Origin of the sequence: Peribacillus muralis (assembly GCF_001645685.2) — a bacterium.
GTDB lineage: Bacteria > Bacillota > Bacilli > Bacillales > DSM-1321 > Peribacillus > Peribacillus muralis_A.
Genome location: NZ_CP017080.1, coordinates 2,260,830 through 2,376,172 on the forward strand (window position 1 = coordinate 2,260,830; position 115,343 = coordinate 2,376,172).

Below are 115,343 nucleotides of genomic sequence, written 5' to 3' on the forward strand. Positions count from 1 at the left end.
ATGGCCCAAACCTACTGGCAAGATAAGACACATGAAAGAAAGGCCGTTTTCGAGATATTTTTCAGAAAGCTTCCATTTAACAGTGGCTATGCGATTTTTGCGGGACTTGAAAAAATCGTCCATTACCTTCAAAATTTTTGCTTCTCTGAAAGTGATATCGACTATTTGAAAACCGAGCTGCATTACGATGAAGAGTATTTGGATTATTTGCAAAACATCCGTTTTACGGGGACGATTCGCTGTATGAAGGAGGGGGAGCTCGTCTTTGGCAATGAACCGATTTTACGAGTGGAGGCACCGCTCGGTGAAGCCCAGCTCATAGAAACCGCTTTACTGAACATTGTGAACTATCACACACTCGTAGCAACAAAAGCTTCACGCATTAAACAAGTCATCGGTGATGAGTCCGCTCTTGAATTCGGTTCAAGGAGGGCACAAGAAATGGATGCTGCCATATGGGGAGCGAGAGCCGCCTATCTTGCTGGTTTTGATTCCACAAGTAATGTCCGTGCGGGGAAACTTTTCGGCATTCCGGTTTCAGGAACGCATGCCCATTCCATGATTCAGGCCTATAAAGATGAATATACGGCATTCCATAAGTATGCCGTCTCCCACAAGGATTGTGTTTTCCTCGTTGATACGTATGACACATTGCGCTCTGGCATTCCAAATGCAATCCGTGTCGCCAAGGAGCTGGGGGATAAAATCAACTTCATTGGTGTCCGTCTAGACAGCGGTGACTTAGCTTACTTATCGAAGGAAGCAAGGCGAATGCTTGATGCTGCAGGTTTTCATGATGCAAAAATTGTCGCATCCAATGACTTGGATGAATATACGATCATTAACCTGAAGCAACAAGGCGCAAGAATTGACATCTGGGGCATAGGAACCAAACTAATCACGGCTTATGACCAGCCAGCCCTGGGTGCCGTCTATAAAATGGTTTCAATAGAGGGTGAAGACGGGAATATGAGAGATACCATCAAAATTTCTTCAAATCCTGAAAAAGTTACGACACCAGGATTGAAGCGGGTGTACCGAATCATCAATAAAGTGAACCACCATGCTGAAGGCGACTATTTGGCGATGGAATATGAAAAGCCACAGGAACAGGAAAAACTAAAAATGTTCCATCCTGTCCATACCTTCCTGAGTAAATTCGTCACTGATTTCGACGCGGTAGATCTTCACGAGGATATTTTCAAAGATGGCGGATTGATTTATGAATTGCCTTCCATCGACGAAATTAAGGCCTTCACGAAAAGAAATCTACAAGTACTTTGGCCTGAATACCTCCGTGCACTTAATCCAGAAGAATACCCGGTAGATCTAAGTCAGGATTGTTGGGATAATAAGATGAGGAATATTGATGAAGTTAAAGCGAATGTCGAGCGAATGCTTACGAAATGATGAATCAATCTAACTGGAAAGAGGGTCAAATCGAATGCGTCCATTACAAAAAGAAATCGTAACGAAATTGCTGGTTCAACCAAAAATCGATCCAGAAGCTGAATATAGGAAAAGCGTGGATCTTCTAAAAGGATATATGAAGAAAAATACATTTCTGAAAAGCTTTGTACTCGGAATATCGGGAGGCCAGGATTCGACTCTGGCAGGTTACATTGCCCAAACCGCTGTCAATGAATTGAATGAAGAAACAAGCAGCACTGACTATAAGTTTGTAGCTGTGAGCCTACCATACGGAGTTCAGGCTGATGAAGATGATAGGCAATTGGCGTTGGAATTCATTAAGCCGAGCCAAACGGTCACCGTCAACATCAAAGCTGCCGTCGATGCATCCGTGCAGGCGGTGGAAGAAGCTGTCTCCGAAAAACTATCGCATTTCTTAAGGGGCAATGTAAAGGCGCGCGAACGGATGAAGGTGCAATATGATTTAGCCGGCCTATATAAAGGTGTGGTGCTGGGGACAGACCATGCAGCTGAAGCCATCACAGGCTTCTTCACGAAACACGGCGATGGTGCGGCAGATCTTATTCCGTTATACCGATTGAACAAAAGGCAAGGAAAAGAAATCCTGAAATTCGTAGGTGCCCCTGAGCGCCTCTATACGAAAATTCCAACTGCCGATCTGGAAGATGACAAACCGCTGATTCCCGATGAAGTGGCATTAGGGGTTAGCTACGATGAAATCGATGATTATCTTGAAGGGAAAGAAATTAGGACGGAAGCTGCCGAAATCATTGAAGGATGGTACACTAAAACTGAACATAAACGCAATGAAGCCATAAACGTTTATGACACTTGGTGGAAATGAAGGAAGGCTGAAGCAGAGGCAATGTACGGCTCCTCCAACTGAACATAGTTACTCTTCAATTAGCGTTGAAGCCCGTTTCGACTTTTTCGGAAAGTGAAACGATGGATGAAGGCATAATCATGGCAGTTTCCTTTCCGAGACATGCTTGTGATGATGCCTTTTTCTTTTGCCCAGTTCTAAAAATCATAAGCAAGATGTATTGTACGTCCAAGATAGTTGCTGGAAATAAAATAAATCGTGGTTCCAACATTTTTATATGGTATTTTATAGTAAAGGGATAATGTTTTGGGGGGGGGATGAACATGCTTCCGACTTTATTTTTGATAACTGTAGTTGGAATTATCGTGCTTGTCGGGTACAAAATGGTGATAAAAAAGAAAACACCTTCTAATAGGTATACACCTTACGATGAAATGGTCATGGGGAGAAAAGATGAAGGCAAAAGAGAACAACTGGTACAAAATCCAAAACAGGAAGAATGAACGGATTGTACAGTGTTTTTATAGCTTCGTCTTTTTTCAAGAAGTATTGATTTTTGGTTGTAAAGGTCCGATCAAAGAATTTGTATAGTTAAATAACTTGAAGTAGAGTATATTTAATATACATTAATCTAACGGGTATTTTAGGGTGGAGGTTCTTTTTACGTTATGAAGGCAAGATATGAACTGGCAAACATGAATTTAACATTAAGTAATGTCACTTTACGCAATGCAGCGGATAGTTATGTTCTCTTGAAAGCGGCAGATGAGCAAAAGAATGAAATTACGATTAAGCTATCTCACGCTCAAGCTGAATTTTTAGAAGCGGAATTACGGGAAGTGAATCGCCGCCGCCGCGAAAGTGGTCCAGACATTTCAGGATATGATCGGGAGCATGAAGATGGCGACGATTCGTTTAATTTATTCAGTATGGATTTATTTAATGAAAGTGAACCGAAGGACTAAACATGATTATTCGCCTGAAGCCTGCTTCTGGGCGTTTCATATTTCCAGATAGTGCTCTAAGGAATAAGCTGAGCAAGGTGACACTTCGTTACCTTTTTTTTGATTGCGTAATGAATTTCTTGATCACAAGGAATATCGATGACAAGACAGCGAAAAATAGGAAAAATACAATAAAGCCCCAAAGGCCTACCGCAGCATCTTGAAATTCCATATTTCCCCTGCTGGTAAGTGCTTGCTGTATCTCAATCGCGAATACCAACACGACCATGACAGTAAAAGTATAAAGGAAAGAAAGTATTGTAATCCCAAAGCGCATCCGGGAAATGATAGTAGACAAAATGAATACGAACAAAAAGATGATGATACCGATGATTCCCATAATCCAAAAATGTAAATCTTTGTCCGTTGCATTTGAATGCAATGTGTCACTCACAAAAAATAAGATGAAATCGTGAATATTATTAACGATTTCTGCTAATATCTCGATGATATCTTTCATTTTTACACCTCCAATCCTTAGATTATAGCAGGTTATAAAACTATATAGAAGTGGAAGGTCATGTCATGAAAAAGGCAAGCTATTTGAATGGGCTCGGCAAACCATACATGAATAGGTGAAAAAAAGAGAAAGTAGGTGTTTCCTATTAACAATATAATCATGCCTATTGCGATCTTGGCATTGATCGTTTTGGTTGGCTTCTTTATTTATAAGATTATGAAAAGATGATACGTGGACAAATTCCATCGCTGGAGGATAAGGAATGTTTGATATACATAATCATGAATTAAAGGTAATTGATTTTGCGAAAACGGGACATCATACTTGTTTTGTGAAAGTATCAGGTTTTGATGCTGAATGGGGTAAGGATTTTGAAGGCGAAGTGAAGTTTGTCAGTGATTTGCCTTATGGAGATCTTATACATCCCCATAGGTCACCGTTATCCGGCAGCTGCAGGGAATTTGTACGGAGCGATTTAATCTATAGGCATAATCAAGGGCAGTTTGAATAACTAAAACCTTTATGTTGAACCATATTTTGGGATCTTTGATTAAGCCAAATTCCTTTAGTAACCGACAAAATAGCGTATTTCCCCTATTTATCTCTCAGAAATTAATCTCTGTAATGAATAATAAAGGAAGAAATGTAAATTAATGCAAAAGTATACTATTTTTGAGGTGGTGAGTTTCATGGTTTATGCAGATATTCTGAGTAATATGCATGCTGCAATCTCTAATAAAAAGGCTAGTTTAAATGAAAAAATTGAACGTCTAGTAAAGGCTAAAAACGAAATGATGGCAGAACAAAGTATGTGCCTTAACGAAATCAGGAAAATAACAAATCCTGATCTAGGTGTTAGCTGGACAGGGGAGCGCTCGGAAAAATTTCAGGAAGCGCGTCATGACGCTTATCAGGTGATGTTCGGTGTTATACATGACGATTATGACGATTATCAATGGAAAATCGAAGCGATGATCACTAAACTGAATGCCGAGAATACGCTTCTGAGTATAGCAGGGAATATAGCCCATGAAGCAGACCATCTTCTAAGCAAAGGCGAAGAGGCCTTCGAGCAAGTGGAAAGTAAAATCGAGGATTTAAAACGGCGGTTGTTTTAATGAGTACAATCAACCTGAATCATTTTCGGAAATAAACCAGCTATTTTCGTATAAGTTCTCGATTTCGGAGATAAAGCCGCAGTTTAGTAAAAAAAGTATTTATACATATATAGCTACTTGTCCACACCTTCCCTCAGTCCAAGCATATACAGTAGTAAGGAGGGTGTTAGGATGAAAACAAATTGTTGTTATGTAGAAAAATGTTATGAGAAAAATGACCCTTGTTCTGTATGGGTTCCTAAAAAATGCTGCAAATGCAATAAATGCAAAAGCAACCACCGGTATTAATAATAAATGGGTGAAGCAGCTGTAACCAAGGGACGGTCCTAGCGACTGTCCTTTTTTTAATCCGTTGACAAAAATGGGACGAAAAAAACACCCAACCGTGTTGACTGAGTGTTTTTGGCTAATCTTTTTTTAAAATTTCCCTGCTTTGCTGGATAATTTCTTTATTTTTATTAATGGCTTCCACATTGTTTAATTTGATATGGTCAGTGATCAGTTCGTTATCTTCCATATATTCAAGTAACAATTCAACCGATTTATCCAATACCTATAATAGCTCCATTATATGACGGCTTGTGCTGGAAGGCAAAGTAAAGTGATTGAACGAAGGTTAATCATGCTTTATTAATGAATAAGGGAATCGTAAGTGGAACTTGAAATAAATTCCTTTCTCAACTGTGTTTAATGTATAATGAAAGTATATTTTTTATTAGGAGGACATTTGTGTGGATCATGCAGGCAGTTTATTTGGGCTTTTTGCAATCATACCCATATTAATTTATCTAGGACTCCTTGTCCTAAGTGTTTATTTTGTGATAAAGGTGATAAAGTTCATCAATGCTAAAACCAGATTGGACCAACAAAGGAACGATAAGCTGGATGAACTGATCAAGGTCTTAGGTAACGAAAAGGAAGACCGGAATAAACCTTTATAGGTAACCATAAGTACAATCCGTTTAAGGATTGTGCTTTTTTATTATTGACTAAGTTAACTGATGTTTGCTTTTTTTTGAAGAACCAACGGGGAGCTCTATGAAGCATTGAACTATTACACCTTAAAAACAGATTATATTTTGAAAAGCACGACATTGCCAATATGTTCAATACTTTTGCTAATGCCACTTTTGTCTTTTTTCCTAATTTTATTTGGTTTTTCATCGACGAAAATGTCTGGTGGAAATCCTTATTTAGGGGCAGTAACCGGGATAATAATGGTACACCCGGATTTGTTGGGTATGGAGAGGTGATTGTTAAAAATACTGTACCGGTCTGGAGTATATTTGGATTAACGATTGAAAAGGTAGGCTATCAGGGAACAGTATTTCCGGTTCTCGCCGCGTCCTTCATTCTTAAGGGGTTTGGTTTTTTAGCTATATTCTAAATGATCGTTTACCTACAGACAAGATCTTGGTTGCCTAGCAGGCACCTTATTTCCATATAAAGAAGAAGGGATAATAAATCTATATATATGGAAAGATGTGAACATTAATGAATGGTATTCTATTGTAGGATATGAAATGAAAATAGATTTACATGGAAATACAAGTATAAAACGCACCATTTATCGGGCATCCTTTTTGCGGCTTATCACTAAAGCTATGGTTGACTATCTGGATAGTAATGAAATAGAATAGATTGGAGTTTTTTAATAATTTTGAAAAATGAGTGTGAAAGGGTGAGATATTTGATTGAATTAAAGTTGCAAAGTATTTTGAGGCATGTAAAGAGTGAAAATCCTGAAAAAAGATACGAGGCTCTAGACCAGCTTTTTGAATATAAGCAACAGGATGGGATTGAGGTTCAAATAGATGTCATTAAGGAAATAATAAAGACTGCGGCATCCCATTTTCCTGAGCGTGTTGATAAATGGGACAATCCTTCCTATTATCTTATTGATTTTGTCTGCGATTTTCCAATGCCTGAGGTTATTGATGGTCTCATTACGCATTTTGATGGACTTGACCTGCATGCAAAAGAACGGGCCATTGAGTTTTTGCTTTCGACGGAAGATGAAGGGGTTTTATATTTTCTTGAAGAGAAGATTATCAGCTTGATAGAAACAGTCGATTTCGTTATACCGATTGAAGAATTATCTTTTTACCCAGTCCTAATTAAAGCAATACTGGATAGTTCATTAGAAAAGCTGCATTCTACCCATTATAAATACATGATTTATGACTTAATACTGTCACTTAATGTATCGGGCTATGAACAAGGATATAAAAAAGAAACGATCCTTGCTTCCCTGCTTAAAGACTATCAAACTGAGAAGCAGGAATACTTGAAGTTCGATCATGAATATTCAACAAAATTTGTTTATACTGCATGGAAAGACAGCTACTTTATTGTCCGCAACAGGATGAAGCTGTTCATTAGCTTAATGCAATATTATTATTCACCGGAAATTGGCCTGGAGCTAAAACAAATATTGGATTTTAGCGATCCGGTGATTAAGACGCAAGCCTTGCTGGTTTGTACGGGGAAAAATCTTCCTTATGAAGAAAACACTATAGTGGCATGTGCAAACCATATCGAGAGTGCAGAAATGACCTATTGGGGATTGAAAGAAAAGAATTTAGATCATTTGTACCCCATCACTGAAGGTAAACAGCCTCATTTAGCGAAATCAAAACTATTCTTTGCGATTACCAATCTCACTGAGGAAGGTGAAGATGCGGTAACCCACTTTCCTGAGGACATTCAGATTATCGATAAAGTGGAGACGACAAATGCGTACGGGCAGCCTGTCCGCCATTATTTAATGAGTTTTAGCGAACATGGTACCGTCTATGCCGGCTGGGCTGGCGGCTATGCACTTGAAGAGGGAGATGATACAGCAGATTCATGGGACGGTACATATACGGATTTTGTTGAATTTCATTCAGCAAGCATGGAGAAGCATAAGGAGGAATTTTTCATAAAAAGAGCGGAAGAAAAACACGAATATGAAAACAGTGTTTATTTCGAAAGCTCGCCAAAACTCAGCATGGGTGCGTGGTTCTTTTTGGCCCTTTTGATCACCCATTGGATAAGGGAGGCTTTAAATGGTTTTGAAGGTTCCATTCTGCCTTCCATTTTCTTCACCGCCGTTGGGGGGACTTTATGCCTCTATGAAATTATCAGGAATAAGAAGCGGAAAATCTCTATTTTCGGCCTGCAGCTTGTGAAAAAGGATGGAGCTAAACAATACAGCATTGGATTAGATAAAATCAAAAAAATAGAATACAACAAGAAGCATGTCCTTGTGTTTAACAAAAAAAATGATCTTGCTTTAAAATTTCCGCTCAAATGGGTACGCTATGAACTTTTTCACCTCCATATGATGGAACATACGGCTCATTTGAAAGACAGACCTTTTATTCAAACATAAAAAAGATAATGGGAGTGTTGTTGGTCGTTAAGCCCACGGTATTTCCATACCAAGAGCCAGCTACAAAATCTTTTTTTCTATGAATTTCGCTTAAATGCTTCTGGCATCCTCAAACCAGCTCCTTAGTTGCCACAATTTCAAGCCATTTGTCCAATATACGGTTGAAGGTCAAAAACAAGACGCTATAATACAACAAGCAACAAATAAAGCATGAGCCCGATTGATTACCGGGTTCATGCCCTAAAGTGCCTAATTAGTGTTTGTCCGTTCCAAAAAGGCGGCCGCTGGTTCTGGCTATGACCATCACATAGAAGAAGTGGAACTCATCCCTTACCCTATTGGCTTGCTGCAATTGTGAAACCGAATCTGCTTATAAAAAATTAAAAAGGTTTCGGGAACTTTCCGAAACCTTTTTGTCTACAAATTGGGGCTCTATAATATAGAGCCTATATGTTATTACCTTTCACAAGCATAGTTGTCTTTATCACGGTCCATACTTGGTACATAAGCAGGATGACCAGCTGGAACACCGTTTGGATATGTACCTCGTAAATCAGTACAGTTTGCGAAATCTTCCCTTTCTCCTGACGATATAGAAGCAGTTGATTGATCTGAATTTTCTTTTGCAGTAGGGGTAGAAGTATCTTTACTAGCAAGTTGAGTATTTAAGCTATCAACTTTGTTTTGCAGACTTGTATTTTTAGCTGTTAAATCACTAACCTTTTCATTTAATGAATCTTTTTCTGATGAGAATGCCTTTTTTTCTTCTTCCAATGTTTTTAAATTATTTTCATATTCGGTAATATTAGATGCTGTTTCTTTAATTTCTGACGTAAGATCCGAAATTTGTTTTTCAAGCTTCGAATTTTCTAATTTTAAAGTATTATTCTCAGCTGTTAACTTTGTATTTTGTTCTATTTCATCATCAAGTTTAGCTTGAACTCCTGTATCCAAAAACGATATTCCAACAATAAAAAATATTATTCCACCAATGAGCGAGGGGTAAAAAATCTTTTTGGATAATGTTCTTTCTTTGTTTTTAATCTTTTTGATAAAGTGGTAGAGTAGGTAAAAAAAAGAATATAAAATAGCGAGAAAACCTAATAATGCGATGGCTGGCATAACTAACACTCCCTTAAAAATAATCATTGCTAACCACTAAAATTTAAATTTTTAGACTAAAAACAAGCACTTATTTGCAAAGCTTCCTTTCTATGTAATTCTACAAAAAAATTCATTATCCTTTTTAAATGTTTAGTGATAGCATCGGATTTTCTTTTTATATGTTGACATTTGAAAAGAAAACCCTTACAAGGACTTCGACAGATACTGTAACGTGGTATTAGAACGAATATGGTCGGGAAATCAAATTATGCGGATTCAAAGGAGGTTTGCAACATTCACCAGTAAGGAATAAGATTACTCAATCAAGCCCGAAATATTGGTCAACAATGGTGAGAGCCGTTTGCAGTGTAGTTTTTCATTTTTTTATAAAACATTTAATTCGATATATCTGGAAGTACAACACAAATGTAATAGGACAAATAACCCGACACATATGTATTAGTAAGGTTAAAATATGTGGAGGTGGAGGCATGAATTTAAACGGTATCAAAATAAATAAAATAGATATTAGCTTAATCGTGCCTATATATATAGAATCAGTTACTGAATCTGCTGTTCAGAAAAGAATCAAATTATTAATTGAAGGTGAAGATTTACCTAGCTATCCAGTAGTCGAAAAGGATAAATATGAGGAAAAGTATTGGCTCGTATCGGGGTATTTAGAATATTTAGCCTATAAGCATTTAACTAATACAAGAAAACAGAAAATGTATGTAACTGTTATAGAGCAGGTATTTTCAAATATAACAACGCAACGTATAAAACTCCTAAGAAAGATGTTCCAAGATCATTCTAATTGGTTTGATAAACATTACTTACTTAGTTGCCTATTGAATGAAGATTTAAGTATAGAAGAAATTTCAAAGAAAATTGGTGTAACAAGTACGGATATAAATAATTATTTTGATTCATCGTGAGATACCAGAGAATATTATAGAAAAAGCTCATAAGAATAAGGGAAGTTTTAGAAACTTAGAAAAAATAAGAAGATTAAATTCACACCGTTTTGTAAAATATCTCCTTTACGAAAGAGCTGTGTTACCTAAATGGGATAAAGATAGACTAACAACGGATAAATTGCAAAAAATTCAATGGTTATTAAACATTAAAGAATTTAAAATGTTAAACTGGCAAGGGCAATGCGATATAATTCAAAAAGCTTTTATTTATAAAGAAATACTTCTGACAAAGTGGGAAGAAGATTGTCTAAACAAGTTATCCGAAAAAGAACATACTATGATTAGAAACTTTGGTGTATCATTGGATCAAAATTTAATAAACTAAATGTGAATTCTCTTTTAAAAGATCGCACTTTCTATTAGTCAGTTATAAAAAACTGAAGAATGGTTTTTCATAACATAGACTTTTGGTCGCCATTTATTTAACCATTTCCAAATGGCAGAAGTATAGATTGTACCTTATGTTTTCATTTCTACACACGTAAAAAAAAGAGAAGACTAGAAAATCTTCTCCTTTTTCATTTAATCCCTTTCACGAAAATTGATTCTTCTCTCTCCCAGCTGTTTCGCAGCCTTTTTAGCTTTCTCCTGTTCAGGGTTAGTATAGAGGGCAGCTGTTGTGGTCGACGTATGTCCCAGCTGAGTCATCAGCAAATGAATATCTCCTGACTGCTCCATTAAATTCGTCCCATAAGTATGCCTGAGTTTGTGTGGGGACATGGATTTATTGGACTTAAAGGCCTTCGTGTATTTCTTTACTAAAGCCTCGATGGCGCGGTTGGAAAGAGGAGTGGCTCCATCATTCACCCTAGTCAAGAATACATAGGCCGTATCATCGTTTGATCCCCTATAACGTTCCTTTTCATAGTCATGTTTCACGAATTCAAGAAAACGGGCATCCTAATCATTGTGGAAAATCTTTGTCGAAATTCTGGAAGCACGCGCTCCCAAAGTTTCTTTCACTTTATTCACTTCAATTTTCAACATGACATTTCGATAGAAGTAAGGTTCGCCATCATCATTTTCTGTCTGTGTCGTTAAATACTTGAAAAGGGAACGTAATGCTGAAATTTTCCGATTGACGGATACTTTTTCCGCCTTTTTTGTTTCCTTCTTATTGATGGGGATATTTCTCCGTTCCAAAAATTTTATAAAGGATTGAGCCTCGATCAATTTCAACTTATCCAGCACAGATAGGGGAATATCTTTAATATGCTTCTGCTCAGCAATGCCTTCAGCTATCAGCCATTCCAAAAATAATTTATAATCAAGAACATAATTCAATAGGGTGGAAGGTGACCTGATATCCAATTTATTGTCAACATATTCAACGACATAGAAAGGCATGGACTTAACCAGCTGTTCCAATTTCTGCTCATGGACTTGATGGTGTCTGGTATTGGCCATTGATTGACTCCTTTTTAAGTTTGTTTATGCGTAAAATTCAATTTTTACGCATAGTTGTTTAGAAGAGTGTCTTGTGAGCTGAACTTATAATTGTATCTGTAGTATAATATATGGGTTTTAAATACAGTGGCTGCTGTACGGATATTGACTAAACCCATCTCAACTTTTAAAATATCTCCTAGTTCCTGTGCTAGCTGAAAAACTTCATATGTAGTAAGCGATTGATTCTAACTGTAAAAGTCAATAGTGATGAAAACAGTTTCTATTTTTTTATGAGAGTTTCTAAGTGATTTCTTATATTTCTTCAAAAACCATCAAACTTATTTGAGGCTGTTTTGTGGCTAAAGAGTTGTTTTTTCTAATTTGTACAAGCATTTCCTAATAAGGACCATACCATATTAGGAGGTGATTGAATTGACAGTTAAATTGGAGACATTATTGGATCGATCCGAAAAGAATATGGGAAAAGGCATTCACCCAGTCGTCAAGGAATCGGCATTGGAAATGGTTAAACGCGCTTATCAGGAAACAATATTCGTGATAATCAGTGCTGGCTATCGTTCAATGGAAGAGCAAGCGAAGTTGTATGGTCAAGGTCGCCTAGGATATAGCTACGGGGGCTTGAATTATAGTGATTTATCAAAACCGATAGTGACTAACGCGATGCCAGGAGAATCCTACCACAATTATGGACTGGCGATTGATTTCTTCATCGTAAGTGATGATGGGAAAAGTGCGATTTGGACAGTTGATGAAAAATGGAGGCGAGCGGCTGCAATCGGAAAATCCTTGGGGTTTGCTTGGGGCGGTGATTGGTCAACTTTTAAAGATTACCCTCACCTGGATTTGACAGGAGGGCTATCGTATACTCAGCTTAAGGCTGGCATAAAGCCTAATTTGATTTCCAAAGTGACACCGACACCAGGATCAACGGTCAAACCTGATGTCATTGTAAAAGATCCTCCAACAAAGGATAGCGGAGATCAGACCATCAAATCGATCCAAACTACATTGAATAGGCACTATCAAGCGAAAATCGATGTAGATGGTTATTATGGACCGAATACGAAGAAAGCGTTAATCAAGGGGTATCAAATGGAATTGAATAAACAATATGGGGCAAGGCTTACTGTCGATGGATTATGGGGACCACGAACAAGGGCAGCATCTCCTAATGTTAAGGAAGGGGCAAAAGGGTGTATAACTTATATCCTTCAAGCAGCAATTTATATGGAAGGATTCAATCCGTTTGGGATAGACGGGATCTTTGGGATTGGAACCGAATCAGCGGTGAAGGCCTTTCAAAGATCTTCAGGAATATATGCAGATGGCATCGCAGGCGAAAATACCTTTTCTAAACTATTTGGGTGAGTTGAACTGGAAGGGAATCTATCATGTTTATAGTTTATCAAAAAAGCCCATTTAGAGGGGCTTTTTTGCTGAAGGAAAGGCACCTTTCCATCCCCTTGAAGATACATACATATAAAAAGGCGGATTTTTCAAGAGAAAGTGGAGTTTGTAACAATTTCACCTATACAAAGGAAGCGCTTTCATTTAAAATGATTTTAAGAAAGGTGAAGCCGAGAGGTGTGTGCAATATGGTGAATAAGGACGAAGGGAATTTCTTGAAAGGTCTTTTGTTTGGTACATCTATAAGCATACCGTTATGGATCTCTTTTTTCGGATGGATTAAAATAATCATTACCAAAATCTTTTAGAGCCTGTGGGCTCTTTTTATTTTGCGGTCTTATTTTTCGGGGTGATCCTTGCTTATGAAATCGCGAGCCTTTTTCAAAGACTGGAGAAGCAATATTTTGTATGAGCATCTTTTGAAATAGTGAAATGTTGTCATTGTTATAGCGCCAAAGTTGAAAGAAGTGGCCCCTCTATTTCCCTTTATACGATGCTATACTGATTTAAATGATGAAAGCGCAATCATGTATTCAGTTGAAACGGAAAAGGGGATGTTTATGGGTACTATTAACGGAATGAACATGACAATTTTTGATAAAATCGGCATGAAGAAATCACTTGCTTGGGGATATCTGGGCATCTTGATTTTCATGATGGGTGACGGATTGGAAATAGCTTGGATGAGTGCCTATTTGCAAGGACGGGGAATGAGCGTCGAACAAACCGCTTCCCTTTATACCGCGTATGGAGTTACCGTTACCATTGCTTCCTTCTTATCAGGTGTGCTTGCTGAAGCTTTCGGTCCTAGGAAAATCATGTTCTCGGGATTAATCCTTTACATAATCGGGACTAGTTCTTTTATAGCTTTTGGCCTAAACGAGTTGAATTATGGCACGATGCTCCTCACTTATGCGCTTCGGGGGTTCGGGTATCCTCTTTTTGCCTATAGCTTCATGGTATGGATCAATTATCGGAGTCCCAAGCATAAGCTGGGCGCGGCAGTGGGGTGGTTTTGGTTTGTTTTTACAGGAGGTTTAAATGTGCTGGGAGCCTATTATTCAATATGGGCGATAGAACAATTCGGTCACATTGGCACGCTATGGACCTCTATTTTCTGGGTAAGTGTCGGAGCATTGTTTGCCATTGTCATGAACCGCGACAAGCTGGAGCTTAAAAGCAGCGGCATGAGTACCCGGGCAAAATTAAAGGAATTGACAAAGGGCTTCACGATCTTGAAAAGAGAACCAAAAGTTGCGATTGGAGGGGTTGTTCGAACCATAAATACGACTTCTCAGTTTGCATTTCCGATCTTTCTGCCGATTCACATGGCCAATTACGGAATTTCCATCAATACATGGCTGACCATGTGGGGAGTGATATTCACAAGCAATATCGTATTCAATGTAATATTTGGAATGGTCGGAGATAAACTAGGATGGCGTAATACGGTAATTTGGTTTGGCGGGGTTTTTGCAGGCATTTCCACATTGCTGTTATTTTATATGCCGATATGGACCAACGGTAATCTTGTATTCGTTTTTATAGCGGGAATGTTTTGGGGCGCTTCCCTCGCAGGGTATGTACCATTATCTGCCTTGGTACCTTCACTTGTGAAGGAAGACAAAGGAGCGGCTGTTTCCGTCTTGAATTTAGGGGCAGGACTCCCTGTATTTATCGGACCAGCGCTTGTGGGCGTGTTATATGAGCCAATGGGAGCCAGCGGTTTGATCTGGATCCTGGCCATTTTATATTTCATCAGTGCGCTATTGACCGTCTTTATCCATTTGCCGGCTGAGGAAGAAGATGAAGTACGGAAGGTAAACGTAGAATCAATAGAGAAAACGGTCTGAGTTGATTCAAACAGCTCAGTTTGCAGACAAAAGGGATTCGATAGTCCGAATCCCCTCTTATGCTAGAAGACTTTCTTAGCTTACGAAATACATAGTCGTGTATACAATAGAATCATCGGAGGGGTACTGCGTAAAAATGTATGGTTTCTGCTTGTTATCGTCAGTACTATAGTAGCTGTATCATATGCAGTGCTGTTTTTTTTCGAAGAAGTGAAACGCCTGCAGGAATCGAAAACCAACCTTCAACTTGGACATGTAGATAAACTGAATTTCATCGAGTCTACCTACATGCTGATGTTATTCAAACAGATCCTTTCGAAGTATTGGTTGGTTCCTGTTTTTAATGAAATAAACGATATCATCGTATTCGTGCATGTTAGATAATGAATTCAGCCCTATTATCGGAATGGATTGATGCGTCTGGTTCATCCTCTTTTTTAGATGGTTCTGAATAATGATCAAATCAGTACCTATGGGGATATCATCGATGGAGCGGTGCTCGATTCCGATATTCGGCAGCCCAGCTTCCTTCATTTTCCGTCTTAGGATAGCGGCTCCCATTGCACTGGATGCCATTCCTCCGTCACAGGAGATCGTAACATGTTGAATGGTGGATAGCGGAGAAGGCTGTTCATCCAGTACCACGATTCTTGGTCGTTCATTTTTTTCAGCAAGCGGCAAGGTGAGGGACTCCATTGGCGCTACGGAACGTTTGACATAGGATCGCACAAGAATAAAGTGGGCAATAATGCATGATACCACAGCCGATATCCCAATTCCAGCCAAAATGAGCAATATATCTTTTTGTGGAGCCAGAAACAAGATCAATAGAATGCTCCCGGGAGAAGCTGCGGATACGAGTCCAACATCAAAAAGCTGAAAAAAGGAAATGCCTGCGAATCCGCCGGCAATTACGGCAATAAACAAGGCCGGCTTCATTAAGATATACGGAAAGTATACTTCGTGAATCCCCCCAAAAAGCTGAATCCCAGCGGTTCCTCGGAGGGAGGGCTTCTCTTCCTTGCTTGAAGTCATCATATAGGCTAACAGGATACCGAAGCCAGGCCCAGGGTTCGCTTCCACAAGAAAGATGACACTTTTTCCAAGTTCGCGGGCTTGCTGGATGCCAAATGGCGCGACGATTCCATGGTTTATGAGATTATTTAAAAACATGACCTTTCCTGGCTCGATGATCAAGGATAAGAAGGGGAGCCAAGCCGACCCGACGAGCATAACCAACCCGTTATTTATGTGCTTGAGAACATCGTTCATTAACGGTCCGACCATGTAATAACCGGCTAACATTAAACCAATGCCCAGCATCGCATCAATAAGATTGGCAACAAGAAGTTCACTGCCAATCGGAATATAGTCCTGTGTTCGCCGTTCCATCCAGGCCGTCAGCATGCCAATCAGCGGACTGAACATTATCGCCCCAATGATCATTGGCATATTCGAAGCCATGATCAACCCAATCATCGCAAGATTTGCGACAATGCCTCCGCTATGGCCGCCAAACATTTTTCCACCTGTATAGGCAAGCATGAGTGGTAATACATATCGATATATCGGATCAATGAATTGACTGATTACAGCGTCAGGCTTCCAACCATTTTCCCCAAACAAAATATTCAAAATGCCGGCAGCGATGATGATGGAGATATTTTGAAAAACGATCGAGCTATATATGCGTCCGATGCGGTTCATGTATGTTTTCCTTTTGCATAAGAAAGAATCCTTTCGTGGTAAGCTTGTTCAAAATGATTACGAACGGCATTAAGAGCCAATTCCTTGTTGCCGGAAGAAATGGCTCCTGCTAGCTCATCATCAAGGAGTCCGCTTATCAACTCCCCTAGAAGCGGAAAATGCTCACGCGGTGCATCAGGCGGTGCCGCCAAAAGTAATAAAGTATCGACGGATTGCTTCTGACCATTTTCTGCATGCCATGGCACCGCTTCCTTCAAAGAAATGATGTGGACGAAAAGAGCCCGGACATCAGACGTACGGCTATGCAAAATCCCGATGGGACCTATTGCAAAGCTTCCTTTCCGTTCTCTTTCCTTAAATGCCTCAATCAGCCCTTCTGGGGAGATGACGACGTGCGATTGTGAGATAATGGCCTGAAGCCAAACAAACTTTCCATTCGTTGGACTGGCTTCCACCCAAGACAGTCCGCTCATCAATTGCGCGAAGGCCTCTCCGTATCGAGCGATTCCCATAAGTGAGGAATCTTCTGAAAGCGGATCGTCCGCACGCTGCATCTGCTTGCTGCTTTGTCGTTTTTTCAATTTCTCTTTTATTTTTTGTACATCATGCTCACTTAAAATGGGGGATACGACGACAAGACGTTCTTCCATAAAGGCAGGGATTTGAATCGTTGAAACGATGGCATCCACTTGCCAGTTGTTTTCCAGCCATCGTGGCAGTTCACTAAGAGACAATACCTCTGTAACCTGAATACCTGGAATTTCTTGCTTAAGTCGGGATGCAATCAAGCGGGAGGTGCCAAATCCACTTGCACAAACGACAATGACCCGTCCTTTTAGATTTTGCTGATTTATTAGTGCTGCACCCACGTGTACGGCCATATAAGCGATTTCAGCGGGAGGTATGGTAACGCCAAGGTATTCCGAAAGTGATTCAGCGCTTTTCCGGCTAGCTTCATAGACTTCTGGATAATCTCTTTGGATTTGGGATAGAAGCGGGTTATGGATCGGCAGCCCGTTGCGTATCCTGTTTAGTGCAGGGTAGAAGTGCTTAAGCAGCCCTTCACTTAACATTGGGTCTGTCAAAGGCTGATTTAGCTCATCTTTCACACCTTCGATGAATTTCCTGATTAAATGGGTGGTTTCCTCTTCTTGAAGCTGTTCAATTGGCAGGTTAGGCTGGACCCCATATATATGAAGAATCAAATAGTTCATTTCCTCTTCCGGAAGCCGGATATCCAGTAACTCATACAATCTTTCTGCTATAAAATAAGAGGAAGGGTACAATTCGATCAGCTTACGGTCAGCCTCCACATGATCATTGTTTTTATCCTTGTGGCGTTCGACTGCAAGGGCTAAATGAAGGGAAACACCAATCCTGTCCCGTTCATTTAAAAACAAGGGAGGATTTCGTTCAGCAGCCTCGGTAAGCACTTTTCCGACAGCATGAAGAATATCCAAATCCAGCAGGTCCAAATACATGGATGGGATATATTTTTCAATCTGCCAATCTTCTTTTTTTCCTAATTTCAATAAATCAAACACGACCAGCCAATCCTCTGGAAGTGTTTGATTATTTACCACCGCAGTAATGGCCGCCCTTAAATGCTTGTCTTCCCCTGAAACGAAAACGCCAAGACCCGGTTTTCGGACCAATATCAAATCAAATTGGTTCAACCATTCTTCAAGCTCCTGCAGATCATGGCCGATCGTCGCTTCCGTTACATGGTATTTTTGGCTGAAAACGAACATTTTGGTTGGTGTTTGATCCCTTAACAGGTCACAAATCATTCCGAGCTGCCTATCTTTAGGAGAAAAGGAGGTGGATTGATGGGCCTTCTTTAGTTCCTCTGCCAGAACCTCTTTGAATGCCTGATCACCAACCAAGCATATGCCGCTTCGGAACTGTTTCATGATTTTCAGGCCAAATGACCGTACAATAGGTTTTATCTGGGCTATTTCACGCTGGCAGGTGCGTAAACTGATATCGAGATCCTCAGCCATTTCTTTTGGCAAAACCGGAAAGTCGTTTTCAAGCAGACGGTCGATTATCATCTTTTGGCGGCTGCTAATGAATATTGGCGCATTCTTTGCCAACCGTTACACCTCATTTCTCATCAAGCTTTTCAACTTGTTATGTATTAAAACAAAGGATTCATCGCTTGGGCAATGGATTGATAGCGAGCAAATTGGGCGTCATAAACAGGTTGGTTTTCTCGATTGAACTCAATTCTATTAGCTTTCTGATCAAGCATGGGCAAATCGGCAACCGCCTTCCATACTCCGTTACCAAGTCCAGCCAGTATGGAGGCACCATAAGCAGGACCTTCACGTTCCTCATGAACATGAAGATGCTGCTGAAATACGTCAGCAAGAACTTTTGTCCAGATGGGGTTTTTAATGGCGCCGCCAGTGACGGTCCAATCAGCCACCTCGATTTCAGCTTTCTCCATCATATCCAATACGTCTCTTAAACTATAACAAACGCCTTCTATCACGGCACGCGCCATGCTTTTGCGATGATGTTCGTATGATAAACCGAAAAAAACGCCTTTTGCTGCTGGATTATTCAAAGGTGATCGTTCGCCATTCAAATAGGGGAGGAATAATAAACCTCCTGCACCAGCTTCGACTTGATCGACCCCTTCGAGTAAGTCATCATAGTTTTGCTTTTCAAAGGCATCTCGCAGCCATCTTAATGACATCCCTGCAGATAATGTGGTACCCATCGCATGCCACATTCCAGGCAGGCAATGACAAAACAGGTGTAAGGTGCTCGCTTGATCCCTAGCTAAATCGGGCAGTTCCTTCAGAGGAATGAAAACGGTCCCTGAGGTTCCAATGCTGATGCTTCCTGTTCCTTCCATAATGATTCCATTTCCAAGGGCAGCGGCTGCGTTGTCACCAGCCCCGGCTATCACCGGTATTCCGATGGGCAGTCCCGTAATCTGTGCAGCTGTTTCGGAAAGCGATCCAACCACTTCCTGACTCTCCGACACAGGAGGAAACCAATCCCTGGAAAATCCAAGCTCATCGATAACATCCCAAGCCCATTCCCTATCGGGGACATTCAGCAAACATGTCCCGCTTGCATCAGTCACATCCGCTGAAAATTCTCCGGTCAATTCGTAAACGATATAATCTTTTGGCATCAAAACCTTCTTGATTCGAGAATAATGCTCGGGCTCATTTTTTTTAAGCCATAAAAGCTTTGGCGCAGTAAAACCAGGTAAAATCGGGTTTCTCGTCGTGTTGAATAAATAATCAGATCCGACGATTTCTTCCATTTCGCTGCACTCTTTCAAGGTTCTTCCATCATTCCACAAAATGGCTGGCCGGATGGGCTGCTTCCGTTCATCTAAAATGACCAGGCTGTGCATTTGCCCGGTGGTTCCAATCGCTCGGATGGCTGTGGGATCAACGCCGTTTTTCCATAAGCTATGTAAGCAGGATATGACGGACTCCCACCAAAGGGAGGGGGATTGCTCACACCAGCCAGGCTGGGGGCTTTCAAATGAATAAGACACATTGGCGGAAGAGACGACGTGTCCCATATCATCGATCACCACAGCCTTTGCTCCTTGCGTACCAATATCTATTCCTAATAAAAATGTCTGGTTCATCACTTTTTTCCTTTCCGTTTTTTAGTAAAAAACCGATCGGCATCGTTTGGGCAGATAAAGAGCGGCCCAAACGATGGAAAGACCGGCATGTTTTTATTTTTCGATATCTACTTGGACTTTGAATTGACTGCTGTTGCGGTTTCCTTGTAAATAATCAATCGTTTCCTCAAGCGACAGCTGATCGGAAATGAGAGGCTTTAATTGAATTCGACCTTCTTTCACCCAATGGAAAGCAGGAATGAAGGTATAGTTAATCGCCATGGAACCTAATACAGTCCAATCATTATTATATAATTTAAATGGATCCAGCGTAATCTTGACGTCTTGTGCAGTCACGCCAAACTGAAGATATTTCCCGGTTTTTCCGATATAGTCAAATGCACGTTCGATGACGGAAGGAATTCCAGTAGCATCAACAACGACATCAAACCCATGCGGGTAGTTTTCTTTAGAAAGCTCTGCTTCAATATCTTGGCTGAGTACACCTTTCGTTGCTCCCCAAGCGAGTCCCATCTCCAATTTTGCCTGATCAAGGTCGACAACGACAAGCTCTGATGCACCGGCCATTTTTAAAGATTGAATCAACTGTTGACCCATGGCACCTGCACCGAATAATAAAACGCGTTCACCTACCTGAAGATCCAGCCGATTCATGGCATGAACGACACAAGCCATCGGCTCGATGAATGCAGCTTCTTCAAATGAAAGGGAGTCGGGTAATTTGACGACGTTTCGTGCCGGGACCTTTACATATTCAGCCATGCTGCCATCAGTCGTATTTCCGAGGGCGCCCCAATTTTCACACTGATTACCGCGATGTGTTAAGCAATATTCACATTCGCCGCAAAATAAAGAAGGGTCAGCGGTTACGCGTTCACCTACATGAAAGCCGTTTACATTTTCTCCGACCTCATGAATGACACCAGAAAATTCATGTCCAGGAATGATCGGATAGGGAGACAAAAATTCCCCTTTATAAATATGGATATCTGTGCCGCATATCCCGGTATGCTTCACTTTGATCGTTATTTCGCCTGACTGCGGTGCAGGGTAAGGAACCTCCTTCACGACTGCTTTATAAGGCTCTTCAATCACTAATGCTCTCATTTTCTTTCCTCCTAATATTTTTGAATTGGTTACACATAGGTAATGGAGTGTAACATGAATCCGTTTTCATATAATCATTCTAGCAAGCTTGCCCATCGCATAGCACAAGAAGATTCCATAAGTTTGTCACTTGTAAACGGACAAATATTATATAATGCCGTGAAAAGGAGTCAAGAAATGTTAAAGCTGCTTCATGAAATCAGCCTGGAAATGGATAATTGTGTTAATCTTGAAATGGCGAGTGAAACATGATCCGTAAATTATAGGTGAAAGGGGAGAGTGGTTTGGGAGCATGGGAAATGATAGAAGCCTACAAAAGTGATGTGCAAAACTATTCCATCGAGCAACTGCAATATATTTCCGCAAAGGGAGTATGGTCCATCTGTCAAATGTATGACCATTTAATAGCCGTTGCCCATGAGTATCTTGATAACGTTGAACTTTGTGCGAAAGCGGAAGAGGAGCAATCGCTCGGGAAAACGGAATTTGGTAAGCAATTATATCAAAATGGCGGCTTTCCTCCGATTAAGATCAAGTTACCGGATGAAATGAATGCCCCGCCCAATAATCAAGATAGTATGGAAAAGCTTACAACAAGGCTGGATCATGTAATGAACAGATTGCAGGAATGGAAAATGAAGGTGGGGGCGATAAACCCAAACCTCAAAGTGAAGCATGGGGGCTTCGGCTGGCTGAATGCGCAGGAATGGTATGAGTTGGTCGGCATGCATTTCCGTCATCATTTGCGCCAGAAAGCCGAACTGGAACTCAATATTGAAAATGGAAAGAAAGAAACTATACAAGACATTCATATAGGGGATGGGTAGCAATGAATTTACAAACGAATCAACTATCGATTAAATTGAAGATTAAAAACAGGCGGAATTTTAACCTTCAATCTCATTTACATGAAATGTGCGATTATAGCAAGGAATATGAGCATGATATCGTGGAGGTTCAAGAGGTTCAAGAGGTTAAAAGGATAAACGGAGGAAATTACGAAATTATCATAAGCGTCACTAGAGATCTGGATTGTTTAGGTGAACCGCTGGATCGTTATTAAGCCGACATAGACATAATAGGCGGGCGAATTCTCGTATGTTTGATACAGAGAATGGAACAAAGGAAAAAGCCAAGGCGCTCATCGTACCGTGGCCTAAAATTTTGTTTAGGAATGAATGGTATAAGTATATCCAATCCAAGGTTGAAGATTATTCATAAGTGAATGGAAGCTTTTGCACTGGACGATTTTGGGGGAAAAGGTGAGGAAAAGGTACGTCCACGAATTTTTTTCACCTCTTTTATCCATGCTGTGCACATATTGGTTATCGACTTTATGGAAAATAACTACATGGAAACATTCTTACGGTCACTAAGATCTTTAATGATCCTATTGTATTTTTCATCCGATAGTTTATAGAATATTGCGATAACTGCAATGGTAGCAATGGCCAGAGTGCTTGGATAGATAAACATCAATCCTCTAATACTTTGCTGTACATTTGCAGATTGAACCGCATTTGGCACATAACCAACCAGCCCTAATACAAGCCCCGGAACAAAACCTGCAATGGCTTGAGAAAGCTTCCGACAGAAGGTGAAGAACGAATAAACAACGCCCTCGGATCGGTTACCGGTTTTCCATTCTCCATATTCGACAGCATCAGAAACTAAAGCCCAGTTTAAGCTGTTAACAAATGAACTTCCAAAGAAAGCAAAGCAGGCCAGGATAATGAAAATCACGGCGTTATCTGCAAAAATATAAGCTGAAATGTCTCCTACAGCCCATATGGCACAACCTAATATATATGTAAGCTTCTTACCAACTTTTTTGACCATGAAAGGGACGAGTGCGACGCCTATGAACACGCAGCCAATACTAAAAAAACCCATATAAGGTACAATGGAAACGTTCTTCAATACATACTGACAAAAATATACCTGAACAGCAAGTTTGACATTAAAAGCTGAAAAGGTAAATAAATTTACTAAGCACAGAACAAGTAAAGGAGTATTTTTAAATAATCCTTTGTAACTGTCAATCAATTTCACCTTTGTTTCCTTTGGTTTTTCGTGCACATATCTTTCTTTTACATGGACATAACCGTAGATTTGTAATAAGACACCTAAGAAGGCAAAAACGGATACAGCCACTACATAACCAGTAGATTCGTTATTGAACATTAATACAATGGGCATAAACCCTACAGTCGTAATTAGAAGTCCTAAATTTGAACCTGCTTGCCTAAATGACGCCAATTCCGCCCTTTCCACGGGATCTTTCGTCATGGCAGGCACCATTGATCCATAAGGAATATTCGAGATGCTGTAAATGGTTCCGAACGCCATGTAGGTTACAAATGCCCAGATAGTTTTTCCTGTCAGCGAGAAATCCGGGTTAGTAAAACTGACAATCGTTATTAAAGCAAGTGGAATCGCAGCATACAAGATGAATGGCCGAAACTTACCCTTAGGCCCAATATTCTTTCTGTTATCAATCCAAGTGCCTACTGTAATATCCGCGAATGCATCCCAAATCTTCGTTATCAAAAAAACTAGACCAGCTGTTGCAGAAGACAAACCCAATGAGTCCGTATAAAACTTGAGCAAGTATATCTGACCTAGATCAAACAAGAAATTATTACCTACATCTCCTAATCCGTAAGCGATTTTCTCCTTAAGTTTTAGCTGTTTAGATGTATTGACCGATTGTATCCCCGAATCATTAACTACTGGTTGTGCCATAACTTCTCTCCTTAGACTGTTTGGATTTTCTTTTTCCTTCTATTTTTGCAACAGAATAAAGAACCCTTTGGTTGTCCAATCGGAAGTTCATTTTATAATAATTGCATTAATCCTATTGAAATGCAAGGGTTTATTAAATTATTAATTCTAAAAAATTTGATAATTTACTATATTCACACTCTTTATTCCTTGAATGGCTATCAGATTAGTGTATAATGTGATTGGATTATACAATTGCAATTCTAATGTTTCCAAAGGAACGCAAGAGGAAACGACCGGTGGATTATTTCAGTACAGGAGGAAGATAAAATGAATGTGTTTTGGTTTATTCCAACAGGCGGGGACAGCCGCTATTTAGGGACATCAAAAGGCGGGCGTGATGTGGATTTCAATTACATGAAACAGCTTGCGCAAGCCATTGACTCTCTAGGATATCAGGGAGCTTTACTACCAACTGGACGATCTTGTGAAGATGCATGGGTAACGGCATCTTCGTTATTATCCGTCACTTCACGCATGAAATTTCTCGTAGCTCTTCGTCCAGGACTAATGCTGCCGTCCGTCGCAGCCCGTATGACGTCAACATTCGATAGATTATCAGGTGGACGTCTCTTAATCAATGTCGTTTCAGGAAGTAATCCCGCAGAGCAAGTTGGCGATGGTATTACGGTTGACCATGATGAACGGTATGAACTGACAAATGAATTTTTAGACGTATGGCGCTCCCTATTGGCAGAGGAAGAAGTTGAATATGAAGGAAAACACTTACATATTGATGGCGGCCGTCTAATTTTCCCACCGGTTCAAGCGCCTCACCCTCCTATCTATTTTGGCGGCTCCTCAGAGAAAGCTCTTTCTGTAGCCGCAAAACACTGTGATGTGTATTTAACATGGGGGGAACCCGTTGATGCAGTAAAAGAAAAAATCAATAGAGTAAGAGCTCTGGCTGAAAAAGAAGGACGTACCCTCACCTTCGGCATTCGTTTACATGTCATTGTTCGTGAAACGGAAGAAGAAGCTTGGCAAGCAGCCAATGAATTAATTAAATATGTGGATGACGAGACAATTGAATCTGCACAAAAGGAATTGAGTAAACATGTTTCAGAGGGGCAACGTCGTATGCTGGCTCTTTCCAGTGGAAGTAAAGACAATCTGGAAATCAGCCCTAACTTGTGGGCGGGTGTCGGTCTAGTACGTGCGGGTGCTGGGACGGCGTTAGTCGGTGACCCGATAACGGTGGCCGAACGCCTCAAAGAATACCAAGCCATTGGCATCGATACCTTCATTTTATCTGGGTATCCGCATCTGGAAGAAGCCTATCGAGTAGCCGAATTATTATTCCCTCATTTACCTTTGAACTCGATTCAGGAGAGTGAGCAAAAGCAAGCTGCTACATTTAATCACGGAGTGGTCATTGCAGATAGCATACATCCAACTAAATAACCTATCAAAAACGCGCTTGGAATCAGGGTCTCAACAATGATGTTGAGGTCTTTTTTCTAATAGGTCCATATTACATATCGGCTTGTCCACTACATCCAAGTACCCTCGGCAATATCCTCAATAAGTACGCGGATAAGAAAGGGGAAGGTAAGAAGTGTTCATGTGCTTCTCATCAATAAGCAACCGAAATGCGTTAAAGTAATGAGTGAGGGCACCATTTTCATCATAAGGAATAGGGAGGCGATTTTTATGGAAATTAAAATAGATGATTTGACTGGATCTGAAGTGATTGCACTGGTGAGCGAGCATCTTCATGGTATGACCCTGCATTCCCCTCCAGAAAGTATACATGCACTAAATCTTGAGGCATTGAGAAAACCAGAGATTACATTCTGGAGCGTTTGGGAGGGAGATCAATTAGTTGGATGCGGGGCACTTAAAGAAATTGATCGTCAACATGGGGAGATAAAATCAATGCGAACATCTTCATCACATTTAAGAAAGGGTGTTGCAAAACAGCTACTGGAATACATAATTGAAGTAGCCAAGCAACGCGGCTACCGGCGCTTAAGTTTGGAAACGGGATCGATGGATGCTTTCGAACCAGCAAAAAGGCTTTACGCAAGTATCGGATTCCAATATTGTAAGCCATTTTCAAATTACATCGAGGACCCAAATAGCGTATTTATGACAAAGGAATTATAAATGTTCTTCTAACTAGTGAGTGCTTTTTACTAGCCGGCTCCCAATAGTTGTATTAAGAAACCCTGCTGCCTGTGAAGGTAGCCGGGTTTTAAGTCGAGGTGTGAAATAACACGTAAAAATACGGATGAACTAATATATTTTAGGAAATTGTCAAAATATCCAGATAGAAACTTATGGTAATTAAGGTGCTTTTGTATTAGTATAAGTGAAATGCATGGTTCTTTATAACGAATACAGGAGGAGTGTTTGTGCGTAATAAAGGTGTTTTGTCGTTGGTTGCGGTAGGTCTATTTGCTTCGTCATTGTCTGTAGGTGTTGTTAAGGCAGAAGGAAACGAAAACGAGTTGGCAAGAAATGCTCTAGAAAGTCAAAATGAAAAACCACTTAAAAAAAGATTCATTGATTCAAAGACGTTTAATCAAATTAAAAAAGAAGTAACAGGTTCACAAGCGAACTCCGTTAAAGGCTTTAGGAAAATGAGCAGATCTTCCAGTGATGAAGACTATATTTATGAAATCGAGTACAATGACGATTTTGACTCAGCAAATAATTCTTCTTTTAAAAAAGTGACAATCGGTCAATTACTTCCTCTATATGATGTAGACTTTTCCAAAGTGGTCGTTCCTAGCGATGGAGTTTTGTTAGTAGCAGGATCAGCTTCCTCATATGCCATTGACCTAGGGTTCGCAGCCGTACAAAAAAATTATGTAGATAATAGTAACTTGGAGTATTTAGGAAGTGAATACGAAGATGACGTTGAATTGAGAGCGTATGATGTCAAAAAGGGCACATACTACATAGGCGTTTACGACCAGGATTATGAATACGACATTGACGACAATACAGAAGATGACATGTATGCTATAGCAACTGGATTTGTGGACGATGTTGAACCGTCTAAGCCAACTGTTAATAAAGTTGACAACAACGACAAAGTAGTGACTGGAAAATCAGAGGCCAGTTCTACTGTCATTGTAAAAAATGGGAGTAAAGTGTTAGGCTCTGCAAAAGCAACATCCAAAGGGACATTCTCTGTAAATATCGCCGTTCAAAAAGCTGGGACGAAATTGTCCATTACTGCCAAAGATAGCGCAGGGAATGTAAGTTCAAGTGCATCGGTAACTGTTGCTGATGTCATCGCACCAAGCAAGCCGACAATAAAGAAAGTAGATGACAATGATAAGGTTGTTACCGGGAAAGCAGAAGCCAGTTCAACTGTAACTGTGAAGGCAGGAAGCAAAACCCTCGGTTCAGCTAAAGCAAATTCTAAAGGTACCTACTCGGTCAAGATCAAAGCACAGAAAAAAGGGACCACACTTTCTGTAACTGCAAGAGATAAGGCAGGGAATATCAGTTCCAAGGCAACGACTAAAGTGGTAAAACATTAAGTTCCTCGACTCAGAATGTAGACAAACTCGATGAAAATCGAATTTGTCTATTTTTATTAGTTGTACTATTTTGACGTTGATTAATCCGAGAGGGACTCGATTATCCAGAGGTGGTAGGGAGCTTCTCGGTTTTCAGCCTGTGTGGTCTTCCGTGACTCGCATTTGCCGCAGGATTCTCGAACACCCGCACCAATCAACTTTGTTTTACCTTTTAGATAGAACACTTTTGCCTAGAGTCATTTTAGTTTCAAAATAGAAGTATAAAAAACCTTGAGGTGTTGAGGATGCTTTCTAAACGAAATGATTGCGTTAGATCAATGGGTGTCATCGAATCATTTGATTCGTAAAATGGAGGCTGTCATTCACATCTCGTTCATTTATGACTTAGTGAAAGAGATGTATGTAGAGGCAGGACGCCCAAGTATTGATTTTATGAGTTAAAGAGCTTAACTCAAATACGTCTAAAATAGGTTATATAGAAGATTTTCGCAAGAGACAAGCTCTAGGTGCGTAAATTTTTTTACGAATAAAAATGAGGGGAAGGCATTCACTTTTATCAACACGGAAAATTCATGCCAGTGCTGATGAAAGTAAAATCTCTGTAGCTAGAATAGTAAATGAAGTAGAAGAGCTAAGTGATTTTACTGGTACTGCTTTGCTACAGCAGGCCAGGGTTCATATGGCTTAAAAAAAGCCTCGATTTCAATTCTGAAATCGAGGCTCTTAATTTATATTTTCAATATCATAGAGGACAGATGAATATTAAACGTCTATTCTGATATACGTACACATTTCTCTATTAATTATTTAGAAAATATTTCTTTCGCATTGTCCATAGCCATTTTATTTCCCAGTGCTGAATAGTCAAGCCAAGGTTGATCCTGAATGAGGTAAAGATAAAGGAGTAAGAACGGGCTTGTCAGGATGAAAAAAATTGCTTTGACTGATGCATATGATTGCTGGAAAGCAGAAGAAATGATAGCACTTGTGCAAACATAGGAGTGCGGGTTTCAACGGAACAAGGGTCATTTAATAAAACTCAACAAATTGAATTATGGAAATGTATTTTTTTAACTACAAGAACAATAAAAAAAATTGGTAGTATAGTATATATATTTTTAATTAATGGTATTTTAGAATTATGGCTTTTTTTTTTCGCTAAATCCAATCTTAGTTAATTAGTTCGAAGGATATGTTATACACCCATAAAGTATCATAGAGAAAAAATGAGCATAGAGGTGAAATAAAGGTGAAGCAAGTATTGGTAATTAAGAATGAGCGGTCCTTAGTTAAAAAAATTGTCAGCGGTCTTAAACAAGCTGACTGTTTCTCGGTAACACTTCATAACGAGCCAAAAGGCTTAAGTGTGGTGTTTGAACGAAATTGGGATCTAATTATATTGGACTGGGATTCACTTAGTATTTCTGGTCCGGAAATTTGCAGGAAAATACGAGCTTTTAAAACTACACCCATAATAATAGTGACTGATCAAGTATCCATTGATGATTGCATAGAAGGATTGAAGAATGGAGCGGATGATTATATCAGAAAACCTTTCGCGAAAGAAGAGTTAGTTGCAAGGGTGAATGTAATTTTGAGAAGGACAGGGACAATTCGATCTCGTAACGCTTTTTGTTTTAGTTTTAAAGATATTTTGGTAGATGAATCTCGTAATTTAGTGGAGAAAGGAGGAAATGTTCTTCAACTAACCAATCGGGAGTATGATTTATTGGTGACACTAATCAAAAACAAAAATAAAATCGTTAGTCGGGAAATGCTACTGAACCAAGTTTGGGGCTATGACGTGGCAGTGAATCCCAATGTGTTGGATTTATATATCGGCTATTTAAGAAAAAAGCTTCAATGCAAAAAGAATGCTAGATACATTCAAACAGTACATGGCCGAGGCTATACAATGCTTGAATCGTAAACATCAATAAGTAAGAAAATTAACCTTTGTTTTTAGATCATTGTGACCTTAATACATAAATTCCTGTAAAATAAAGCTTCCGATATTCGTGTGGAAAACAATACTTTTCTCCTGCTTTGTAAAACAGAAGGTTGCCGAATAAAGGTAGAGGGGTGACATGAAAGAAAAATATCTTGTAATTGACTTGGTAACTAGTTCTCTTTTATCTCTTGTTGTTGGAGTAAGTAGTATTCTACATGCTGTTCTGGTAGGAAGTGACACTAGTATTCCTTTAGCCGGTTACAAGACTCATAGCCACCATACTTGCACGCGCAGGTCAAATTATGTGAGTTTAAGCCGTAAAAATTAGTATCTCTAAATACAACTGATACGCTTGATGCACCTAGCCTTGGAATTTCACTATTGAAGTTATTATTTACAAGTGCAACGTATATAAGAAAAGTAGCATTTGTCCCAATTAAATTTAAGGATATCTTTTTTGTTCAACTTTTCGGTCTTATGGAAATATTTTCTTACAAACTGCCTAGTTACAATGGGATTTCTCCTTAATTATAGATGCTATACAATGCTTTAGTGATAGAAAAGATCTATTATCATCGTAAATTAAATATGGAAATAACACGAGTAACAACCGGGATATCCATCCTGTTTTTTTCGTGTTTTTTTATGCTTGAAAAGGCATTAGGTAAAATGGGGTTTATTTTCTAATAAGTAAATTAAAGGAAGTATAATGCCCGGATTTTACAGATTGCTTCATTCACAATATTTTCACAGAACATAAAACTATACTTATTCATATAACGTTCAAACGAAAATGATTATCAATATTAATTGGAGGCTATGAAGAACTATTTTCAATTTACTTAATCATCTTAATCATTTTATTTTGAATGAAGTACATTATTTTAGGAGGAAAGCATACTGGGGTAAGAAAAATAATCATTTATCGCACCACTTTTATACGTAATCACTACGACTTCGTTGATTGCTTGCGGAGGACAAACGGAACAAAATTTAGCATTACAACTCCAAAGCCAACAGAGTTATATCAAAAGAAAAAGAAGAAGAGGATTAAACGGGTTGCGAAGTGAATATCTATGCAGCGCGACACTATATTGTATATGGATAATTTTACAAAAGTGTAGATTTTAATAAAGCGGCCTAGTTTAATCAATTTTATACCGTTTTTCCCTTTGATTCTAAAGGAGATTTTTTGTTGTCAAATCATATTTTGACGTGAACTTCCAAAATAATATTTTAAAAAGTTGGAATTGATAATTACTATAGCTGTGCACTAAATGAGATAAATAGTATTTAAATCGTATACAAATATACAGCATAGATAATAATTTCATCAATTCAACAATCTGTTTGTTTGTAAAGCTTATATGAGGAGAGAGTGTGGAAATGAGAAAATTTAAATGGACTGTTATTTTAGCCATGTTTCTTTTGATGTTGGCAGCTTGCTCAAATTCAAGTAATGAAAATGGTAAAACTGAAACTAAAGGGAAAGAAAAAGATTCTACTGAACCTTCGACGGTTGAAATCACTGATGCTCATGGAACTGTTACTGTTCCTGTAAATCCAAAGAATGTAGTTGCTTTGGATAATAGAACCTTTGAAACTTTAGCTAATTGGGGCATTGAATTAGCGGCTGTTCCAAAGGATGTCATGCCAGCGGATTCATCATATGTAAAGGATGAGTCAGTAAAAAATGTTGGAAATCACCGTGAACCAAATCTTGAAATCATAGCAGCGGCAGATCCTGAACTTGTAATTGTCGGTCAAAGATTTGCTAGCTATTATGAAGAGATAAAAAAATTAGTGCCAAATGCTGCCGTAATTGATCTTAATGTTGATGTATCTGAGGAAGCTAAAACGCCTGGAGAAAATTTAGTGAATGGACTTAAAGAGGCTACAACTTCTTTGGGCCAAATTTTTGATAAAAATGAGGAAGCTAAACAATTGGTAGCTGAATTTGATCAATCTATCAAAGATGCTAAATCTGCCTATAACGGAAAAGATACAGTAATGAGTGTAGAAGTTGCTGCTGGGAATATTGGCTTTTCAGCTCCTCATTTTGGACGTGTTTGGGGACCGATGTATGATATTTTTGGATGGAAACCAGCATTAGAAATTGAAAATGCTACTTCAGATCATAAAGGTGATGAAATTTCGGTTGAAGCTATTGTAAAAAGTAATCCAGATTGGATTTTCGTACTAGATCGTGATGCTGCAGTATCTTCTACAACGGATGCTGTTCCTGCTCAGGATGTTATTGATAATTCACCTGCCCTTAAAAACGTAACGGCTGTTTCTAAAGGACAGATCGTTTATGCACCAGATGATACTTACACAAATGAATCAATCCAAACTTTTATAGAATTATTTAAAAACCTTGCCAATACTTTAGCTAAGTAGTCTAAAGGAGTATAGTATAGTGCCGAAAAAGACAATGCAACAAAATGCAAGGGTTGGGGGAGGTTCCCAACCCTTGCTTTATAACCACAACAAGATATGGACAAAACCTTTTATATTAGCGATTCTAATTGTTATTATTTTAGGCTTTGTATCACTATTCACTGGAGTTTATGATATACGCGGACAAGAGGATGGAATGGATATGTTTTTCATAACTCGTGTTCCAAGAACAGCTGCACTGATGCTTACGGGTGCTGCGATGTCAATGGCCGGACTCGTAATGCAACTTATTACACAGAATCGTCTGGTTGAACCTACCACAACAGGGACGATTGAATGGTCAGGTTTGGGACTTCTTCTTGTTTATTTATTATTTCCTGCACCCACTTTAGTTTTAAGAATGACGGGTGCAATCATTTTTTCTTTTATAGGAACGATGATTTTCTTTTTATTTTTAAGAAGAGTAAAACTTCGTTCGTCTTTGATCGTCCCAATCATTGGATTAATGCTTGGAGCAGTCATTTCTGCCATTTCCACTTTTATTGGACTCGTTTTTCAAGTGACGCAAAATATTGAAACGTGGTTTGTAGGTTCTTTTGCACCAGTTCAAATTGGAAGATATGAATATTTATGGCTAATAGTTGTCGTTACTTTTCTTATTTTCATTTATGCTAATAGATTGACTTTGGCTGGGCTAGGGGAAGATGTCGCAACAAGTCTTGGAGTGAATTACAATAGGATCGTTCTTTTTGGTACTGGTCTTATTTCTTTGGCAGTTGGAATTGTTGCAGCTGTTATTGGAAACTTACCTTTTTTAGGTTTAATTGTACCCAATATTGTTTCCATGTTTAGAGGTGATGATCTCAGGGGGAATTTGCCGTGGGTATGTGTGATCGGAATGGGTACTATAACTGTTTGTGACATTATTTCTCGAACAATTATCATGCCTTTTGAAGTACCTGTTTCCTTAATACTTGGAACCGTGGGGGCAGTCATATTTATTATTATTTTATTGAAAAAAAGAAAACAAGGGGGGCTTAGATGAAGATGAATGCAATAGAATATAATAAAGCAAATGTCGAAATCGCTTCAAGCCCTCCTAATAAAAATAGATCGGCCAGAGCTTTTCGTTCTAAGAAAGAAGAAAGACGTTATTGGATTTTGCTGATAACATTGATTGCTTTGGGCGCCCTTTCTTCATATGGACTCCTGGTTTATAACAATCCAGTTCCAATGGACTCACCTTCATTTATCCCAGTTGTTAGAAGAAGGATAGAAGCTCTTGTTGCCATGATCATCGTTGCGGTTTGTCAGAGTTTGTCGACCGTTGCTTTCCAATCAATTACGAATAATAGGATTATAACGCCTTCACTTTTAGGTTTTGAATCCCTTTACTCAACCATTCATACGAGTACAATATTTTTCTTTGGTGCTAGTGCATTTATAAGTTTTAGTGGTCCTGAAGCATTTGGAATTCAAGTGATTGCGATGGTCGTGATGTGTTTGATACTTTATGGCTGGTTGCTTTCAGGAAAGTATGGAAATTTACAACTTATGCTATTAGTTGGAATCATTATTGGAACCGGGCTGGGCTCTGTGTCATCTTTTATGAGAAGACTTCTTGCGCCGTCAGAGTTTGATATTTTACAGGCAAGAATGTTTGGTTCTGTCAATAATGCCGATTCTGCATATTTTCCTATTGTTATTCCGATTGTAATCATTGTAGCTTTACTTCTTCTTGCTAATGCTAAGAAATTAAACGTATTGTCACTTGGAAAGGATGTCGCTACTTCTTTTGGAATTAAACATCAAGTTAGCGTAATTTATACTCTTATATTAGTATCCGTTTTGATGGCAATTTCAACGGCTTTGGTTGGCCCACTTACTTTCTTTGGGTTTTTAGTTGCAATATTGAGTTATCAAGCGGCGCAAACTTATGACCACAGATATATTTTTCCAATGGCTCTAGCTATAGGGTTTTTGATCATAACGAGTGCTTACTTTTTTATGTATCATATATTTCATGCTCAAGGTGTCGTTTCAGTTATTATTGAATTGTTTGGTGGATTGATATTTTTAATTGTAATTTTAAGGAAGAGGGCTTTATGATAAAGATTGATAATGCTAGAAAGCTGTATACTGATAAGGTAAAAATAGGACCTTTGAATATTGAAATACCAAAAGCTGGTCTTACTTCTTTAATTGGACCAAATGGTGCTGGGAAGTCTACAACACTTTTGATGATTGGAAGGCTTTTGGATATGGATGAAGGTCAAATTCAGGTGGCTAATATGGATGTTTCTGGATCTAAATCAAAAGAATTAGCAAAAATTTTGACCATTTTGCGACAAGAAAATCATTTTGTAACGAGGCTTACGATTAGACAACTAGTTGGATTTGGACGTTTTCCTTATTCAAAGGGAAGATTAACTAAAGAGGATGAGGCCATTATTTCTAAGTATATTGATTTTTTAGACTTGACTGATCTAGAAAATAGATATTTAGATGAGCTTTCTGGTGGTCAAAGGCAAAGGGCATATGTAGCAATGGTTTTATGCCAAGAGACAGAATATGTACTTTTGGACGAGCCTCTCAACAATCTTGATGTTGCTCGTTCTGTTCAAATGATGGAGCATTTGAGGCATGCTGCTAATGAATTTGGAAGAACCATTCTGACTGTCATGCATGATATAAATTTTGCAGCCAAATATTCTGACAGAATGTGTGCTATGAAAGATGGACAAATTGCCGCTTTTGGAACAGTAGAAGAGATTATGGACCCAGAGGTTTTGACAGATATCTTTGAAACGAAAATAGAAATCATCGATGGGCCTTATGGGCCAATAGCGATTTATTAGTTATAAAATTAAATGGAGCATAGAATCACCTCAAAAAACGCTATAAAATATTTAGAGAAGGTATCAAAACGGCAAAAAATCAGGAATAACAATTAACAAATCATTAAATATAATATCCAACAGCTTATTTCAATTAAAAATGAATACAAATCTGGGGCAAACCTATTAGGAATTGCTCCTTTTTTATTCCTCACCGTTAGAAAGTCCTTTCCCTTCATGGAGTTTAATAATGCCTTCACATTCTTCACAGAATAGGTCTTCATGACAGTTTTAGTTTCCATCAATAGAGAAACACCTGCCATTGGATTTTCGTTTAGGTAGCCCTGTTCAGAGTCAGTACAGTAAACAAAGAAAGACCGTAGGTTCTTTAATCTTGAATTGACAGTATTGGACTTTACATGATTCTGCTGTTCTACAATGAACTTCTTAATATCAACTTTATTGATTTCCTCTAATGAGATATTGCCCACAAATTTAATGAATTGCTTGATGTTATGCTTCATCAGATTAACGGTATTATTGCTATAGTTCTTTACTTGAAGTTCCAGTACATATTCGTCTAGTACATTTGATAGCAACATCATTACAGCCCCTTTAATGGAGAAGTAATATTATGCTGTCTCTTAACGTCCATGTTTGTCATTTGAATGTATTTCCTAGTCATTGACAAGTCTGAATACCCCAATATCTTCTGCAAGCTAAAAGGGTAGCCACCGTTCATGATGTACAGCAATGCACCTGTATGTCTCAGGATATGAGGTCGAACAGCTTTCTTTACTCCTGCTATATCTGCTACTTCATGTAATCGAGTTCTCCAAGTGTATGAAGTGATTTCCCTACCGTCATATGTAAGGAACAAAGTTTCCTCTCCACTTATGTAAAAGGAATAGAGAACACGAGGTTAATCGAAAAAGGTATGAACAGCCCTCTTACTACTATATAAAAATTATCGCCCAAGGGCTTTTTTAATTAGATAAACGATAAGAATCCCTAATCCATGAAGGAAAGGTTTTTTTATTGTCCAACAAACTTCTTAATACCCAACATTTCATGATTGACTATGTTAAAGTGTAAATAAATAACAAATGGGGGATGTGGCTTTAAAAATGAGTAATGAAATAAATATTTTGCAGTTTAACGAATACATAGACAAAAACAAAAGTGTTTTTTTATGCGGTAACGGATTTAGCATGAATTTTGATACTGACTTTGGACGTATTTATGATAAATTATTATCCTCTCATAAAAATGTAATTTACAATTCATCTTATGGAGTAAAGGCAAATAAAAATTTCACTCGCAAATGTATGGAAAACTTTCAAAGTGTTAAAAAGTTCCTGCGTAACATTTCTGAGGATTACTTGTATGGGATTTTTAATGATGCCTTAATTTTTGCTGAATCAATAATAGAAAATAAAAAGTTGATTGAAGTACTTTGGGAAGAAAAGTTAATTACAAAGCTAGGTTTTGGACTTAGCCAAATTGATATATTATATCAAATCTGTGAGGTTGGTAAAAATAAAGGTATTACTTATGTAAACATTGAACATTGGACTATTCTTATATACTTTTATTTTGCAATTAAAAAATTGAACCTGAATTACTATGAATTTCCTTCTAATAACTCCTTTATTACTGTTCTGAAAGTCGGAAACAAAAGCCCAATAAAACTATTGCCACAAGAACAACAAATCTATGAAGAAGTTACTTTTAATGGATTCACAACCTATTATCGGTTTTTGTTTTCCATAGCCATATTTTCAAATGGGAAAGCGTTGGATATGAGTATGCTATCAAATATCAATAACCTTGATATGGAAAGTATAAAGAATTTTTTAAATAAATTCGACTTGCTGCTTTCACTTAATTACGACAAAATAATGGAAAATATAGTGGGTGACCGTGTGGAACATTTCCATGGGGAATTTGTTAAGAATAAGACAGAATATGTTTCTTCTCAAAGTTTAGGTTTAAATTACGAAAACGGTTATGTTAGCTTCTCGGATATTTTAATTGGTGATTTCTTTATATTTAAAGCTTTTTTACCAGTTGTAAATAATTTTAGTAAGAATCCTTATAACAAAAAAGTACCCCATTTTTCCGATATAATGGATACTTTAATAAAAGATAATTCAATAAATAATATTGTTATCTTTGGTATGAATATAGAGAATGACCAACATGTTTTGAGAAATATAATGTTAGCATTTTACTTTTCTCAACAAATTAATCCTCAAATTATATATTGTTATTTCACCCCAGAAGAAAAGAGAGATTTTGAAGAACAATTTGAAGCGGTTATAACATTTAGCCCAGAAGTAAATAAATATGTAAAAAATATAAATGTTAGTTATATAAAAACACAAGAAGTATTGAAAGAATACTTTCAAAAGTAACTTTTAAGCAGGTCTTTTTAAATAGGAAATTGATTTATATTGCTATATAATTATCTAGAAAGAGGGGGGATAAATAGGGAAATGGTATGTCAACATTAAACCAAACAATTTTTTCAAGGGTTAATTTTTTATATTCTAGAGGGAGCTCCATGAATTCGTAGCTTATTAAATCAGTTCACATAGTCTCCAAATTCGAGAGTTAGCTGGGATAAGTTCGGAAATGTTTTTTTATTGGCGAGCTCAGTCTTAATGATTTTAAAGGTCGCTTCCGCGACAGCATTATCATATGGTCAACCTTTCATACTAAGTGAACGACCAATTTTAAAAGTGGCTAATGTTTCATCAATTAGCTTGTTTTTAAATTCATTCCCTCGATCTGTATGGAAGAGCTGAATATCATGAAGGTTTCCTTTGATGGATGCAAAGGCGCGTGCCACAAGCTGGGAGACCTTATTAGGTCCTGTACTGAAGCCAATAATTTCACGATTAAAGAGATCGACAAAGACACATATGTAATGCCATTTATTTTTGACTTTGACATATGTTAAGTCGCTGACCACTACTTTCTTCTCTTCTTCTTGATGAAATTCCCGATTTAATTTGTTAGCCAGGATTGATTCGTTACATGAGGATTGTTGCGGTTTGTATTGGGCGACTGTATAGGATGATACAAGCCCTTGTTCTTTCATAATCCGGCCAATCCGGCGTCTGGAGACCGTTAGGTCGAGCTTCATTAACTCTACTTTAATCTTACGTGTTCCGTATACCTTACGGTTCTTTTCAAATATATTTATATTAGCGTTTGTGATATCATTTTCTGAGTTTCGTTCCTTTGATTCGTAGTAATAGGTGCTCCGCGATAGTTCCAGGACGTTACACATGGCTGATACCGAGTATTTGTCTTTGTTTCGCTTAATAACATTTACTTTCGTCCTAGTATCAGCGCTGCTTGCTTTAAAATATCATTCTCCATCTGTAACTGCTTCAATTCTTTTCGTAGTTTATTAAGCTCCTTTTCCTCGGGAGAACGGTTATCTTTCTCCTTAAAGGAACCTGTGTTTTCACTCTGTTGAATCCACCGATCTAAAGAAGAAGGAGTTAGTTCATATTCTTCAATAAGAGCCTTTCGTGTTTTTCCGCTTTAATAGAGTTGAATCATCTGTTCTTTAAATTCGGAAGTGAATGTACGGCGTTCTCTTTTCGTCATTTTGAGTGCTCCCTTATCTGTAGTAAGTTAAGTCTAGCTGCCCTTAAACTATCTGTCCATATAAGTGTAGACGATTCACAGGTTCGCTTGAAATTTTAGATGAGCATTTAAGTAAATTAAAAGAAAAACAAATAGCAGGCTGTAATGAGGAATAATGCTAAGTATTTTTTATGGCATTCTAAATATCATTCTTTATCAAAAGTTAAATGAACGTGTTGATAAATTATTTCTAGATCAAGTTAAGAGACGTATACCGTCTCTTTTTTTATTGTTACTTATTACTCACTGTTATTCCTGAAAAGTGAGAATTAATATCTAAAAAATGAGTAAATAATAACAAATTATTGAAAAATTTATAGTAATATGTAATTATATTCCTAATAGTGTGTGACTTTAAAAGAGAGGTGTTTTTATTTGGTTAGTATTTATGAAGCCTATTATATGGAAAATAAAAAGAAGGAATTGATTGATATAAATAACATAAACTCTGCTGAATATAATAATAAGTATAAAGGTCATCTTTATTGTACAACAATAAATTGTAAAGCTAAACTTTCATATGTTTTTAGAGATAATAATAGTGATCATTTTAGGACGTGGAGGGAAAGCCCTCATATAGAAACATGTCTTTATTATTTCGAAAAAACAAGATCTCGTGAAGGAAGAAGAACAGAAGGACAAGTTATTGGTATAGCAAGTGATGAAAGGATAATAAGGTCTCTCAGAGAAGCGTTTGCATTAGAGATGATGACTGAAGCGGAAAAAGTTAAGAGGTTGGAAAGAGATAGAGAGAAGAGAAGAACCAAAAGAGAAAGAGACAAAATAAGAGGCAGTAAGGATTCGACACCTGCGCATAGAATAGTATCGAATCCAGATGAAATCGATGAAACTACCCACACTGACGGTTTTCGATTATTTAAGAAAAATGCAGATGCATTGAAAGAGGGAGATATAGGACAAACTAGAACAGTTACTGGAATTTTAAAAGGGGTGAAAATTAATAATAGTACAAATACAGTAATAGTAGTTGAGAAAAATAATATTAAGGTAGATATAAAGTTTGAAGAAGCATTCTTTGCTGCCAATAACCGTTATATTGGAATGTTTCATTATCTAGAAAGATACTTTAATGACTTCGATAATTTGGTATTCTCAGCCACAGGGGAAGTTAGGTTTAACAAAGCTACTGGAGGATATGAAATTGTAGTATTTAATAGTGTCGGGTTTTTAATTCACGGAAAAATGTTAGAAAGAATAGCAGCAGATTACTCTATTGCTGATGATGAATTGGAATAAGAAATATAAAATGTAGGTTTTTTTATTAATTAAGAAAAGATCATTTGTTATTTTCATTTTTAACGTAGTTCCTATGTGTTGTTATAAATGAGCTATTGAGCTACAATGAAAAATATGATTACGGTCTAAGTCGAAAAGTTGACCGTTAAACTGAACGGAAGAAGTACAGCGATAGAGTAGTTCAGCTGGGTAGAGCAACGCCCTTAAGGCGTCAATCGGAAGTTTAAATCTCCCTATGGACGGCACATTGAAAAGAGGTTGATATATTAAGGTTCTCTGATTAGAAATAATCAAGAGTGTCCGACGTATATCAACCTTTTTTGTGTTGTTTTTATGTTTTGCCGTCTAACAGAACACCATTATCACACAGGATGATTTTGGCTTTCCTATACGAATAAGTAGAAGGTGTTATTTTAATAGAACATTTATTGTAAAATAGAACTAATCAAACAGGCAATTTGTTTTAGGGGGAATCAATTTGAATAATTTTATCGTTATGCAAGGTCACACTATCAGGAAGAAAAAGAACTAGGGATTATTTGGTCGCCACAACAAGATAAAGAAGGAAATGTACAGCACTCATGGCAACGTATGAAAGAGGTACAAAAAGGCGATCGAATCTTTCACTATGTAAAAGGTTTATTTATTGCAATTAGCGTTGCAAATGATAATTATGAAAATGCACCTAAACCTTCTATTATGCAAAATCATCGCAAATGGAACGATGAAGGCTTTTTAGTGAAATTAGAATACCATGAGTTAGATGTACCATTAAATGTTAGAGCTAGTTTTAATGAAATTCTCCCGTTCCTTCCAATTAAGTATTCAGCGTTTCAACAAAATGCTGATGGCAATCAAGGCTATTTATATCCTTGTAATGAGGAACTGGCTATTAAACTTCTAGATTTGATTAGTGATTTAAATATATATCAAGTAGACCAGGAACAACTTGAGCTATCGATTGATAATGTGAGAAGAACTGAAAGAAATACATTAGTTCCAGTTATTGCAGAAACAGAATCAGAAGTAAAAACAAAAATTCGTTTAGGTCAACAGAAGTTTCGCAAGTATCTTACGCCATTGTGGGATCATAAATGCGCATTATGCAGTATTGATTTACCTGAGTTACTAAGAGCGAGCCATTCGAAACCCTGGAAAGATAGCACAAATGAAGAACGTTTAGATCCATACAACGGCGTACTGCTTTGTTGTAATCATGATGCCTTGTATGATAAAGGGTTAATTGCATTTGATGGACAAGGACGTTTGCACATTTCTTCAGTTATCTGTAATGAAGATTATTTGAAGTATGGATTAGACCAAGTACTAAAATTCAGATTCATTCCAAAAATAAAGTATACTTTAAGTGGCACAAGATGAATATTTTTGAAACAAAGTAATGTAATCTATAATCCGAATTTGTTTATTATAGCTTAAATTGATCCTGTCCCCAAAAGTGTTACATGTGATTACATGTGATTATATGTAAACATAAATCATAGTAATCTTGAATACATTTAAAGTTTTTCAAAATACTAATATGCCAAGAGTTAATGATCGAAAAAACGTGAAAATGACGATGACGTGCAGGATATTTATCATAACTAATAGTTATCAACAAAAAGGCAGTAAGCAAAGATAAGCTCACTGTCTTTTTGAATTAATATTTGGTTGTACTTAATTAAAGGAAACCCTTATTTAAATGTTTTAGAGCATAAATTTGATCACACAAAGGATCACAAACGTTTAAATAGCACTGTTTTTATGATCACAACAATGATCACAAAACCCCTAAATTAATCATCACCATTCCCTCAAACCTTCCTACTAATCTTCTCCACAATCTCCATCAAATCATCCGGCCTATGAAATTCAATCGGCGACACGCCTTTATCGAACTCGATCGTATCGGATTCTATCATCAATACATACTTCCCATTAATCTTTCCTAAATGGATGCTTTCGCCGAAATCGGCTAACAGTCCTTTGATGGATGTACTGCCAAGCTTCATGCGCAGTTCGGCTTCAGGTGTATGCTCGACAATCTGGGCTGTGGCTTCGACGACTTGGTGGGTTTCAAGGCGTTCTTGAATTTCACGTTTTTCACTCGTTTCCCAAATTTCGAGATCCTGTTCGAATTTGTGCAGTTCGTCACTGTTTTCTTCGAATTGGGCGGATACATGTTCATGGACCATATGGATGACCTGGTTTTTCATGATTTCCGGCATCGATTCACCATATTCGACGAATTTCAGGAAGTCCTCGAAGTAGCGGGCATGTGAGGCCTGGTGTATTTTCAGTTCGGCTTCCTCGACGATTCCTTCTTCGGGCATGTATGGGTATTGAATCGATTTCATATTTTTTGTGGTGATGGCCATTTCGACGTGCCTGATCAAGGTGCGTTCATCCGATATTGAAGCGACCTTTGGCTCAAAATCACATTTAAGCAAGAAAACGAATGGTTCATCGAAATACTTTGTCAGTTTAGCTGAAGCGATGAGAAAAACACCGCCGCGGACGGCACTTGTATCAATATAGGACCGTGTGAATTGTTCATTTTCCGCCTGGAATTCTTCTTTTGTTTTGGCATAGCGGACACGGCTAAATACATTGTAATTAGGGTTTGAATCAAGTGCATGTCCATCCTCGACAATGAAGGTACCGATTTTCGTCGGTACTTGTTCCGTTTTCGGATGACGGTCCACTTTTCGTTTGGAAATTTTCATCAATTCCCCATCCAAGAAATCCTTAAGCGGACTTTCTTCGTATTCAGCCGTATCAAGCGTTTGAAAATGTTTAAAGCGTTTATCGGCCTGATCGCCCTTTCCTTCGACTTGAATTAAATAAAAAGACAGATAGGTAATCGTAAAATCCATGCTTGTCACCTTTTCCAATTAGTATATATACTTCCCGTACTTTTCTTATGACTTAATAAGTATAGAGATGTAAGATGATTGCGTCAACAGCCTGAAGCTCTTGAATGAATCGGCCCTTTCCTTTTTATCATCGCATTTTTAATTGTGAGTGCCGGAAATAAAACGATTGATTTCAAAGCCTGAATAGCTGTGGAAAGCGGGAATTCTACCGTTCATCTACCTGTAGCTGAGGGAGCGAGAACTCTGCGGGATATGCGACCATGCATGCAATAGAGCGGTTAGGGAAGACATCAGCCTCTGGAGGTTAAGGGCCAGCAAGTGTAATGATCTTTTTTTCAATCAATATCCAGCAGGAATGCTAAATACACTCTTCAAATTGAGAGGATTAAAACGGTAAGTACGCGACTCCAGCATATAAGGCACGTGTCCAATCGGAAACTAAACGGAGTTCTCTGTTTTGAGGACATTGGTGTTGGGTGTCAGGTTCTGCTTTAGAGGAAAATTCATTATTTCGTTTAAGATTATTGCGTACTATGTCGAAATAATAAATAGTGGTACAAAAATTGGAGGACAATTCAGTGATGAAAATTAGGTATAGAAGCAGAAAAAAAATGGAAGCGGTAGATTATTTGCAATATAAGAATCAAGTCGGAATTAACATTACCGAATATCCAGGTGTATTGACGCAAGTGGACATGATTCATTTAACGAGTGCGGATTTATGTATCATCCGTTCTTTACAGGAGGAAGTGAAAAATCATTTACCCGAAATTGTTGATAATTTTTATAGAACTTTGGAAAATGAGCCTTCTTTAATGAACATCATTTCCGATAACAGTTCCGTTGAAAAACTGAAAAAGACCTTGTATCGCCATATGTTCGAAATGTTCAGTGGTACTATAGATGATGGGTATATTAAACAGCGCTATGTTATCGCGCACGTGCATGTTCGTATTGGGCTGCAGCCAAAATGGTATATGAGCGCATTTCAAGATTTATTGCAATCATTGATCCTTCATGTGCTGTCCAGCATAAAGGTTATTGAACAATATCAGAATACGATCCTGGCTATCACAAAAATATTCAATTTGGAGCAGCAAATCGTTTTAGAGGCATACGAGCTTGAGAATGATAAGATTCGTCAAGTAAACCTGGAAGCTAAGGAAACGATTAAGCTTCAGGTGAATCATAACGCAGAAGAATTGGCAGCAGTCAGTGAAGAGACGAGCTCGGCGACTCAATTAATGGCAAATAAGGTTTGTGAAATCCATGGTTTCACCGAGAAGGGCTCAGAGATTGCGATTCAAGCAGAGCGGAAATCAAATGAAGGAGTGGAGCTGTTACAAGGATTGGAAAAAAGATTGGTGAAAACACAGGAGCAGATGATCATCATCGCAAAGGATATGGAGCAGCTGGCGAAAACATCAAAGGAAATCGAACGGATCGTCACGATCATCACATCCATTGCGGAACAAACGAATTTATTGGCGTTGAATGCAGCAATTGAAGCGGCAAGGGCAGGGGAAAATGGCAAAGGTTTTGCGGTTGTGGCGGGTGAGGTAAGGAAGCTGTCGGAAAACACGAAGGATTCCATATCGGAGGTAGTGAAGTTGGTTAGCGGCATAGCACATTTCACCAATGTAATGAATACATCGATTTCCTTGGTTACCGGGGAAATCACGGAAGGCACGAAGCAAGGAAAAGAAACCGGCCTGTTTTTTTCCGATATTGCCAAGTCTATGCTCTCGGTAAAAGAGCAAAATATAAAAATCACTCAGGAAATGACAGAACTGAGTGCAATTTTCGATGATATTAACGAAACATTCAACCAAGTGGCCATTTCATCTGACCAATTAACCCAAATGACGATGATCCTGTAAAGAAAAAATGAGGAGTAATTATACATTGTATTTCAAAAATCACCTCGCTAGAATATATCTAAAAACCCTTTTGAAAACGGTCAGCAAAAAAGAAACACTTGATAAAAGCAGGGGGCAATGTTATAGTAATAAAGCGATGAGCTAATTTGTGTAAGCCGCGGAACAAGCTTTTAGCTAAACGTCGGGATGTGGCCTGACGGTTCTACGCCTCAAACGCATCAAAGACGCCTGCTGCGTGCAGGCGTCTTTTTCATTTTGCCGATTCTTTTCTAGCTGTTTGAACATCCTCTTTGAATTCCTCTTGAATTTCTTCGGTGATACCCTTTGTTGCATCCTTGAACTCCCTGAGTGAGGTGCCAACTGCTCGTCCGATTTGCGGAAGCTTACTCGGTCCAAAAACAATCAGAGCTAAAAGAAAAATCAATATTAAACCGGGGAAACCAATGTTTGAAAGCATGTTTTTCACTCCAATCCAATCTATTAATTCATATTATAGACCCCTACTATTCATTTGCAAAGATTATTTACTATTTATTGTAAAGATTCGGTTCTTTGCGATCAGGCTTCCGATTGTAGATGTTTTTATGCTTCCTTATTAAGCAAATGAAATGTATGAGGATGCACATTTTCGGGAATTTCTCGAGTAAGTCGCCAGTCGAAGATGATGTGAATATTTTCCCCCCAGGAATGAAATAACTTGCAAGAGTGAAGGAAGTTATGTATTATAACTATACAAGCTGCGTTGTTCGTAATGATAATTAAGTTTTAACCTTTAAGCTGTAATAGGGAGTTTTACATTGAAACAGGAATGTTATGCCTCGTCACTGACCTGGACAACAGGATTGTTTCTGCAAACACCCACTTTGAGGAGTGGTGGTTTAAAACTTTCTTACTTGAATACGGCAATGGCGGCTTCCATTTTAGAAGTAGAAACCAGTTCCTTATAGGAACTGGTTTTTTGTTGTTTTAAAAAGTGCATCTAACTGAAGGTTAATAAATTATTGATAGATAGTGGAAAAATGTTATTGAATTATCAGATAACTGGATATTATAATATTAATAGTTAACAAAGTTCACTATTAATATAATTAAAAACGAAAAAGTAAGCGTTATCATTTGCGGTAATTTCTTCAGGTTCATGAGAGGAGTATGTTCAATGGCTAAAATTAACACGACAGAGGTAATTGGCAACAGTAGATTTAATCGTTTTCATTTCAGTTTGCTGGCATGGTGCTTCGTCATTATCCTTTTTGATGGATATGACCTTGTCATTTATGGGACAGTCGTTCCCATATTGACCGAGGAGTGGGGCCTCACTTCGGTCGAGGCGGGGGCTATGGGAAGCTACGGTTTGTTTGGGATGATGTTCGGGGCAATTTTCTTTGGCATATTGGCGGATCGGATTGGCAGAAAGAAAGTCATTGCCATCTCATTGATTTTATTTAGTTTATTTACTTTTTTATGTGGGTTTGTAAATACACCCACGATGTTTTCGACTTTTCGGTTTTTAGCGGGCTTAGGTCTTGGGGGAGTCATGCCAAACGTGATTGCTTTATTGACGGATTATTCCCCGAAAAGGATGAGGAGCATGTTCGTTTCAATCGTTTTATGCGGTTATTCTGTTGGAGGGATGCTTGCCCCCACCCTTGGAATTATCCTTATACCCTCAGTAGGTTGGCAATCCATTTTTTGGTTTGCAGGAATACCTGTCTTGTTTATACCTATTTTGCTGAAGCGATTGCCGGAGGCTTCGGCGCATCTTATCAGGGTTAACGGAAAAGAAGAATTGCTTAACATATTAACGAAGGTCAATCCAGCGAACAAATTTAATTTGGAAGACGAATTTTTGGATGTGGAAAAAAAGGATGTAAACATACCAATCATTGGGTTGTTCAAAGACTCTCACACTATTGGCACCCTGATGTTTTGGACCGCCTATTTTATGTGCCTGTTGATGATATTTGGGCTGAATACATGGCTGCCAAAGCTGATGCTGGAGGCAGGGTATGCGCTGAACTCAAGCTTAGGTTTCTTGGTCGTCCTTCAAGGGGGGGCCATCGTAGGTACGCTCATCATTGCTAAACTATGTGATATATATGGATTTAAAAAAATGCTCGTACCCATGTATGCGTTAGGGGCAGTCAGTTTGACTTTAATGGGTATGGGAGGAAGCTCCTTCTGGATTTACATATTGGTAGCGGTCGCTGGAGCTTGTACAATTGGTGCCCAAAACCTTGTACAGGCCTTTGTTTCCCAATACTATCCAGCCATCATTCGGTCGACGGCACTTGGCGTGGCCTCTGGAATCGGAAGGATTGGCGGGATGCTTGGCCCGATACTTGGCGGTTTTTTATTATCCATTTCATTACCCATTCAATTGAACTTCATTGCCTTTGCCATTCCTGGTCTGATTGCCGCCATTGCTTTATCATTTGTTCCAATTAAGCTGGATCATTACAAAAGTGATCTTTCCAAGGGAAGAGCTGGTATGGAAGTGGAAACGAAGAATTGATAATCACATTAAAAGGCAAGGTATTATCACAGGATTTCTGGCTATCATTTCGTGCTTTTCTTCTTTTCTCGCCAGCCTGTTTATTGTTGGAATTTTCTCTAAATTATTCACGATGACCTTATCTTCAGGCTCTTGCTATAAAGAATGAAGAAACGAGATGAATTGTTCATAATTTCGTAATACGTATGGCTCCAATATCTTTAGAATAAATGGTAGAATGGAGGTACGGATAAATAATTCCTCCTTCACAAGGAGTGAAGCAGAAATTAATCTCATCTATTGAGAGGAGTCACCACGTTGTTGAAAATTTTAAAACATTTAATTTTTTGGTTATGCATGATCGGGACGTTATTCTCAGTGGTGTATTTCTTTGTAGCGGAAATACCGCTGTACATTAAATTGCTAGGCGGAGCCATCCTTCTTTATCTTGCTTACGATTTAATAACCGAATCAAGGGAAAGAAAGCGTAAGGAAGCATTGGATGCTTAATGAATAAAGGTAAAATCCCTCAAATAGAGGGATTTCAGACTGTAGACAAACTCGATGAATATCGAGTTTGTCTATTTTTATGGTATGACAATGTGGCCGTTGATTCCCTCTCCAGGTACTCGCTTATCCAGAGGCGGTCCGGGAGCCTCTGGGGTCTCCCGTGTCTTGCATCCCGCAGGAGTCTCGAACACCCGCACCAATCAGTTTGATCCTTTAGAGAACCCTTTTGCCATTATGAACAACATTTTCCTTAAGCATTATTCAGTGCCTGGGAGCCCAAATGATGACTGATACGCCGGCTAAACAGATGGCAGCTCCCACCCAATCATATATATCAGGCGTTTTCTTATCGATGCCCCATCCCCATAATACCGATAATACAATGAAAACCCCGCCATATGCGGCATATACACGTCCAAAGGTAGGAAACGTTTGGAAAGTGGCAATGATGCCGTATAACACCAACCCAAAACCGCCAAATAAACCGAGATAAATGGATTTGCCCTCTCTTAACCATTGCCAAATAAGATACCCTCCGCCAATTTCGGCAAGACCTGCTATAAGGAATATCCCTATCGTTACTAACATATATGTATCCCTCGCTTCCTCGTTGGAATTTTACCATATTTAACACGGTTTTTTTTGAAAAAAGTAGGTATCGCCATAATGGATTGAATTTTTCAGGATTTGCTTATGTGTTTTATGCTAAGGATCGACATCCTTCTAGGCTCTGAAAATGATGTCTAAGGGATGGAGATCTCCGGTCTGGTTCTTGAAAAGTTTATATGTATTTAAATTTATAATATCCAAATAAACGCTTCAATTAGGCTGAAATAGGGTACTATACCTAAAAAAGAACTATAGTAATCTAGCTGAGGAGTTGCAACCATGAAATCCCGAACATTCGCATATATGCTGGCGGTCGTACATGCAAGTATCGTTGGTTTATCATTCTTATTCACGAAGATGGCCATTGCAGAGTCGAATCCCCTGGATACTTTGGCATTCCGGTTCACCGTCTCTTTCGTCATCATTTTATTGCTTGTCGCCATGAAGGTCATTAAGGTGACTTATACGTGGGAGTCGATCAAGTACCTGATACCGCTTTCCTTGTTATTCCCAACGCTTTTCTTTGCCTTCCAAACTTTCGGGCTGAAGTATTCACAGTCCACGGATGCTGGGATTTTATCTGCGGTTACACCTATTTTAACATTAATGATAGCTGGATATTTCTTGAAGGAGAAAACTTCTTTATATCAAAAGCTCTCAATTGTATTGTCTGTGGTAGGAGTCATTTTTATTTTTGTCGTGAAAGGGAGCACCATCAATTTCTCCGATATGCTTGGTATGGTGCTGATCCTGCTATCCTGTATCGCCACCGCTTGCTATACAACGATGACCCGTTCACTCGCCAAGGACTATACACCAGGTGAAATGTCCTTTTTCATGATGGGGACAGGTTTTATCGTTTTTAACGTGGCCGCACTCTTTTCCCATCTGAAGCAGGGATCGATGGGCACTTTTCTCTCGCCATGGTCGAGCATGGAATTCATTAGCTCCATTTTGTACTTGGGAATATTGGCTTCATTGGTCACATCGTTATTATCCAATACGATTTTAACAAAAATCAAGGCGTCACAAATGAGCGTATTTGCCAATCTTTCCACTGTAGTCACCATTGCTGCAGGAGCCCTGATACTGAATGAAAAGATTACGATTTATGATTTAACGGGATCGATATTGATCATTTTAGGGGTGATAGGCACGAATTACTTTGGAGGGAAGAAAGAGCATTCTTTAAAAATGAACCATGGATATAAAGAGGAGAGACGTGTGAAATGAAGGAAATGGTCCATCCCAATGGGATGGACCATTTCTATTTCCACCATACTGTTTGCGGGAATTCTTTTGCCCCGATTATTACGGGTTCACCCAGTTGAGGGGTACAGACCTGTACGGCGAGTTCGGTGGCGGCTTTTGTTACCCGCTCGATTGGATCTGTCCAATCATGAAATGAGAGGGTGAATCCAGCCCAATGTATTGGAATCATCCTTTTTCCTTGCACATCGATATGTGCTTGAACCGTTTCTTCAGGCATCATATGAATCGTGGACCAGCGGTCATCGTATTGGCCGCATTCCATCAAGGTTATATCAAAGGGCCCGTATTTCTCGCCGATTTCTCTAAAATGGATGCCATAGCCGCTATCGCCGCTGAAAAATATGTTTTGATGCTCACCACTAATCACCCAGGAACACCAAAGCGTCGAATTGCCATCCGTTAAACTCCTTCCGGAAAAATGCCTGGCAGGCGTACAAACAAAATGCAAACCCTTGAATGAAACCTCCTCCCACCAATTATGTTCGGAAATCCGTTCTTGGTTAACGCCCCATCGCTCCAAATGCCCCCCTACACCGAGGGGAACGATGAACTGGCTTACTTTATCTTTTAATGTCTTGATGGAGTGGTAATCCAAATGGTCGTAATGATCATGCGATAGTATTACGGCATCGATAGGCGGCAGCGAATCCAGGTCAATGGGCAGCTCCCCGCTAAATCGCTTGTTCCCGAACCAAGGAAAGGGGGTGGGGGCCTTCCCGAACATTGGGTCCACCAAGATTGTTTTTCCATCCAATTCCAACATGAAGGCCGAATGGCCAAACCAGGTTATCTTATTGGAATCTTCCATTGATGCAGGTCCTTTTGTTCCAATGGCAATGGGGGTGTTTGGCCGCTTTCTCGGATTTCCTTTTATGTAATCCCGCAAAATGGAGCCCGTATGCTTTAAGCTCATCGCTTGACTGGCGGGTATCTGATTCTGGAATTTCCCATTGGCGAAGTTCTCATTGTCATTGAAAGTTTTCACTTTTGCTTTAGTGGTCTTTCTCCCTAGCGGAGGATAGAGCTTAAGGAAAAGTAACAATAAAATAAAAGAAGAAACGATGATCTTTATAGTTTTCAGCATGAATATGTTCCTCCATATTAAATAAATCTTTTTGTTTACTTATCATATCACAGACGGGGGAAGGTTATTTACTGAGATGTACCGTAAATTTTCCCTGCTGCAAACAATGGCTCTTAGGCGGGGATTTTTGTGAGAGCATAAGTTTTCACAAACTCGAGGCAGGGAAAAGAGGAATATGAAATGAATAATATAGAGAGAAGAAAGGTTTAAGGCGTATGAGGGGTAGGGGGATAAACCTTGTTGATTTTTTTCAGAGTCTTTGTTTGGGCAGTGTTTTTAGCATTAGTGGCCTACGTTATCTTGTCTTGGAAATATAAAGACAAGGTAAGTAAAAAAATTGAAGTGATCCGGAAAACCTGGTATATCATTTTTATACTGGGGGCGCTGATTTATTGGAATTTCTATCCGAAGAGTATATTCAACGAGTGGAAAAACTTTTTAATCATGGCAGTTGTCTTCATCTTGATTGATATGTTCGTGTTCTTGAGCATGTATATTTCGAAGATCGGCGATAACGAATTATCTTATGCAACAAAAGCCGTTGCCGAAAGCGATAAGCTATTAACGGATAACAGGGAAAAAGTCAAAAATATGTTTCACTTGTTAAAGAAAGAGGGGATACCTGAATATTATCAAACGCATAAGGAATACTTGGCTTATTTAAGCATTCTCCTTCAAGCTTATGCTGCAAAGGAGGCGATGAGCGTGAACATTCTTCCTTTCAAGACGGAACATGACAAGCAACTGGTGATAAATGGGCATCCCAACTTGAATGGCAGCACCATTCGTGCTACATTGGAAAGAGAAGATACGTATTATAACGATGAAGAAAAAATGGCACTCCAGCCAGTAAGCATTTTGATGGAACCATATATCCTTGATGTAAAATCGGAAAGCTTCGTATCAGAAGTCGATTGTTTATTGATAGCGTTACTGATCATGATGTTCGACATGGTCATAAAACAAAAGCCAGGTGGTGAAGGTTAGATGAGCATTTATGATAAAGTCGGCAGTGAAGTTTCGGTTGCAGTAATCAAACCACAGGTTAAGATACCTAATGTTGGCTTAAGCCCCCATACTAAAAAAGTGATGAAGCAGAATGAGCGCATCATCTTGAAAGAAAAAGAGAAGACGGCACGCTTCAGCCGCTTGAAAAATGTTTTATAAGGATTTGGGCGGAGGTTTTTCCTTAGCCTGTATGATATTTGTGAAAAACCCGCATATACTATTCAAAACTAATGAATAGGAAGGGTCTTTCAGAATATGAACAAAAAACCCGAGAGAGTGAACATCCCGGCCCCCTCCGCTTCACCATCCGAACAACGGATACATAAGGAAAATGCTGCTTTGCTGAAGCTTTTACAACGGATGAAAGCTAAACGATGGATTTTTTTTAGGTAATCGAAAGCCAGTCTCTAATGAGATCTGGTTTTTTTATTTTCCAGACAGGTGATGATCGTCCTCCTTTTGTCGAGACTCTTTTTCCATATACATCATTCTATCCGCTTTTTTTAACAGCGCATCCATATCTGTCCCATCGTGAGGGTAAAAGCTTATCCCCAAACTTGCGGTAATAAAATAATCATTACCGTTGATGAGAATGGGCATGGTCGATAAACGTTTCAATAATAATTCAGCACTGTATTGTGTACTTTTCATTAAATCCTCACCTTGCGATGGCTGAATTAATACAATGAATTCATCACCACCAATACGGGCGACATGACTATCATCTGGTACGTTTTGCAATAAGCATTCAGCCGTTTTTTTAATGACCGAATCTCCAATATCATGACCAAAGGAGTCATTGAAGAATTTAAAATGATTAAGATCGATATAAAGTATGGCCATTTCAACGTTCCGTTTATCCGGATTATAATCCAAATAATGATAAACGAAGTTCCTATTATACAGGTTTGACAATGCATCCCTGATAATTCCATTCTCAAGAATGAGGGTTTGACATGCTAAAGAGGCAAGAGACTTAATCAGAGTCAGATCATATTGCTTAAAATCATAAGGTTTAATATCAAAGGCACATAATGTTCCAAGCACTTTGCCGTCATATATTAGCGGGGCACCCATAAAGGAGCCATTTCCAATGAACCTCGTAACGGGATGGCCGCTAGTCAAAGCGTGTTCGGCTAAACTTGGGATGACAAGTGGCTCGGCGCCGTTTTCAGCAACTAATTTGCAAAATACCATATTATAAGGGAGCACGTCACCATCACAAATCAGCTTTGCATGCCTATTGAAGGACTTGATCGTAAAACTTTTCGTGGGATTTACTATCGATAGGAAGAATGTGTTCACTTCAATCGTTTGTGACAAAAGTTGCAACACTTCTTTAGCAATGGAGTCGAAATTTTTATAGTAATTGATATCATGCTGTATCATTTCCAGGCTCCTTTATATCTATAATCTTTTTAGCTTTCCAAAAATTTTTGCTATTGAACGGCAAAGAAACAAAAGTGGGAACGTGACAGTTTTCCGAAATTCCACTAAACTCGAATAAGAGACCGGATCCGTTTGTTAGTTTAAGGAGGTTTCCTTTTTTGAATGGGGAAAGATAGAACCCCTTACTCTATTTTTCGGCTAATTATCCATTTCGTTAAATGCGATATACGTAATGGGGATATAAAATGTATCATACTGTAAATGAATGGATGTGAGCACCATTTTGGCTTACCTGAAATGAAGACCCATTTAATTATCGCTATACATCGATGATGCTGAATTGAATAATGAAGGTAAAAGACTGTATTGCCGTCATGTAAAAAATTGTTTTGGAGAGGATAAAAGTAAGACTACCGTACATACAGGATCATTCAAAAGGGGATCATTATGGGAAAATTAGAAAGTATATATCCTATAGCTATAGAGATTACGAAGGAAAAGATCATCCAGGATATGAATTTTTATTTGGAGAGTCAAGAGTCAATGCCTTCGTTCGCAACATATGCATCAAACAGAGAATCCTTCGTTGAGCAAATATGGCTTAATGTTTGGTTGAATAAAGCATCAAATGATGTACCAAGAAGGGAAAAAAAGGGGTTTCTAAATGAAAGAGGCTTCGTTACGGAAGGTTCAGATCATAAGCTGATCAACAGTATGTTCCGTAATGAATTAAGGACGTATCGTCCATTCGATGCATCAGCGTGGATGAACGAAACCTTTGCTGAAAAACAAGCTGATTGGGAAAAAAGATATAAAGAAGCGAGAGCTGATTATTATAAAAGGCAGGAAGAACAGCGGCTTGCTAAACAACGATGGAAGATACGCATGAGACTGCAGGATGAGGCTAACGCATATTTTGAAGATAAATCCCTTGTGCTCTACTTACAAGTCAGATCTTACATTGCAGGGGTTTTGGCTAAGGATCTTAATAATAAACCAAAATTCCAATATATTGATCCATACCTGCTTGAAGAGCAATTGGTGGAAGAAGGCGGATTTCAGGCAAATGAATACTTGATGGTCACTGATTTCTTTGAAGAGCTGACAGGTGATATCCACTCCTTATTCGATTGGGGAAAGAACCGATTTGAATATGAAAATTACTTTTATCGGTACGAGAGATTCGTATCGGATTTGATTTTGAAAATCGCCCCAGAAAAATATCTGAACCATCTACCTGCTGGCATGCATCATGATTTTTTGGAGTCATTTGGGGAAAGGCTGACATCTCGTGCCTTGCAGGATATTTTGCGAGATGAGTTGGCCGATCTGTCCCAGGCCTGCTTTGATGAACTTCAAGAAGAATACGTTTCCGATTTGTTGAACCTCGAGGGTATTCCCTTTGATGAAACATTACATGAGGAAATCTTCATTAAAGACGAAGCGAATAGAGAAAAAAGAAAAGCTGAAGCAAGGGCGGAACAAGCCAAGAAACAGGCTGAAGAGCAAAGGATGATCAATGACATCATTGGTAAAGCCTATACTCCATCATTAGGAAAAAAGGTAAGCTATATATTGCACATTGGAGATACCAATACGGGAAAGACACATCAGGCACTGCAAAAAATGAAAGAAGCAAAAAGCGGTTTATATTTGGCTCCCCTTAGGCTGCTTGCGCTTGAAGTTTTCGACAAACTGAATGCCGATGGCGTTCCTTGCTCATTAAAAACCGGTGAAGAAGAAAAGGCTGTACAAGGTGCGAACCACACATCCAGTACGGTTGAAATGTTCCATGAAAAAGATTACCACGAAGTTATCGTCATAGATGAAGCGCAAATGATTGCCGATAAAGATCGAGGCTTTGCGTGGTTTCGGGCAATCACGCAAGCAAATGCAAAAGAAGTACACATCATCGGGAGCAAGAATATCAAAATGATGCTTTTGAATCTCCTGGATGAAGCAGATCTGGAGCTCCGTGAGTACAGGCGTGACATCCCCCTTGAAGTGGAACCGCGTGAATTTGAATTGAAATATACAAAAAAGGGGGATGCGCTCATTTGTTTTTCGCGAAGGCAGGTATTGGAAACGGCATCCCGTCTGAAAGAGAGTGGACATAATGTCAGCATGATTTATGGCAGTATGCCGCCTGAGAACAGGAAACGGCAAATAGAAGCATTCAATCGTGGTGAAACGTCGGTTGTCGTTGCTACGGATGCGATAGGAATGGGGCTCAATTTGCCGATCAGGCGCATTGTCTTCCTTGAAAATGAAAAGTTCGATGGGACTCGAAGAAGGAGATTGACGTCACAGGAAATTAAACAAATCGCAGGTAGAGCTGGAAGAAAGGGCATTTATGATACGGGCAAGGTCGCATTTACAGCTGAAATTAAAATCATGAATAAGCTGCTTATACAAGCGGATGAACCAGTTCAAACCTTTACGATCGCCCCAACCTCTGCCGTATTCGAACGGTTTCAAAAATATTACCGGAACTTGGGCACTTTTTTCGAAATGTGGGAGCGGTTCGAGCCACCTAAAGGTACGAAAAAGGCAACACTATCGGAAGAAAAGGAGCTTTACGAGCTGATAAGGGGTACTGAAATCGAAGTTCGTTTTTCTTTGATGGATTTATATGGTTACCTTCATATCCCTTTTTCAACGAAAGAACCAAGTCTCATCAGGCAATGGCTGGAGACGGTCGAGGCTGTTGCCGAGAGCGGTGATCTTCCTGAACCGATCATCAAGACTAGAAATTTGGAGGAGTTGGAGCTTTCTTATAAAGCGATAGGCCTTCATCTCTTATTTTTATATCGGATGGGGAAGAAGACCGAAGCTATTTATTGGGAGCGTATCCGTGAAGAAATCAGCGAGGGTGTCCATGATCAGTTGAAGGATGAAATGTTGAATTACCAGAGAAAATGCAAGCGCTGTGGAAAAAAACTGCCGGACGACTCACGTTTTCATATATGTGATGCTTGCTATCATAGAGGCCATAGGAAGTCACATCGGTTACATTAACCCGATCTCCAGGAAACACGAATAACGTACACCATAGCTGTACGTTATTCGTGTTTCCAAAATGTTGCTTAATCAATTCGTTTCGATTTAGCCAAAAGGGCTGCTTGCTGCCTCATTCGTTTATCCGCTTTTTTATCATGCACCACAAAGAGGGCGTGAATTAATCCAGGGATGTAGAAAAAAAGCGTGAGGATTAAATTGATTACAGCAGATATAGGCTTACCTGCCAGTAATACGGCTAAAGGAGGAAAAAGAATCGCGATTACATATAAAATATTGAACACTCCCCAATAATGATTTTCAGTCTAATTATAACAGGGTCCTTCGTGTTGACAATCTGCATTCTCTTCACTGGGTATCTTCCGGAAGTTAATTTTTCATTAGGATAACCCTTTCAATTCCTTGATAAATATATGCAAGAGGACCAGATTCATTCCTAACCTTGCGTAAGCGACCGAAAGAAAGGTCAAGGAATTTTGACTTTTGTGTTAGAATAATCAGATAAATAACGGATGAAAGCGGGATGTTCATGAGAAAAAAGATCGGCAGTTTGCATGCACACTATTCAAATATTGAATACATAGAAGAAGCATTCTCGAAATTCGATATTGAATGGCTTCATTTTGTGGACCCAGGATTGATGCATCGAGTAGCAACTGATGATACGTTCATGTATGGCGATGCGCAAAAAAGGGTCAAAGATCAAATCGAGTGGATTGCCGCGGCTAATGTGGATATGATCCTGATAACCTGTACGAACTATATTGCATTATTAAACGAAGAATTTTCTTTCACCACGCCTATCATAAAAATCGATGAACCATTTTTTGAGCGGATTTGCCAATTACGGAAGCCGCAAGTCATGCTGTTCACGAACCCTGCGACTGTCGAAGGGACCATGAAACGTTTAGATGATCATGCTATGAGCCATGGGGGTGTTGATGTTGAAATCATCATCATCGACCATGCCTTTGAATGGATCATGCAGGGATCGAGCGAAAAATATAATCAGGAAATCATGAATCGCTTACGGCAATTGACGAACGAAAAAAGACCGATTTCGGTGGCGCAGTTATCAATGGTCAAGGCAGCCATGAACTATGAAAATCAAACAGGATACGCCATTTTAAATCCGCTTCAAGCATTGGTCGATTTCATGGCCACCCGCCTGGAACTAAGGCTATCATGAACAAAGCACTTTCCGTCGGATGATTGATTTTCTATGGCATTTATTGCTCTTTATGGCGGATCTGTTCCCGAATGGCTTCAAGTTCTTCCAAGGATAAGACCTTCAAGGAATTTTTTATTTCCTCCTCGACCCTTTTTCGATCAAGTTCCCTGTATTCGTTCCACCAATCACGCAAACCGTCAGTGTTTTCAAGAAGATACTCAATATCGATCTCTTCTTGCTCATCATCTGCTAAATATTTCATGACCGCGCCCAACAATCGATTGAGTTGGGCTATTTCGTTTTCCATGTCAGGTGAAGCGGCATCTTTCTTTTTCACATCATCTTTAGCTGGTACATTTCGCGTAGCCATGGCAACCTCCTGTTTTTTAGTAATAGTGTGCCTGAAAGAAAGAATTTCACAATTTTTTTTAAAAAAACCTGCCTTGGGGCGGATAACAGCCTAAAAGTTGTCATGAAATAATATAATTACTATTTCATCAAAAACCTCGCTAGAATATATATAATGACTCATCATCCTTCATCTTGTTGCATCACCAGATAAAAAAAGTAGATAGGAAAAACGTAAAAGCTTGGGGTGACTAATAAAGTGTCTATACAAGCATGGACTTAAGGGAATGAAAGAAGGAAGTGGAGCATAAATTTAATTGAAGGGAGTGGATAGATGAAAATGTTCATTAAATTAAGTGTAGCCAGTGTCTCCGGCGCCGTAGTCTATTTGATTTATACTGTCAACCAGACGCTGCGGAAGGGCATGGGAACGCTCGAAGAAACAAATAAAACGCTGGAAGAGGTAAGAAATGCCGTACATGGATTGACAGATGAGTCCAAACAATTGATCCACTCTGCCAACCAAATTACCGCAGATGTAAAAGGAAAGATGGAAAATGTCGACCCACTGCTGGAAACCGCCCAAGACGTAGGCGAAATGATTCATAATGTAACACATTCAATGAAGGAGGCCAGTTTGAATGATTCCAAAAATCGTTTAAGCACTCCTACAGCTCCACCTCAAGCGGAATCAGAGGGCGTCCAAATCAAAATCAAATAAGTTGGCAACATTAAAAACACAAGTCACCCCGGGATCCACTAACATATCCGAACCAGATGCATCAATATAGTAAATTTAGAGGGGGAACTTTTTAGCATGATCATCCAATATAGTGTAGCCGCAATCGCTTTGGCATTCATCTGGCTCGTCGTTTTTTTGATCGGAACACTTCAAAAAGGCATGGTGACGATAGGGGAAGCCAATCAAACATTAGTTGAAGTGAGAAATGCCATCCATGATCTATCAGGTGAATCTAAACAATTGCTGCAAACGGCAAACGAAATCACCGATGATGTGAAAGCGAAAATGAAAACCGTCGAACCGCTATTGGATTCGGCACAGGATGTTGGGGAAGCGATTCATTCCGTTACAGACTCCGTCAAAAAAGCCACAAACGGCTTTCGTACAGAGTTTTCACCGAAAAAGATCAATGCAATCAAAACGAAGAATCAAATCAGGTAAAAATACTATAAAAACGCGAAAGACACTACCGGTATAGGGAGTGTCTTTTTTTTATATTATGTATGATAAAAGGCCTTTTCCCTTGATATTAATCGAGGAATGTCGATTGGACCGATGTCTCTCATACAGATTGCTAACCGCCTGTATGAGAATATGGAACATCATGCTGTCATGCAGCAGCCTTTATTTATCTGCCTTTTCACCAGTCGGGTTACCGGCAGGCTTAGCGTCACTGGAATGCTTGACGCCTTTACTTACATAAGGCTTCGCGCTTTTTTTCTTATTGGCGCCCGTTTTCCAACGATTCCAGCCCTTTTTGCCCGTTCCTGTGCCTGTACCTTTACCCGTACCGCTCTTAGCCTTAGCTTTGCTCATGAAATCACTCCATTACTATTGTATGGCTTGCTTGCAACCATTTTACTTGATTATTACCCAAGTATGTTGAAATATACAGCAATGAAGGCGATATGTACAGGGAAAGGCTCATTTTTTTTGAATGAATCCATAAAAATTTTATGCGTGTTGGTCATAAGGGAGTTCTGCGGCCACATGCCACGTCTCTCACTTTATCGGAAGCGATCTGGTTTTCGTTAAGAAAATGCTTATCCCGATTTTTTTGCAAATGGTCACGTAATGCATGAACGTTAACAGAACTGCTCCTGTATTCATGCCTAAAATGATACCTCCCATATTAAGAGAGGCCTGTGAGCCAAGGATATACATCATTAAAAAGGCAACGATATGAGACCATACCGTATGGATGAAAGCATCCTTCACCAAACCTAGGCCAATGAGATAGGCTTGCATGGGAATGACGAAGAAATGAAAGAGAAAGTAAGGACATAATAACTTTAAATAGTAAGTTGCAGAGGTTGAAGAAAAAAAGAGTGATGTCAATGGTTCGGCAAAGAAATAAATGAAAAATACCGCAGGAACCCCATATAATACGGTAAATGACATCGATTTTTGCAATAATACCCTCAGCTTTTCCTTGTCCTGGTTCTTGTGAGCATTCGAAACATTCGGTATGAGCATGATCATCAGGGAATGAGCGATAAAAGCCGGAAAAAAGCCGATTGTCATCGCAACTCCGGTAAGCATCCCAAAATGCTCCGTAGCCACGACAGCCCCGAATCCTGCCGAGAGAAGTGCTGTATGAATCAAAAATGGCTGAATCGCATTCGTTATCGCATGGAAGATCCTTAATCCCATGGTTGGCAGCGATACCGCCAATAACGTTTGTCGGGCATGCTTACCGGTTGTTCGTGAGTTCGTTCCTCGTGCCATGATCCGCATTTGCAGAATCAAAAGGTTGACCAAGTAAAGAAAAACGATGAACTCACTGCCAATCAATACAAAAAAGGCCATTAACAGGGACTTTTCTTGATTGAAATGGAATAAGTTGAAAATGAAAAAAAGCAAGCCGAATTGAATGATATCTTTTAAAAAGTTGGAAAAGGCGATTTTCCCCATTTGTTGGACTCCCATGAAATATCCCCTGGCAATGGAAGAAAAGGCGACGATTGGGATCAAGGTGATGAGCAGCCATTTAATATAGGGGTGGTAACGGTCCATGATGGATGAAAAAGAAAGGATGAAAGGCATGACCACACACATGATCAAGACGACGACTGCAGCCATTTTAAGGGCATGGACAATTAGGTTGTAATGCATGGCCCGCTTATTTTCCGCAACGAACTTTGAAATGGAAATATGCAATTCAAGGCTGGCAATCACATATATCAAAAAGAAAATGGGCAACAAGGACATATATAACCCCATGCCTTCTTCGTGTAATTCCCTGGCTAGGATCATGTTCACCAAAAACTCGATACATTCACCGAAAAACGCTGCGATAATCAAGATGAGCGTTCCCTTATAAAAAGACTTCATGTTCGCCCACTCCTAACAAGGTGTTTGTATATAGATATGAGACATGCCATGGAATATTCATAGGTAACTCCGGCTGGGGAGATATATACCTCAATTGATTTCAGGTAAATCCGTAAGTTCTCTGTACAGAAAATAAAAAGGAACATGAGAAGGAAGGGTCTTTATTTTTATCCTGAATCATCATCAAAATGCTTCATTCATCCTGTTCCTTCATAAAAAATTCTCGGAGCCTCACTAATGAAAAATTGATCAGCTGTCATTTTGGTAACGGCTTTTTGAGCCTTTTTCAGAAGGGTGACTTTTCACTTTGTAATTAAAGATTTATTTTGCTATCCTGTAGCAGAGGGGATGATCATTATGAAATTCACATCTATTAGTCCAGAAAACATAGATGAATTGTGCATTGCATTTGAAAGCTGTCTTACGAGACATGACATTACATTTAAATATGTCGACATGAGGGAAGAGAATGGTATCATATCATTCATATTTTGCAATGACCCTGAAGAAGCAAGATCTGTTGAATTAGAAGGCAGCCGCTTCATCGGATTGGAAACGGATTACATAGCCAAGGAAATATTGGAGCCCATTCTGCCTAGATTAAAAGAATTTGCAAAAAATAAAAATCATCGATTCGGATGATTTTTTCAAAAGTGAATTTGGCCGAAGCTAAATTTCACCCTTCCTATTAAAATACATGCCAGCTTCCGCACATTGAAAACATAAAGAAACAGCAGGATATGCAAAAAAGAAGAAGTAACCTTTTGTCGGAACAAACAGGTTACTTCTTCTTTTTGTTGACAGCGAATGAAAGAATGATGTTAAATGACCATTTTTTTACCTTCGGTCAATTGCACTTCTTGTTGAGGCGCATTCGCTTTCTTGGATTTTTTCACCTTAAAGTGATACACCGCATAGCAACCGATGAAGAACGCCCCGCCGCAATAAAGGGCCATTCGCTGCTCTGGAACAAATGCCAAACTGATCATGACGATGCAGTTTGTAATTAAAGCAAGGATCGGAATGTACGGGTATAGCGGGACTCTGAATTTGAGGTCTTCTGCCTTGCCGCCTTGGCGGACATAAGCCCTTCTGAAAGCGAGCAGGCACGCGGCAATGGCAATCCAGCCAATTTGCGCCCCAAGCCCTGCCAGCGAGAGAAGAAAAACAAAAACCGTTTTTGCAGCGATTACGCTGGAAAGTAAAGATAATCCAGCAATGGCAAGGGTGATAAGTAAGGCATTGAGAGGAACGCCCCTTTTATTCACCATACCGAGCTTCGGACTGGCCATACCTTCCCTTGATAGCGAGTACAGCATACGTGTCGCTGCATAAAGACCGGAGTTCGCGACCGACAATAGTGCGATTAGAATGATGAAGTTCATGATGTCAGCCGCATAGGGAACGCCTATGCTATCCAGTACAACAACGAAAGGGCTTTCAACGATTCCAGCCTTTTCCCTTGGAATCAGCGCAGAGAGTACTGAAACGGAAAGTACGAAGAAGAAAAGGGTTCTCCAAACCGTTTGTTTAATGGATTTAGGTATGACCTTTTCAGGATTTTCACTTTCTCCAGCAGCGATTCCGATCAACTCTGTGCCCTGGAAGGAAAAGTTCACGGTAATCATCGTGATAAGCAGGGCGGAAAGACCGTTCGGGAAGAGACCTTCATTGAAAAAATTCGAGAAAAACGGCGCTTCTTGTCCGCCCTTCATATCAATAAGGCCAAACATGGCTGCACCACCAACACCGATAAACAGAATGATCGCCAATACCTTTATGCTTGAAAAAACAAACTCCGATTCTCCAAAGGCTTTTGCCGATAAAGCGTTGAGCATGAAGATGAGCAAGGCGAATATTGCACACCATATCCACACGGGTGATCCGGGAAACCACCTTTGCATAAGCTGTCCTGCTGCCAAAAATTCCAAGGCAACGGTAACGGCCCAACCTAGCCAGTATAGCCATCCTATGGCAAAACCGGTTCCAGGACCGATGAATTTGGTCGAGTATGTTTGAAACGAACCGGCGACGGGCATTGCAACGGATAGTTCACCTAGACACAGCATCGTTAAATACATGATCAAACCGCCGACTATGTACGAGAGGATCGCACCAAGCGCGCCTGCTTCATGGATGGTGTAGCCTGATCCAAGGAAAAAGCCAGTACCGATGCATCCTCCAATTGAAATCATAAATAAATGTCTTGCTTTCATGCTCCGTTTTAATTCATTTGGTTGATTTTCTGCTGTTTTCATTGAAAAACTCCTTTACCTGATGGGTGCAAACGGTTTCATTTATGTTAGAACGGTATTGGGGAATATGTGTTTTTCCATGCACATGTATAATAGCTTGCGTTTGAATCTAAGTTGCTGTTGAATTCCCTCGGATAAGAGATCACTTCTGCATTCCGGGTACTGTGAACGATGTGCAGAAATGATATCGATAGTGCCGATCAATAAAGAAAAGGAAGCCAAGCGTCAGGAAATCAAGGATGTAAAATTTGATCCTTCTATGCTCATCCATCAAGCATCCGTACGAAGCATGGGCTTTTTTCAATGGAGAATCCATGAATGAATGCTTACTATATACCTATCGATTGTCCTGCGTTAATTGCCCTTATTTAACATCTGCCAATAAATCAGCTGTGATAAAGTGATCCTCTGCTCCATATAACAATTTTTCGCCAAGCAGTGAACCAATTAAAGCAACTGCCACTTCAGCCGTTTTATTATGCTCGTCCAGAATCGGGTTGATCTCTACAAATTCGGCAGATGTGATGATGGTAGCTTCAGCCAGCATTTCCATCGCTAGGTGGCTCTCGCGGTAGCTGATTCCCCCCATTACAGGTGTTCCCACTCCAGGTGCATCATCTGGATCAAGTCCATCAAGATCTAGAGATAAATGTACATGATCCGTACGTTCCTTCAGGTAGCTAATCGATTCTTCCATCACTCTTGTCATGCCCATTCTATCAATCTCATGCATGGTATAAACCTTAATCCCTTTTTCCCTAATTAACTCTTTTTCCCCTTGGTCCAAGGAACGGGCACCAATGATGACGATATTTTCCGGCTTGACTTTCGGGGAGTAACCGCCAATGTTAGTAAGGGCAGGGTGGCCAAGGCCTAAACTTACTGCCAACGACATTCCGTGTATATTTCCCGATGGGGAGGTTTCCGCTGTGTTTAAATCGCCATGTGCGTCATACCAAATGACCCCTAAGTTTTCGGAATGTTTAGCTAAACCGGCTAATGTGCCAATGGCAATGCTGTGATCTCCACCCAATACTAAAGGAAAGCGATTCGATTGGATGACTTCAGCCACTTTTTGGCTCAGTTTTTCATTGCCTTCTGCCACATCCTGCAGGTTCTTTAAATTTGTGTCTGAATCACTATGTGCTCTTTCTTGTATTTCTACTCTTATATCCCCTTCGTCACGAACAGTATAGCCGATGTTTTCAAGTCTTTCGCTTAATCCTGCATATCTAATGGCACTAGGGCCCATATCTACTCCTCTTCTTGTCTGGCCAAGATCCATTGGAACTCCAATTATTGAGATTTCTTTTTTCATGAGTGACTCTCCCCTTTCAGTTTTCTCCCCTAGTATAAGGGTAAAAGGATCGATGACTCAACTCGACATTTTTTTGAATATTTATACGATTGGGAAAAGGGCGACATCCTTAGGTTGAAATCCCTATTTTCAGATTACGGAGGGCATGGGAATTTAAGGTGAAAACTGGACAAAACAAGGTGAAATCCTAATTATGAAGAGTTTGGAACTTCTAGGATGATTGTTTTATTTTATTCCAAATTGGAAATTTTCAGAGTCTTTTTACAAAAAGTAATGACAGCATTTATTCAGGAATTGATGCAATGTCTCGGAGAAAACATGGAAGTATTTTCAAATTTTATTTAAATATAGTAAAAATAATAAAAAAAAGTGATTTTTCCGCTCATTTCACTTTGCCGGAATAATGATTTTTGAGAATTTTTCTTTAATTAAAAGCAAGGTATGTAACGGAGATATAGTCATTACGAAAAGTAAGAAATGGACAAATGGGCAGAAGCATAGGTGTTAAGACCGAAGCAGTATGTGAACAACTTCCCAATCTGTATGAATAAAGGTTTGATGCTCTTTTGATCGCTTAATTTATTGGTTCCTCTATTTTTTCTCTATTAAAATGTGCAAAAAAATATGAAATGAGAATGTTGAACTGTTCACGGAATAGAGGTTAAAAGGTGGGAATGAAAGATTTTCACAAGTTGTTCATTAAATGGTGTTTATTTTGTTATATGAATAGGAAGGATATCGTTCTACTTTTCTTGTTGATTTTTGATGAAAAAAATTTTTTTCTTCTTTAAAAAATCAGCGTGATTTTTAGATTAACTCTGGCTCACTTTGCATTACCACATTAACGGGATACTTTGATACAATATTTTAATTGAACGTACCGTAAAGGGAGCGATTTATTTGGAAACATTTCAAAGGGAATTGAATCATGATCGAGATGAGTGCAGAAAGATAGAGTGGAAACAGCACCGGCTCCAAGTTACACAGTTATTTGAAGCCGTTTTTTCAAAGGAACCGATGGTACAAAAAGTGGCGATCGTCGGTGCTGGCAATTGCGATGATCTGGATCTGGAATATCTTGCAGCTAGATGCCAATCGATTCATTTATTTGATATAGATCAAGATAGTATGGAAAAGGGTATAAAGGACTTGCCGGAGCTTACACGAAAAAAAATCGAGCTTGTGAAAATCAATGTTACGGGTCTTGATACAATCGGTTTTGAAGAAAATCTTTCCTCGATGCTGAATCGAGGGGAAAAGGCAGGGGAGGTCCTTCGGTATGTAAAGGATGCCGAAACTCGGTTAAGCCTGCTTTCTGAAGATCTTTTCGCTAAGTATTATAATGAATTTGACATCGTAGCGACTTCTGCGATCTACACCCAGCTTTTTTATAACTGGGCATTGGAGTTGCTTACTGAACATGGAGCCAACTATCAGGGAAGCAATATGGAACAGATAAAAGAGGGATTCTTGGATGTAAGGGACGAGATCGTACGTACGTTGACTCACTCCCTGTCCAAATGTATCAAGCAAAATGGATTTTATCTTACCTGGTCGGATATTTTGAAGATCGAGCCTGAGTATGGCGATACCATCAAAGAAGGAATCAATGCCATTTTTGCCTTGGCAGCCAACGTCGGCTACGGAGCCGCTTTGATTGGCCTAAAAGCCTTTATGGAAGAAGTCGATAAAAGTAAGTTATCGCTTCGATATTGGCCGTGGGATTTTAATGCCGATAAACGCTATTTGACTATAGGCATAATTGGCAGGCTGCAAGGAAGCGCGAAGCACTAAAAGTGGATTTTCGGTGGACATAAGCACATTTGCGCTTATGTCCCCTTTTTATTATTCAATTGCCACCTATGGAATGTGGCAGAGAATTTTAAAAGAAGATATGACATTAGTAGATGAAAGGTATAAAAAAACGATAAAAAAATTAACTATTTGTCTAATGATTTCCCAAAGTAGAATAGATAGAATGAAGCTACAGGAAACAGAATATTCGGACAAGTGAGGGGGCAGGTGAAAAAACGGGCATGAGAGAATATTAATGAAAGGGGTGGGATCTTGATAGCTGATATGGTGTTCAGGAACGGAGAGGTCATTACGGTCGATCGGGAAAATTCAGTAGTCGAGGCCGTGGCAGTGAAAGGAAATCTTATCTCGGCGGTCGGAACGAATCAGGAAATGGAGGCTTTTATCGGAGAAGAAACGAAAGTAATTGATTTGCGAGGGAAATCGTTACTTCCAGGGTTCATAGATTCGCATATACACCTTATATTGTACGGTGTCAATCAGTTGGCAGTAAGCTGTAAAGCTGAACATATCGAATCCGTCGCTGACCTGTTAGAGGATTTGAAGAAGAAAGCACTAACAGTCGCAAAAGGGGAATGGATCCGTGCCTGGGGATACAATGAAACAGCGGTGAAAGAAAAACGATACCCTACGATGGCTGAGTTGGATGCCATATCAGTTGACCATCCAATCATGATAACCCGCACATGCAGCCATATAAGTGTGGTGAACCGGAAGGCTTTACAGTTAGCAGGTATTGGTGAAGAAACGGTGAATCCGACTGGAGGAATCATTGAAAAGGATGAGGCTGGCCGGATCACTGGCAAACTCATCGAAACGGCACATATGTTAATGACTGACATGGCAGGTTATACGGAAAAGGAACTCTTGGAGGCAGTGAAAATTGCTTCGGAGCATTTGATAGCTGCAGGCATAACCAGCATTCACGAAGCTGGTGCACATGGACCCGATAGTTTCCGGATCATGCAGCAAGCGGTTAAACAAAACGACATCCGTCTCCGCATATATGCAATGGTCGGTTCATTGAATCAATCCCATGAATTCGTCAAAAAAATGGTGGCTGCAGGAGTCGTGACGGGAACGGGTGACGATAGATTCAAAATCGGTCCGGCAAAATTGTTTACGGATGGCAGCAGCACCGGCCCGACCATAGCTACGCGGGAACCTTATTCCAGTGATCCCGACAATTTTGGCATTCTATATTATACGGAAGATGAAATGTATCGGGTACTGGGTGAAGCACATGATAAAGGCTATCAAATCACCGTGCATGCCCAAGGTGACAAAGCGATCGAAATGTATATTAATTGTGTGGAAAGGGCCTTGAAGGAATCTCCAAGAAAGGACCACAGACATCGGATTGAGCATGCAGGAATATCAACACCTGATTTGCAGCAGAGGATGAAGCAACTTGGCATCATCCCAATCCCCAACCCGCCATTCCCTTTTGAATTTGGTGATATATATATCGAACATTATGGCGAGAGGGTGAACCATATGTACGCCGCCCGTGATTATATCGATAAAGGCATACTTGCTGCTGCTGGCTCCGATGCTCCCGTTACGGATCATAATCCTTTACTGGGCATACACGTAGCAGTCAATAGAAGAAGCAGGTCTGGTGCGAACATAGGCACGGCACAATCCATTGGGGTAAAGGAAGCGATTAGATTATATACGTGGAATGGTGCCTTTGCCAGTTTCGATGAAGCTATCAAAGGCAGTATAGAGGTAGGGAAGCTGGCCGACTTAGTCATTCTTAATGATAGCATCTTGAAGGTCAAGCTCAATGAAATAAAGGATTTAAAAGTGGAAACGACGATTTTGAATGGAGAGATCCTATATCATAGCGAAGCTTTGGTGGAAATAAGATGAAGAGGGAAAAAGTATTTACATCTAAGACCTTCACTTTCGATTTTGTAAATGCGCGCGTTTGAATGATCGAGCATGTAAATCATGAAGGGGGATATTCGCTATGAAAAAACAAAAGGTATTAATTAATGGAGATAGGCTGAGTCATTCACTTGAAAGGTTTGCCGATTTCGGACGCACAACCAACAACGGAGTTACACGTTTATCTCTTTCGGATGAGGATCGGCAAGTCCGTGATTATTTTTGCTCATGCTGCAAGGAATTGGGGATGACCATTCAAGTAGATGATATGGGGAATATTTACGCTACCTTGGCAGGCCTTGAAAACAGACCGCCTATTGTGATGGGATCACATATGGATACCGTTAAAAAAGGCGGGCGGTTTGATGGGATCCTGGGCGTAGCTGCAGGCCTGGAGGTTGTTCGGACTTTGGTGGAGAATGGTATCCAGCCTAAAATCCCGATAATGATCGTCAACTTCACAAATGAAGAAGGAGCCCGGTTCGAACCCTCCATGATGTCATCGGGCGTTCTTTCAGGTAAATTCGAAAAGTCGCTGATGCTGCAAAAGGTGGATAGTGAAGGAACTACCTTCGAGAGCGCTTTGCATGCAATTGGTTATGCAGGGGATGAAGCGGTTCGTTTAAAGGAAGCGACTGCATTTTTAGAGTTGCATATAGAACAGGGCCCCATCCTTGAGCGGGAATCTTTAAAAATTGGAGTCGTGGAATGTGTCCTGGGGATGGTGTGCTATGAGATAGAAGTCATAGGGGAGTCCGATCATGCCGGAACCACACCGATGGATATGAGAAAAGATGCTTTCTTCACTGCCAATAGCTTGATCATGGAGGCTAGGCAAAAGTTAGCGAGGCTTCATGACGAGCTGGTATTCACGATGGGAAGGGTCAATGTATTCCCTAATATCCATACGGTCATTCCGAATAAAGTGGTGTTTTCATTGGAAGCGAGGCATAAGGATTCGAAAGTCATCAAACAGGTTGAGGAAATCATTGCAGGTTTTGCCACAAATGGCTCGGAAAGTGACTGCGACATCCAGGTGAAGAAATTATGGGACAGGAATACGGTTTGGTTCGACGAATCAATATGTGATTTGCTGGAACAATCGACCCTTTCATTAGGTATGCCCTATAAAAGGATGGTTAGCGGAGCCGGACATGATGCACAGTTTATAGCTAGTTATATCCCGACAGCCATGGTTTTCGTTCCAAGTATCAATGGAAAAAGTCATTGTGAAGAAGAGCTTACTGCTTGGGAGGATTGTGAAAAAGGAGTCAATGTCCTTTTGGAAACGGTCCTTAAGCTTCAAGCCAGATAAGATGGTGGCTCAAACTAAAGACTTTGACTGACATTAATGCTTGCCTGCCATCAGTTTTTGGTAATCGCCTATGCTGATGGCGGTTCATCCATGGCAGAAAACGAATTACAGGGAGGGTACGATTTGAATGCTATCAAACTATTGCTTTTTGTTCCTTTTATAGGATTCCTAGGATTATTGCCCTTTGCAAATAAAGTGGAGCCATACATATTGGGAATGCCTTTCTTGTTATTTTGGGTCGCATTTTGGATGGTCATGGCATCAGTGATTTTAATGATTGTCTATAAATTCGATCCCGATAATGAAGGGAGTGACCTCGATTGAACATATCGTTACTCATCATTTCCATCTTCTTGTTTTTAGCTCTATATTTGGGGATCAAGGCTAGAAAAGGGAAGGATATGGATATGGAGCAATTTGCCGTGGGAGGCAGGGGCTTTGGAACCTTCTTCATTTTTTTGTTGATAGCAGGTGAAATTTATACAACCTTCACATTCCTGGGCGGAAGCGGGTGGGCTTACTCCAAAGGGGCTGCGGCTTATTATGTACCTGCCTATATCTTCTTGGCCTACGTCCTCTCATATTGGCTCGTCCCTAAAATCTGGAGATATTCAAAACAACATTCAATCATCTCCCAGCCTGAGTATTTTGCCTCTAAATTCCAAAGCCGGTCAATGGGGATGATCGTGGCGGTACTGGGGAGCATAGCACTCGTCCCGTATATTGTCATTCAGCTTAAAGGGTTAGGCATCATTGTTTCAGAAGCTTCTTATGGAGCCATCACCCCGGTTGCGGCCAGTGTGATCGGCGCCATCGTTGTAACGACATATGTCATGATTTCAGGCATTCATGGCTCAGCATGGACCGCTATCCTTAAAGATTTCATGATTTTGGTGGTCGTGATTTTTTTAGGGATTTACATTCCTTTTCATTACTTCGGAGGCATTCAGCCCATGTTCGAGTCGGTACAGTCCGCTAAACCGGATATGTTGGTGTTGGCAGATCAAGGTTTGAGTCAATCCTGGTTTGTGTCTACCGTTTTGCTGAATGCACTTGGATTTTATCTTTTGCCTCAAACCTTCATGGTCGTTTTATCATCGAATGGAGAGCGAACACTTAGGAAAAATGCCATCGCTTTACCACTTTATACACTATTGCTGCTTTTCGTCTTTTTCATTGGTTTTGCCGCCATCATGGAAATCCCTGGACTGCAGGGTGCCGACGGAGACCTTTCCCTGTTAAGATTGGCGATTCAAACCTTCGATCCATGGGTGATAGGGCTGATTGGAGCAGCAGGATTATTGACAGCACTTGTCCCAGCCTCAGTCATGCTAATGGCTGCCTCGGTTGGTCTGACAAATGGTTTTTTCAAAGTGCTGGTCCCTGCTGCATCTGAAAAGCAGCAATTAGTTGTCTCAAGAATGATCATCATAGCTATCTCGATCATTGCTTTAATTGTAACGATTACAGGCGGTGAAGCGCTCGCCATCCTGAATATCATGTCATATAGCCTCATAACCCAGCTAGCACCTGCCTTGTTTTGCAGTTTACCAAAAAACAATATCATCAATAAATATGGAGCGATGGCAGGGATACTGTCAGGTGTATTGATCGTATTGTATGCGACGATTGACGATGTGAAGGTTGCGACCTTCTTGCCTGATGTCCCACACGTAATCAATGATATTAGTACAGGTGTCATAGCCTTATTCATTAATATGATAATAACGATCATCGTAAGTTCATCGACTAAGCAAATCAATATAAAAGAGACGGAAATGAACAATTTGAATAAGATTTCCTGATTGCAGTGCGTCCATATATGCTGACGGGGAATAGGAGGTGCTTCTGCCTTGTACGGCTCAAAAGTCACAATTATTGAAGAAAGTGGTGAATGGGTAAAGGTAGCTGTTGCCAATCAGCCCACACCCCGTAATGAGGCAGGATATCCAGGGTGGATGCCCAAAAAACAATTAAAGCTGGGGAGAACATTCGAGAAGCAGTATAATCGAGGACTTGCCCTAGTAAAAGCCCCAAAGGCTTGGTTATACAAAGATTCGAAGCATCATTCGAAATTCATGCAAGTCAGCTTCGATACCCGCCTTCCGCTTTTACAAGTGAAAAAGGATAAAGTAAAGGTGATGACACCAGGCGATGGAGTGAAATGGATGAACAAGAAAGACGTTTCCATCCATAAAGGTGAAAGTCAAATACCCTACCCTACAGGTGAGGACATCGTACAATCCGGTAAGGAATTTTTAGGACTACCTTATCTCTGGGCCGGTATGTCGGGGTTTGGCTTTGATTGCTCGGGCTTTACCTATTCGATGTATCATGCCAATGGAATTACGATTCCAAGGGATTCTTCCATTCAAGCGCAATTTGGAAGGAAGGTAGAACGGGATAACCTCCAACCAGGTGACTTACTATTTTTTGCCTATGATAATGGGAAAGGGAAGGTCCACCATGTTGGAATGTATATTGGCTTCGGGAAAATGATCCACTCGCCGAACACCTCTACACATGTAAGGATAGATGAGATAAAAACATCAGGATACGGTGAGGAATATGCCGGGGCAAGGAGATATATTGATTGAATTTCAAAAAAACCTGAGAGCACGGTGCCTCAGGTTTTTTATAGGTGAACAAGGTTTCAGATAACTCACTGACGGATGATAAGACCCTTGACCTTCCATTTCTTTATCTTCCCCGATACATTGAAAAACCGATTCTTTTCTTCATGTCTCATCCTCAACATCTGTTTTCACACGTTTTAGATATTTTGATATACTTTTTATTATGGTAATTATGATTCAATTTATTGTGATGTGAGAAGCATTGATACGAGTCTTCTAAATTACTAGATTCATGTACTACAGTTGTTCATATTAGAAAAACTATCTCTTATTGAAGATGAAAAACTTGGACTTCTGCATGATTTTTTGGTGCGGCACATTGTTGCTTTCTTTATAGGAAGTTCTACTGAAATAATCTTTTTCCTATTTTTTAGTAAAATCGTAACGTAATGAATTTCTACTTGGTCGTTTCGAAAAGACGTTCTAAATCCTTATCCATAATGAAGACTTCAATTCTTTCACCTGTCTTTGTGCTTATGTCACTATGAGATGAAAGAACCTTACATCCTGTATGGTCTTCAACAATTTTTTCGTAATCCTTTGTGTACATTTCACGAAGAAGTGAACGCATTTTCTTAACAAGTTTTTTGCCGGAATTGTGATTTACAAGGTGTTTTTCCTCTACAGTCAAAACGCCCTTGAAACGGGTTATCAACATATCGTTTATAATATACGTTTTAGTTTCCTGAGGCCCTCTTCCTATCAATTCGCGTTGGAATTTAATGAATGCTTCACTTATTTCCGCTTCAAGTCTTTTTTTGGTATTTATCATAATGCCTCCAATTATATGACCAATTTATGGGGTTTATCATAATGCCATGTTTGAGTTTTTGTCAATAATAGAATGTAAAACTTTTTAAAAAAGCGAAATAGTGAGTAATTTAAAGAAATAAAGCTATTTTCTACTTAAATTGGTTAAATATGGCCTGAAATGAACGGATATGTAAGTATTTCGAGAATTATATGAGTTTACAAACCTTTGATGAGGGGCGTACAATAACGTCAAGAAATACAATTTGATATCGGCCAAATCTCAAGTGATTGAGAACGGAGGACCCACTATTTTGGGGGTTAATTCTGCATTTGCAGAAGGGATGAGATACTCTTTCGCCATCCTACCCGTCAGCTAACTTCGTCGGCTAAAGCGAAGGAGGTCATAAGACCACCTTGATTTCGGGAGGCTTTTTTGTTGTGTCAAAGCAAATTGGCAACCTGACATTTCCGTAGGTCTTTTTATTGTGCCTATATTTGAAAAGGTTTCATGGAAGGCGGATCGCAAAGTAAGTGCTATGGCTTGCTGGGCGTTAAGTAGACCAATGATTACTTTTTCTCCATCTAAATGTTTGCGTCTGCATATCATTCTTTTTTTTAGCGTCAAAGAACTTGATGCATAGGAAAAAGTTTGGTTTGTGAAGTGCTGCAACATATGGAGGAAAGTAACCATTGGTCTATTTTTTTATGCTTTTAACCAAGAAAGAACAAGGCAAGGTGTGTTAAGCCAAACGACAATGAACGTAGTCATGGAATCAAGGATTACCGTTGACTGAAGGAGGTGGTCGAGGAAAGAAACAAAACAAAAGCTGGGAAGGGAGTGAAGCGAATGGATGTAATAGCGATTTTCCTAATGGGGATACCGTTCATTCTCTTTTTAGGATTCATTCATTTTTGTAATCATGTCATAGCAAACGAGGGAGAGTAGCGAAATGTTGTTAATGATCATCGTCGGAGGCGTTACGCTGTATTTAATACACGCTTTAATATATCCCGAAAAATACTAATGGGGACCATCGGAGGAATATCAAATGGATCTATTACAAATATTTGTGGTACTGGCAGTTGCAGTGATATTAGCCGTGCCATTGGCAAAGTATTTAACGAGTGTTTATTCCCTTGAAATAACGAAACAAGATTATCTTTTTGGAAAGATGGAAAAACCCATCTTCAAGCTTTCCGGCATAAAGGAAACTCCAATGAAATGGAAGCAGTATGCAAAGGCTCTGTTAATGAGTAATTTAGTGATGTTCTTCCTCTCTTACTTGATCCTTCGTTTCCAAGGGGATTTACCAGGAAACCCCAGTAATGTAGATGGCATGGATCCATTGCTTGCATTCAATACCGCTGCAAGTTTTCTTACGAATACCAATTTACAGCACTATAGCGGGGAATCGGGGCTGTCATATTTATCTCAAATGGCAGTCATCATATTCTTGATGTTCACCACCCCTGCTACAGGTCTTTCAATATGTATGGCCTTCTTTAGAGGGGTGACTGGTCAGAGGAGTTTAGGAAACTTCTATGTGGATTTAATCCGTACGATTACCCGGGTGCTGCTGCCCTTGTCGATCTTGGTTGGTTTGATCCTTGTGTCTCAAGGGGTACCGCAAACATTCGGCCCCACTGCAGTAGCTGAAACATTAGAAGGTGCGACTCAACATATTGCACGGGGACCTGTAGCGGCGCTGGAATCTATTAAGCACATAGGTACGAACGGAGGAGGGTTCTTTGGAGTTAACTCGGCACATCCATTTGAAAATCCTAATGGCTTTACGAATGTGTTGGAAATATTATCTATGTTTCTTATACCTGCGGCCCTTCCGTTGACGTTTGGATATATGGCAGGAAATAAGAAGCAAGGCTGGCTCTTATTTTCTGCGATGGGACTCATGCTGCTTCTATTCTTGGGTATGACTTATGTTAATGAAAAAAATGGTAATCCAGCTTTGGAGCACATAGGCCTTTCCCAAGAATATGGGAGTATGGAGGGGAAGGAGGTTCGTTTCGGCGTGGCTCAGAGTGCATTATTCACCACCATCACTACAGCTGCCACAACAGGGTCCGTCAATAATATGCACGATACCTTAACTCCTCTTGGAAGTATAGCTCCACTGGCGATGATGATGTTGAATTGTGTATTTGGCGGAGATGGTGTGGGGACAATCAATATTCTCATGTATTCAATAATGGCTGTATTTCTTGCCGGTCTTATGGTGGGACGTACACCTGAGTTTTTTGGGAGGAAGATCGAAGGGCCGGAAATGAAATTAATAGCTTTAACCATTCTTCTGCACCCATTGATCATATTAATTCCATCTGCCATCGCTTTAGCGACGCAAATGGGATCGGCGGCTATTTCAAATCCTGGTTTTCATGGAATTTCCCAAGTGGTTTATGAATTTACCTCTTCCGCTGCAAATAATGGTTCAGGTTTTGAAGGATTAGGCGACAATACACCTTTTTGGAATATTTCCACTGGTTTGGTAATGTTGTTCGGACGTTATTTTTCCATGTTCGCCATGATTGCCGTTGCAGGGTCCTTGTGGGTAAAGAAGCCTGTTCCTGAGAGTATCGGAACTTTCAAAACGGATAATGGTATCTTCCTTATCATTCTTTTAGTAACGGTATTAATTATTGGAGCTTTGACTTTCTTTCCAGTAATGGCACTCGGGCCAATTGCTGAATGGCTTACGATTAGATAAATGTTGAAAAGGGGCCTTCCAAATGAGTAAAGAGCGAATAGCAAATGTAAATAAGAACATTGTTTATGAGGCAGGTAAAGATGCATTCAAAAAATTGAATCCAAAAGTCATGGCTCGCAATCCAGTGATGTTTGTTGTTGAAGTGGGATTTTTCATCACCTTAATTCTGTCCATATACCCTGGGGTATTTGGTGAATCTGCTAACAGGGAGTATAACATTGCCGTAACCATCATTTTATTCGCAACGATCATTTTCGCTAATTTTGCAGAAGCTCTTGCTGAGGGACGCGGAAAAGCACAAGCTAATAGCCTCAAAAAGACAAAACAGGATACAAAAGCAAAGTTGATCCAGAAAGATGGTTCCATAAAAATCGTCGATTCCTTTCAATTACGTAAAGGCGATATCGTATTAGTGGAGGCGAACGATTTAATCCCAACAGATGGGGAAATCATCGAAGGGGTGGCTGCCATAGATGAATCGGCAATCACAGGTGAATCAGCTTCCGTAATAAAAGAATCTGGCGGAGATTTCAGTTCTGTAACAGGTGGAACAAAAGTGATTAGTGATTTTATCAAAATTAAAGTCAGTGCAGATCCTGGGGAATCCTTTCTTGATCGAATGATCCATTTGGTTGAAGGAGCAAAAAGACAAAAAACACCGAATGAAATCGCACTGGGTACACTTCTGGTCAGCTTGACGATTATCTTTTTGCTTGTATGTACGACACTTGTTCCAATTGCTTCATATGTAGACGTTACCTTGCCCACCGCTACAATGGTAGCTTTACTGGTTTGCTTGATCCCGACAACGATAGGAGGCTTGCTTTCAGCGATAGGAATTGCGGGGATGGATAGGGTAACCCAATTTAATGTCATTGCGAAGTCGGGAAAATCGGTGGAAGCCGCTGGTGACATCAATACGATCATCCTTGATAAAACGGGAACGATAACACATGGTAACCGCATGGCCTCAGACTTAATACCAGCGAGCGGTATAAGTCAGGAGGAGCTTACCCAATGTGCCGTATACGCATCTTTATATGATGATACCCCTGAGGGTCGTTCCGTTGTGGAATTCGCAAGAAAAATCGGGGTGCCTGAAAATGCGCTGAATAAGGCCGGTTCGGTAGGGATTGAATTTTCAGCTGAAACGAGAATGAGCGGAACTGATTTTTCTGATGGGAAAAGACTTCGGAAAGGTGCAGTTGATACGATCATGAAATATATAGAACATCAAGGGGGAAGGGTTCCAGCCGGTTTAAAAGATGCATGTGATGAAGTGGCTAAAAAGGGAGGCACTCCACTGGTTGTCACAGAGGGAAACCGCATACTTGGAACAATCCATTTGAAAGATACAGTGAAACCAGGCATGAAGGAACGTTTTGAGGAATTAAGGAAAATGGGGATCAAAAGCATCATGTGCACGGGGGATAACCCCCTAACCGCTGCAACCATAGCGAAAGAAGCAGGTGTCGATGATTTCATCGCAGAGGCTAAGCCGGAGGATAAAATCTCCGTCATCAAGCGGGAGCAAGCGGAAGGCAAGCTGGTTGCGATGACTGGAGATGGTACAAACGATGCTCCTGCTTTGGCACAGGCAGATGTTGGGCTGGCGATGAATACAGGAACGAACGCGGCCAAGGAAGCTGCTAATATGGTGGATTTGGATTCAGATCCCACAAAGATCATTGAGGTGGTATCGATTGGGAAACAGTTGCTCATGACCCGAGGGGCGTTGACAACCTTTAGCATCGCGAATGATGTAGCTAAATATTTCGCGATCATTCCCGCCATGTTCATGTTGGCGATCCCTCAAATGAAAGCCTTGAACATCATGGGTTTGGCAACGCCACAAAGTGCCATATTATCAGCTTTACTATTTAACGCAATTATCATTCCATTGCTAATACCATTGGCAATGAAAGGCGTTAAATATGTTCCCATGAGCGCTTCAAGATTGCTGAAGAGGAATTTGGCCCTTTATGGAGTGGGGGGAGTGTTCGTTCCTTTCATTGGAATAAAAGTGATTGATTTACTTCTTGTCGTGTTAAAAGTGGTTTGAACATATAAAGTAGGGGGCGTAAATCCATGTTAAAAAACTTGCGTTTAGTTTTTGTGCTACTTCTCATATGCGGTGTGGCTTACCCGGTTTTGATGACAGGCCTGGCACAGCTGACAATGCCTGCAAAAGCGGAGGGCAGTTTAATAAAGGATCAATCGGGAAAAATGATCGGTTCGGAAATGATCGGCCAATCCTTTCAAGATCCGCGGTACTTTCAAGGACGTGTTTCATCTATTGAATATGATGCAGCCAATTCAGGTACGCTCAACTATTCTCCTTCAAATGAGGAGCTCATTGATCGGACAAAAAAAGATATTTCTAAATTTTTAGAAGAAAATCCTACTATCGATAAAACAGAGATACCTTCTGATTTAATGACAAACTCGGGTTCTGGCCTTGATCCCAATATTTCTCCTGATAGTGCCAAGGTACAGGTTCCCCGAATTGCTCATGAGCGGGAACTGACTATTGAAAAAGTATATCTTCTTGTCGAAAAATATACGCGCAGCCGATCGATGGGCCTTTTTGGGGAACCTCGAATTAATGTTCTGGAGTTAAATATGGCATTGGACCAATTAAAGTGAATTCGCTGCAGAACGATTTTCTCGCCGATTTTTCTAGAACTATAAGGTGGTGGCATTATGTCAGAACAATTTCGGAGGAAAACACCGGCTGAAATTCTAGAGTCGATTTCCAATATTAAAAGAGGAAGGATGAAAATTATACTTGGAGCCGTGAGCGGTTCGGGGACGACTTACCATTTGCTTCTTGAAGGAAATGAATTGAGAAAACGAGGGATTGACGTGGTTGTCGGAATGGTCAGCAAGCCATGCAGTCCTAAGACGCTTGAACAATTAGGCAGTCTCGAAATTATTCCTGCTCATGAATGGGAACAAAACGGACACGTAGAGCAGGACCTTGATTTGGAGGGGATTTACAAGCGGAATCCAGAGGTGGTATTAGTAGATCGATTAGCACATGAGAATCATCGGCATGCAAAAAATCCGACCAGGTTGGACGATGTTCATGAATTATTGAAAAATCAAATCAGTGTTATAACGACAATAAATATTTATGAGTTGAAAGGAGTGAAGGAAATTGCGGAACAATTACTGAAACTCCCCTTTCACATACAAGCTACAGTGCCAGAGGATACACTGACAAATGCTGATGAAGTACGCCTTCTGGACGTTACCCCTGAAGCCATATTAACACGTCTGCAAAAAGGGGAAATCGAAAAAAAGGACGAAGGGCTTTTACAGTTATACAATAATGGTAATCTAGCCACTCTTAGGGAATTGTCATTTCGGTATTTAGCTGATGAAGTGGAAGAGAATCTGACTGAACAAAGGGAACAAGAAGGTTTATTGGGTCCGTCAGGTGCTTCGGAGCGAATCTTGGTCTGTGTGCAATATCATTTGAATGGCTCAATCTTAATAAGACGAGGAGATCAAATTGCCAAGCGTTTGGGCGGTGAGTTCATAATAGCCACCTTTATCTCAAAAACAAGAAAACTCTCAAAAGAAGAACAAATTTTTAAAGGGTCCATGCAAAAACTGATCACTAAACTAAAGGGAACGTTTTTTGAGATAGTAATGAAAGAAGACGAAATAGCAGATGAAATAGTCGGATTTTCCATGCAGCATCAAATAACCCGAATTATCCTTGGTCAATCAAAAAAGTCAGCGTGGGAGGAGATGTTCAACGGTTCGATCATCAATAAAATATTGAAAAAATCGAAAAACATGGATGTATTTATTGTAGCAGATAGGGTTCAACCGTTTGGTGAGAGAATCATCCCTGCTATCAAGACGGAAAAAGATAGGGTAAATCCATATCACAGACTCACACCTTATGAATTGCACGAAAAAGTCGAAGGGGTGAAAAGGGGGAATTTTAAGATTTATATCGGCGCTGCTCCTGGTGTTGGAAAAACCTATACGATGCTTAGGGAGGCAAATCATTTAAAAGAAAATGGACTCGATATAGTGATTGGTTTGCTGGAGACGCATGGGCGAAAAGCAACAGCCTCCCAGGTGGGAAATTTAGAAATCGTGCCTAAAAAGCCCATTCCATATAAAAACGTATTATTGGAGGAAATGGATCTTGAGGCCATTCTAATACGAAATCCTGAAGTGGTCCTGATAGATGAATTGGCTCATACGAACGTACAGGGTATTAAAAATCGAAAAAGATATCAAGATGTAATGACCATTTTGGACTCCGGAATTTCAGTGATTTCCACAATGAATATTCAACATATAGAAAGCTTGAATGATAGTGTTAAACAAATTACAGGTGTTTCCGTTAGGGAAACAGTACCTGACAGCACTCTCCGACTAGCGGATGAACTTGAGTTGATCGATATCTCCCCAAAGGCGCTAAGGCAAAGGATGGTAGAGGGGGAGATATACACCATGGACAAAGTGGAGCAGTCCCTTGGTCATTTCTTCAAGACACAAAACCTTATAGCTTTGAGAGAGCTTGCCCTCCGTGAATTGGCAGATGAAGTGGATGACAGATTAGAGTCCTTGAAACGGAAGGAAGGGGTTAGAGGACCTTGGAGGGAGGATGAAGTGATTTTTGTCAGTGTCAAGCTAAGAGCAGATTCAGACCGTCTAATTAGAAGGGGGTTTCGCATAGCTTATCGTCTTAAAGCTAAGTGGTATGTTATTTTCGTAAAACATCAAAAAGAACTGCGGACTGATGAAGAGAGGCTACTTGATAAACTCGTAAGCCTAACACAACGATTGGGCGGCCATTTTATAATGGATATAACCAGGAATAAACGGTCAGTGGTTATTAATATCAAGAAACAACTACATGACAAAAAAGCTACCCAAATCATTATAGGGCATTCAGCAAGAAACAGATGGCAAGAAATGAAGGGAGGGTCAATTGTTGTTCATCTTTTAAGGGAAGCTAGACACCTGGATGTTTTGATTGTAGCAGATTAGATTTCCTATCATTGAAAATTCTCAAGAAAGAATCATTCGCAGTTCAAGAGATTGCATCTGGATAAAATAGGCAAAGTGTAGTAAAGTTAATTACAGATTTTTCATTATATTATAAATTCAAGGAGTTGTTATTAGATGATCACTTTTCCAAAACCTGATATTGAGCAGTTTTTACGAACATTTTCCATTGGCGATTTTATCGTCAGACCGGATGAAAAACAGCTGGTTCTCAGTACGAATCTGAGCGGCAAGTATAATTTATGGGGAATGGATTTGCCAAACGCATTCCCCTATCCGCTTACATCCATAGATCAAAGCTGCCAAGAGCTGTTATTTGATAAGCAAGGTCGGTTCATCATTGCCGGTTTTGATCATGACGGGGATGAAAACACGCAGTTTTATGGAATTCCATTGAGGGGCGGAGCGATGAAAGAGATTGTCCATCATGAAAACACGCGAAATTTCATGCCGATATTATCGAATGACAGCCAAAGGCTTTATTACACATCGTCTAGAGGAAACCCTTCCTTTCTGAATTCCTATTGTTTAGACATGGAGTCAGGACAGGAAACAAAAATTCTCGAGGGTGTAGATGCGGCAACCTATGTCATTGGTTTCAGCCCTGATGAAAAAACCTATCTTTATCACAAGCACTATGCAAATACATATTCCCTTCTCTATGCAAAGAATGGTAGCAAGGATATTTTGCTTACACCTCCATCTGAGAAACAACATACAGTCACCCATGGTGTTTTTGTCTCGAATTCTCTTGTATACTTATTAACGGATTATGACTCGGATTTTACTTATTTGGCCTCTTTCAATCTAGAAACTAAACAATTTACGAAAATAAAGGAATTGGAAGGTGAAAGCTTTACCGTCCTTAAATATAATGAGGAATTACAGCTATTATTTGTTGCGAGCGAGAAAGGTGTAGTCGATCATTTATATGAGCATGATCTGCAAAATGGGAATTGGAGGAATATTCCCACACCGTGCAGTGTCATAAAAAAACTTGAGGTGACTAACTCAGGTGCTCTCTACTTGTCTGGCATGAGCGCAACCAAGCCTCATAATATTTATAGAAAATCGGGGAATGAGTGGGAACCATTAACTACATATACGGTTCCTGGTGTAGAAGCGACTGATATGGTTGAGCCGGATATCATAACCTACCCTTCTTATGATGGCTTGGAGATCGAATCGTTATTTTTTCGGGCAAACAAGGAAAATGATAACGGTGAAGTCATTTTCTGGCCCCACGGCGGTCCTCAAGCGGCAGAACGTAAATTTTTCAGAGCATCCTTTCAGTTTTTCCTGAACAACGGATATAGTATTTTTGCACCGAACTTTCGCGGATCGACTGGATATGGTTTGGAATTCATGAAAATGGTGGAAGGAGACTGGGGGCATGGGCCACGACTGGATAATGTAGCCGGGTTGGATTGGCTGATTGATCAAGGGTATGCCCAAAAGGGAAACATATTTCTTATGGGCGGAAGCTTTGGCGGATATATGGCCCTGCTGTTACATGGCCGTCATGCCGAATACTTTAAGGCAGTAGTCGATATTTTTGGTCCATCCAACCTATTTTCGTTCATCGATTCCGTGCCTGAAGATTGGAAGCCAGTAATGGATCAGTGGGTAGGGAATCCGGAAAAAGATCGCGAGAAATTAATCGAGTATTCACCTAGTACTTACTTGGATTCCATGAATAAGCCAATGCTTGTCATACAGGGGGCAAATGATCCGCGTGTCGTCAAAGCGGAGTCAGATCAAATCGTCCAAGCCTTGAAAGAAAAAGGAAGAGCTGTTGAGTATATGCTTCTGGAAGATGAAGGGCATGGATTCTCAAAAAAAGAAAATGAAATGGCTGTCTATCGAAAAATACTAGCTTTCTTAAAAGAATTCACAGGAGTGACGGAAAACGTATAAGCAATGTTTAATTAAATGAGAAAAACCCTGCCTTTCATCATCAACATGATGCGGCAGGGTTTTTCTCATTTCTCATCTGTCAATCAATTTTGTATCATGAGCATTTCATCATAAATCAGGTTTTGTCTAAGGTCAGTTGCCGTTTTGGAGGATATTCGATCTTCTTCCACCATTTGCTGAATGATATCTCGTTCAATTTGCATTGCTTTCAACTGAAAATGACTCACGATTTCTTGCAGGCGGTTTGCCTCTCGTTCATTTAAGGTCGGGAATGGATTCAAGTACCGGTTATATCTTTGGATGACAAGCATCACTTCATGGCGATTTTCCGGTTCGGTTTGTTGTTTGATCAATGAAATGGCTTCCTTGGATGCTTCTTTTTGCGCTATACGGAATTCCTGGATCAGATCAGCGTTTTTATCCAAGGAATTCTCTAACTTTGCTTCCCATTTTTTATCCCATTTGACATTAAGCTTTTTCTTGAAAAGAATGGCCTGAATTGAAATCCATACTCTTTGCAGAAATGATTTTTGCACGTAGTTCAACGTTCTAGAAATATAGACCTTGTATAGCTCGAAGGCTGTTTCCGATATGGTTCCTTTATCGACTAATCCAGAAACGACTTCCAATTCCGTATTCGCTCCTAATTTGACTAAATCCTGTATCAACTTATGATCCGGTCTGTTCGTAATGCCTCGCTCCAAATCTATCAGTTGTTCATTCAAGTCATCCATCACTTGGTAAACGGCTTTCTGATTATCACTATTGGACTCTTTACTCAGCTGATGAATCGTTTTATTCAAAATGATTTTATGAGCTTCGTCAGGAGTTAGGCGTTCGTCTTCAGATTCATCCGGTGCTTTTACAAGTATCGGCAAAAGGACCGTGGCTAATAGGACGCTTAATAAAATTACGCACGCTGCGATAAATAATACTGTATTACGCATCGGAAATAAGGAGTCATCCGGCATGAAGTAAGGGATGGATAAAGCGGTCGCCAATGTGATGGTTCCATGAATGCCGCATACAGATGTCAAGATTGCATACCGAGTTCTAGTCACATTATCTTTGCTTGGTTTGTTGTCTTCCTGATGAATCCGCGACATGATGAATTGTTCTAATGGATTGACCCTATTCTTGGTGAACGTATCATGTAGGAAGTATACCCAAATAAAACGGATCACCAATAATAAAAGCACGATCAATACACTTATTCCGAAGAGGGAGCCCCTATTCAGGTTGGATTCAATTTCCTGATAGACGCTAGGCAGCATGAATCCTAATAAAGTAAACACAAGCCCATTCAATAGATATCCAAAAACTGACCAAATATTCGTTGATACAATTTGTAATTTGGTTGTCGTATTTTGAAGGCGGTCGCGCTCGATGCCATGAATGACACCTGCGGAAACTACTGCTAAGATACCGGAAACATGGACTTCTTCAGCAGCCATGTAAATGGCAAATGGAGTAATGACCTCCATCACGATGGACATCGGGATTTCCTCAAGTCCTTGAACCCGTAAAAACAAACGCAATTTAATGATTAAATAGCCTAAAAGAAGACCAACGACGATACCGCCTATCGCAACAAAAATAAAATTGAGCGAAGCATCTTTTATGGAAAAAACACCTGTCAACGCAGCAGCCAATGCCACTTTAAAAGCAACGATTCCCGCGGCATCATTGAAAAGGGATTCTCCTTCAAGGATCGGCAACATATTGCCCGGCAGCTTTAACCCCTTTGTAATCGATTGGACTGCCACTGCATCCGTAGGGGTAATGGTGGCCGCTAAAGCAAAAGCGATGGCCATCGGCATATCCGGTATCAGCCAGTGAATGAAAAACCCTCCAGCAAACACAGTCACAAACACAAGCCCAAAAGCCAGTAACAGGATAGGCTTACGGAGTTCAAGCATCTCTTTACGTGACGTATTTTTCCCTTCTGTAAAGAGAAGGGGGGCTATGACACAAATCATGAATAACTCCGAGTGGAAATCAAGCGATAAGTGTAACGGCAATAAGGAAAGTGCTGCACCGAAGGATATTTGGTATATCGGTAATGGGATGCGGGGCCATTTGGCATTCATTATTGTAGCGAGTATGGTCGTACCTAATAAACCGAGCATAGTTATCAAAAATGACATGAAATCCTCCTATCTAAATGTTAGTCAGGCTCAACTGATCCATTTATGAAAGGACAAAAAAACAAGGGTTCTTAAAGTGATGATCAATCCTTTAAAAATGAACCCCTACTTCATAAGTGTTGAATTATTTTTCAGCATCGACCTTTGTGTAAATAGACATATGCTATTAACATACCCGCGCACGTCTTCGTTAATCCTATCGGTAAAAATTTACGGATGACCATGCTGAGAGTATTAGGAAACCTACACGGATGTTTCCCTCAAGAAGTGATACAGGACAGCGTAATCGCTTATGCTTTGTTTGCTCTGTATACTCTATAACCAAGGTGATTTCCATACGTTAGAATGAGACGATAATGCTCCTGCATTATCCGGTCAACCGACTGGGGCAAAGGAACCAGTCGGCTATCGGAAAGAGGAGATTGCATAAGCTCCTCTAAAACTGTATTGGACTTCAGGATTTTAAGATTGGAAAAAGCATGTTGTTTCAAGGATGATAACCACTCGGCTTCCGTCAAGATATCAGTTAAATGATAAAAGGTGATCAGCTCTTTTTTTTGTTGAACGTCAAGACTTGCTTCAGCTGTCATATCAATGGTCAACAAAGTGCCGCCCGGTTTTAAGACCCTATGATACTCACGAAGTGATTTTTGTATATCCGTAAAGGCAGTGGTGGATTCTGCTATGATAAAATCAAAATGATCATTGTCAAAAGGCATCGCTTCGACGGAATTCGTGAACAGGTTAACTTTTACGTTTGATTTTTGGAATCGCATCTTTGCCTGTTTGATCATTTCTGGGTGTATATCAAGTGCAGAAACCTGACAATGAAACGTTTTTGCCAAATAATAAGAGGTCTGCCCCGTACCGCATCCAGCGTCCAGGATCAAGGAGGAACGATCTATTTTTTCTTGACTTAATAATTGCTTAGTGAGATCAAATCCTCCTGGATGCGCACCTTCCATTCCTATAAAGGCTAAAGCGTCTTGGTATGAATGATTCATGACAGATTCTCCTTTGTTGTTCTGTTTGGGTCATTTTATGCTTTAGAGCCAAAGAATGATAAGCGTTGGGTCTTTAATCCATACAGGCTAGTCCCCGGGTGCATAAGATGTAGAATCGATAACGAAGGGGAGTGTTGAAAATGGGATACCATAATTATTATCATAAATGCAGGCAAGGTGTAGGAAGACCAGTTGAAATCCGTACAAGCAGAGGGGCGGTTCATCGGGGAATCATCCATCAAGTCACACCAAATCGGGTTTACATCCGACCATTTGGCGGCGGGGGGGATTTGGGCGGCTTCGGATATGGAGGGTTTAATGCAGGATATGGATGGGGCGCAGCAAATGGATTTGCCTTTGGTGCAATCACATCTTTAGTCTTTCTTGCATTTCTGTGGTAATTGAATGATTCGATCATTAAAAAACCTGAAAAACCACTCAGGTTTTTTTATTTTGTTTTCATGTGGATGCCCTCTCGATTTCCATGTGATAAGGAGTATATATCGTCAGGAAGGATTCCGATACGTATAACATATCAGGGGAGGGTAAATGAACGAGAAGTTGGAAACAGCCGCAGCATTGGAAATGAAATTATTTCAGCTTTTCCTTAGTGAAATGGAGGAGCTCGAGCTCAGTGCGCAGGCGCTTGGAACGTTTTCTCCATTAATGGCCGATCATATGTGGCGTGAAGAATGCTATCATTTAATGAAACGTGTGGAAGCTACAAACGCTGAGATGCCTGATTGCAAACCTGCCAAGCCTAGGATGGTGGATTAAGCTATATATGCATAAACAAAGGAAGGGGCATTAGCGTGTTTTTTCATATACCTCCATGGATCAGACATACAGCATACTGGCGTGCTGAACGATCATAGTGCTTGGTGTGAGGCGGGAATTGGGGACCGTTATACTTTACACTAAATGCCTCTATCGAAATCATCGCAAAAAGAAATAGAGAAGGCTCATATTCGCGTGTCTTAGACTCCCTAACCAAGTTGTTGGCAATCAATACATCCAGGCATGCTCGTACAACCTTCTTATCCTATCCACATCAGCATAAAAAAAACGCCATAGAAGGCGCTTAACAAAGGCAGTCTCACTTTTCTTTATCGTGAAGTTTATCTTCATATTCGGTTTCAAGCATCCCATACAGACCATTCATCTCTTGTTCATCTGGGTCAGCCCCAAAATCATTCGTGATTTTTTTCTTTTTATCATCCATCTTTTCTTGTTGATACTGTTTCTTATCCAAACATATCACCTCCAATTACTAGTATTTCTACCTGGCAAAATAAATATACCTTCATGATTAAAAGGAGTGGGCTTCCAGTGAATGCGCGCAGCTTTCAATAGTATACCTTTCCATCAGTTAGCCTGCATTTCAATTTGCATCATTAAAAATGCTATTCTAAATAGTTATTACGCTAACTTTTTGTTAAACTATAAATATATAACCTAGAGATTACGGAGAGAGAATGTGAAGAAAAAACGTAAGAAATCAAAGAAGATAATTGTAATACTGGGCTTGGTTTTTGCATTTTTGGTCATGAAGCAGGTCATACAAAACCCATTTGACGGAAATGTTTCCACGTCGATACCTCCCCTGGATTCTTTCGCCAATGTGAAGAAGTATAGCCCCATCATCCATGCCGAGTTGGAAAAATACGGGCTTGAAGAACATACCTCGACATTGATTGCCTTAATGCAGCAGGAAAGTCGTGGGCGTGGTGGTGATCCCATGCAGGCATCTGAATCTGCAGGGCTTGACCCCAATACGATCGATGACCCAAACGAGAGCATAAAGTATGGCGTGAAGCATTTCAGAAAAATCAATGAATATGGCAATGAAAAGAACGTGGATTTCGCGACGATAATTCAAGCCTATAACATGGGCATTGGTTATATTGATTACATAGCGAAAAAAGGGGGCAAGCATACGGAAGAGCTGGCCAAACAATTTTCGATGATCCAAGTGGAGAAGGACCCTTCGCTCTATGATTGCGGCGGGGACAAGGATAATTTCCGCTATCCATATTGCTACGGTGATTATACATACAGTGAAAAAGTGACCAAGAACATTGAAGAGCTGGCAGACAGCATTTCAGCTCAAGCGGAAAGTGAGTAAGGACATCCCCATAATGGATTCAACTGTTTACAATCGACCTGCCTGCCAAGTTTTTGGCAGGTTTTTTTATCCCTCACGTATCATGGAAAGGAGGTCTTCTTGTTTATATAAATGGCCTGATTGTAAAATGGTTTGAGCAAGCAGCTCATCCATTGAATCCAATAAGTCGTTCAAAGCTTGTTGGACTGACCCATTTTCGAACACACTCAATGGGACGGGGAGCTCGTCCTCATCCAAGATAAAGCGGCCGCCATCAGGAAGAACCAATATATCAATGATCAGGTCTTCAAAAGTAACCATCTTGTCCTGAATGGTAGTATTTTTTACAATATTGAAATATGCACCTAAATATTGTCCTTGCTTGTTTCTCCATATGTATAAATTATAGGGGCGATGCCGCCAATAATAAGCAATTGTATAGCATCCTTTCGAGATCGTTAATTCGGTTTCCGGAGTATTCATTGTGAAAGCTTCGCCGACTTCGTGAAAAAGTACGACTTCATCTTCAGTGGCCGCTAACAAGAAGCAATGATGATCCACGGTTAAAGAGTCGTAGCGGATTTTTCTTTCTATCATTTCATCACGGTATTGAATGTCAGATGCAATCTTATGGCCCATCGTTCATCTTTCTCCTTATCATGCGATTTTGATTATGTATTTCAGTATACCCCTGAACATGTTTCGTTTCTAATCGGAGGGTATTCAGGAAAAGGAAGGAGGCAATATCAATGGGGTAGAGCATCGTCGTTATTAGAAGAAAAAAAGGAGACAGGATGTAAATTGTTATATCTCCTTTATAAGGGCATTTAAGGGGAACATCGTTCATTCTGTTTTTTAAAATCAATGATTATACGGGACCTTTATTGAGCTCAGTAAGCTTTGAATTAATGGCAAGGATTTTTGCATTGACGTTTGTAATTCCAAAGTCAGCTAATCTATTAGTGTGCATAACAAGATATGTTTCAGCCGTTTCTTTCGTTTCAAAAGTGTAGATTCCACCTGCTTCATTTGTTTCGGGACTTTCTGTCCAAATTTTCCATATGAAGCCTTCTTCTTCATTGATGCTTCTCGCTATATCGGAAAACGCCTCAGCCATTTCTTCTCCGAATGGTCCATTCATTTTAAAATCCACTTGTAATACGTATGCCATGGTCATACTCCTTCGGTTATTTTTATGGTTGTTAAAAGGATTCCGCTAAAATTTCCTTGGAGAAAAGAAGCTTCTCTTACAAGCAAGTTAAATACTGCTCCAATATAGTCCGGAAGCTCACTTGTGAACTTATCTAAATAAATCCTACTCGTTATACGCCAGTTTTAATGTATTTATATCAATTTTCTTCATTTGATACAGTGCTGTCATTACTCTTGCCGATCTATCGGGATCGGTGTCGTTTATCATATCCGTAATATTTTCAGGAATTATCTGCCATGAAACTCCAAATTGATCCTTTAGCCAGCCACAAGCTTGCGCTTTTTCATCTCCCCCTTGGGAAAGTTTTTCCCAATAATAATCGACATCTTCTTGAGATTCGCAATGGATGATAAAGGATATCGCCTCTGTGAATTTGAAATGCGGCCCGCCATTCAATGCGACGAATGTCTGCCCCTCCAGCTCGAATTCAATGGTCATTACTGTTTCCTCTGACATTCCATGGATTTCCCGACCCGCTTTTCCATAGTATGTGGTCCTGCCAATCTTCGAATTTTCGAAGATGGACGTGTAAAATCTAGCCGCCTCCTCAGCCTGTGTATCAAACCATAGATTTGTTGTGATTTTTAGAAGTTTGTTTTTCATTATTTTCTCCCATTCGTTTTCATGTTTTTGTGTACTTGCACTCTACATTTTCAGCAAAAAATGGGGTTTTGGAGATCATCCGTATAGAGAACAAAGCGGAAAGAGGACATGAGGATGCTTCCACAATAGGAATAGCCCCATATCCAAAGGGAAATGCCCCTAACAACATGCAGTTATCAGCTGCCCGTGTTGAATTGCCAGTTGATTCCGAACTTGTCCGTCACTTGACCGTATAATTTACTCCAAAATGTTTCCTGAAGCTCCATACCCACCGTTCCGCCTTCTTTTAAGCTATGAAAGATTGTTTGGATTTCTTCCAAATTACCCGAAACGAATGCGAGGCTGATGTTGTTGCCTTCTATAAATGGCATGCCAGGAAAAACATCGGAAAACATTATGTTGCTGCCGCCGATATTCAATCTTGCATGCATGACGAGATCTTTCGCTTCTTCTGGAAGTTTGTATTCAGGGTTGGGCGGAGTTTCCCCAAAGGTCATGAAATCCGTTGCTTCCGTTCCAAAAACCTCGGAATAGTACTTTACCGCTTCACGACAATTTCCATTAAAATTAAGATAAGCATCAACCGACATTTGTCTCACTCCTTTATTATACGTGCCATTGAATGGTGCCATTGCCAAGATATGATTGGCCGTTACATCTTTTTAGTCTCTGACGAAAAATTCTGGCGGTTCGATCCCTAGTGTCCTAAGATAGATGTATCCTTGCCCTCTGTGATGGATTTCGTTTTCCAAGCCGTATTGGAGCCTTGAAAAGTGGCTTTGCAATGGTCCAAAGAAAGGATCCTTTTCGATAACCTCTAGCGTTTCCTCCGTAACTTCCTGCCACAGCTTCCGCGTATCTTCTCTTATGGCTACACAGGCTGATATGAGATCCTCTTTAGTTGAAATTGCTGCAAATGAATCTTGAAAATCCCATACATGAAGAGCTATTCCACGGATATAGGCACTCTCGATGTTCATGATTTCTTTAATCATCTCTGCAAACGGACGAAGCTTGTCAGCCGGTGCATAGTGAAATAGCTCCTCTTCAGGAAAGGCTTCCACCACCCGCATCGTCAATCGTCTGTTTCCTTCCAATATCTCCAACAAGCCGTCTTTCTTAAGAACCATCCGCCCACACTCCCTTGTAAATGTAAATCAGTCTGTATAGATGTTCTGTGAAAAATCGGAAATACCTGCAAGATTTCCTTTATAATAAAAACAAATTTTCGTTACAGTTTTGGTCCATAAATGCCCCTGCTGCAATTTCCTGAAAACTTGAAGTGAATGGACCTGGAATTTGGTATAATCATGGAGGAGTCATTACAGGATTCTGCAAACAATATTCTATGATGGACGAAACATTACTCTAGGAAATGGGGCGAAGCAGATGATCAATCAAGTAGGTCAAATTATGCTATATGTAAATAACCAGGATGAGTGCATGAAGTTTTGGACGGAAAAAGTGGGTTTTAACGTAGTTGCCGATGAGGATAACGGACACTTAAGATGGATTGAACTAGCACCGACAGCTGAAGCGCAAACGAGAATTATCCTACACAATAAAAAATTGATCGCGAAGATGCAGCCTGAATTGAATCTACAGACGCCTTCGTTAATGTTTTTCGCGGAAGATCTTGATACATTATATAAACATTATTTGGATAAGAATATCAAAGTCGGGGAAATGGTCACGATGCCTTCCGGTAAAGTATTCAATTTTGCCGATAATGAGGATAATTACTTTGCTGTCATGGAAAAAAAGTGATACAACGATAAATCTTCAAAACGACTAGAACATCCATTTTAGTCGTTTTGATTTTTAAAACTTCACTCTTTCAGTCAGCTGGCCTTGGGCCAGAGGCAAGACCTGAGCTTTCAACCGTCAGGATCGGACGAATCGCTATGTCTCCATTTACGTATATTTGACAAGATAAGCGGAGCTGATCTTCAATTCCATTTTCCTCAAAGGATTTTTTTTCTTCATTCGAGATTTCAAGAAAATCACCTGCCAATACCTCTACCCTGCATGTCGTGCACTTACCCTTCCCGCCACAGCGATGGAGGATATTTACCCCGTTATCTTCCAATGCCAATACTACCTTTTTACCCATTTCAACTTCAAAAGTTCCTCGGTCATAAACCGTTACATAAGGCATTCTAACCCCTCCCACCATTTTAAGATGTTCACCAAAAATTCCCCTATTTATATCATTACCATTCCCATATGAACTAATAAAATGTGGCATCCAACCCGATTGAATGTAAAACGCAGAAAAGGAAAGAAAATCGAAGTGCCAAGCAGCCTTTCATTGGATGGATGAATAAATAGGCTGTGGAGACAAACATTAAAGACATGATTATTGCCGATCGATTGACATTTCCGGGTCAGGTTATATGATTTTATAAAAATGGGAATGAAACATTTAGTGGGGGGCGGTTAACTGTGAAGGATGGGAATTGCGATTTTTCACCGATGAAACAAATGTTGAAAGAAGATATTCGCCAGGTGATAGCGGCTTTAGAGGTTAATCTAGAGGCTATGAGTAATGAGAATGATTGCTTACTCGGGAATTTCGAAAAAATTAAAGAAAAATTTGCCTCCATTGATATGAAAGCTGCCACTTTTTATTTAAACTGCTATTTATCTCCCTTTACGGACAAATATCCTCAAATATCAATAGGTGTCCAAAATCTGTCTAATCGAAGGCATGGTGGATTAATTGTGATTGAGCGGCAGGATTCTCTGGAAACGTTAATTCAACCGGGCATTTCCATAGGAGCAGAGTTAACACATTCTTTACTGGAGTCGATTTTTTTTCCGGGAAATCCCCTTCATGATGGTGCAGTGCTGGTCAGTCATAACCATATCGCTTCGGCTGCAAATGTTCTTCCGCTCTCAGCAAGAACAACTGGGGGCAAAAAATTAGGAACGCGGCATAGAGCTGCTTTAGGCTTAACTGAACGAAGCGACGCGCTTGTATTGGTTGTTTCAGAGGAAACAGGCAGAGTATCCTTTGCGTTAAATGGAAATCTGTACCCCATCTCTAATCAGGGGGTACATTAACTAACGATTGTAAGTGAAGGGATCCTCACTAAAAAATTTTCATTTTTCAATAATGGTACGGATTAAAGATTTACGAATCGAGATCTTGAAATTCAGCTAATGCTTTGCCAAGGACAGGCGAAAGGCGATAAAATTGTTAACCCGGCCATTTTTACCGGGTTTTTGGTTGCTTTTTATATAAAAAAAGGCATATGATAAATGAGGAGATTCAATCAGATTAGATATGACATGAAAGAGGATTTTTACATGATAACCATTAAAAGCGAACGAGAAATACAGTTAATGCACGAAGCGGGTAAACTTCTTGCTGCGACGCATAGAGAAATTGCTAATATGATCAAACCGGGCATCACGACTTGGGAAATTGAAGAGTTTGTTGATCAATACCTGGCAGAGCATGGAGCAACGCCGGAGCAAAAGGGCTACAACGGGTATAAATACGCAACGTGTGCATCTGTGAATGATGTAATTTGCCACGGATTCCCGCAAAAGAAAGCCTTGAAAGAGGGAGACATCGTAACGATTGATATGGTCGTGAATCTTAACGGCGGTTTGGCCGATTCCGCTTGGACATATGCTGTCGGTCAGGTTTCAGAAGAGACGCAGCGTTTGATGGATGTAACCAAGAATGCTTTATATAAAGGCATCGAAGTTGCACGGGCAGGAAATCGCCTGGGAGACATCGGCCATGCAATCCAATCATATGCCGAGGGTGAAAAGTTTTCGGTGGTCCGCGATTTCACTGGTCACGGGATCGGTAAAACGATGCACGAAGACCCAACCGTCCTTCACTATGGCAAACCAGGTAAAGGTGCCCGCTTAAAGGAAGGTATGGTCATCACGATCGAACCTATGCTGAATGCAGGAACATGGCATATGAAAATGGATCAAGACGGCTGGACGGCGAGAACGGCAGATGGAAAATTATCCGCTCAATATGAACATACACTGGTCATCACGAAAGCAGAACCGATCATTTTAACTGAACAGTAAGCGCAAACGGCGGACCCGGATAGAACTCTTGGGTCTGTCTTTTTTTTGAACTCTCCCCATTTTCATACATCTTCGGTAATGCGCAAGAACGAGGAAGGCGTCAGCAGGTTTATTATCTTAAAAATAAGACGGCGGCAATAAGCTGGTCATTCATTACGGTACTGTAGGAGATACTGGATAGACCGAAAAAAAAGAAGGTAGTGTCTTTTCAAATGCGGATAAATTGAATGAATGAACGAGCGGATGAAAAAGGCAATGAAGGCTGTGGCTACCTGTATGAAGATGAATTTTTCCAGCTTGTCGTTCAATACAGGTATGATTCGGAAGAAGAGAGGAACACGACGCTTGAAAAGAGACAGGAAGTAGAGGATTTAATGAACGGATGTTTAAGCTGGGAGGGAAATGGTACGTGTGATGGCGGGGATTTAGGCAGCGGTACGGCTAACATGTTCCACTTTTTAGTATATTTGGTGAAAGCTGCACAAACCAGCCTTGATGAGCTTACGGATAACGACCTTCTGGTAGGAGTATATAGCTTTATTAAATCCGGAAGACGAGGAATCTTTGCCCTTATATCCAGAAGGTGCCGATATTGAGCTCATGTAAACGGTCATGGAAATATCTCGATTTGCCATAAAAATCTAGATCAATCATCGATTTTAAAGGAATGCCTCATTACTTAATTTCATAATATCCCACAAGCAACCTCGTCAGAATATTGTGAATTCGATCATCGCACCATGGAATGAGCCCTGAAAATTAGTACTTGGCAGTTAAGCATTAAAAACTTTACTATTATGTGGCAGCACAGGATAATAAGGGAGAAGGAAGAAATGTTTATTAGCATCATCATTAAAGAATATGAAGGAGGTATGGGAAGTGAAAAAAGGGGAAAAACCGTCTGCAACGGTAGAATCGGTCGGATTAAGCCAGCGAGAATTTTTAACGATTTTTTTACTCCATTCCTTGAAAATAAAAGCGAATTATCCACGGGCGATTCATCAGGACCTGAAAAATACGTTCACAGGGAAAGTGCATAGCTATGACTATTTATGTAAGATTTCCAATATGCTTGTAGAATCCAATCATTTATCCCTATACACGGATAAGGGCAGGAATTATTATCAGATCACTGAAAAAGGAATGGAGCTATATTCCTGGTATCAAGAGAATTTCCTTGAACGGTTTTCCGAAGTGAAAAAGGTTATTGACCGGTTCATGTTCGATTTGCGGGGGTCCGGTGAACATCCCCCTGTTACAAAAGAACTTCCTGAAGAATATCGATCGTATTTCTCGAAAATAATTTCCGTAAAGGACCTTGTCCGATACGTCACCTTAAAAGCAGCTTTCACAAAGAAGCCCATTTATATGGGGGAAATCGGCGAATTGCTTAAAAATCAGTTTGGCTGGATTGCTTCTAACGGCTATTTATACGATTTATCTCATGAAATGGAAGAGACCGGTCTACTTGTCGGCAGATGGGAAAGTGAAAAACGTACGAAACGGTATTTGCGAATTACTGATGAGGGTCAGCATCATTATAAACAGATTGCGGATTCGGCCGCCTTTCAAGTGCAGGAAATCCAAAAATACATGGCAAGTGTCGTTATGTTCTTAAAAGAAAAGTCATTGATGAAATGAAAGCGTACCCCATAAGATTGTATGGAAGATTCAAATTACAGGCTTATCTTGAATCATTCAAGGGTAAAACTCATTAAAAACACTTCATATCATGGGGGAATGCATAATGGTAGAAAAACACGATGAAATGGGCAGCATATTCAGTTTCATAAAAGGCCAAGTCGACAAACTGCCCATTTCCAATTCCAAAAAGAACAAAATGCTTGACCAACTCCTAAAACTTAAAACGATGACAGTCGATGCAAGGGAACCGCGAATTGCACTTGTCGGCAGGCGCGGCTCGGGAAAATCATCCTTGATCAATGCGATGTTTGGTCAAGAACGGCAATATGTCAGTTCTGTAAAATCCGGAACGGGTAAAGGGAAATGGCTTTGGTATCCGAGTGATGCCAATCCGAAAATTCGTCTATTGGACTCCCGGGGATTAGGCGAAAGTGAAGCACCGACAGAGGAATTCGAAGAAGAAACCCCATTGGAAGAAATAATGAAGGCGGTCACGGAAGAACAGCCTGATGTGTTTCTTTTCTTGATTAAAGCAAAGGAGGCCGACTCTCGGATTGAAGAGGATTTACAAGAGCTGAATAAGCTGCGTACAATCGTCAAGGAGAAACACCATTACGACGTGCCTGTCATCTGTGTGGTCACCCAAGTGGATGAACTGGATCCTCCGCATTATAAACAAGCACCTTTTGATGCCAATCCCAAGAAAAAACAGAATATTGAAGAGGCCATGCTGCTGGTGTCGAAGCGATTTGATGAAAATGACATTCCGCTCTTGAACATCATTCCGATTTGTTCTTATATTGATTTTGATGAAAACGGGAATATTGAATATGATATGCGTTGGAACATCGATTTACTTTCGGATTATTTAATCGAGGCCTTACCCAGTGAAGCGAAACTGAAGACAGCCAAGGCGATCCAGAGTCAATTCGTCAAGAAAAAATTTGCACGAACGATCGTAGGGACCTTTACGGCCATTGCCGGCATTATCGGAGCAGAACCGATTCCTTTTGCCGATTTTCCAATACTGACAGGAATTCAAGGCTTGATGATCGTGGTCATCGGTTTCATTGCCGATAAAGATATCAATACCAAATCGGCGAGTGAGTTCATTGCGGCATTAGGAATCAATGTAGGCATCGGTCTCCTTGTCAGGGAAGGAGTCAGGGCAGCGGTCCGCTTCATTCCAGTTGCAGGTATAGCCGTTTCAGGTGCGGTCGCCGGTGGAGTGACTTATGGCATCGGTCATGCTGCGATTGCCTACTTCGTAGAAAACAAAGATATCGATCAGGCAAAGAACGCTTATAAAAACGCCAACAAGAACTATAAAAATGAAGACGATGAATCTTGATAAGCAAATTGAAATCATAAACTCCACTAAAGTGATATGATAAAGGGGAGTTCTAGTGGTGAAGGGGTTGGTTTTACTGCTGGATGGTTCGGTAGATCGCTTATCATGGAAGGGGTGTTCTTCATGCTTTTTTTTCAATCACGGAAGCAAAAAGAGTATATACAAAAGTTGGAGGAAGCGATACAAGGCTTTGCAAATCGATCAGAAACGATCGATGCGACAAATGGTTTCCCTTTTGAGAATATTAAGGAATTAAAGGCTTTCGGCTATCCAAAACTAACGCTGGCAAAAGAGTATGGAGGTCATGGAGGGACACTGTATGATTTTCTTCTATGCCAGGAAAAAATAGCTCAATACTGCGGCCCCACATCCTTAGGCATTGGGTGGCACGTCGGAACGGTGCTGTCGTTAATGGAGAGGAAGCCGTGGGAAAAAGGAGTCATGGATGAATTGTTCCAAGAAGTGTCAGCAGGCGCCCTTGTCAATACGGCGGCCTCAGAGGCTGGAACTGGAAGTCCGACACGCGGAGGCCGGCCTGAGACGATCGCCATCAAAAAAGGCGAACAATGGATTTTGAATGGAAGGAAGACGTTTACGACCCTTTCTCCTGTCCTGGACATTTTTCTTGTGAGTGCATGGGTACCCGAGGATGAACTGGTCGGCACTTTCTTCGTTCATCGTGATCTAGTGGGTGTAGATATAGAAGAAACGTGGGATATGATTTCCATGCAAGGAACGGGAAGTCATGACTTGGTATTAACGGACGTCAGTTTACCAGAAAAGTATTATGTGCATAAAAGCAAGCCAGGTGAAAAACGGAAGCCCGAAGCATGGCTCTTACATATACCAGCCTGCTATTTGGGCATTGCAGTAGCTGCCAGAAATTATGCCGTGGAATTTGCGAAAACATATTCACCCAATAGCTTACCAGGACCTATAAGGGACCTTCCAAATGTTCAGAGGATAATTGGAGAAATGGAACTTGAGTTAAGTGAAGCACACCATTTCCTATATTCTGTAGCAGAAAAGTGGGAACAGCATCCAGACGAACGTGAAGCTTTAGCGAAACAATTGGGAGCCGTCAAATTATCCGTCGTCAACAAAGCGCTCTCCATCGTCGACAAGGCGATGAGAGTCGTTGGTGCCAAAAGCTTACAGCGGCAAAATCCGCTGCAACGCTACTATAGGGATGTGCGTGCAGGGCTTCATAATCCTCCAATGGATGATGCGACCATCACGATGCTCGCAAAATCGGCACTTTATTAAATAAATCGATGAATCTTATTGGCACTGAAATGGCTTGGTCGTTTCAGTGCTTTTTCCTGTTCATTTACACACACGAACCTTACCAATACAAGCTTCCCCGTTCCTTTTGACACCAGCCGTTTTTACTTCACATTCTGATAGTTTTACTAGCTTATCGTACTCTATCTTGTTATGATTTATGTACCTTTCTAAATCTTCGAAAAATATCGAAAGTCCGGTGAAAAATGAATCTCATGACAAAGGATTTGCTGATTAACTTTTTAATTATTCTTTTTCCGATCTTTTTGGCGCATGTAATCTATCTAGTGAAGTATGTGTACCGTTTGAAAGCTATAAAGGGCTGGTTCCTGGCCGTCTTTCCGATTCTTTCACTCGTTCTCTGTATGTTATTTCCAGTTGTTACGGAAGAGGATTTCGTTTGGGATCTTCGATGGATTCCTTTTATTTTAGGGGGGTTATATGGTGGTTACCGGTTAGGTATGATATTAATAGTGATTACCCTGCTTATTCGTTATTTAACTGGTGGGGAAAGTGGATTTTATGTAGCCTGCATCACTTTTCCGTTCATTGGCGTTTCCCTATTTTTCATTTCAAAATACTATCTGAAAATATCAGTCGCTAAGAAAATCGTCGTCGGTATAGCATTGACTTTTCTTGTCCATATTCTTACAGATTTTGTTTCGACTCAACTATTTGGCTTAACCATAGGGATAAGCTTATGGAAACAGTATTTTTTCATTCAAGTGATAGGAATCGTCATTGTCATCATCCTTTGGGAGGTGATCATAGCGAATTTCCAGGTGCTTGAAAAGTTAGTGAAAGCGGAAAAGTTGCAAATCGTTAGCCACCTTGCCGCAAGCATTTCCCATGAAGTCCGTAATCCGCTTACCGTGACCAGGGGATATATCCAAATGTTAAGTGAAGACGTATCCCCGCAAACCAAGGTGAAGTATGCAACTATTGCCTTGCAGGAATTAGATCGAGCCACTGACGTCATCAATGATTATTTGACGTTTGCTTCCATCTGTCCTGAAAATAGAGAGCGGTTGCGAATCTCCGCTGAAATCAAAGAGGTCGTGAATAGCATTAAGCCATTGGCAAGCAAGAATGGAATTGAATTGAAGGTATCCATTTTTGCCGATGAAGCTTACTATATCGTGGGGGAAAGCAAAAAATTTCAACAAAGCCTGTTCAATATCATCAAAAATGGAATTGAATCAATGTCTGAGGGGGTATTATCTCTCCATGTATTTCACGTTGCTGCGACCATCCAAATAAAAATTCAAGATCAAGGTATTGGAATGTCCCAAGAACAAATAGATCGTTTAGGTGAACCTTACTTCACGACAAAAAATACCGGAACGGGATTGGGAATGATGGTAACATACAGTGTAATCAAAAGCATGGATGGCATGATATACGTGTCAAGTGAACAGGGGAAAGGAACCTGCTTCTCTCTTAACCTTCCGATTCATTCCTACGAATCCAATTAATATCCTTGTAAATTGACGGTTTTACGCGAATACATTACAATTTACTCAATCTACCAATTTTTTGAAACGATTCAATCATGCATTTGATACCTAAGGGAGATGATGGAATGAAATCGCTTACGGATGGGCAAATCATTTGGGAACCGACTAATGAACAAATCGGGCAAACGGTATTGGCTCACTATATGAAATGGTTAAAGGAAAAGAAAGGTTTAACATTTCAAGCTTATCATGAATTATGGAAATGGTCGGTTGATGAATTGGAGGAATTTTGGGCTTCGATTTGGGAGTACTGTGAGGTAAAAGCCGATCGGAAATACGATGCCATTTTATCAGAGCAATCAATGCCTGGTGCGAAGTGGTTCGAGGGCTCCAGGCTCAATTATGCAAAAAATGCATTAATGAATGAACAAGAAGAGAAAACGGCCATTTTTTTTCGTTCCGAGCACATCAAACAGAAGGAGATCAGCTGGAAGGAGCTTAAAGAACAAGTAGCTTCTGTCGCTCATTCATTAAGGAAGCTAGGCGTGAAATCCGGGGACCGGGTGGCAGCCTATATGCCAAATATACCTGAAGCCGTCATCGCTTTCCTGGCAACGGCAAGCATCGGTGCAATCTGGTCGAGCTGTTCTCCTGACTTTGGGGCAAGAAGTGTCATAGACCGCTTCAACCAGATTGAGCCGGTTGTATTACTGGCGGTTGATGGATACCAGTACAATGGAAAAGTATATGATAAAACATCGGTCGTTTCACAGCTGAAAAAAGAGTTGGTCACTGTCAAGCATACCGTGTTGGTTCCTTACATAGAAAAAAAGATTGTGGATATGGAGCCAGCTGATAGCATTCCATGGGATGACCTCCTGAATGAAAAGGCAGAACTCTTTTTTGAAAGCGTTCCCTTCGATCACCCGCTTTGGATTTTATATTCTTCAGGTACAACGGGGATGCCCAAACCAATTGTACAAGGGCATGGCGGAATCGTACTGGAGCATTTTAAATCAACAAAACTGCATCAGGGCATGACTTCAGAGGATACAGCTTTCTGGTTCACGACGACAGGCTGGATGATGTGGAATCTCCTGATGGGTGGGTTGCTTAATGAAGCGACGATCGTCCTTTATGACGGCAGTCCTTCTTTTCCGAATCCAGAGGTTCTATGGGAGCTGGCTGAAGATACTGGCATGACGTTCTTTGGAACGAGCGCTCCATTCCTTACTAATTCGATGAAATTAGGCATCAAGCCAATGGGGAAATATGATTTATCGAAATTGAAGGCTCTTTTCTCCACTGGAGCCCCTTTGTCGGGTGACGGCTACAAATGGGTATATGAGAATGTCAAGAAGGATATCTGGCTCAGTTCATCCAGTGGCGGGACGGATGTCTGTGCCGGATTTGTTGGTGGCGTTCCGACATTGCCAGTACGAATTGGAGAAATACAGGGCAGGGCGCTCGGTGTTCGCGTCGAAGCCTTTGACGAAAAGGGGCAATCATTGATTAATGAAGTAGGTGAATTGGTTATTACCAAGCCGATGCCTTCGATGCCGTTATATTTTTGGAATGATCCAAAGGGTAAAAGATATCATGAAAGTTATTTCGATACGTATCCTGGCATTTGGAAACATGGTGATTGGATAAAAATTGACGAAAAGGGAAGCTGCATCATTTATGGCCGATCCGACTCGACCATTAACCGTTCCGGAGTCCGAATGGGTACTAGTGATATTTACCGGGTCGTGGAAGCGATTGATGAGGTGATGGAAAGCCTTGTCATCGACAGGGAGGTGCTAGGGCGCGGCTCTTCTTTGCTGCTTTTCGTCGTCCTTAAGCCTGGCAGTAACCTAGATTCAACCTTAATAGCAAAGATCAAGGAGCAAATCAAAGGACAATTGTCTCCTCGCTTCATCCCAGATGAGATCCATGCCGTTGAACAAATCCCTAAAACACTGAACGGAAAGAAAATGGAAGTTCCGATCCGTAAAATGTTGTTAGGCTTCGAGATGGATAAAGTGGTGAATGCTGACTCCATGGGCAACCCTGAATCCCTTCAATTTTTCAAGGCTTTAGCCAGGGCGTTAAACGAGAAGAAAATATTCTGATAGTCAAGGCGGGGCAAAGGCTCCGTCTTTTTTACATATTGCCATGCGAATTTACAGCTATCGTGTTTTGTAACTCCCATCAACCTGTTGTAAGCGGATATAGATTCAACTATACTTAAGTTAACTTCGAATACCATCCTATTAAATGACTTCACCGTATTTTTCCCCGCGTTTAACCGTGCGTATTTTCAATCATCCATGATGTAGAGGGAAACGCAGGATATGCTTTTTACCAACTTGGAACAGCCTACGGACAATCATGTAACAAGTCGCTAAAAAATCCTTGATGATTGATACTAGCCATTAGAAGCACCTATACATGCATCTGAAAATTGCCGTAGTATACCTCGACATTGCCGAACAAACCAAACATTGAAAGGGGAATGCCAATTGAAAACGCGATTGACTGAAATGCTGGAAATTGACTATCCGATTATTTGCGGGGGGATGTTTCAAGTTGGCCGGGCGCCGCTCGCAGCTGCCGTATCCGAAGCAGGCGGACTCGGCATCATAACCTCGAAAACACAGGAAACGCCTGAACGTCTTCGTGATGAGATACGGAAAGTGAAATCCATGACGAAGAAGCCCTTCGCCGTGAACCTCAATTTATTTCCAAGCCAAACGGCTACGTCAAATGCTGACTTCATTGACATTTTAGTGCAAGAAGATGTGAGAATCGTCGAAACGAGTGGCAGAAGTCCAGAAGGATTAATGCCAAAGCTTAAAGAGCACGGCTTTATCGTGATCCATAAGGTAGCAAGTGTCAAAAATGCGATTTCTGCAGAGAAATTAGGTGTCGATGCCGTAATTATCGTTGGAAATGAAACTGGCGGCCACCCCGGTATGAGCGATGTAGGAACGCTTGTCATGCTGCCTAGAGTCGTTGACTCCGTTTCGATACCCGTTATCGCAGGCGGGGGCTTTTCAGATGGCAGAGGCCTCGTTAGCGCATTGTCCTTGGGGGCTGAGGGGATTGTCATGGGAACTCGCTTCATGGCCACTAAAGAAGCGCCCATTCATAATAATGTAAAAGACTGGATGGTAGCAGCAGATGAAATGGATACAGTCGTCATCCAAAGAAATATAGGAAGTCCGTCACGTGTAGCTTTGAACGCTGTCAGCAAGGAAGTGGACCGACTCGAAAATGAAGGAGCCACGATAGAAGACCTACTACCGCTCATAACGGGGCAAAGAAGCAAGAAGGTATATTATGAAGGCAATTTGGACGGAGGGATCTGGTCGTGTGGACAAGCCGTCGGACTGATCAAGGAAGTATTGACTGTCGACGAGTTGATCAAGCAAATCGTACATGAGGCAAATAACTCGCTCGAATTCATCCAAAATCGGCTTGAATCGATCCGTACTGACGCATAGGTTTCAGGGGATTATACCGTTTGGAGTCAATGACAATCATCTTCATCAATTAGTGAACCGGGATTGGAATGCAAGGGGGTGAATCATATGATTTGGGCATTCGTCATTTTATTTTTAGCTGTATTTACGATGGGACTCATCGGGACACCATCATGGGGGCCGTTCATCTTGATGTTCCTTTTTTTGGCTTACCTTTTCAGGTACTACTACTATCACGTTCTTTTTGGGAAAAATGCAGATACAATCAAGCATTATTTAAGGAAATCAAAAATCCCGTATTATCGCTTCATTTACGAGCTACTATACGGTAATGAAGCAGAAGCGGAAAAAACAATGAATCGCATCAAACAAAAAACAGCCAAAAATCACGCAAACGTCATGCTCCTTACTAAGCAAGAAAAGTACAAAGAGGCAAAAACACTCTTATCAAAAATGAAGGATAACAATTTCAAATTCTATTATGGTGCTGTCATATCCCTTCACGAGGGTAACCAACACGCCTACAACGCCTATAAAGAACAGATCGAGGATAACGTATACCTCTCCTGGCTTAATGCAGAGGAGTACGTCCTTGAAGGAAACACAAATGAGGCAATAGAAATAATGGATAAACAGATAAAACACTTAAGAGGCTTGAAATTACTTTCTGCCGTACATTACAGAGCTTCAATGATTCAGGATGTATAAATGGACGATTTCTCTTATGACAAATGGCGAAGAATATTTCGGTTGCACCCAGAATTTAGACAATGCATAAGTCAATCTGGTAATTGAAATGTTAAATCGCTCCCTTGATCTATCCACTTACTGCGAAGAAACATCAGCGGGTAAAAACCTTCGCAAGTTTTTTTAGACCGCTACATGAGATTGGTCCATGGCTAGCCTATAGTCAAACTATCGTTACAGACTAATTTGGACGTATTCATGCAAAAAAGGAAAAGTATGTATTTGCAGACAATTCAAAGACACATATATAGGAAAAATTCAAGAAAATGGAGGGTGAAATGGAAAAGTTTAGTGAGTTTATTAAAATTTCAAAAAAACTAAATGAGATTGGGATTATTCCTTTATTAATGGGTTCAACTGGTTTAGAAGTCCTTACAGGATTAAGCTGGGATGCTCAAGACGTAGATGTTCATGTTCCTGGTGACAAAAGAGGATGGGAAGTACCGTCTGAATCATCTATACATAATTGGCATGATATTTTAAGAACCATGAATTCAATGGGATACAGTTTGATAGATCTGCATGAACATGAGTTTACCAAAGAGGGGTTATCAGTTGAGTTTGGTATTATTGATACTTTGCCAACCTTTGCAGGCGTACAATTAACGGATTTAGAAATGCATCAAATGGAAGACGTAAAGTTTTATCTACTTAATCCCGAACAATATTTACGTGTTTACGAGGCTTCAGCTAAAGATAGTTATAGAGCAGAAAAAAATAATGATAAAGATAGTAAAAAAATTGATTTCCTAAAAAGGCTAACCGAAATTGATCGATAAAGATTTCAATAATTTTCATCGGACAATTTTTAATAGTGGAACCACACAATTACATGAAGGGTCTATAACGCGGCTGATTGGATAGCTAGGCTTTGAGGATCTATGTTATTTTCGAGTCATATCAAGCGATTATATTTAAGTGATACTTATTTATCAATTGACCAAAATATGTACACTAGAACATATCTAGAAACCTAATCATGTTCCTTTTTTCATTATCATCCAGACTTAATAGCTTATTCAGTCATCGTAAGTAAAGATAGATCACGTTGGGTGTCGATTGAAGGTAGATCTCATGCAATCTCTTATATCGTAGTACTTTTCAAGCGTTAAGCGGATTCATTGAATAGACGGCTGACCAGGTCATTATACAAACGGAGACAATACGTTGCAGCAAACAGAAGATTATGTGTTTTTAACAGGTAAGCGGAGCCTTATAGTGATAAATAGATGAATTGTTCGGCAATGTTGTTTTATTTATATAACTTTATCAGAGTGTTAACCCGTGATTTTTCTCATTTTGCCATTATTTTTATATTTCAATATAACATTATAGCCATGATTGCGGTTTGATTGGCGGTGGGGTGCTTTATCTTTTTACGAAACAAACGAAGATTTATACGAATTCCCTGTCTAAAAATGCTGAGCTCACTAATGAAAGTGAGTATGGTAAGAATTATGATTGGCCAAGTGCTTCTGAAGATAGCGGCATTCCAGCTAGCTATGAATGGGCGATTAAAGCGAATGGTTGGAATAAAGGAGAAAGAGAAGGGGCTTCCATTTTTTATACAAAGGGCGACCATAAGATCGATGTAATATCTGCAACCAAGAAACTGGATATCATTAGAGTGAAATGATTAAGTTTTTTAACCATAAATAACAATGGATTGAATCACAATATTCAATCCATTGTTATCAGAAGTTAACTGATAATTAAAAGGATTAAATAACTAATGTACCGGAGCTTATTAAAATGAATTAGTAATAACATGTAAGGCAATACACTGAAAATAAAGATGTTACAAAAAATAAGCTTCAATCAGTTAAACGAGCTTAAATAAAGTTTACGATTGATTATGTAATCAGATTAAAATGAACTATTGGTTCAGTTGTATCAAAAATCAACAGATTGTCTCACTGAGTTAAGTATTCTTGAGTTATGAGATATTATTAAAGTTCAAAATATAACTTCCTATAATATATATTATGTAAACTAGAATAATGTTGAGTTGATTAAATTCCTTCCGTGACTATTGCTTTCTCCTTTCGTATACAATAACACGATAAAAAAAGCCCTACAATGGGCTTACATACTTTAAAGGGTTTTGTTTTTCTTTTATTATCGGTGCACCTTTGTATTGTTCAAATGGAATAATATAAAAACTACAACTTTGTTTAACGGCCTCTATGATAGGAGATTTCTAGTTATAATAACTTTAATTATTTATAAAGTTTTCGTCTAGTGCACGCTCATTTTTTTCGGTGCTTCTATTTTAAATTTGTTTGTTAATGCACCAAGCTTTTCAATTTCAATTGTCACTTGATCGCCATCTTTTAAATAAATTCTTTGATCTTCACGATAACCGAATATTACTCCTTCAGGTGTTCCTGTTAAAATGATGTCCCCTGGATTTAATGTCATATGTTCTGATATATAACTTACAATTTCATTACATTTAAAAATCATATCTGATGTATTTGAGTTTTGGCGAACTTTTCCATTTACTGTTGCCTTAATAGTTAGTTGATTTGGATCTCCTACTTCAGTACTTGTTACTAAATATGGACCCACAGGGCAAAAGCCATCACAGCTTTTCCCTAACAGCCATTGGTGTGTACGAAATTGCAAATCTCGGGAGGATAAATCGTTGGAATTACAGTATCCAAATACGTAGTTTAATGCTTCGTCTTGCCCAACGTTCTTTGTTTGCTTTCCAATTACTATAGCAAGTTCTGCTTCATAATCATTTTCTTTTGAATTCAATGGCAGGTTAATAACTTCATTAGCAGCAGCAATCGTATTATTATACTTATTAAATAGGATAGGAAAATCAGGCAAAGGCATATTGGATTCCTCAGCATGCTTTTTGTAGTTTAGCCCTACACAAATAATTTTCCCGGGTCTTGGAACAGCCGGTCCATAAATTAAATCATTTTCTTCCATAAATAATCCCTCTTTATAATTTGCAGCCGCTTGTTTAATTAAAGATTCTAATAGAGGTATCCATCTCACACTATCATTTATAATTTCCTCTATTTTATTTGGAAATTCTACATTGAATAAAACAGCTGTTTTTTCAATATGTAAAACACCATGATTTGTCTTTATCCCTACCTTTAATTGACCATTTTCTTTGAATGTTAATAATTTCATTATTCGTTCCCCCATTTTCATGAAATTTTGCAAACTTTGAAAATAACTGATTGAATAACTAGCTAACTATTTTTCCCATTCACAACTCCCCCATCTATCATAAATGGAGTGCCCATCATAAATTTTGATTCATCACTTGCCAAATACAAGGCGCCATAAGCAACATCAATAGGTTTACCTAAATCACGGCTTAGTTGTCTTTCCTTAATTTTAGCTATGGCCGCTTCAGGATCGGACTCCTTTGACAAATAATCTTCAACAAATGGAGTATAAATCGTTCCAGGCATTAAAGCATTTACTCTTATGTTATATGGCGCATAATCTACTTGCATTGATCTGGTTAATGATAGTATGGCTCCTTTACTGGCAGCGTAGGAAGCTCTGTTTGCTAAACCTATTTCTGCTATGCAGGAAGACATATTGATAATGGATCCACCTTTATTTTCCATCATAAAAGGAAGAACAGCCCGAGAAACCAAGAATACGCCTGTAACATTAACCTCGAACACTCGCTTCCATAACTTTATATCTATTTCATGCAATTTCCCTACACCGCTTATCCCTGCATTATTAAAAAGAATATCGAGTGTCTGATATATATTACTTATCTCTTTCACCATCTGGTTTACACTGTTTTCATCCGTTACATCAACGTTAATAAATATGGAATCCCCATCAATTTGTTCTATCTCTTTAACCGTTGGATTCCCCCAAGATTCATTGAGATCTGCAACAATAACCTTCGCGCCTTCTTTCGCAAATAATAAAGCAGTCTCTTTTCCAATACCAGAGCCTGCCCCGGTGATAAGGGCGATTTTATCTTTCAATCGCATTGATTCCCCTCCTATCTTAATGGAAAAAAATAAATGATCCTCAAAAAAGAGATTTGATTAAGATCCTTTGACGAAGACTGTCTTAATGGCTGTATAGAATTCAATGGCTGATTGACCTTGTTCCCTTGAATGAGAGCTTGATTGCTTAATCCCTCCAAAAGGTGCCTGCAATTCTACCCCTGCACTTTCTGCGTTTATTCTAACAAGTCCAGCCTCAATGTTTTCAATGAAATTGAGCATTTTTTGTATATTAGTAGTAAAAATAGACGCACTCAAACCGAATTTAACATCGTTCGCAATATGAACGGCGTCTTCCATTGAATCTACCTTTATTAATGCAAGTACTGGTCCAAAGATTTCCTCTTGAGCGATGGTCATATGTTTATCGACTTCATCAAATATTGCCGGTTCAATAAAGTAACCATTTTCTCTCCCTTCATCCAAGAGACGATTACCGCCGAAAAGGAGTTTAGCACCCTCCTGTTTTCCTTTTTCTATATAATGTAAAACAGTATTTAATTGACGTTCACTTACACTCGGTCCCATCCATATTCCTGCATCTAATCCATTACCAATTTTGATCTCCTTAACTTTTGAAATAAGCTTTTCCTTGAATGCATCATAAACTGTACTATGGACAATGACACGACTAGTAGCTGTACACTTTTGTCCTGTTGAACGTAAACCTCCGCTAATTGTCGCTTCTACTGCCAATTCTAAATCGGCATCTTCCGCAACAATAACCGGATTTTTACCACCCATTTCAAGCTGGTATTTTGCTCCTCTTGCTAAAGCCGCTTGACCTACCGCTTTTCCCACTACATCGGAACCTGTAAAGGTAATTCCATGAATATCTGCATGGTCAGCTATTCCTTGACCAATAAGTGAACCTTGACCTGTTACAAAATTGATTACTCCATTTGGAATCCGAGCTTCATGGAAGCACTCAATGATTTTTGCTGCAGTTGCTGCAGCTTCTGTTGCCGGCTTAAAGACAACGGTATTGCCATAAATAAGCGCAGGGGCTATTTTCCATATAGGAATGGCGACTGGAAAGTTCCATGGCGTAATCACACCAACAACACCAAGAGGTGAACGTGTGGTAAACATAAAAGCGCTTGGATCGGATGATGGAATGACATCACCAACTTTTCGCATCCCTTCACCGGCATAATACCGTAAAATGGCAACACCACGCGCCGTCTCTCCTTTTGCTTCAGGGAGTGTTTTCCCCATTTCACGGGTCATCATTTCTGCAATTTCATCTATTCGTGTTTCAAGAATATCCGCTACTTTAAATAAATAGCTCCCTCGTTCAGCACCCGAAAGCTCCTTCCATTGTTTTTGTGCTCTCGCTGCTGATTCCACCGCTTTATCAAGCACTTCTTTTGTAGAGTTTGGAACATAGGCGACTATTTCATTGAACTTTGCTGGATTAATATTTTTTTCCACTTTTGAGCTCTTGGAAGCTTCCCATGAACCGTTTACAAAATTTAGGATCATTTTTACATCTGCACTTGTAACCATCTATAACCTCTCCTAGGAAATAAAATATTTTGGATAGTTGCTTATATTTGAACTAGTTTACTGCTTGATTTATTTGCACTTTTACAACGTTATTTAATTTCCCAATGCCGGGAATTTCAATTTCAACCCGATCTCCATCTATTAATGTAAATTCATTTGGAGGTACAATACATGATCCAGTTAATAATACTGTTCCAGGAAACAGGATATTATCTCTTTTTAAATAGTGTACTAACTCCTCATATCGACGTTTCAGCTGGCTTGTATTCGCAAATTCCTCAAATAAAAGTTTTTCGTCACGGAAAATCCTGCAAATAATATTAAATTGGTAAGGATCGAGTACCATATCTGCTGGAAGAATCGCCGGACCAATTGAACAAGAGCGTGCCCAAATCTTTGCTTGCGGCAAATAAAGTGGATTTTCTCCTTCTATATCCCGGCAGCTTAAATCATTCCCGATTGTATACCCAATAATTTCACCATCACAGCCCAGCACTAAACCCAATTCAGGCTCCGGAATTTGCCAATTTGAGTCACTTCTTAGGAACAGTTCCTCATTTGGTCCCATGGTCCGATCCTTAGTTGATTTAAGAAAGATTTCTGGTCTTTCTGCGTCATACACCTTATCATAAAAAGTTATGTCGTCTAATTTTCCATTTGTCGTTTCATAATTACGAGCTTCCTTACTTTTGTGATAAGTTACTCCCGCTGCCCATACTTCCGGTGACTCGATTGGCACCGCCAAATCCAGTTCCTCCAGTTGTTCAATCAAAGGTAAGCTGTCATGAATTAACTCGTTTAATAGGTCAACAGTTTTTATACTTTTATTCTTTGCTTGTTCAATTAGCTCTAGATAATCGTTATAAGGTAATGAGTAAACATTGCCTTTTTCTGTTATGGCTGCTAGGGATATCCTTTGTGATGGTTTTTGTAAATAACGAATAATCCTCAATTTAATCCACCTCATATTTTAGTCAGTTTATTTATGAAAAAATTGTAGGAATCCATAAAGAAATTCCAGGAACAAAGGCAATTAACATCGCAGCAATAATTAATATCATTAAGAAAGGGATGCTGTGTTTAATAAAGTCTTCTACTTTTGTTCCAGTTATGGAACAAGTAGTAAACATGATTGTCCCTAACGGCGGTGTGAGAGTCCCTATACTTATACATACAATAAAGAAAATCCCAAAATGAACGGAGTCTATACCATATTGCTCGAGCATTGGCATAAATAAAGGGGTTAATATAATGATAGAGACATTCCCTTCAACAAACATTCCTACAATTAATAGGAAAATAAGAATGATAATAAAGAACATCATTGGAGAAGAAATATAATCAGCCATAAGTACTGTCATTTGCTGAGGTACTTGCTCTAGAGTAAGTACCCAGGCAAATGCTGAACCTGCTGCAATGATAATTAATATGGAAGCAGCCGTATATACTGTCTCCACCAGTGCATTTATAAGTTGTTTTAATGTCATCTCACGATAAACAACTAAACCAAGAAATAATGCATAAAAGACGGCAATAGCTCCGGCTTCTGTTGCACTAAAAGCACCGAAACGAATGCCTCCAATAATAATAATTGGCAATAGCAGTGCAAGTAATGCATCCTTCAAAGAAACGAAAAATTCTTTTGCGGAAAATTTCTTCTTGTTTTCCGTTTCAAGATTATACTTTTTTGCATGAAAATGTACGTATATCATAAATATTAAACATAGAACAAGCCCAGGCAAAATACCTGCCAGAAAAAGTTTTCCAATAGACACATTTCCAACATATCCATACATAATTAACGCTATACCTGGAGGGATAATAGGTGTAATTAAAGAAGTCGCAGCTGTTAAAACGGTTGCATAAGATTTGTCGTATCCTTTTTTAACCATCTCAGGAACCAATATTTTAGATTGCATGGCAGCATCAGCAATATTTGAACCCGAAAGCCCACCCATTAATGTACTGAGCACTACATTTACTTGGGCCAAAGATCCGGGCAAAGGTCGAGTAATCACTTCTGCAAATCTAAGCATCCTCGAAGTAATACCTGTGTAGTTCATCAATACACCCGCTGTCATAAAGAAAATAATAGCCAGCAGAGGGACGGATTCGATTCCACCTACCATTCTTTGAATAAGAACTGTACTTGAAAAACTGTCATCAAACAAAAAGTAGATGGAGGTACTAACTATTAAGGCAAAAGCAATGGGGACGTTTAATAGAAATAGAACTAAAAGCACACATAATATTACTGTTATGACCAAATTAGGATCCTCCTCCTCCATTCTCAGACTGAGAAAAGTTAGATCTTGTTAATTTTCCAGTAAAATGGATTGCTGTCAGCAGCCCTCCTAACGGAACTGCAATATCAATAAATCGGTAGCTTAAACCAAGCACGGGGGTCAATTTATTTTCAGCATGAGAAGTTAAATCTAACCCGAGATACATTAATACATAAATAAGGGCATAGTATATTGCAGCAGCTCGAATAATTTCGCTGAGAATACGTAAAGGCTTTGGCATCTTTTTTACAAAGTAATCAACCCCTACATGGCCGTCACGCTTCATTGCAGAACTAATTCCTATAAAAACCATCCAAATAAATAATCCTAAAGTAATTTCTTCCGCCCAAGATATCGGGTTATTTAACACAAAACGGAAAAAAACATTCAGACTGGTAAATACAATAATTCCCGCGAGTGCAACAACCGCAATGATATCATCAATATCTTTTAACCACTTAATAACCATCTTTTTTGCTCCTTTATCAAAAAATGAATACAAGCTTAATTGACCATTAAGTATTTCAGCTTAAAGAACATGGTAGGTTTTTATTTTTATGATGGTCGATTTTCCAGTAGCATCTGTATTCTTTCATAAAGGCCCGGGGTCCAAGAAGGAAACTTATCATACACATCCTGCACTTTCTCTTTAAAAGGTTCAATGTCAACTTCATGTACTTCCACTCCCTGTTTTTCGAATTCCGCCAACACTTTTTTATCATCTTCTTCCAAAACGTCCCTTGCGTATTCCCCTGCCTCATCACCTGTTTCCTTGAGCATTTGAACAACTTCATTTGGAAGTGAGTCCATAAAATTTGTCCCTGATATCCAAGCAGTAATAAATTTCTGATGCCCTGTTAAAGAAAGATGCTTTGATACTTCGTGCGCCTTTACTCCTTCTAGTACGGGAATCGGGTTTTCTGCACCATCAATTAATCCTTGTTGCAACGAAGTATATAAATCGCCTAATGGGGTAGGAGTTGCTGCAGCACCTAAAGCCTTAAATGTCGCAATAGACATTGGATTATTAGGTACTCTAATCTTCCTGCCTTTTAAATCTTCTGGTAAGGATACCTTTTGATTACTTAAAAGATGCCTTTCACCATATACTGTGTTTGTTGATACGATACTAATTTCTTTCTCATGTAAATCACTTTTTATTTCATCAAACCAGTCTGTTGTAGTTAAGTATAATAATTCATCAAAACTCTCAACTAAATAAGGCGCATTCATAATTCCTGTATCTGGAACGTAGTCCATCAAAAAGTCATAACCAACCATTGTAATCACATTGCTCCCCATTGTTGCCTGTTCAAGCACATCCTTTTCGGAGCCCAATTGGGAACTCGGGAAAAGTCTTAGTTCAATTGCCCCATCGCTTCGTTCCTCTACTAATTCCTTCCATTTTACTGCGAGTTTATCAATAGGCTCCCCAGGTTGATTTCCATGTGCAATATTAATCACCAACTTCTCCTCAGATTCATCTGATGCAGTTGATGAACATGCAGTCATAGCAGCAATAAAGAACATTGAAACAGTAGCTAACATCAACTTTGTCATTAGATTGATTCAAGCCCCCTCTTCCTCCAAATTTATTTCAGCAATGGATGTAAACTTGCTTCGGTATTTTACTTATTATTCTGAATTAAAAAGTCGGACCTATTCTCCATATCCCAAAGTCGTGTTGCTTTAGTATTTCAGCCTTCGTCAACTTGCCTGAGCTTACTAAACCAATCTCATGTAAAATTCTTTTCCCGACCTCTTCAACCGTCTCTTTTCCTTCTATTATCGTCCCCGCATTCAAGTCCATATTATCGCCCATCTTCTCGAACATAGAGGTATTTGTAGAGATCTTTATAACGGGGGCTATCGGCGACCCTGTTGGAGTGCCTCTTCCTGTCGTGAACAATACGACTTGGGCCCCGCCTGCAACCATTCCCGTTAGCTGCTCTATATCATGGCCTGGCGTATCCATCCACACTAAGCCTTTCACTTTCGGCTCTTCTGCATAATCAATCAATTCATTTAAAATGCTTTTCCCCGATTTATTTGCTGCTCCCAAAGACTTTTCTTCTAATGAACTTAACCCACCCGCAATATTACCGGGACTCGGGTTACCTGTTCTAATGTCGACCCCCATTTTAATCGAACGGTTTTCCATAGCATGAATGACTTCATATACCCGTTTGGCGACCTGATCATTTGCCGCTCTTTTTGCAAGTAAATGTTCCGCTCCAATTAATTCTGTTGTTTCAGCTAAAATTGAAGTTCCACCTAATTCAACGATCATATCGCTAACTGAGCCAACAGCAGGATTAGCTGATAAGCCTGAGCAAGCATCCGACCCCCCACATTCTGTACCAATAATTAACTCGCTAAAATTGCACCACTCTTTCATTTGAGTAGATGCTTCTTGAACTAATTTTGCTGCAGCTTTAGCACCTTCAGCAATGGTCGACAATGTTCCTCCATGATCTTGAATAGAAATACTCTCCACAGGTTTTCCGCATTTAGCAATCTCCGTAGCTACGCTTCTAGCTTGGTGAGTTTCACATCCTAGCCCTAAAACTATTACACCATAGACATTTGGATTTTTTCCTAATCCTACATAGGTTCGGAAGGTTTGTTCATAATCCACACCAACCTGTGCACAACCATGCTGATGAATGAAAGTAACCGTTCCCTGGACAAGTTCTGTTATACGCTGGGCTGTTTGGGTTGCACAAGTAATCGTTGGCAAGATTAATACATGATTACGAACACCTACTTTACCATCAGGACGGCGATAACCTAAAAATTCCCCTTCATTATTTTTCAACTTTGTCACCTCTTCCTCTTATACCTTCAAGATTGTGAACATGAACATGCTCTCCTTCTTCAATATCCTTCGTTGCCTTACCAATTATTTCTCCGTACTTTAGTATCTCATCACCTTTTTTAATTGGACGTACTGCAAATTTATGACCAAATAATATTTGCTCCTTTAATGTAATTCTTAATGACAGATCGTTGGGAACATTCACAATCACATTACTTTTTGGAGGGACATCCTGCAGAGTAACCGCAACGTTATCAATGGATTTCATCATTAAAGTTCGAAAGGTTTGTTCAATCAAAATGATATTTCCTTTCTTTTTTCATATTTTATAAATCCTAATAGAATAATTAATAATTGGTGGGGTGGTAGTACCAGGAAAATGTTTAAATAGCCTCAAAACCTCCTTTTCCTATAACATCTTAAAAACATGTTTCTAACTAAATTAAACGCTTTCATTTTCAGTATCATAAAAAAGGCGTGGTAGTACCAGATACAATTGAAATTTTACCATGAGGTTAATTAGAATTCAATATATTTATAATTTTCTGTAAATTACATTAATACAAACGCTAACCTTAAAAATATGTCTATTCTTATATAGGGAGATATTTTATAGTTCATACAATGCTTCTCATATTATTTAATTTTCAAAATATTAGTGGTATATTGGTAGTCTTCAATCAAATAAGAATTCTCTTTAAGGTGGTATTTATGGTAAAGATTAATCCTATTAAAAAAACTACAGTTACGGAGCAAGTGATGGAGCAGATAGCCTCATGGATTACTTCAAATGAGCTAAAACCAGGAGAAAAATTGCCAAACGAGCGGCTTTTAGCGGAAGAATTTGGAGTAAATAGAGGAAGGGTGAGAGAGTCATTACGAGCGCTTGCACTAATTGGCCTCATCACAATCAAACCAGGAGAAGGAAGTTATGTAAGTGAACATGAATCACCCATTCCAGCTGAAACAATTGTATGGATGTATTACAAAGAAATTGATAACTTTGAAGATATCTTTGCAGCACGTAAATTAATTGAATCTGAAGTATTACTCGAGGCTTCTCAACATTTAACAGATAATGATATAGATAACCTCGAAGAGATTTTACAAAACTTATATAATTTATCAGTTATAGAAAAAAATAATTATGCATTCCAAGAGCTTATAGATAAATTTGATTTACATATAGGACTATGTAGCAACAATAAAATATACAGTAAACTTATGCAAACAATCATTCACCTTCGTCATGATTCAATGTTAAAGATCCTTAATGTGCCGGGCGCTTGGGAAAACAGCATTGAATGGCGGACTAGATTTGTCCATGCCATAAAAGACCGGAATATGGAAATGGTAAAAAAAGCGATTGATTTCAACTTTATGAGAGCAAAACTATTTTATGGTAAGGTAGATTAACAGTGGAAAAGCCATGAATTTTTCAACTATAGTTTTTATGTTTCAC

Annotated in this window: 105 protein-coding genes, 1 other RNA gene, 5 pseudogenes and 1 riboswitch (1 of these 112 only partly in view); of the genes and pseudogenes, 68 read left to right on the forward strand and 43 right to left on the reverse strand. The window is 39.7% G+C overall.

Features of this window, described 5'->3' with window-relative positions; translation table 11 throughout:
* From ABE28_RS11020 to ABE28_RS11040, 4 genes are all read left to right on the forward strand, one after another.
* Positions 1 to 1,410, forward strand: the 3' portion of a protein-coding gene (locus tag ABE28_RS11020) for a nicotinate phosphoribosyltransferase (RefSeq protein WP_064465163.1). 60 nt of this gene lie to the left of the window's left edge; only the last 1,410 of its 1,470 coding nucleotides appear in the window; the start codon falls outside the window, past its left edge; the stop codon is at positions 1,408 to 1,410.
* 34 nt (positions 1,411 to 1,444) lie between these two features.
* Positions 1,445 to 2,275 (forward strand): ammonia-dependent NAD(+) synthetase, encoded by an 831-nt coding sequence (nadE, locus tag ABE28_RS11025; RefSeq protein ID WP_064465162.1) that lies wholly within the window; start codon positions 1,445 to 1,447, stop codon positions 2,273 to 2,275.
* A gap of 302 nt (positions 2,276 to 2,577) precedes the next feature.
* On the forward strand, positions 2,578 to 2,757 hold the full coding sequence (locus ABE28_RS11035; RefSeq protein WP_064465160.1) for a DUF3951 domain-containing protein: 180 nt from the start codon (positions 2,578 to 2,580) through the stop codon (positions 2,755 to 2,757).
* A 165-nt stretch (positions 2,758 to 2,922) separates the two neighbouring features.
* Entirely contained in the window at positions 2,923 to 3,219 is a 297-nt protein-coding gene (locus ABE28_RS11040; protein WP_064465159.1) for a hypothetical protein, read from the forward strand.
* 88 nt (positions 3,220 to 3,307) lie between these two features.
* On the opposite strand, the gene ABE28_RS11045 is transcribed toward ABE28_RS11040, so the two are convergent.
* Positions 3,308 to 3,718, reverse strand: a complete 411-nt coding sequence (locus ABE28_RS11045; RefSeq protein ID WP_064465158.1) for a hypothetical protein — start codon at positions 3,716 to 3,718, stop codon at positions 3,308 to 3,310.
* A 262-nt stretch (positions 3,719 to 3,980) separates the two neighbouring features.
* Between ABE28_RS11045 and ABE28_RS11050 the strand changes: the two genes are divergently transcribed.
* Both ABE28_RS11050 and ABE28_RS11055 read left to right on the forward strand, forming a co-directional pair.
* Complete coding sequence (locus ABE28_RS11050; RefSeq protein WP_064465157.1) at positions 3,981 to 4,229, forward strand: hypothetical protein; 249 nt, start codon at positions 3,981 to 3,983, stop codon at positions 4,227 to 4,229.
* Positions 4,230 to 4,407: 178 nt separating this feature from the next.
* Positions 4,408 to 4,836 (forward strand): YwqH-like family protein, encoded by a 429-nt coding sequence (locus tag ABE28_RS11055; protein ID WP_064465156.1) that lies wholly within the window; start codon positions 4,408 to 4,410, stop codon positions 4,834 to 4,836.
* Between the two features lie 406 nt (positions 4,837 to 5,242).
* Here the strand turns inward: ABE28_RS11055 and ABE28_RS25015 are convergent, their stop codons facing one another.
* Complete coding sequence (locus ABE28_RS25015; RefSeq protein ID WP_156775743.1) at positions 5,243 to 5,386, reverse strand: hypothetical protein; 144 nt, start codon at positions 5,384 to 5,386, stop codon at positions 5,243 to 5,245.
* A 181-nt stretch (positions 5,387 to 5,567) separates the two neighbouring features.
* On the opposite strand from ABE28_RS25015, the gene ABE28_RS11060 reads away from it, so the two are divergent.
* Entirely contained in the window at positions 5,568 to 5,777 is a 210-nt protein-coding gene (locus ABE28_RS11060) for a hypothetical protein (protein WP_083232041.1), read from the forward strand.
* Between the two features lie 749 nt (positions 5,778 to 6,526).
* A complete protein-coding gene (locus ABE28_RS11070; RefSeq protein WP_064465153.1) occupies positions 6,527 to 8,212 on the forward strand; it encodes a hypothetical protein in 1,686 nt (561 codons plus the stop codon).
* Between the two features lie 456 nt (positions 8,213 to 8,668).
* Here ABE28_RS11070 and ABE28_RS11075 read toward each other — a convergent pair whose 3' ends face one another.
* Positions 8,669 to 9,334, reverse strand: a complete 666-nt coding sequence (locus ABE28_RS11075) for an excalibur calcium-binding domain-containing protein (RefSeq protein ID WP_064465152.1) — start codon at positions 9,332 to 9,334, stop codon at positions 8,669 to 8,671.
* A 473-nt stretch (positions 9,335 to 9,807) separates the two neighbouring features.
* Here ABE28_RS11075 and ABE28_RS24500 point away from each other — a divergent pair, with 473 nt between their 5' ends.
* Positions 9,808 to 10,254 carry a hypothetical protein gene (locus ABE28_RS24500; RefSeq protein ID WP_083232043.1) on the forward strand — a complete coding sequence of 149 codons (447 nt, stop codon included), beginning with the start codon at positions 9,808 to 9,810 and terminating at the stop codon, positions 10,252 to 10,254.
* The gene (locus ABE28_RS24505) at positions 10,241 to 10,621 is read left to right on the forward strand and encodes a hypothetical protein (protein WP_083232044.1); all 381 of its coding nucleotides are present in this window, start codon (positions 10,241 to 10,243) and stop codon (positions 10,619 to 10,621) included. Before ABE28_RS24500 ends, ABE28_RS24505 begins: the two co-directional genes overlap by 14 nt.
* A gap of 197 nt (positions 10,622 to 10,818) precedes the next feature.
* On the opposite strand, the pseudogene ABE28_RS11085 reads toward ABE28_RS24505, so the two are convergent.
* Positions 10,819 to 11,703, reverse strand: a pseudogene (locus ABE28_RS11085) (tyrosine-type recombinase/integrase).
* Positions 11,704 to 12,117: 414 nt separating this feature from the next.
* On the opposite strand from ABE28_RS11085, the gene ABE28_RS11090 reads away from it, so the two are divergent.
* Positions 12,118 to 13,074, forward strand: a complete 957-nt coding sequence (locus ABE28_RS11090) for a peptidoglycan-binding protein (RefSeq protein WP_064465151.1) — start codon at positions 12,118 to 12,120, stop codon at positions 13,072 to 13,074.
* A 599-nt stretch (positions 13,075 to 13,673) separates the two neighbouring features.
* Positions 13,674 to 14,966, forward strand: a complete 1,293-nt coding sequence (locus ABE28_RS11100; protein WP_218971336.1) for an MFS transporter — start codon at positions 13,674 to 13,676, stop codon at positions 14,964 to 14,966.
* Positions 14,967 to 15,263: 297 nt separating this feature from the next.
* Here the strand turns inward: ABE28_RS11100 and ABE28_RS11105 are convergent, their stop codons facing one another.
* The 4 genes from ABE28_RS11105 to ABE28_RS11120 form a co-directional block, all read right to left on the reverse strand.
* Positions 15,264 to 16,673 (reverse strand): PTS transporter subunit EIIC, encoded by a 1,410-nt coding sequence (locus ABE28_RS11105; protein ID WP_064465149.1) that lies wholly within the window; start codon positions 16,671 to 16,673, stop codon positions 15,264 to 15,266.
* A complete protein-coding gene (locus ABE28_RS11110) occupies positions 16,670 to 18,769 on the reverse strand; it encodes a BglG family transcription antiterminator (RefSeq protein ID WP_064465148.1) in 2,100 nt (699 codons plus the stop codon). The genes ABE28_RS11105 and ABE28_RS11110 overlap by 4 nt, the downstream gene beginning before the upstream one ends.
* 44 nt (positions 18,770 to 18,813) lie before the next feature.
* Positions 18,814 to 20,295, reverse strand: a complete 1,482-nt coding sequence (gene xylB, locus ABE28_RS11115; protein ID WP_064465147.1) for a xylulokinase — start codon at positions 20,293 to 20,295, stop codon at positions 18,814 to 18,816.
* 93 nt (positions 20,296 to 20,388) lie between these two features.
* Positions 20,389 to 21,402, reverse strand: coding sequence for a zinc-dependent alcohol dehydrogenase family protein (locus tag ABE28_RS11120; RefSeq protein WP_064465146.1), 1,014 nt, complete (start codon positions 21,400 to 21,402; stop codon positions 20,389 to 20,391).
* A gap of 54 nt (positions 21,403 to 21,456) precedes the next feature.
* Between ABE28_RS11120 and ABE28_RS11125 the strand changes: the two genes are divergently transcribed.
* The 3 genes from ABE28_RS11125 to ABE28_RS11135 are packed head-to-tail and all read left to right on the forward strand — an operon-like array spanning position 21,457 to position 22,465.
* Entirely contained in the window at positions 21,457 to 21,654 is a 198-nt protein-coding gene (locus ABE28_RS11125; RefSeq protein WP_064465145.1) for a hypothetical protein, read from the forward strand.
* A gap of 32 nt (positions 21,655 to 21,686) precedes the next feature.
* On the forward strand, positions 21,687 to 22,229 hold the full coding sequence (locus ABE28_RS11130; protein ID WP_257390776.1) for a DinB family protein: 543 nt from the start codon (positions 21,687 to 21,689) through the stop codon (positions 22,227 to 22,229).
* Between the two features lie 2 nt (positions 22,230 to 22,231).
* Positions 22,232 to 22,465, forward strand: coding sequence for a hypothetical protein (locus ABE28_RS11135; protein ID WP_064465144.1), 234 nt, complete (start codon positions 22,232 to 22,234; stop codon positions 22,463 to 22,465).
* 284 nt (positions 22,466 to 22,749) lie between these two features.
* Here the strand turns inward: ABE28_RS11135 and ABE28_RS11140 are convergent, their stop codons facing one another.
* Positions 22,750 to 24,147: a glycoside-pentoside-hexuronide (GPH):cation symporter gene (locus ABE28_RS11140; RefSeq protein ID WP_064465143.1), complete on the reverse strand. Its 1,398-nt coding sequence runs from the start codon at positions 24,145 to 24,147 to the stop codon at positions 22,750 to 22,752.
* Positions 24,148 to 24,456: 309 nt separating this feature from the next.
* Between ABE28_RS11140 and ssuD the strand changes: the two genes are divergently transcribed.
* The 4 genes from ssuD to ABE28_RS25020 all read left to right on the forward strand — a co-directional run bounded on the left by ssuD (position 24,457) and on the right by ABE28_RS25020 (position 28,124).
* Positions 24,457 to 25,590 carry an FMNH2-dependent alkanesulfonate monooxygenase gene (gene ssuD, locus ABE28_RS11145; RefSeq protein WP_064465142.1) on the forward strand — a complete coding sequence of 378 codons (1,134 nt, stop codon included), beginning with the start codon at positions 24,457 to 24,459 and terminating at the stop codon, positions 25,588 to 25,590.
* A 249-nt stretch (positions 25,591 to 25,839) separates the two neighbouring features.
* Positions 25,840 to 26,295 carry a GNAT family N-acetyltransferase gene (locus ABE28_RS11150; RefSeq protein WP_064465141.1) on the forward strand — a complete coding sequence of 152 codons (456 nt, stop codon included), beginning with the start codon at positions 25,840 to 25,842 and terminating at the stop codon, positions 26,293 to 26,295.
* Positions 26,296 to 26,543: 248 nt separating this feature from the next.
* Positions 26,544 to 27,683: an Ig-like domain-containing protein gene (locus tag ABE28_RS11155; RefSeq protein WP_064465140.1), complete on the forward strand. Its 1,140-nt coding sequence runs from the start codon at positions 26,544 to 26,546 to the stop codon at positions 27,681 to 27,683.
* A gap of 300 nt (positions 27,684 to 27,983) precedes the next feature.
* The gene (locus ABE28_RS25020) at positions 27,984 to 28,124 is read left to right on the forward strand and encodes a transposase (protein ID WP_156775744.1); all 141 of its coding nucleotides are present in this window, start codon (positions 27,984 to 27,986) and stop codon (positions 28,122 to 28,124) included.
* Between the two features lie 362 nt (positions 28,125 to 28,486).
* On the opposite strand, the pseudogene ABE28_RS25025 reads toward ABE28_RS25020, so the two are convergent.
* A pseudogene (locus ABE28_RS25025) lies at positions 28,487 to 28,582 on the reverse strand (iron-hydroxamate ABC transporter substrate-binding protein); the annotation flags it as partial.
* Between the two features lie 350 nt (positions 28,583 to 28,932).
* Here ABE28_RS25025 and ABE28_RS11160 point away from each other — a divergent pair.
* From ABE28_RS11160 to ABE28_RS11180, 5 genes are all read left to right on the forward strand, one after another.
* Positions 28,933 to 29,613: a response regulator transcription factor gene (locus tag ABE28_RS11160; protein WP_064465139.1), complete on the forward strand. Its 681-nt coding sequence runs from the start codon at positions 28,933 to 28,935 to the stop codon at positions 29,611 to 29,613.
* Positions 29,614 to 31,020: 1,407 nt separating this feature from the next.
* On the forward strand, positions 31,021 to 32,034 hold the full coding sequence (locus tag ABE28_RS11165) for a siderophore ABC transporter substrate-binding protein (protein ID WP_064465138.1): 1,014 nt from the start codon (positions 31,021 to 31,023) through the stop codon (positions 32,032 to 32,034).
* Between the two features lie 34 nt (positions 32,035 to 32,068).
* Positions 32,069 to 33,079 (forward strand): ABC transporter permease, encoded by a 1,011-nt coding sequence (locus ABE28_RS11170; RefSeq protein WP_064465330.1) that lies wholly within the window; start codon positions 32,069 to 32,071, stop codon positions 33,077 to 33,079.
* A 2-nt stretch (positions 33,080 to 33,081) separates the two neighbouring features.
* Entirely contained in the window at positions 33,082 to 34,143 is a 1,062-nt protein-coding gene (locus ABE28_RS11175; protein ID WP_064465329.1) for an iron chelate uptake ABC transporter family permease subunit, read from the forward strand.
* A complete protein-coding gene (locus tag ABE28_RS11180) occupies positions 34,140 to 34,892 on the forward strand; it encodes an iron ABC transporter ATP-binding protein (protein WP_064465137.1) in 753 nt (250 codons plus the stop codon). Before ABE28_RS11175 ends, ABE28_RS11180 begins: the two co-directional genes overlap by 4 nt.
* A gap of 92 nt (positions 34,893 to 34,984) precedes the next feature.
* Here ABE28_RS11180 and ABE28_RS11185 read toward each other — a convergent pair whose 3' ends face one another.
* Both ABE28_RS11185 and ABE28_RS11190 read right to left on the reverse strand, forming a co-directional pair.
* Positions 34,985 to 35,476, reverse strand: a complete 492-nt coding sequence (locus ABE28_RS11185) for a tyrosine-type recombinase/integrase (protein ID WP_083232045.1) — start codon at positions 35,474 to 35,476, stop codon at positions 34,985 to 34,987.
* Entirely contained in the window at positions 35,476 to 35,751 is a 276-nt protein-coding gene (locus ABE28_RS11190) for a tyrosine-type recombinase/integrase (protein ID WP_064465135.1), read from the reverse strand. The genes ABE28_RS11185 and ABE28_RS11190 overlap by 1 nt, the downstream gene beginning before the upstream one ends.
* A 247-nt stretch (positions 35,752 to 35,998) precedes the next feature.
* On the opposite strand from ABE28_RS11190, the gene ABE28_RS11195 reads away from it, so the two are divergent.
* Positions 35,999 to 37,288 (forward strand): hypothetical protein, encoded by a 1,290-nt coding sequence (locus tag ABE28_RS11195; RefSeq protein WP_064465134.1) that lies wholly within the window; start codon positions 35,999 to 36,001, stop codon positions 37,286 to 37,288.
* A gap of 173 nt (positions 37,289 to 37,461) precedes the next feature.
* Here ABE28_RS11195 and ABE28_RS24510 read toward each other — a convergent pair.
* Positions 37,462 to 38,495 (reverse strand): annotated as a pseudogene (locus ABE28_RS24510) (IS3 family transposase); the annotation flags it as partial.
* 441 nt (positions 38,496 to 38,936) lie between these two features.
* Between ABE28_RS24510 and ABE28_RS11205 the strand changes: the two are divergent.
* Positions 38,937 to 39,791 carry a hypothetical protein gene (locus ABE28_RS11205; protein WP_257390777.1) on the forward strand — a complete coding sequence of 285 codons (855 nt, stop codon included), beginning with the start codon at positions 38,937 to 38,939 and terminating at the stop codon, positions 39,789 to 39,791.
* A gap of 478 nt (positions 39,792 to 40,269) precedes the next feature.
* Positions 40,270 to 41,191, forward strand: a pseudogene (locus ABE28_RS11210) (HNH endonuclease).
* A gap of 414 nt (positions 41,192 to 41,605) precedes the next feature.
* On the opposite strand, the gene ABE28_RS11215 reads toward ABE28_RS11210, so the two are convergent.
* On the reverse strand, positions 41,606 to 42,667 hold the full coding sequence (locus tag ABE28_RS11215; RefSeq protein ID WP_064465131.1) for a DUF3900 domain-containing protein: 1,062 nt from the start codon (positions 42,665 to 42,667) through the stop codon (positions 41,606 to 41,608).
* Between the two features lie 581 nt (positions 42,668 to 43,248).
* Here ABE28_RS11215 and ABE28_RS11220 point away from each other — a divergent pair.
* On the forward strand, positions 43,249 to 44,547 hold the full coding sequence (locus tag ABE28_RS11220; RefSeq protein ID WP_257390811.1) for a globin-coupled sensor protein: 1,299 nt from the start codon (positions 43,249 to 43,251) through the stop codon (positions 44,545 to 44,547).
* 250 nt (positions 44,548 to 44,797) lie between these two features.
* Here the strand turns inward: ABE28_RS11220 and tatA are convergent, their stop codons facing one another.
* A complete protein-coding gene (gene tatA, locus ABE28_RS11225) occupies positions 44,798 to 45,004 on the reverse strand; it encodes a twin-arginine translocase TatA/TatE family subunit (RefSeq protein WP_064465130.1) in 207 nt (68 codons plus the stop codon).
* A gap of 274 nt (positions 45,005 to 45,278) precedes the next feature.
* Here tatA and ssrS point away from each other — a divergent pair.
* From ssrS to ABE28_RS11240, 3 genes are all read left to right on the forward strand, one after another.
* Positions 45,279 to 45,466: non-coding RNA, 6S RNA (gene ssrS, locus ABE28_RS11230), on the forward strand.
* A 237-nt stretch (positions 45,467 to 45,703) separates the two neighbouring features.
* Positions 45,704 to 47,059, forward strand: a complete 1,356-nt coding sequence (locus tag ABE28_RS11235; RefSeq protein WP_064465129.1) for an MFS transporter — start codon at positions 45,704 to 45,706, stop codon at positions 47,057 to 47,059.
* Positions 47,060 to 47,356: 297 nt separating this feature from the next.
* A complete protein-coding gene (locus ABE28_RS11240) occupies positions 47,357 to 47,548 on the forward strand; it encodes a hypothetical protein (protein WP_064465128.1) in 192 nt (63 codons plus the stop codon).
* Between the two features lie 261 nt (positions 47,549 to 47,809).
* Here ABE28_RS11240 and ABE28_RS11245 read toward each other — a convergent pair whose 3' ends face one another.
* Positions 47,810 to 48,136, reverse strand: coding sequence for a YnfA family protein (locus tag ABE28_RS11245; protein ID WP_064465127.1), 327 nt, complete (start codon positions 48,134 to 48,136; stop codon positions 47,810 to 47,812).
* Between the two features lie 300 nt (positions 48,137 to 48,436).
* On the opposite strand from ABE28_RS11245, the gene ABE28_RS11250 reads away from it, so the two are divergent.
* Entirely contained in the window at positions 48,437 to 49,390 is a 954-nt protein-coding gene (locus ABE28_RS11250) for a DMT family transporter (RefSeq protein WP_064465126.1), read from the forward strand.
* Positions 49,391 to 49,424: 34 nt separating this feature from the next.
* On the opposite strand, the gene ABE28_RS11255 is transcribed toward ABE28_RS11250, so the two are convergent.
* Complete coding sequence (locus tag ABE28_RS11255) at positions 49,425 to 50,513, reverse strand: MBL fold metallo-hydrolase (protein WP_064465125.1); 1,089 nt, start codon at positions 50,511 to 50,513, stop codon at positions 49,425 to 49,427.
* 237 nt (positions 50,514 to 50,750) lie between these two features.
* Between ABE28_RS11255 and ABE28_RS11260 the strand changes: the two genes are divergently transcribed.
* Both ABE28_RS11260 and ABE28_RS11265 read left to right on the forward strand, forming a co-directional pair.
* On the forward strand, positions 50,751 to 51,500 hold the full coding sequence (locus ABE28_RS11260; protein WP_064465124.1) for a type II toxin-antitoxin system SpoIISA family toxin: 750 nt from the start codon (positions 50,751 to 50,753) through the stop codon (positions 51,498 to 51,500).
* Positions 51,501 to 51,680 (forward strand): hypothetical protein, encoded by a 180-nt coding sequence (locus tag ABE28_RS11265; RefSeq protein WP_064465123.1) that lies wholly within the window; start codon positions 51,501 to 51,503, stop codon positions 51,678 to 51,680.
* 267 nt (positions 51,681 to 51,947) lie between these two features.
* Here ABE28_RS11265 and ABE28_RS11270 read toward each other — a convergent pair whose 3' ends face one another.
* The gene (locus ABE28_RS11270) at positions 51,948 to 52,910 is read right to left on the reverse strand and encodes a sensor domain-containing diguanylate cyclase (RefSeq protein WP_064465122.1); all 963 of its coding nucleotides are present in this window, start codon (positions 52,908 to 52,910) and stop codon (positions 51,948 to 51,950) included.
* 447 nt (positions 52,911 to 53,357) lie between these two features.
* Between ABE28_RS11270 and ABE28_RS11275 the strand changes: the two genes are divergently transcribed.
* On the forward strand, positions 53,358 to 55,928 hold the full coding sequence (locus ABE28_RS11275) for a helicase-related protein (protein ID WP_064465121.1): 2,571 nt from the start codon (positions 53,358 to 53,360) through the stop codon (positions 55,926 to 55,928).
* A gap of 68 nt (positions 55,929 to 55,996) precedes the next feature.
* Here ABE28_RS11275 and ABE28_RS11280 read toward each other — a convergent pair whose 3' ends face one another.
* Entirely contained in the window at positions 55,997 to 56,203 is a 207-nt protein-coding gene (locus tag ABE28_RS11280) for a YqaE/Pmp3 family membrane protein (protein WP_064465327.1), read from the reverse strand.
* Positions 56,204 to 56,451: 248 nt separating this feature from the next.
* Here ABE28_RS11280 and ABE28_RS11285 point away from each other — a divergent pair, with 248 nt between their 5' ends.
* The gene (locus ABE28_RS11285) at positions 56,452 to 57,117 is read left to right on the forward strand and encodes a hypothetical protein (RefSeq protein WP_064465120.1); all 666 of its coding nucleotides are present in this window, start codon (positions 56,452 to 56,454) and stop codon (positions 57,115 to 57,117) included.
* Between the two features lie 40 nt (positions 57,118 to 57,157).
* Here ABE28_RS11285 and ABE28_RS11290 read toward each other — a convergent pair whose 3' ends face one another.
* On the reverse strand, positions 57,158 to 57,469 hold the full coding sequence (locus ABE28_RS11290) for a hypothetical protein (protein ID WP_064465119.1): 312 nt from the start codon (positions 57,467 to 57,469) through the stop codon (positions 57,158 to 57,160).
* Positions 57,470 to 57,781: 312 nt separating this feature from the next.
* On the opposite strand from ABE28_RS11290, the gene ABE28_RS11295 reads away from it, so the two are divergent.
* Complete coding sequence (locus tag ABE28_RS11295) at positions 57,782 to 58,168, forward strand: DUF948 domain-containing protein (RefSeq protein WP_064465118.1); 387 nt, start codon at positions 57,782 to 57,784, stop codon at positions 58,166 to 58,168.
* Between the two features lie 96 nt (positions 58,169 to 58,264).
* Positions 58,265 to 58,630, forward strand: coding sequence for a DUF948 domain-containing protein (locus ABE28_RS11300; RefSeq protein ID WP_064465117.1), 366 nt, complete (start codon positions 58,265 to 58,267; stop codon positions 58,628 to 58,630).
* A gap of 183 nt (positions 58,631 to 58,813) precedes the next feature.
* On the opposite strand, the gene ABE28_RS11305 is transcribed toward ABE28_RS11300, so the two are convergent.
* Positions 58,814 to 59,005 carry a DUF3934 family protein gene (locus ABE28_RS11305; protein ID WP_064465116.1) on the reverse strand — a complete coding sequence of 64 codons (192 nt, stop codon included), beginning with the start codon at positions 59,003 to 59,005 and terminating at the stop codon, positions 58,814 to 58,816.
* Positions 59,006 to 59,191: 186 nt separating this feature from the next.
* Entirely contained in the window at positions 59,192 to 60,523 is a 1,332-nt protein-coding gene (locus ABE28_RS11310) for an oligosaccharide flippase family protein (protein WP_064465115.1), read from the reverse strand.
* Between the two features lie 357 nt (positions 60,524 to 60,880).
* Here ABE28_RS11310 and ABE28_RS11315 point away from each other — a divergent pair, with 357 nt between their 5' ends.
* Positions 60,881 to 61,165, forward strand: coding sequence for a hypothetical protein (locus ABE28_RS11315; protein ID WP_064465114.1), 285 nt, complete (start codon positions 60,881 to 60,883; stop codon positions 61,163 to 61,165).
* A 179-nt stretch (positions 61,166 to 61,344) separates the two neighbouring features.
* Here the strand turns inward: ABE28_RS11315 and ABE28_RS11320 are convergent, their stop codons facing one another.
* Positions 61,345 to 62,781 (reverse strand): amino acid permease, encoded by a 1,437-nt coding sequence (locus ABE28_RS11320; RefSeq protein WP_064465113.1) that lies wholly within the window; start codon positions 62,779 to 62,781, stop codon positions 61,345 to 61,347.
* Between the two features lie 178 nt (positions 62,782 to 62,959).
* On the opposite strand from ABE28_RS11320, the gene ABE28_RS25030 reads away from it, so the two are divergent.
* Positions 62,960 to 63,100 (forward strand): hypothetical protein, encoded by a 141-nt coding sequence (locus tag ABE28_RS25030; protein ID WP_156775745.1) that lies wholly within the window; start codon positions 62,960 to 62,962, stop codon positions 63,098 to 63,100.
* 42 nt (positions 63,101 to 63,142) lie between these two features.
* Here the strand turns inward: ABE28_RS25030 and rocF are convergent, their stop codons facing one another.
* Positions 63,143 to 64,096 (reverse strand): arginase, encoded by a 954-nt coding sequence (rocF, locus tag ABE28_RS11325; RefSeq protein ID WP_064465112.1) that lies wholly within the window; start codon positions 64,094 to 64,096, stop codon positions 63,143 to 63,145.
* 900 nt (positions 64,097 to 64,996) lie between these two features.
* Here rocF and ABE28_RS11330 point away from each other — a divergent pair.
* The 6 genes from ABE28_RS11330 (at position 64,997) to ABE28_RS11360 (ending at position 71,716) form a co-directional block, all read left to right on the forward strand.
* A complete protein-coding gene (locus ABE28_RS11330; protein ID WP_064465111.1) occupies positions 64,997 to 65,890 on the forward strand; it encodes a hypothetical protein in 894 nt (297 codons plus the stop codon).
* 273 nt (positions 65,891 to 66,163) lie between these two features.
* A complete protein-coding gene (locus tag ABE28_RS11340) occupies positions 66,164 to 67,786 on the forward strand; it encodes an amidohydrolase (RefSeq protein ID WP_064465109.1) in 1,623 nt (540 codons plus the stop codon).
* Between the two features lie 100 nt (positions 67,787 to 67,886).
* On the forward strand, positions 67,887 to 69,119 hold the full coding sequence (locus ABE28_RS11345; RefSeq protein ID WP_064465108.1) for a Zn-dependent hydrolase: 1,233 nt from the start codon (positions 67,887 to 67,889) through the stop codon (positions 69,117 to 69,119).
* A gap of 123 nt (positions 69,120 to 69,242) precedes the next feature.
* Entirely contained in the window at positions 69,243 to 69,443 is a 201-nt protein-coding gene (locus tag ABE28_RS11350) for a DUF3311 domain-containing protein (protein WP_156775746.1), read from the forward strand.
* Complete coding sequence (locus tag ABE28_RS11355) at positions 69,440 to 70,924, forward strand: sodium:solute symporter family protein (protein ID WP_064465107.1); 1,485 nt, start codon at positions 69,440 to 69,442, stop codon at positions 70,922 to 70,924. Before ABE28_RS11350 ends, ABE28_RS11355 begins: the two co-directional genes overlap by 4 nt.
* Positions 70,925 to 70,972: 48 nt before the next feature.
* Positions 70,973 to 71,716, forward strand: coding sequence for a C40 family peptidase (locus ABE28_RS11360; protein WP_064465106.1), 744 nt, complete (start codon positions 70,973 to 70,975; stop codon positions 71,714 to 71,716).
* A gap of 436 nt (positions 71,717 to 72,152) precedes the next feature.
* Here ABE28_RS11360 and ABE28_RS11365 read toward each other — a convergent pair whose 3' ends face one another.
* Positions 72,153 to 72,527 carry a Na-translocating system protein MpsC family protein gene (locus ABE28_RS11365; RefSeq protein ID WP_180319988.1) on the reverse strand — a complete coding sequence of 125 codons (375 nt, stop codon included), beginning with the start codon at positions 72,525 to 72,527 and terminating at the stop codon, positions 72,153 to 72,155.
* A gap of 242 nt (positions 72,528 to 72,769) precedes the next feature.
* Positions 72,770 to 72,911: riboswitch (cyclic di-AMP (ydaO/yuaA leader) on the forward strand.
* Between the two features lie 646 nt (positions 72,912 to 73,557).
* On the opposite strand from ABE28_RS11365, the gene kdpA reads away from it, so the two are divergent.
* From kdpA to ABE28_RS11390, 5 genes are all read left to right on the forward strand, one after another.
* The gene (kdpA, locus tag ABE28_RS11370) at positions 73,558 to 75,231 is read left to right on the forward strand and encodes a potassium-transporting ATPase subunit KdpA (protein ID WP_064465104.1); all 1,674 of its coding nucleotides are present in this window, start codon (positions 73,558 to 73,560) and stop codon (positions 75,229 to 75,231) included.
* A gap of 22 nt (positions 75,232 to 75,253) precedes the next feature.
* The gene (gene kdpB / locus ABE28_RS11375) at positions 75,254 to 77,293 is read left to right on the forward strand and encodes a potassium-transporting ATPase subunit KdpB (protein WP_064465103.1); all 2,040 of its coding nucleotides are present in this window, start codon (positions 75,254 to 75,256) and stop codon (positions 77,291 to 77,293) included.
* 26 nt (positions 77,294 to 77,319) lie between these two features.
* Positions 77,320 to 77,877, forward strand: coding sequence for a potassium-transporting ATPase subunit KdpC (kdpC, locus tag ABE28_RS11380; protein WP_064465102.1), 558 nt, complete (start codon positions 77,320 to 77,322; stop codon positions 77,875 to 77,877).
* 57 nt (positions 77,878 to 77,934) lie between these two features.
* The gene (locus ABE28_RS11385; RefSeq protein WP_064465101.1) at positions 77,935 to 80,250 is read left to right on the forward strand and encodes a universal stress protein; all 2,316 of its coding nucleotides are present in this window, start codon (positions 77,935 to 77,937) and stop codon (positions 80,248 to 80,250) included.
* Positions 80,251 to 80,385: 135 nt separating this feature from the next.
* Positions 80,386 to 82,185, forward strand: coding sequence for a S9 family peptidase (locus ABE28_RS11390; RefSeq protein ID WP_064465100.1), 1,800 nt, complete (start codon positions 80,386 to 80,388; stop codon positions 82,183 to 82,185).
* A gap of 83 nt (positions 82,186 to 82,268) precedes the next feature.
* On the opposite strand, the gene ABE28_RS11395 is transcribed toward ABE28_RS11390, so the two are convergent.
* Positions 82,269 to 84,332: a Na+/H+ antiporter gene (locus ABE28_RS11395; protein ID WP_064465099.1), complete on the reverse strand. Its 2,064-nt coding sequence runs from the start codon at positions 84,330 to 84,332 to the stop codon at positions 82,269 to 82,271.
* Between the two features lie 290 nt (positions 84,333 to 84,622).
* Positions 84,623 to 85,336 carry a class I SAM-dependent methyltransferase gene (locus tag ABE28_RS11400; protein WP_064465098.1) on the reverse strand — a complete coding sequence of 238 codons (714 nt, stop codon included), beginning with the start codon at positions 85,334 to 85,336 and terminating at the stop codon, positions 84,623 to 84,625.
* 140 nt (positions 85,337 to 85,476) lie between these two features.
* Between ABE28_RS11400 and ABE28_RS11405 the strand changes: the two genes are divergently transcribed.
* Positions 85,477 to 85,737: a hypothetical protein gene (locus ABE28_RS11405; RefSeq protein WP_064465097.1), complete on the forward strand. Its 261-nt coding sequence runs from the start codon at positions 85,477 to 85,479 to the stop codon at positions 85,735 to 85,737.
* A 157-nt stretch (positions 85,738 to 85,894) separates the two neighbouring features.
* Positions 85,895 to 86,113, forward strand: a pseudogene (locus ABE28_RS11410) (DUF2935 domain-containing protein); the annotation flags it as partial.
* A 319-nt stretch (positions 86,114 to 86,432) separates the two neighbouring features.
* Here ABE28_RS11410 and ABE28_RS24515 read toward each other — a convergent pair.
* Positions 86,433 to 86,597 (reverse strand): DUF4021 domain-containing protein, encoded by a 165-nt coding sequence (locus tag ABE28_RS24515; RefSeq protein ID WP_373921342.1) that lies wholly within the window; start codon positions 86,595 to 86,597, stop codon positions 86,433 to 86,435.
* A 216-nt stretch (positions 86,598 to 86,813) separates the two neighbouring features.
* Between ABE28_RS24515 and ABE28_RS11415 the strand changes: the two genes are divergently transcribed.
* Positions 86,814 to 87,461: a lysozyme family protein gene (locus ABE28_RS11415; RefSeq protein ID WP_064465095.1), complete on the forward strand. Its 648-nt coding sequence runs from the start codon at positions 86,814 to 86,816 to the stop codon at positions 87,459 to 87,461.
* Between the two features lie 66 nt (positions 87,462 to 87,527).
* Here ABE28_RS11415 and ABE28_RS11420 read toward each other — a convergent pair whose 3' ends face one another.
* The 5 genes from ABE28_RS11420 to ABE28_RS11440 all read right to left on the reverse strand — a co-directional run bounded on the left by ABE28_RS11420 (position 87,528) and on the right by ABE28_RS11440 (position 90,386).
* Positions 87,528 to 88,079: a ribonuclease FAU-1 family protein gene (locus ABE28_RS11420; protein WP_064465094.1), complete on the reverse strand. Its 552-nt coding sequence runs from the start codon at positions 88,077 to 88,079 to the stop codon at positions 87,528 to 87,530.
* Between the two features lie 229 nt (positions 88,080 to 88,308).
* A complete protein-coding gene (locus ABE28_RS11425; RefSeq protein WP_064465093.1) occupies positions 88,309 to 88,611 on the reverse strand; it encodes a monooxygenase in 303 nt (100 codons plus the stop codon).
* 144 nt (positions 88,612 to 88,755) lie between these two features.
* The gene (locus tag ABE28_RS11430) at positions 88,756 to 89,256 is read right to left on the reverse strand and encodes a VOC family protein (RefSeq protein ID WP_064465092.1); all 501 of its coding nucleotides are present in this window, start codon (positions 89,254 to 89,256) and stop codon (positions 88,756 to 88,758) included.
* A 176-nt stretch (positions 89,257 to 89,432) separates the two neighbouring features.
* Positions 89,433 to 89,846, reverse strand: a complete 414-nt coding sequence (locus tag ABE28_RS11435; protein ID WP_064465091.1) for a VOC family protein — start codon at positions 89,844 to 89,846, stop codon at positions 89,433 to 89,435.
* Between the two features lie 72 nt (positions 89,847 to 89,918).
* A complete protein-coding gene (locus tag ABE28_RS11440) occupies positions 89,919 to 90,386 on the reverse strand; it encodes a DinB family protein (protein WP_064465090.1) in 468 nt (155 codons plus the stop codon).
* A 259-nt stretch (positions 90,387 to 90,645) separates the two neighbouring features.
* On the opposite strand from ABE28_RS11440, the gene ABE28_RS11445 reads away from it, so the two are divergent.
* Positions 90,646 to 91,023: a VOC family protein gene (locus tag ABE28_RS11445; protein WP_064465089.1), complete on the forward strand. Its 378-nt coding sequence runs from the start codon at positions 90,646 to 90,648 to the stop codon at positions 91,021 to 91,023.
* Positions 91,024 to 91,093: 70 nt separating this feature from the next.
* On the opposite strand, the gene ABE28_RS11450 is transcribed toward ABE28_RS11445, so the two are convergent.
* Positions 91,094 to 91,414, reverse strand: coding sequence for a 2Fe-2S iron-sulfur cluster-binding protein (locus tag ABE28_RS11450; RefSeq protein ID WP_064465088.1), 321 nt, complete (start codon positions 91,412 to 91,414; stop codon positions 91,094 to 91,096).
* Between the two features lie 287 nt (positions 91,415 to 91,701).
* Here ABE28_RS11450 and cdaS point away from each other — a divergent pair, with 287 nt between their 5' ends.
* The 12 genes from cdaS (at position 91,702) to ABE28_RS11510 (ending at position 104,901) form a co-directional block, all read left to right on the forward strand.
* Complete coding sequence (gene cdaS, locus ABE28_RS11455) at positions 91,702 to 92,322, forward strand: sporulation-specific diadenylate cyclase CdaS (protein WP_083232050.1); 621 nt, start codon at positions 91,702 to 91,704, stop codon at positions 92,320 to 92,322.
* Positions 92,323 to 92,568: 246 nt separating this feature from the next.
* Complete coding sequence (map, locus tag ABE28_RS11460; RefSeq protein ID WP_064465087.1) at positions 92,569 to 93,315, forward strand: type I methionyl aminopeptidase; 747 nt, start codon at positions 92,569 to 92,571, stop codon at positions 93,313 to 93,315.
* A 227-nt stretch (positions 93,316 to 93,542) separates the two neighbouring features.
* On the forward strand, positions 93,543 to 93,911 hold the full coding sequence (locus ABE28_RS11465; RefSeq protein WP_083232051.1) for a hypothetical protein: 369 nt from the start codon (positions 93,543 to 93,545) through the stop codon (positions 93,909 to 93,911).
* Between the two features lie 283 nt (positions 93,912 to 94,194).
* Positions 94,195 to 94,956 carry a PadR family transcriptional regulator gene (locus tag ABE28_RS11470; RefSeq protein ID WP_064465086.1) on the forward strand — a complete coding sequence of 254 codons (762 nt, stop codon included), beginning with the start codon at positions 94,195 to 94,197 and terminating at the stop codon, positions 94,954 to 94,956.
* A gap of 106 nt (positions 94,957 to 95,062) precedes the next feature.
* Entirely contained in the window at positions 95,063 to 96,310 is a 1,248-nt protein-coding gene (locus tag ABE28_RS11475) for a GTPase (RefSeq protein ID WP_064465085.1), read from the forward strand.
* A gap of 123 nt (positions 96,311 to 96,433) precedes the next feature.
* Positions 96,434 to 97,576 carry an acyl-CoA dehydrogenase family protein gene (locus ABE28_RS11480; protein WP_064465084.1) on the forward strand — a complete coding sequence of 381 codons (1,143 nt, stop codon included), beginning with the start codon at positions 96,434 to 96,436 and terminating at the stop codon, positions 97,574 to 97,576.
* A gap of 224 nt (positions 97,577 to 97,800) precedes the next feature.
* On the forward strand, positions 97,801 to 99,069 hold the full coding sequence (locus tag ABE28_RS11485) for a sensor histidine kinase (protein WP_064465083.1): 1,269 nt from the start codon (positions 97,801 to 97,803) through the stop codon (positions 99,067 to 99,069).
* A gap of 107 nt (positions 99,070 to 99,176) precedes the next feature.
* Positions 99,177 to 101,165 carry an acetoacetate--CoA ligase gene (locus ABE28_RS11490; protein WP_064465082.1) on the forward strand — a complete coding sequence of 663 codons (1,989 nt, stop codon included), beginning with the start codon at positions 99,177 to 99,179 and terminating at the stop codon, positions 101,163 to 101,165.
* 372 nt (positions 101,166 to 101,537) lie between these two features.
* Positions 101,538 to 102,539: an NAD(P)H-dependent flavin oxidoreductase gene (locus ABE28_RS11495; RefSeq protein WP_257390778.1), complete on the forward strand. Its 1,002-nt coding sequence runs from the start codon at positions 101,538 to 101,540 to the stop codon at positions 102,537 to 102,539.
* 87 nt (positions 102,540 to 102,626) lie between these two features.
* Positions 102,627 to 103,226, forward strand: a complete 600-nt coding sequence (locus ABE28_RS11500; RefSeq protein WP_064465081.1) for a hypothetical protein — start codon at positions 102,627 to 102,629, stop codon at positions 103,224 to 103,226.
* A gap of 317 nt (positions 103,227 to 103,543) precedes the next feature.
* On the forward strand, positions 103,544 to 104,044 hold the full coding sequence (locus ABE28_RS11505) for a nucleotidyltransferase (RefSeq protein WP_064465080.1): 501 nt from the start codon (positions 103,544 to 103,546) through the stop codon (positions 104,042 to 104,044).
* 584 nt (positions 104,045 to 104,628) lie between these two features.
* The gene (locus ABE28_RS11510) at positions 104,629 to 104,901 is read left to right on the forward strand and encodes a hypothetical protein (RefSeq protein WP_083232055.1); all 273 of its coding nucleotides are present in this window, start codon (positions 104,629 to 104,631) and stop codon (positions 104,899 to 104,901) included.
* A gap of 602 nt (positions 104,902 to 105,503) precedes the next feature.
* Here ABE28_RS11510 and ABE28_RS11515 read toward each other — a convergent pair.
* The 9 genes from ABE28_RS11515 to ABE28_RS11555 all read right to left on the reverse strand — a co-directional run bounded on the left by ABE28_RS11515 (position 105,504) and on the right by ABE28_RS11555 (position 114,179).
* A complete protein-coding gene (locus ABE28_RS11515) occupies positions 105,504 to 106,418 on the reverse strand; it encodes a fumarylacetoacetate hydrolase family protein (RefSeq protein WP_064465078.1) in 915 nt (304 codons plus the stop codon).
* A 62-nt stretch (positions 106,419 to 106,480) separates the two neighbouring features.
* Positions 106,481 to 107,251 (reverse strand): SDR family NAD(P)-dependent oxidoreductase, encoded by a 771-nt coding sequence (locus ABE28_RS11520; protein ID WP_064465077.1) that lies wholly within the window; start codon positions 107,249 to 107,251, stop codon positions 106,481 to 106,483.
* Positions 107,252 to 107,308: 57 nt separating this feature from the next.
* A complete protein-coding gene (gene gucD / locus ABE28_RS11525) occupies positions 107,309 to 108,778 on the reverse strand; it encodes an alpha-ketoglutaric semialdehyde dehydrogenase GucD (RefSeq protein ID WP_064465076.1) in 1,470 nt (489 codons plus the stop codon).
* Positions 108,779 to 108,830: 52 nt separating this feature from the next.
* The gene (locus ABE28_RS11530; protein ID WP_064465075.1) at positions 108,831 to 109,730 is read right to left on the reverse strand and encodes a fumarylacetoacetate hydrolase family protein; all 900 of its coding nucleotides are present in this window, start codon (positions 109,728 to 109,730) and stop codon (positions 108,831 to 108,833) included.
* Positions 109,731 to 109,761: 31 nt separating this feature from the next.
* On the reverse strand, positions 109,762 to 111,045 hold the full coding sequence (locus ABE28_RS11535) for a TRAP transporter large permease (RefSeq protein ID WP_064465074.1): 1,284 nt from the start codon (positions 111,043 to 111,045) through the stop codon (positions 109,762 to 109,764).
* A 1-nt stretch (position 111,046) separates the two neighbouring features.
* Entirely contained in the window at positions 111,047 to 111,532 is a 486-nt protein-coding gene (locus tag ABE28_RS11540; protein WP_064465073.1) for a TRAP transporter small permease, read from the reverse strand.
* A gap of 86 nt (positions 111,533 to 111,618) precedes the next feature.
* A complete protein-coding gene (locus ABE28_RS11545; protein WP_064465072.1) occupies positions 111,619 to 112,623 on the reverse strand; it encodes a C4-dicarboxylate TRAP transporter substrate-binding protein in 1,005 nt (334 codons plus the stop codon).
* Between the two features lie 85 nt (positions 112,624 to 112,708).
* Complete coding sequence (locus ABE28_RS11550; RefSeq protein ID WP_064465071.1) at positions 112,709 to 113,881, reverse strand: UxaA family hydrolase; 1,173 nt, start codon at positions 113,879 to 113,881, stop codon at positions 112,709 to 112,711.
* Positions 113,871 to 114,179, reverse strand: a complete 309-nt coding sequence (locus ABE28_RS11555; RefSeq protein WP_373921328.1) for a UxaA family hydrolase — start codon at positions 114,177 to 114,179, stop codon at positions 113,871 to 113,873. Before ABE28_RS11555 ends, ABE28_RS11550 begins: the two co-directional genes overlap by 11 nt.
* A gap of 413 nt (positions 114,180 to 114,592) precedes the next feature.
* On the opposite strand from ABE28_RS11555, the gene ABE28_RS11560 reads away from it, so the two are divergent.
* Positions 114,593 to 115,297: a FadR/GntR family transcriptional regulator gene (locus tag ABE28_RS11560; protein ID WP_064465070.1), complete on the forward strand. Its 705-nt coding sequence runs from the start codon at positions 114,593 to 114,595 to the stop codon at positions 115,295 to 115,297.
* Positions 115,298 to 115,343 lie beyond the last annotated feature (46 nt).

Excerpts from the sequence above, each read along its gene's own strand:
- ABE28_RS11045 (WP_064465158.1), bottom strand. The coding sequence starts at position 3,718 with ATGAAAGATATCATCGAGATATTAGCAGAAATCGTTAATAATATTCAC.
- ABE28_RS11390 (WP_064465100.1), top strand. The coding sequence starts at position 80,386 with ATGATCACTTTTCCAAAACCTGATATTGAGCAGTTTTTACGAACATTT.
- ABE28_RS11135 (WP_064465144.1), top strand. The coding sequence starts at position 22,232 with ATGAATTTACAAACGAATCAACTATCGATTAAATTGAAGATTAAAAAC.
- gucD (WP_064465076.1), bottom strand. The coding sequence starts at position 108,778 with ATGGTTACAAGTGCAGATGTAAAAATGATCCTAAATTTTGTAAACGGT.
- ABE28_RS11105 (WP_064465149.1), bottom strand. The coding sequence starts at position 16,673 with ATGAACCGCATCGGACGCATATATAGCTCGATCGTTTTTCAAAATATC.
- nadE (WP_064465162.1), top strand. The coding sequence starts at position 1,445 with ATGCGTCCATTACAAAAAGAAATCGTAACGAAATTGCTGGTTCAACCA.
- ABE28_RS11385 (WP_064465101.1), top strand. The coding sequence starts at position 77,935 with ATGTCAGAACAATTTCGGAGGAAAACACCGGCTGAAATTCTAGAGTCG.
- ABE28_RS11140 (WP_064465143.1), bottom strand. The coding sequence starts at position 24,147 with ATGGCACAACCAGTAGTTAATGATTCGGGGATACAATCGGTCAATACA.
- kdpC (WP_064465102.1), top strand. The coding sequence starts at position 77,320 with ATGTTAAAAAACTTGCGTTTAGTTTTTGTGCTACTTCTCATATGCGGT.
- ABE28_RS11445 (WP_064465089.1), top strand. The coding sequence starts at position 90,646 with ATGATCAATCAAGTAGGTCAAATTATGCTATATGTAAATAACCAGGAT.
- ABE28_RS11220 (WP_257390811.1), top strand. The coding sequence starts at position 43,249 with ATGAAAATTAGGTATAGAAGCAGAAAAAAAATGGAAGCGGTAGATTAT.
- ABE28_RS11175 (WP_064465329.1), top strand. The coding sequence starts at position 33,082 with ATGAATGCAATAGAATATAATAAAGCAAATGTCGAAATCGCTTCAAGC.
- ABE28_RS11345 (WP_064465108.1), top strand. The coding sequence starts at position 67,887 with ATGAAAAAACAAAAGGTATTAATTAATGGAGATAGGCTGAGTCATTCA.
- ABE28_RS11125 (WP_064465145.1), top strand. The coding sequence starts at position 21,457 with ATGAATCCGTTTTCATATAATCATTCTAGCAAGCTTGCCCATCGCATA.
- ABE28_RS11285 (WP_064465120.1), top strand. The coding sequence starts at position 56,452 with ATGTTCATGAGAAAAAAGATCGGCAGTTTGCATGCACACTATTCAAAT.
- ABE28_RS11545 (WP_064465072.1), bottom strand. The coding sequence starts at position 112,623 with ATGACAAAGTTGATGTTAGCTACTGTTTCAATGTTCTTTATTGCTGCT.
- ABE28_RS11075 (WP_064465152.1), bottom strand. The coding sequence starts at position 9,334 with ATGCCAGCCATCGCATTATTAGGTTTTCTCGCTATTTTATATTCTTTT.
- ABE28_RS25020 (WP_156775744.1), top strand. The coding sequence starts at position 27,984 with ATGATTGCGTTAGATCAATGGGTGTCATCGAATCATTTGATTCGTAAA.
- map (WP_064465087.1), top strand. The coding sequence starts at position 92,569 with ATGATAACCATTAAAAGCGAACGAGAAATACAGTTAATGCACGAAGCG.
- ABE28_RS25030 (WP_156775745.1), top strand. The coding sequence starts at position 62,960 with ATGATATCGATAGTGCCGATCAATAAAGAAAAGGAAGCCAAGCGTCAG.
- ABE28_RS11050 (WP_064465157.1), top strand. The coding sequence starts at position 3,981 with ATGTTTGATATACATAATCATGAATTAAAGGTAATTGATTTTGCGAAA.
- ABE28_RS11490 (WP_064465082.1), top strand. The coding sequence starts at position 99,177 with ATGAAATCGCTTACGGATGGGCAAATCATTTGGGAACCGACTAATGAA.
- ssuD (WP_064465142.1), top strand. The coding sequence starts at position 24,457 with ATGAATGTGTTTTGGTTTATTCCAACAGGCGGGGACAGCCGCTATTTA.
- ABE28_RS11185 (WP_083232045.1), bottom strand. The coding sequence starts at position 35,476 with ATGATGTTGCTATCAAATGTACTAGACGAATATGTACTGGAACTTCAA.
- ABE28_RS11440 (WP_064465090.1), bottom strand. The coding sequence starts at position 90,386 with ATGGTTCTTAAGAAAGACGGCTTGTTGGAGATATTGGAAGGAAACAGA.
- ABE28_RS11150 (WP_064465141.1), top strand. The coding sequence starts at position 25,840 with ATGGAAATTAAAATAGATGATTTGACTGGATCTGAAGTGATTGCACTG.
- rocF (WP_064465112.1), bottom strand. The coding sequence starts at position 64,096 with ATGAAAAAAGAAATCTCAATAATTGGAGTTCCAATGGATCTTGGCCAG.
- ABE28_RS11245 (WP_064465127.1), bottom strand. The coding sequence starts at position 48,136 with ATGTTAGTAACGATAGGGATATTCCTTATAGCAGGTCTTGCCGAAATT.
- kdpB (WP_064465103.1), top strand. The coding sequence starts at position 75,254 with ATGAGTAAAGAGCGAATAGCAAATGTAAATAAGAACATTGTTTATGAG.
- ABE28_RS24500 (WP_083232043.1), top strand. The coding sequence starts at position 9,808 with ATGAATTTAAACGGTATCAAAATAAATAAAATAGATATTAGCTTAATC.
- ABE28_RS11465 (WP_083232051.1), top strand. The coding sequence starts at position 93,543 with ATGAATGAACGAGCGGATGAAAAAGGCAATGAAGGCTGTGGCTACCTG.
- ABE28_RS11405 (WP_064465097.1), top strand. The coding sequence starts at position 85,477 with ATGGGATACCATAATTATTATCATAAATGCAGGCAAGGTGTAGGAAGA.
- ABE28_RS11515 (WP_064465078.1), bottom strand. The coding sequence starts at position 106,418 with ATGAAATTATTAACATTCAAAGAAAATGGTCAATTAAAGGTAGGGATA.
- xylB (WP_064465147.1), bottom strand. The coding sequence starts at position 20,295 with ATGAACCAGACATTTTTATTAGGAATAGATATTGGTACGCAAGGAGCA.
- ABE28_RS11395 (WP_064465099.1), bottom strand. The coding sequence starts at position 84,332 with ATGTCATTTTTGATAACTATGCTCGGTTTATTAGGTACGACCATACTC.
- ABE28_RS11420 (WP_064465094.1), bottom strand. The coding sequence starts at position 88,079 with ATGGGCCATAAGATTGCATCTGACATTCAATACCGTGATGAAATGATA.
- ABE28_RS11480 (WP_064465084.1), top strand. The coding sequence starts at position 96,434 with ATGCTTTTTTTTCAATCACGGAAGCAAAAAGAGTATATACAAAAGTTG.
- ABE28_RS11265 (WP_064465123.1), top strand. The coding sequence starts at position 51,501 with ATGAGCATTTATGATAAAGTCGGCAGTGAAGTTTCGGTTGCAGTAATC.
- ABE28_RS11320 (WP_064465113.1), bottom strand. The coding sequence starts at position 62,781 with ATGAAAACAGCAGAAAATCAACCAAATGAATTAAAACGGAGCATGAAA.
- ABE28_RS11170 (WP_064465330.1), top strand. The coding sequence starts at position 32,069 with ATGCAACAAAATGCAAGGGTTGGGGGAGGTTCCCAACCCTTGCTTTAT.
- ABE28_RS11040 (WP_064465159.1), top strand. The coding sequence starts at position 2,923 with ATGAAGGCAAGATATGAACTGGCAAACATGAATTTAACATTAAGTAAT.
- kdpA (WP_064465104.1), top strand. The coding sequence starts at position 73,558 with ATGGATCTATTACAAATATTTGTGGTACTGGCAGTTGCAGTGATATTA.
- ABE28_RS11500 (WP_064465081.1), top strand. The coding sequence starts at position 102,627 with ATGATTTGGGCATTCGTCATTTTATTTTTAGCTGTATTTACGATGGGA.
- ABE28_RS11505 (WP_064465080.1), top strand. The coding sequence starts at position 103,544 with ATGGAAAAGTTTAGTGAGTTTATTAAAATTTCAAAAAAACTAAATGAG.
- ABE28_RS11235 (WP_064465129.1), top strand. The coding sequence starts at position 45,704 with ATGGCTAAAATTAACACGACAGAGGTAATTGGCAACAGTAGATTTAAT.
- ABE28_RS11165 (WP_064465138.1), top strand. The coding sequence starts at position 31,021 with ATGAGAAAATTTAAATGGACTGTTATTTTAGCCATGTTTCTTTTGATG.
- ABE28_RS11315 (WP_064465114.1), top strand. The coding sequence starts at position 60,881 with ATGAAATTCACATCTATTAGTCCAGAAAACATAGATGAATTGTGCATT.
- ABE28_RS11035 (WP_064465160.1), top strand. The coding sequence starts at position 2,578 with ATGCTTCCGACTTTATTTTTGATAACTGTAGTTGGAATTATCGTGCTT.
- ABE28_RS11365 (WP_180319988.1), bottom strand. The coding sequence starts at position 72,527 with ATGATAAATACCAAAAAAAGACTTGAAGCGGAAATAAGTGAAGCATTC.
- ABE28_RS11560 (WP_064465070.1), top strand. The coding sequence starts at position 114,593 with ATGGTAAAGATTAATCCTATTAAAAAAACTACAGTTACGGAGCAAGTG.
- ABE28_RS11255 (WP_064465125.1), bottom strand. The coding sequence starts at position 50,513 with ATGCTGAAAACTATAAAGATCATCGTTTCTTCTTTTATTTTATTGTTA.
- ABE28_RS11195 (WP_064465134.1), top strand. The coding sequence starts at position 35,999 with ATGAGTAATGAAATAAATATTTTGCAGTTTAACGAATACATAGACAAA.
- ABE28_RS11305 (WP_064465116.1), bottom strand. The coding sequence starts at position 59,005 with ATGAGCAAAGCTAAGGCTAAGAGCGGTACGGGTAAAGGTACAGGCACA.
- ABE28_RS11215 (WP_064465131.1), bottom strand. The coding sequence starts at position 42,667 with ATGGATTTTACGATTACCTATCTGTCTTTTTATTTAATTCAAGTCGAA.
- ABE28_RS11120 (WP_064465146.1), bottom strand. The coding sequence starts at position 21,402 with ATGAGAGCATTAGTGATTGAAGAGCCTTATAAAGCAGTCGTGAAGGAG.
- ABE28_RS11520 (WP_064465077.1), bottom strand. The coding sequence starts at position 107,251 with ATGCGATTGAAAGATAAAATCGCCCTTATCACCGGGGCAGGCTCTGGT.
- ABE28_RS11055 (WP_064465156.1), top strand. The coding sequence starts at position 4,408 with ATGGTTTATGCAGATATTCTGAGTAATATGCATGCTGCAATCTCTAAT.
- ABE28_RS11270 (WP_064465122.1), bottom strand. The coding sequence starts at position 52,910 with ATGATACAGCATGATATCAATTACTATAAAAATTTCGACTCCATTGCT.
- ABE28_RS11435 (WP_064465091.1), bottom strand. The coding sequence starts at position 89,846 with ATGTCGGTTGATGCTTATCTTAATTTTAATGGAAATTGTCGTGAAGCG.
- ABE28_RS11300 (WP_064465117.1), top strand. The coding sequence starts at position 58,265 with ATGATCATCCAATATAGTGTAGCCGCAATCGCTTTGGCATTCATCTGG.
- ABE28_RS11205 (WP_257390777.1), top strand. The coding sequence starts at position 38,937 with ATGGAAAATAAAAAGAAGGAATTGATTGATATAAATAACATAAACTCT.
- ABE28_RS11295 (WP_064465118.1), top strand. The coding sequence starts at position 57,782 with ATGAAAATGTTCATTAAATTAAGTGTAGCCAGTGTCTCCGGCGCCGTA.
- ABE28_RS11100 (WP_218971336.1), top strand. The coding sequence starts at position 13,674 with ATGGGTACTATTAACGGAATGAACATGACAATTTTTGATAAAATCGGC.
- ABE28_RS11430 (WP_064465092.1), bottom strand. The coding sequence starts at position 89,256 with ATGAAAAACAAACTTCTAAAAATCACAACAAATCTATGGTTTGATACA.
- tatA (WP_064465130.1), bottom strand. The coding sequence starts at position 45,004 with ATGCTTTCAAACATTGGTTTCCCCGGTTTAATATTGATTTTTCTTTTA.
- ABE28_RS11475 (WP_064465085.1), top strand. The coding sequence starts at position 95,063 with ATGGTAGAAAAACACGATGAAATGGGCAGCATATTCAGTTTCATAAAA.
- ABE28_RS11450 (WP_064465088.1), bottom strand. The coding sequence starts at position 91,414 with ATGCCTTATGTAACGGTTTATGACCGAGGAACTTTTGAAGTTGAAATG.
- ABE28_RS11275 (WP_064465121.1), top strand. The coding sequence starts at position 53,358 with ATGGGAAAATTAGAAAGTATATATCCTATAGCTATAGAGATTACGAAG.
- ABE28_RS11425 (WP_064465093.1), bottom strand. The coding sequence starts at position 88,611 with ATGGCATACGTATTACAAGTGGATTTTAAAATGAATGGACCATTCGGA.
- ABE28_RS11400 (WP_064465098.1), bottom strand. The coding sequence starts at position 85,336 with ATGAATCATTCATACCAAGACGCTTTAGCCTTTATAGGAATGGAAGGT.
- ABE28_RS11180 (WP_064465137.1), top strand. The coding sequence starts at position 34,140 with ATGATAAAGATTGATAATGCTAGAAAGCTGTATACTGATAAGGTAAAA.
- ABE28_RS11540 (WP_064465073.1), bottom strand. The coding sequence starts at position 111,532 with ATGGTTATTAAGTGGTTAAAAGATATTGATGATATCATTGCGGTTGTT.
- ABE28_RS11485 (WP_064465083.1), top strand. The coding sequence starts at position 97,801 with ATGAATCTCATGACAAAGGATTTGCTGATTAACTTTTTAATTATTCTT.
- ABE28_RS11290 (WP_064465119.1), bottom strand. The coding sequence starts at position 57,469 with ATGGCTACGCGAAATGTACCAGCTAAAGATGATGTGAAAAAGAAAGAT.
- ABE28_RS11250 (WP_064465126.1), top strand. The coding sequence starts at position 48,437 with ATGAAATCCCGAACATTCGCATATATGCTGGCGGTCGTACATGCAAGT.
- ABE28_RS11310 (WP_064465115.1), bottom strand. The coding sequence starts at position 60,523 with ATGAAGTCTTTTTATAAGGGAACGCTCATCTTGATTATCGCAGCGTTT.